The organism is Serratia sp. A07 (assembly GCF_058725505.1).
On the sequence record NZ_JBZXDO010000018.1, the window covers coordinates 1 to 105,813 of the forward strand.

The 105,813-nt window shown below is 61.4% G+C and carries 92 protein-coding genes, 2 pseudogenes and 1 riboswitch; of the genes and pseudogenes, 50 read left to right on the top strand and 44 right to left on the bottom strand.

Annotation, left to right across the window (positions count from 1 at the left end; all coding sequences use genetic code 11):
* Nucleotides 1–186: 186 nt before the first annotated feature.
* A complete protein-coding gene (locus tag AC4PR2_RS17310) occupies nucleotides 187–807 on the bottom strand; it encodes a PAS domain-containing protein (RefSeq protein WP_197779337.1) in 621 nt (206 codons plus the stop codon).
* Between the two features lie 513 nt (nucleotides 808–1,320).
* Between AC4PR2_RS17310 and AC4PR2_RS17315 the strand changes: the two genes are divergently transcribed.
* Both AC4PR2_RS17315 and AC4PR2_RS17320 read left to right on the top strand, forming a co-directional pair.
* Nucleotides 1,321–1,668 (top strand): antibiotic biosynthesis monooxygenase family protein, encoded by a 348-nt coding sequence (locus AC4PR2_RS17315; protein WP_060418847.1) that lies wholly within the window; start codon nucleotides 1,321–1,323, stop codon nucleotides 1,666–1,668.
* A gap of 540 nt (nucleotides 1,669–2,208) precedes the next feature.
* Nucleotides 2,209–3,483 (top strand): Glu/Leu/Phe/Val family dehydrogenase, encoded by a 1,275-nt coding sequence (locus AC4PR2_RS17320; RefSeq protein WP_060418845.1) that lies wholly within the window; start codon nucleotides 2,209–2,211, stop codon nucleotides 3,481–3,483.
* A 39-nt stretch (nucleotides 3,484–3,522) separates the two neighbouring features.
* Here AC4PR2_RS17320 and AC4PR2_RS17325 read toward each other — a convergent pair whose 3' ends face one another.
* Nucleotides 3,523–5,070 (bottom strand): long-chain-fatty-acid--CoA ligase, encoded by a 1,548-nt coding sequence (locus AC4PR2_RS17325; protein ID WP_070915201.1) that lies wholly within the window; start codon nucleotides 5,068–5,070, stop codon nucleotides 3,523–3,525.
* Between the two features lie 135 nt (nucleotides 5,071–5,205).
* Here AC4PR2_RS17325 and AC4PR2_RS17330 point away from each other — a divergent pair, with 135 nt between their 5' ends.
* Nucleotides 5,206–5,775, top strand: a complete 570-nt coding sequence (locus AC4PR2_RS17330; RefSeq protein WP_004937978.1) for a DJ-1/PfpI family protein — start codon at nucleotides 5,206–5,208, stop codon at nucleotides 5,773–5,775.
* Between the two features lie 7 nt (nucleotides 5,776–5,782).
* Here the strand turns inward: AC4PR2_RS17330 and AC4PR2_RS17335 are convergent, their stop codons facing one another.
* The 5 genes from AC4PR2_RS17335 to AC4PR2_RS17355 form a co-directional block, all read right to left on the bottom strand.
* Nucleotides 5,783–6,136: a DUF1493 family protein gene (locus AC4PR2_RS17335; RefSeq protein ID WP_197803316.1), complete on the bottom strand. Its 354-nt coding sequence runs from the start codon at nucleotides 6,134–6,136 to the stop codon at nucleotides 5,783–5,785.
* A 157-nt stretch (nucleotides 6,137–6,293) separates the two neighbouring features.
* Nucleotides 6,294–7,736, bottom strand: coding sequence for an efflux transporter outer membrane subunit (locus AC4PR2_RS17340; RefSeq protein WP_060418841.1), 1,443 nt, complete (start codon nucleotides 7,734–7,736; stop codon nucleotides 6,294–6,296).
* A 1-nt stretch (nucleotide 7,737) separates the two neighbouring features.
* Nucleotides 7,738–10,875 carry an efflux RND transporter permease subunit gene (locus AC4PR2_RS17345; RefSeq protein WP_337046688.1) on the bottom strand — a complete coding sequence of 1,046 codons (3,138 nt, stop codon included), beginning with the start codon at nucleotides 10,873–10,875 and terminating at the stop codon, nucleotides 7,738–7,740.
* A 1-nt stretch (nucleotide 10,876) separates the two neighbouring features.
* Nucleotides 10,877–12,019, bottom strand: coding sequence for an efflux RND transporter periplasmic adaptor subunit (locus tag AC4PR2_RS17350; RefSeq protein WP_197847668.1), 1,143 nt, complete (start codon nucleotides 12,017–12,019; stop codon nucleotides 10,877–10,879).
* Nucleotides 12,020–12,148: 129 nt separating this feature from the next.
* Nucleotides 12,149–13,663 carry an MDR family MFS transporter gene (locus AC4PR2_RS17355; RefSeq protein ID WP_443014519.1) on the bottom strand — a complete coding sequence of 505 codons (1,515 nt, stop codon included), beginning with the start codon at nucleotides 13,661–13,663 and terminating at the stop codon, nucleotides 12,149–12,151.
* An 82-nt stretch (nucleotides 13,664–13,745) separates the two neighbouring features.
* Between AC4PR2_RS17355 and AC4PR2_RS17360 the strand changes: the two genes are divergently transcribed.
* Nucleotides 13,746–14,414, top strand: coding sequence for a TetR/AcrR family transcriptional regulator (locus AC4PR2_RS17360; protein ID WP_204275783.1), 669 nt, complete (start codon nucleotides 13,746–13,748; stop codon nucleotides 14,412–14,414).
* Between the two features lie 23 nt (nucleotides 14,415–14,437).
* Here the strand turns inward: AC4PR2_RS17360 and AC4PR2_RS17365 are convergent, their stop codons facing one another.
* Nucleotides 14,438–15,574 carry an agmatine deiminase family protein gene (locus AC4PR2_RS17365; RefSeq protein ID WP_337046687.1) on the bottom strand — a complete coding sequence of 379 codons (1,137 nt, stop codon included), beginning with the start codon at nucleotides 15,572–15,574 and terminating at the stop codon, nucleotides 14,438–14,440.
* 143 nt (nucleotides 15,575–15,717) lie between these two features.
* On the opposite strand from AC4PR2_RS17365, the gene AC4PR2_RS17370 reads away from it, so the two are divergent.
* Both AC4PR2_RS17370 and ggt read left to right on the top strand, forming a co-directional pair.
* The gene (locus AC4PR2_RS17370) at nucleotides 15,718–16,581 is read left to right on the top strand and encodes a LysR substrate-binding domain-containing protein (protein ID WP_060439911.1); all 864 of its coding nucleotides are present in this window, start codon (nucleotides 15,718–15,720) and stop codon (nucleotides 16,579–16,581) included.
* Between the two features lie 161 nt (nucleotides 16,582–16,742).
* A complete protein-coding gene (ggt, locus tag AC4PR2_RS17375; RefSeq protein WP_100395771.1) occupies nucleotides 16,743–18,416 on the top strand; it encodes a gamma-glutamyltransferase in 1,674 nt (557 codons plus the stop codon).
* 38 nt (nucleotides 18,417–18,454) lie between these two features.
* Here ggt and AC4PR2_RS17380 read toward each other — a convergent pair whose 3' ends face one another.
* The 3 genes from AC4PR2_RS17380 to AC4PR2_RS17390 form a co-directional block, all read right to left on the bottom strand.
* The gene (locus AC4PR2_RS17380; RefSeq protein ID WP_492175313.1) at nucleotides 18,455–19,225 is read right to left on the bottom strand and encodes a DeoR/GlpR family DNA-binding transcription regulator; all 771 of its coding nucleotides are present in this window, start codon (nucleotides 19,223–19,225) and stop codon (nucleotides 18,455–18,457) included.
* 113 nt (nucleotides 19,226–19,338) lie between these two features.
* Nucleotides 19,339–20,562, bottom strand: coding sequence for an FAD-dependent oxidoreductase (locus AC4PR2_RS17385; RefSeq protein ID WP_100395770.1), 1,224 nt, complete (start codon nucleotides 20,560–20,562; stop codon nucleotides 19,339–19,341).
* Nucleotides 20,552–21,955, bottom strand: a complete 1,404-nt coding sequence (locus AC4PR2_RS17390; RefSeq protein WP_492175314.1) for an NAD(P)/FAD-dependent oxidoreductase — start codon at nucleotides 21,953–21,955, stop codon at nucleotides 20,552–20,554. The genes AC4PR2_RS17385 and AC4PR2_RS17390 overlap by 11 nt, the downstream gene beginning before the upstream one ends.
* A 257-nt stretch (nucleotides 21,956–22,212) precedes the next feature.
* Here AC4PR2_RS17390 and AC4PR2_RS17395 point away from each other — a divergent pair, with 257 nt between their 5' ends.
* From AC4PR2_RS17395 to AC4PR2_RS17405, 3 genes are all read left to right on the top strand, one after another.
* Nucleotides 22,213–23,673, top strand: a complete 1,461-nt coding sequence (locus tag AC4PR2_RS17395) for an FGGY-family carbohydrate kinase (RefSeq protein WP_100395768.1) — start codon at nucleotides 22,213–22,215, stop codon at nucleotides 23,671–23,673.
* Complete coding sequence (gene eutH / locus AC4PR2_RS17400; protein WP_033640245.1) at nucleotides 23,666–24,898, top strand: ethanolamine utilization protein EutH; 1,233 nt, start codon at nucleotides 23,666–23,668, stop codon at nucleotides 24,896–24,898. The genes AC4PR2_RS17395 and eutH overlap by 8 nt, the downstream gene beginning before the upstream one ends.
* A 98-nt stretch (nucleotides 24,899–24,996) precedes the next feature.
* The gene (locus AC4PR2_RS17405; RefSeq protein ID WP_047567396.1) at nucleotides 24,997–25,353 is read left to right on the top strand and encodes a DUF1937 family protein; all 357 of its coding nucleotides are present in this window, start codon (nucleotides 24,997–24,999) and stop codon (nucleotides 25,351–25,353) included.
* Between the two features lie 38 nt (nucleotides 25,354–25,391).
* On the opposite strand, the gene AC4PR2_RS17410 is transcribed toward AC4PR2_RS17405, so the two are convergent.
* Nucleotides 25,392–27,317, bottom strand: coding sequence for a DUF3857 domain-containing protein (locus AC4PR2_RS17410; RefSeq protein ID WP_100395767.1), 1,926 nt, complete (start codon nucleotides 27,315–27,317; stop codon nucleotides 25,392–25,394).
* Between the two features lie 123 nt (nucleotides 27,318–27,440).
* Nucleotides 27,441–27,995 carry a helix-turn-helix domain-containing protein gene (locus AC4PR2_RS17415; protein ID WP_077267569.1) on the bottom strand — a complete coding sequence of 185 codons (555 nt, stop codon included), beginning with the start codon at nucleotides 27,993–27,995 and terminating at the stop codon, nucleotides 27,441–27,443.
* Nucleotides 27,996–28,139: 144 nt separating this feature from the next.
* Between AC4PR2_RS17415 and AC4PR2_RS17420 the strand changes: the two genes are divergently transcribed.
* Together AC4PR2_RS17420 and AC4PR2_RS17425 are read left to right on the top strand one after the other, a co-directional pair.
* Entirely contained in the window at nucleotides 28,140–29,051 is a 912-nt protein-coding gene (locus tag AC4PR2_RS17420) for a DMT family transporter (protein ID WP_060418811.1), read from the top strand.
* Nucleotides 29,052–29,184: 133 nt separating this feature from the next.
* Complete coding sequence (locus AC4PR2_RS17425) at nucleotides 29,185–29,757, top strand: hypothetical protein (protein ID WP_060418809.1); 573 nt, start codon at nucleotides 29,185–29,187, stop codon at nucleotides 29,755–29,757.
* A gap of 209 nt (nucleotides 29,758–29,966) precedes the next feature.
* Here AC4PR2_RS17425 and AC4PR2_RS17430 read toward each other — a convergent pair whose 3' ends face one another.
* From AC4PR2_RS17430 to tetR, 5 genes are all read right to left on the bottom strand, one after another.
* On the bottom strand, nucleotides 29,967–30,572 hold the full coding sequence (locus AC4PR2_RS17430; protein WP_038871554.1) for a nitroreductase family protein: 606 nt from the start codon (nucleotides 30,570–30,572) through the stop codon (nucleotides 29,967–29,969).
* Nucleotides 30,573–30,641: 69 nt separating this feature from the next.
* Nucleotides 30,642–31,940: a c-type cytochrome gene (locus AC4PR2_RS17435; RefSeq protein ID WP_443014517.1), complete on the bottom strand. Its 1,299-nt coding sequence runs from the start codon at nucleotides 31,938–31,940 to the stop codon at nucleotides 30,642–30,644.
* A gap of 28 nt (nucleotides 31,941–31,968) precedes the next feature.
* The gene (locus AC4PR2_RS17440; protein ID WP_492175315.1) at nucleotides 31,969–34,227 is read right to left on the bottom strand and encodes a xanthine dehydrogenase family protein molybdopterin-binding subunit; all 2,259 of its coding nucleotides are present in this window, start codon (nucleotides 34,225–34,227) and stop codon (nucleotides 31,969–31,971) included.
* Nucleotides 34,224–34,697: a (2Fe-2S)-binding protein gene (locus AC4PR2_RS17445; RefSeq protein WP_060418803.1), complete on the bottom strand. Its 474-nt coding sequence runs from the start codon at nucleotides 34,695–34,697 to the stop codon at nucleotides 34,224–34,226. Before AC4PR2_RS17445 ends, AC4PR2_RS17440 begins: the two co-directional genes overlap by 4 nt.
* A gap of 175 nt (nucleotides 34,698–34,872) precedes the next feature.
* On the bottom strand, nucleotides 34,873–35,514 hold the full coding sequence (tetR, locus tag AC4PR2_RS17450) for a tetracycline resistance transcriptional repressor TetR (protein ID WP_087762788.1): 642 nt from the start codon (nucleotides 35,512–35,514) through the stop codon (nucleotides 34,873–34,875).
* Between the two features lie 64 nt (nucleotides 35,515–35,578).
* Here tetR and tet(41) point away from each other — a divergent pair, with 64 nt between their 5' ends.
* From tet(41) to AC4PR2_RS17465, 3 genes are all read left to right on the top strand, one after another.
* On the top strand, nucleotides 35,579–36,760 hold the full coding sequence (gene tet(41) / locus AC4PR2_RS17455; protein ID WP_072271008.1) for a tetracycline efflux MFS transporter Tet(41): 1,182 nt from the start codon (nucleotides 35,579–35,581) through the stop codon (nucleotides 36,758–36,760).
* A 256-nt stretch (nucleotides 36,761–37,016) separates the two neighbouring features.
* Nucleotides 37,017–37,751 carry a MurR/RpiR family transcriptional regulator gene (locus AC4PR2_RS17460; RefSeq protein ID WP_047730675.1) on the top strand — a complete coding sequence of 245 codons (735 nt, stop codon included), beginning with the start codon at nucleotides 37,017–37,019 and terminating at the stop codon, nucleotides 37,749–37,751.
* Between the two features lie 130 nt (nucleotides 37,752–37,881).
* Nucleotides 37,882–39,318, top strand: coding sequence for a 6-phospho-beta-glucosidase (locus AC4PR2_RS17465; protein ID WP_087762786.1), 1,437 nt, complete (start codon nucleotides 37,882–37,884; stop codon nucleotides 39,316–39,318).
* 48 nt (nucleotides 39,319–39,366) lie between these two features.
* On the opposite strand, the gene dsdA is transcribed toward AC4PR2_RS17465, so the two are convergent.
* The 5 genes from dsdA to AC4PR2_RS17490 form a co-directional block, all read right to left on the bottom strand.
* Nucleotides 39,367–40,704 carry a D-serine ammonia-lyase gene (gene dsdA / locus AC4PR2_RS17470; RefSeq protein ID WP_443014516.1) on the bottom strand — a complete coding sequence of 446 codons (1,338 nt, stop codon included), beginning with the start codon at nucleotides 40,702–40,704 and terminating at the stop codon, nucleotides 39,367–39,369.
* A gap of 108 nt (nucleotides 40,705–40,812) precedes the next feature.
* The gene (locus tag AC4PR2_RS17475; RefSeq protein ID WP_038871544.1) at nucleotides 40,813–41,502 is read right to left on the bottom strand and encodes a VIT1/CCC1 transporter family protein; all 690 of its coding nucleotides are present in this window, start codon (nucleotides 41,500–41,502) and stop codon (nucleotides 40,813–40,815) included.
* 26 nt (nucleotides 41,503–41,528) lie between these two features.
* Complete coding sequence (locus tag AC4PR2_RS17480; protein ID WP_492175316.1) at nucleotides 41,529–42,002, bottom strand: VOC family protein; 474 nt, start codon at nucleotides 42,000–42,002, stop codon at nucleotides 41,529–41,531.
* An 11-nt stretch (nucleotides 42,003–42,013) separates the two neighbouring features.
* The gene (locus AC4PR2_RS17485) at nucleotides 42,014–42,364 is read right to left on the bottom strand and encodes a DUF1428 domain-containing protein (RefSeq protein ID WP_038871540.1); all 351 of its coding nucleotides are present in this window, start codon (nucleotides 42,362–42,364) and stop codon (nucleotides 42,014–42,016) included.
* Nucleotides 42,365–42,468: 104 nt separating this feature from the next.
* Entirely contained in the window at nucleotides 42,469–43,911 is a 1,443-nt protein-coding gene (locus tag AC4PR2_RS17490) for a GGDEF domain-containing protein (RefSeq protein WP_070915181.1), read from the bottom strand.
* 387 nt (nucleotides 43,912–44,298) lie between these two features.
* On the opposite strand from AC4PR2_RS17490, the gene AC4PR2_RS17495 reads away from it, so the two are divergent.
* A complete protein-coding gene (locus AC4PR2_RS17495) occupies nucleotides 44,299–46,437 on the top strand; it encodes a TonB-dependent siderophore receptor (protein WP_369819275.1) in 2,139 nt (712 codons plus the stop codon).
* A 49-nt stretch (nucleotides 46,438–46,486) separates the two neighbouring features.
* Here AC4PR2_RS17495 and AC4PR2_RS17500 read toward each other — a convergent pair whose 3' ends face one another.
* Nucleotides 46,487–46,948, bottom strand: a complete 462-nt coding sequence (locus AC4PR2_RS17500; RefSeq protein ID WP_060419689.1) for a GNAT family N-acetyltransferase — start codon at nucleotides 46,946–46,948, stop codon at nucleotides 46,487–46,489.
* A gap of 55 nt (nucleotides 46,949–47,003) precedes the next feature.
* The gene (locus tag AC4PR2_RS17505; protein WP_443014514.1) at nucleotides 47,004–47,819 is read right to left on the bottom strand and encodes an alpha/beta fold hydrolase; all 816 of its coding nucleotides are present in this window, start codon (nucleotides 47,817–47,819) and stop codon (nucleotides 47,004–47,006) included.
* 129 nt (nucleotides 47,820–47,948) lie between these two features.
* On the opposite strand from AC4PR2_RS17505, the gene AC4PR2_RS17510 reads away from it, so the two are divergent.
* A complete protein-coding gene (locus AC4PR2_RS17510) occupies nucleotides 47,949–48,116 on the top strand; it encodes a hypothetical protein (protein WP_164550866.1) in 168 nt (55 codons plus the stop codon).
* 46 nt (nucleotides 48,117–48,162) lie between these two features.
* Here AC4PR2_RS17510 and AC4PR2_RS17515 read toward each other — a convergent pair whose 3' ends face one another.
* The gene (locus AC4PR2_RS17515) at nucleotides 48,163–50,592 is read right to left on the bottom strand and encodes a DUF3772 domain-containing protein (RefSeq protein ID WP_060440688.1); all 2,430 of its coding nucleotides are present in this window, start codon (nucleotides 50,590–50,592) and stop codon (nucleotides 48,163–48,165) included.
* 450 nt (nucleotides 50,593–51,042) lie between these two features.
* Between AC4PR2_RS17515 and AC4PR2_RS17520 the strand changes: the two are divergent.
* From AC4PR2_RS17520 to AC4PR2_RS17530, 3 genes and pseudogenes are all read left to right on the top strand, one after another.
* Nucleotides 51,043–52,773: pseudogene (locus AC4PR2_RS17520) on the top strand (ABC-F family ATP-binding cassette domain-containing protein).
* Nucleotides 52,774–52,821: 48 nt separating this feature from the next.
* Nucleotides 52,822–53,262 (top strand): GNAT family N-acetyltransferase, encoded by a 441-nt coding sequence (locus AC4PR2_RS17525; protein WP_492175317.1) that lies wholly within the window; start codon nucleotides 52,822–52,824, stop codon nucleotides 53,260–53,262.
* Nucleotides 53,263–53,328: 66 nt separating this feature from the next.
* Nucleotides 53,329–54,174, top strand: coding sequence for an inositol monophosphatase family protein (locus AC4PR2_RS17530; protein WP_492175318.1), 846 nt, complete (start codon nucleotides 53,329–53,331; stop codon nucleotides 54,172–54,174).
* Here AC4PR2_RS17530 and AC4PR2_RS17535 read toward each other — a convergent pair.
* The 6 genes from AC4PR2_RS17535 to AC4PR2_RS17560 all read right to left on the bottom strand — a co-directional run bounded on the left by AC4PR2_RS17535 (nucleotide 54,117) and on the right by AC4PR2_RS17560 (nucleotide 59,511).
* Nucleotides 54,117–55,493: a cation diffusion facilitator family transporter gene (locus AC4PR2_RS17535; protein ID WP_180548645.1), complete on the bottom strand. Its 1,377-nt coding sequence runs from the start codon at nucleotides 55,491–55,493 to the stop codon at nucleotides 54,117–54,119. The genes AC4PR2_RS17530 and AC4PR2_RS17535 overlap by 58 nt on opposite strands.
* 26 nt (nucleotides 55,494–55,519) lie before the next feature.
* On the bottom strand, nucleotides 55,520–55,699 hold the full coding sequence (locus AC4PR2_RS17540; RefSeq protein WP_004938106.1) for a hypothetical protein: 180 nt from the start codon (nucleotides 55,697–55,699) through the stop codon (nucleotides 55,520–55,522).
* A gap of 109 nt (nucleotides 55,700–55,808) precedes the next feature.
* On the bottom strand, nucleotides 55,809–55,901 hold the full coding sequence (mgtS, locus tag AC4PR2_RS17545) for a protein MgtS (RefSeq protein ID WP_004938109.1): 93 nt from the start codon (nucleotides 55,899–55,901) through the stop codon (nucleotides 55,809–55,811).
* Between the two features lie 135 nt (nucleotides 55,902–56,036).
* The gene (locus AC4PR2_RS17550) at nucleotides 56,037–57,059 is read right to left on the bottom strand and encodes a magnesium transporter (RefSeq protein WP_049199101.1); all 1,023 of its coding nucleotides are present in this window, start codon (nucleotides 57,057–57,059) and stop codon (nucleotides 56,037–56,039) included.
* A 73-nt stretch (nucleotides 57,060–57,132) separates the two neighbouring features.
* A riboswitch (M-box (ykoK) riboswitch) is annotated at nucleotides 57,133–57,306 on the bottom strand.
* A gap of 141 nt (nucleotides 57,307–57,447) precedes the next feature.
* Nucleotides 57,448–59,067, bottom strand: coding sequence for an ABC transporter substrate-binding protein (locus tag AC4PR2_RS17555; protein WP_060418776.1), 1,620 nt, complete (start codon nucleotides 59,065–59,067; stop codon nucleotides 57,448–57,450).
* Between the two features lie 174 nt (nucleotides 59,068–59,241).
* Nucleotides 59,242–59,511 (bottom strand): hypothetical protein, encoded by a 270-nt coding sequence (locus AC4PR2_RS17560; RefSeq protein WP_033643162.1) that lies wholly within the window; start codon nucleotides 59,509–59,511, stop codon nucleotides 59,242–59,244.
* 707 nt (nucleotides 59,512–60,218) lie between these two features.
* Here AC4PR2_RS17560 and AC4PR2_RS17565 point away from each other — a divergent pair.
* The 5 genes from AC4PR2_RS17565 to AC4PR2_RS17585 all read left to right on the top strand — a co-directional run bounded on the left by AC4PR2_RS17565 (nucleotide 60,219) and on the right by AC4PR2_RS17585 (nucleotide 65,495).
* On the top strand, nucleotides 60,219–60,794 hold the full coding sequence (locus AC4PR2_RS17565; protein WP_033643163.1) for a hypothetical protein: 576 nt from the start codon (nucleotides 60,219–60,221) through the stop codon (nucleotides 60,792–60,794).
* 273 nt (nucleotides 60,795–61,067) lie between these two features.
* Nucleotides 61,068–62,084 carry an iron ABC transporter substrate-binding protein gene (locus AC4PR2_RS17570; RefSeq protein ID WP_060418774.1) on the top strand — a complete coding sequence of 339 codons (1,017 nt, stop codon included), beginning with the start codon at nucleotides 61,068–61,070 and terminating at the stop codon, nucleotides 62,082–62,084.
* 33 nt (nucleotides 62,085–62,117) lie between these two features.
* On the top strand, nucleotides 62,118–63,701 hold the full coding sequence (locus AC4PR2_RS17575; protein ID WP_443014513.1) for an ABC transporter permease: 1,584 nt from the start codon (nucleotides 62,118–62,120) through the stop codon (nucleotides 63,699–63,701).
* On the top strand, nucleotides 63,698–64,735 hold the full coding sequence (locus AC4PR2_RS17580; protein WP_443014512.1) for an ABC transporter ATP-binding protein: 1,038 nt from the start codon (nucleotides 63,698–63,700) through the stop codon (nucleotides 64,733–64,735). Before AC4PR2_RS17575 ends, AC4PR2_RS17580 begins: the two co-directional genes overlap by 4 nt.
* 214 nt (nucleotides 64,736–64,949) lie before the next feature.
* Complete coding sequence (locus AC4PR2_RS17585; RefSeq protein WP_492175319.1) at nucleotides 64,950–65,495, top strand: cysteine hydrolase family protein; 546 nt, start codon at nucleotides 64,950–64,952, stop codon at nucleotides 65,493–65,495.
* A 45-nt stretch (nucleotides 65,496–65,540) separates the two neighbouring features.
* Here the strand turns inward: AC4PR2_RS17585 and AC4PR2_RS17590 are convergent, their stop codons facing one another.
* A complete protein-coding gene (locus AC4PR2_RS17590; protein WP_421115017.1) occupies nucleotides 65,541–67,037 on the bottom strand; it encodes an alpha/beta hydrolase in 1,497 nt (498 codons plus the stop codon).
* Between the two features lie 221 nt (nucleotides 67,038–67,258).
* Between AC4PR2_RS17590 and AC4PR2_RS17595 the strand changes: the two genes are divergently transcribed.
* Both AC4PR2_RS17595 and fusA read left to right on the top strand, forming a co-directional pair.
* Entirely contained in the window at nucleotides 67,259–67,507 is a 249-nt protein-coding gene (locus tag AC4PR2_RS17595) for a glycine zipper domain-containing protein (protein ID WP_004938127.1), read from the top strand.
* A gap of 239 nt (nucleotides 67,508–67,746) precedes the next feature.
* Nucleotides 67,747–69,852: an elongation factor G gene (gene fusA / locus AC4PR2_RS17600; protein WP_015377944.1), complete on the top strand. Its 2,106-nt coding sequence runs from the start codon at nucleotides 67,747–67,749 to the stop codon at nucleotides 69,850–69,852.
* Between the two features lie 27 nt (nucleotides 69,853–69,879).
* Here the strand turns inward: fusA and AC4PR2_RS17605 are convergent, their stop codons facing one another.
* Both AC4PR2_RS17605 and AC4PR2_RS17610 read right to left on the bottom strand, forming a co-directional pair.
* Nucleotides 69,880–70,848 carry a DMT family transporter gene (locus AC4PR2_RS17605; protein WP_060418765.1) on the bottom strand — a complete coding sequence of 323 codons (969 nt, stop codon included), beginning with the start codon at nucleotides 70,846–70,848 and terminating at the stop codon, nucleotides 69,880–69,882.
* 98 nt (nucleotides 70,849–70,946) lie between these two features.
* Nucleotides 70,947–71,774, bottom strand: coding sequence for an AraC family transcriptional regulator (locus AC4PR2_RS17610; RefSeq protein ID WP_492175320.1), 828 nt, complete (start codon nucleotides 71,772–71,774; stop codon nucleotides 70,947–70,949).
* Between the two features lie 196 nt (nucleotides 71,775–71,970).
* Between AC4PR2_RS17610 and AC4PR2_RS17615 the strand changes: the two genes are divergently transcribed.
* On the top strand, nucleotides 71,971–73,404 hold the full coding sequence (locus AC4PR2_RS17615; RefSeq protein WP_492175321.1) for an NAD-dependent succinate-semialdehyde dehydrogenase: 1,434 nt from the start codon (nucleotides 71,971–71,973) through the stop codon (nucleotides 73,402–73,404).
* Nucleotides 73,405–73,452: 48 nt separating this feature from the next.
* Here AC4PR2_RS17615 and AC4PR2_RS17620 read toward each other — a convergent pair whose 3' ends face one another.
* The 3 genes from AC4PR2_RS17620 to AC4PR2_RS17630 are packed head-to-tail and all read right to left on the bottom strand — an operon-like array spanning nucleotide 73,453 to nucleotide 76,319.
* Nucleotides 73,453–74,355 carry an alpha/beta hydrolase gene (locus AC4PR2_RS17620; RefSeq protein WP_443014510.1) on the bottom strand — a complete coding sequence of 301 codons (903 nt, stop codon included), beginning with the start codon at nucleotides 74,353–74,355 and terminating at the stop codon, nucleotides 73,453–73,455.
* Nucleotides 74,342–75,238, bottom strand: coding sequence for an alpha/beta fold hydrolase (locus tag AC4PR2_RS17625; protein WP_492175322.1), 897 nt, complete (start codon nucleotides 75,236–75,238; stop codon nucleotides 74,342–74,344). The genes AC4PR2_RS17620 and AC4PR2_RS17625 overlap by 14 nt, the downstream gene beginning before the upstream one ends.
* A 25-nt stretch (nucleotides 75,239–75,263) precedes the next feature.
* Nucleotides 75,264–76,319 carry a sugar phosphate isomerase/epimerase family protein gene (locus AC4PR2_RS17630; protein ID WP_159318060.1) on the bottom strand — a complete coding sequence of 352 codons (1,056 nt, stop codon included), beginning with the start codon at nucleotides 76,317–76,319 and terminating at the stop codon, nucleotides 75,264–75,266.
* A gap of 140 nt (nucleotides 76,320–76,459) precedes the next feature.
* Here AC4PR2_RS17630 and AC4PR2_RS17635 point away from each other — a divergent pair, with 140 nt between their 5' ends.
* Entirely contained in the window at nucleotides 76,460–77,050 is a 591-nt protein-coding gene (locus AC4PR2_RS17635; RefSeq protein WP_060439882.1) for a TetR/AcrR family transcriptional regulator, read from the top strand.
* Here AC4PR2_RS17635 and AC4PR2_RS17640 read toward each other — a convergent pair.
* A complete protein-coding gene (locus tag AC4PR2_RS17640) occupies nucleotides 77,047–77,349 on the bottom strand; it encodes a cupin domain-containing protein (protein ID WP_100395749.1) in 303 nt (100 codons plus the stop codon). The genes AC4PR2_RS17635 and AC4PR2_RS17640 overlap by 4 nt on opposite strands.
* Nucleotides 77,350–77,443: 94 nt before the next feature.
* Nucleotides 77,444–79,324, bottom strand: a complete 1,881-nt coding sequence (locus AC4PR2_RS17645) for a potassium transporter Kup (protein WP_100395748.1) — start codon at nucleotides 79,322–79,324, stop codon at nucleotides 77,444–77,446.
* A 240-nt stretch (nucleotides 79,325–79,564) separates the two neighbouring features.
* Between AC4PR2_RS17645 and AC4PR2_RS17650 the strand changes: the two genes are divergently transcribed.
* Nucleotides 79,565–81,304 carry an ABC transporter permease gene (locus AC4PR2_RS17650; RefSeq protein WP_100395747.1) on the top strand — a complete coding sequence of 580 codons (1,740 nt, stop codon included), beginning with the start codon at nucleotides 79,565–79,567 and terminating at the stop codon, nucleotides 81,302–81,304.
* Nucleotides 81,305–81,316: 12 nt separating this feature from the next.
* Nucleotides 81,317–82,636 carry an ABC transporter ATP-binding protein gene (locus tag AC4PR2_RS17655; protein WP_159318062.1) on the top strand — a complete coding sequence of 440 codons (1,320 nt, stop codon included), beginning with the start codon at nucleotides 81,317–81,319 and terminating at the stop codon, nucleotides 82,634–82,636.
* On the opposite strand, the gene AC4PR2_RS17660 is transcribed toward AC4PR2_RS17655, so the two are convergent.
* Nucleotides 82,633–83,562: a LysR substrate-binding domain-containing protein gene (locus tag AC4PR2_RS17660; RefSeq protein WP_060418747.1), complete on the bottom strand. Its 930-nt coding sequence runs from the start codon at nucleotides 83,560–83,562 to the stop codon at nucleotides 82,633–82,635. The two genes, AC4PR2_RS17655 and AC4PR2_RS17660, sit on opposite strands and share 4 nt — an antisense overlap.
* 169 nt (nucleotides 83,563–83,731) lie before the next feature.
* Between AC4PR2_RS17660 and AC4PR2_RS17665 the strand changes: the two genes are divergently transcribed.
* The 9 genes from AC4PR2_RS17665 to AC4PR2_RS17705 all read left to right on the top strand — a co-directional run bounded on the left by AC4PR2_RS17665 (nucleotide 83,732) and on the right by AC4PR2_RS17705 (nucleotide 91,164).
* The gene (locus tag AC4PR2_RS17665; protein ID WP_060418744.1) at nucleotides 83,732–84,682 is read left to right on the top strand and encodes a branched-chain amino acid ABC transporter permease; all 951 of its coding nucleotides are present in this window, start codon (nucleotides 83,732–83,734) and stop codon (nucleotides 84,680–84,682) included.
* Nucleotides 84,683–84,692: 10 nt separating this feature from the next.
* The gene (locus tag AC4PR2_RS17670) at nucleotides 84,693–85,805 is read left to right on the top strand and encodes an ABC transporter permease subunit (RefSeq protein ID WP_197756601.1); all 1,113 of its coding nucleotides are present in this window, start codon (nucleotides 84,693–84,695) and stop codon (nucleotides 85,803–85,805) included.
* Nucleotides 85,802–86,572 carry an ABC transporter ATP-binding protein gene (locus tag AC4PR2_RS17675; RefSeq protein ID WP_087762766.1) on the top strand — a complete coding sequence of 257 codons (771 nt, stop codon included), beginning with the start codon at nucleotides 85,802–85,804 and terminating at the stop codon, nucleotides 86,570–86,572. Before AC4PR2_RS17670 ends, AC4PR2_RS17675 begins: the two co-directional genes overlap by 4 nt.
* Nucleotides 86,565–87,278 (top strand): ABC transporter ATP-binding protein, encoded by a 714-nt coding sequence (locus tag AC4PR2_RS17680; RefSeq protein ID WP_180547264.1) that lies wholly within the window; start codon nucleotides 86,565–86,567, stop codon nucleotides 87,276–87,278. The genes AC4PR2_RS17675 and AC4PR2_RS17680 overlap by 8 nt, the downstream gene beginning before the upstream one ends.
* 82 nt (nucleotides 87,279–87,360) lie before the next feature.
* Nucleotides 87,361–88,464, top strand: coding sequence for a branched-chain amino acid ABC transporter substrate-binding protein (locus AC4PR2_RS17685; protein WP_492175327.1), 1,104 nt, complete (start codon nucleotides 87,361–87,363; stop codon nucleotides 88,462–88,464).
* Between the two features lie 18 nt (nucleotides 88,465–88,482).
* Complete coding sequence (locus AC4PR2_RS17690) at nucleotides 88,483–88,974, top strand: L-2-amino-thiazoline-4-carboxylic acid hydrolase (protein WP_060439876.1); 492 nt, start codon at nucleotides 88,483–88,485, stop codon at nucleotides 88,972–88,974.
* Nucleotides 88,971–90,197, top strand: a complete 1,227-nt coding sequence (locus AC4PR2_RS17695; protein WP_197756948.1) for a Zn-dependent hydrolase — start codon at nucleotides 88,971–88,973, stop codon at nucleotides 90,195–90,197. Before AC4PR2_RS17690 ends, AC4PR2_RS17695 begins: the two co-directional genes overlap by 4 nt.
* An 82-nt stretch (nucleotides 90,198–90,279) precedes the next feature.
* Nucleotides 90,280–90,627 carry an ArsR/SmtB family transcription factor gene (locus AC4PR2_RS17700; protein WP_060439874.1) on the top strand — a complete coding sequence of 116 codons (348 nt, stop codon included), beginning with the start codon at nucleotides 90,280–90,282 and terminating at the stop codon, nucleotides 90,625–90,627.
* 3 nt (nucleotides 90,628–90,630) lie between these two features.
* Complete coding sequence (locus AC4PR2_RS17705; RefSeq protein WP_060418727.1) at nucleotides 90,631–91,164, top strand: SRPBCC family protein; 534 nt, start codon at nucleotides 90,631–90,633, stop codon at nucleotides 91,162–91,164.
* Here the strand turns inward: AC4PR2_RS17705 and AC4PR2_RS17710 are convergent, their stop codons facing one another.
* Nucleotides 91,165–92,193, bottom strand: coding sequence for a transporter (locus tag AC4PR2_RS17710; protein ID WP_060439873.1), 1,029 nt, complete (start codon nucleotides 92,191–92,193; stop codon nucleotides 91,165–91,167).
* A gap of 257 nt (nucleotides 92,194–92,450) precedes the next feature.
* Here AC4PR2_RS17710 and AC4PR2_RS17715 point away from each other — a divergent pair, with 257 nt between their 5' ends.
* Complete coding sequence (locus AC4PR2_RS17715) at nucleotides 92,451–93,203, top strand: hypothetical protein (RefSeq protein WP_089186015.1); 753 nt, start codon at nucleotides 92,451–92,453, stop codon at nucleotides 93,201–93,203.
* 65 nt (nucleotides 93,204–93,268) lie between these two features.
* Here AC4PR2_RS17715 and AC4PR2_RS17720 read toward each other — a convergent pair whose 3' ends face one another.
* A complete protein-coding gene (locus tag AC4PR2_RS17720) occupies nucleotides 93,269–94,699 on the bottom strand; it encodes a C40 family peptidase (RefSeq protein WP_492175323.1) in 1,431 nt (476 codons plus the stop codon).
* Nucleotides 94,700–94,928: 229 nt separating this feature from the next.
* Here AC4PR2_RS17720 and nudI point away from each other — a divergent pair, with 229 nt between their 5' ends.
* The 3 genes from nudI (at nucleotide 94,929) to AC4PR2_RS17735 (ending at nucleotide 97,409) form a co-directional block, all read left to right on the top strand.
* A complete protein-coding gene (gene nudI, locus AC4PR2_RS17725; protein WP_060418714.1) occupies nucleotides 94,929–95,354 on the top strand; it encodes a nucleoside triphosphatase NudI in 426 nt (141 codons plus the stop codon).
* 93 nt (nucleotides 95,355–95,447) lie between these two features.
* Complete coding sequence (gene pbpG / locus AC4PR2_RS17730) at nucleotides 95,448–96,284, top strand: D-alanyl-D-alanine endopeptidase (RefSeq protein WP_225528750.1); 837 nt, start codon at nucleotides 95,448–95,450, stop codon at nucleotides 96,282–96,284.
* 138 nt (nucleotides 96,285–96,422) lie between these two features.
* Nucleotides 96,423–97,409, top strand: coding sequence for an MsnO8 family LLM class oxidoreductase (locus AC4PR2_RS17735; protein WP_060418708.1), 987 nt, complete (start codon nucleotides 96,423–96,425; stop codon nucleotides 97,407–97,409).
* Here AC4PR2_RS17735 and AC4PR2_RS17740 read toward each other — a convergent pair.
* Nucleotides 97,406–98,710, bottom strand: coding sequence for an aminotransferase class I/II-fold pyridoxal phosphate-dependent enzyme (locus AC4PR2_RS17740; protein WP_197756951.1), 1,305 nt, complete (start codon nucleotides 98,708–98,710; stop codon nucleotides 97,406–97,408). The genes AC4PR2_RS17735 and AC4PR2_RS17740 overlap by 4 nt on opposite strands.
* A 66-nt stretch (nucleotides 98,711–98,776) precedes the next feature.
* Here AC4PR2_RS17740 and AC4PR2_RS17745 point away from each other — a divergent pair, with 66 nt between their 5' ends.
* From AC4PR2_RS17745 to AC4PR2_RS17775, 7 genes and pseudogenes are all read left to right on the top strand, one after another.
* Nucleotides 98,777–99,031, top strand: coding sequence for a hypothetical protein (locus AC4PR2_RS17745; protein ID WP_004938217.1), 255 nt, complete (start codon nucleotides 98,777–98,779; stop codon nucleotides 99,029–99,031).
* Entirely contained in the window at nucleotides 99,028–99,744 is a 717-nt protein-coding gene (locus tag AC4PR2_RS17750) for a glutamine amidotransferase (protein WP_443014508.1), read from the top strand. The genes AC4PR2_RS17745 and AC4PR2_RS17750 overlap by 4 nt, the downstream gene beginning before the upstream one ends.
* A 3-nt stretch (nucleotides 99,745–99,747) precedes the next feature.
* Entirely contained in the window at nucleotides 99,748–100,587 is an 840-nt protein-coding gene (gene pdxY, locus AC4PR2_RS17755; RefSeq protein WP_055315530.1) for a pyridoxal kinase, read from the top strand.
* Nucleotides 100,588–101,039: 452 nt separating this feature from the next.
* The gene (locus AC4PR2_RS17760; RefSeq protein ID WP_492175324.1) at nucleotides 101,040–101,564 is read left to right on the top strand and encodes a hypothetical protein; all 525 of its coding nucleotides are present in this window, start codon (nucleotides 101,040–101,042) and stop codon (nucleotides 101,562–101,564) included.
* Nucleotides 101,565–101,982: 418 nt separating this feature from the next.
* The gene (locus AC4PR2_RS17765) at nucleotides 101,983–103,251 is read left to right on the top strand and encodes a Hint domain-containing protein (RefSeq protein WP_492175325.1); all 1,269 of its coding nucleotides are present in this window, start codon (nucleotides 101,983–101,985) and stop codon (nucleotides 103,249–103,251) included.
* A 4-nt stretch (nucleotides 103,252–103,255) separates the two neighbouring features.
* The gene (locus tag AC4PR2_RS17770) at nucleotides 103,256–105,010 is read left to right on the top strand and encodes a hypothetical protein (RefSeq protein ID WP_492175326.1); all 1,755 of its coding nucleotides are present in this window, start codon (nucleotides 103,256–103,258) and stop codon (nucleotides 105,008–105,010) included.
* Nucleotides 105,007–105,813 (top strand): annotated as a pseudogene (locus AC4PR2_RS17775) (hypothetical protein); the annotation flags it as partial. The gene AC4PR2_RS17770 and the pseudogene AC4PR2_RS17775, both read left to right, overlap by 4 nt.

The window sequence follows — 105,813 nt, forward strand, 5'->3', positions numbered from 1 at the left end:
AAGCGCAGCGAATTCTTTGGGGGAGAATTTAAGAACGGTATCAAGAGCCTGACTCAGCAACATAAAAAAATCCGTAATCTCAGAGAGATTACGGATTCTTACACAGCGACAGGATCGTTCAAGTGATCCTTAACTGATCGGCATTACGGCCAGCGCCGCCCATTTCTTCCGCCTTTCCCGCCGCCTTTACTCCTGCTTCAGTTCCCGCAAATGCTTGTACACCGTGGCGCGCCCCATCGACAGCACGTTGGCGATGTAGTCGGCGGCGCTTTTGGCCTTGAACGCCCCCTGATGATAGAGATCGCTGACCAGCCGCCGTTTCTGTTCGCGGCTCAGCGCACCGAGCGCGGCGTTTTCGCGCCGCAGCCAGTCGTGCAGGAAGGTGTTGATCTTCTCCTGCCAGTCATCTTTGAACAGCGCTTGTGGCTGCGGCTGCAGCCGGGTGACCGACAGGAACATGTCCAGCGCGTTGCGGGCGTCCTCGAACATCGCGGTGCTCAGGTTGATGCACAGCAGATAGCTGGGCTTGCCCTGCTCGTCGCGCGCGGCGATGCTCACCGAACGCATCTTTTTGCCGTCCCAGTTCAGCTTCTCATAGGGGCCGGTCACGCCGGCGCCGCCGGCAAGCTCGAAGTCGTCCAGCCCGGCGTCGTCACCCGGTTTGCGCTTCGACAGGTTGTTCGCCAGATAAGCAATCTTGTTGGTGGCCAGATCGTGGACCACCACTTCCGCATTCGGGAAAAACAGCGCCGCGATGCCGTCGGCGACCGAGCGTAAAAGTTCGAGTTGAGAAGAAGAGTTCGGCACGCTGGGGTGTCTCCGTATAGCCCGGTTTGGTTTGCTGTTCAGCCGCTTAGCATACCGCAGTTGCCGCCGCTTGCCGAGCGGATGGCGTTTGCGCCCCCTGCGCCGACGGCGGCGCTGCAAACGCCCTTAGTATTCACGCCCGCGATCAGAATTGGCCATTGCCGCTCGTCGGAAAAATACCCCCGCCAGGCGAAAGAGGAAAGGGAAATATTTAAAGTCACTTTATTCACATGCCGTTTTGTTATTTAAAAGCCGCACCTTTGCCAATGACATTAATCCCCGCCCCCTTTATTGAATTATTCACTTTATGCCGATCGCGAATTGATTAGCGGACTCCTTTATCCAAGAAAAATCCCATAAAAATCATCATCTTTTACATAAAGAAAAACGCCAATTCGGACTATTCCTAACTATTTCCTTCTGGCATCGAGAATAAATTTAACTTGCAGTACTGCAATAAGGATGCAGCTTAATTTGAGTTGTATAAGCAATTTAATTTAAAGGACTTTTACTATGAACCATGAATCCAGGGCGGACTGTTCCGCCAACGGCTACATTATTGAAGTTTCAAGTTTTAAACTGCCGGCCTCACTCAGCCCTGAAGCGTTTGCCGTATTGGACAAGCGTGTAGAAGAGGAATTTATCTCAAACCAGAACGGGTTCATTTCGCGTGACTCAGGCATCAGCGTAGACAATGAACCTCGCTGGGTGAACATTGTAAAATGGGAGACGCTGTTGGATGCGGATGAAAACATCTACCAATTTACGCGGGCTTCCGCGCCGGCGTCCGTCAAAGAATATCTGGCGAGTATCGGCGCTGAGCCGGTGGAATTAAAACGCTATCAGCATACCGGCGCGTAATGCGTGCCGGATGACCACGCCACGGCGGCGCGGTCTTCTTTAACGCTGATTGGCAAAACCTGAACGGGTGGCCGCTCGCGGTCACCCGTCCGTTTCAGGTGAGCACATTTATCAGACCCTGCCTCGACGGCCGCAACACATTAAAACAGCCTCGGATTATGCTTCTCTTTGCACGATAAAAACACGGCCGCAGACGGCGTTTTAACAGGATTTTAACGATGCCGAGGGGAAACGCCATTGTCAACATAGCAGTTAAATAAAATGAAACTTTTTGATCACATTCAAGCTTCTGAAAAATAGATAAAAAGGGTTTTTATGCGCTTTATATGCATAAAGTATGCATGCACACGCTCAGCGTCGATGAAAAGTAATTAACTATTCATTTGCCGCCCTGCAGGCGGCGAAAAACCGTCCGCTGGCCCGATGAGAGGGGGGCTAACAACCGGCATAATTAGTGGTAAATTTAGCGTCGCAAAGTGTTATGCGCTTGCTAATCCACGGTTAAACGAAATAAATACCTCTAATATATAAAGGTTGGTTATGGAAAAGCTATCCTACGCTTCAGACAGCAGCACCACCGCTTGGGCTACATATCTGCAACAAATCGATCGCGTCGCCCCTTACCTCGGCGAGCTGTCACGCTGGGTTGATACGCTGCGTCACCCTAAGCGCGCTTTGATTGTCGATATCCCGCTGCAGATGGACGATGGCACCATCCGTCACTTCGAAGGTTTCCGCGTACAGCACAACCTGTCGCGTGGGCCGGGCAAAGGCGGTATCCGCTTCCACCCTGACGTCGATCTGAACGAAGTGATGGCCCTGTCCGCCTGGATGACCATCAAGTGTGCCGCGGTCAACCTGCCGTACGGCGGCGCCAAGGGCGGCATCCGCGTCGACCCGTTCAAACTGTCTGAAGGTGAACTGGAGCGACTGACCCGCCGCTACACCAGCGAAATCGGCTTCATCATCGGGCCACAGAAAGACATTCCTGCGCCGGACGTCGGCACCAACGCCAAAGTGATGGCCTGGATGATGGACACCTACTCCATGAACCACGGCACCACCATCACCGGCGTGGTCACCGGCAAACCAATCCACCTCGGCGGCTCCCTGGGCCGTGAGAAAGCGACCGGCCGCGGCGTGTTCGTCACCGGCAGCGAAGTGGCCAAGCGTCTGGGCGTGCAGATCGAAGGCGCCAAAGTGGCGGTACAAGGCTTCGGTAACGTGGGCAGCGAAGCGGCTCGTCTGTTCGTTGGCGTCGGCGCGCGCGTCGTCACCATCCAGGACCACTCCGCCACCCTGTTCAACGCCAACGGCATCGACCTGACCGCGCTGACCGAATACCAGGCCAAGCACAAGCAGATCGCCGGCTTCCCTGGCGCCAGCGAGATCGAAAGCGAAGCGTTCTGGTCGGTCGACATGGACATCCTGATCCCTGCGGCGCTGGAAGGCCAAATCACCCGTCAGCGCGCCGAAATCCTCAGCGCCAAGCTGGTGCTGGAAGGCGCTAACGGCCCAACCTTCCCAGAAGCGGACGACATTCTGCGTTCCCGTAACATCACCGTGGTCCCGGACGTTATCTGTAACGCCGGCGGCGTAACGGTCAGTTACTTCGAGTGGGTGCAGGACATGGCGAGCTACTTCTGGAGCGAGTCCGAGATCAACGAGCGTATGGACAAGATCATGACCGACGCCATGGTCCACGTCTGGAACAAGGCGGCCGAGAAAGAGTGCAGCCTGCGCACCGCGGCTTACATCGTGGCCTGTGAGCGCATCCTGACCGCACGTAAAGAGCGCGGCATCTACCCAGGTTGATGCCCGTATCCCGGCCTGCCCCGGCAGGCCGGATTTTCCTCAGCGCAAACAGCGCTTCAACACCTTACCGGTACTGGTCATCGGCAAACGCTCGACGAACTCGACGATACGCGGATACTTGTACGCCGCCAGCCGCTCCCGGCTCCAGGCGATCAGCGTTTCCTCCTCGATCGGCTCTTCCGTCTCTTCCGTCTCTTTCAACACCACCACCGCTTTGATCTCTTCGCCCAGCGACGGATGCTCGACGCCGATCACCGCCACCAACGACACCGCCGGATGGCGAATCAGCGCCTCTTCAATCTCGCGCGGATAGACGTTGAACCCGCCGCGGATGATCATGTCCTTGGCCCGATCGACGATGAAATAGAAGCCGTCGGCGTCGCGACGCGCCAGGTCACCGGTGCGGAACCAGCCGTTTTCCAGCACCTCCGCCGTCGCCTCAGGGCGGTTCAGATAGCCTTTCATGATGTTGTAACCGCGCACCGCGATCTCCCCGACCTGGTCGATGCCGTCGACCGGCTGCCCGGTGGCGTCGAGCAGGCGCACCTCCACGCCCCAGATCGGTTGGCCGATGGAGCCGGGTTTGGTTACCCGATGGGGATGGTTAAAGGTGGCGACCGGGCTGGTCTCCGACAGCCCATACCCTTCGAGAATGTTGACGCCGAAGCGGCGCGAGAAATCCTCCAGGATCTGTACCGGCAGGCTGGCGCCGCCGGACACCGCCATACGCAGCGTGCTGCGCAAGCTTTTGATATCCGTATGCTCATCCAACGCATTCAACAGCGCCCAATACATGGTCGGCACCCCGGCGAAAAAGGTGATGCCGTGCCGTTGCATCAGCGCGATGGCCTGCGCGGCGTCGAAGCGTTCGACCAGCACCAGAGTGGCGGCGGAAGCGAACCCGGCGTTCATCTGCACCGTCGAACCAAAAGTGTGGAATAGCGGCAAGGTCACCAGGTGACGATCGGGGGCCGTCTCCGAACCGTCGAACAGCCGCACCGATCCCAAGGCGTTGAGCACCAGATTGGCGTGAGTCAACTCCGCCCCTTTGGCGCGGCCGGTGGTGCCGCTGGTATACAGCACCACCGCGGTGTCGCTTTCGATCGTCGTCGCCGAAGCGAATTCGGTAGCCTGCTCGGCTATCGCCGCGCTGAAACGTTCCCCCTCGAGCGGCAACCGATCGCCGATGATAAACACCTCGCGGCACTGCTCCGCCTTCGCCGCCGCCCGCAGCGCTTCCTCCCCCAGCGGCAGGCCGCTGCTGCCCTCGAAACAAAACAGCGCCACCGCCGCCGAATCCGCTAGGTAATAGTCGAACTCTGCGCTTTTAAGCAGAATATTCAGCGGCACCACCACCGCGCCGCTTTTGAGAATGCCGTAATAGATAGCCGGAAACTCCGGCCGGTTCGGGCAGGCCAGCGCCACCCGTTCACCGGGCCGCACGCCGCGCGCGGCCAACAAATTCGCCACCCGATTGGCCATGTCGTTAAGCGCCCGATAGCTGAGCGGGTTGTCGTCCTGTATCACCGCCGGCCGCTCCGGCCAGGTGCGCGCACTCTCTTCAAGCAAGGTAGCCAGATTCAGCATCGGGGATCCTCCCTGGGGTTGAGCGGCGAGAAAAGCGCCGCAGTATCACGAGTATAGATAGGCGCTTTGCGGTTCGCATTCCCAGGGGCGCTGGGCTATACCTTAGGCAATCCCTATCCCGCAGGAGTTGTGATCATGAGCAAGAAAAAGATCCTGATGCTGGTCGGCGACTACGCCGAAGATTACGAAACCATGGTGCCGTTTCAGGCATTGCAGATGATCGGCCATTGGGTGGACGCCGTGTGCCCCGGCAAAGCCGTCGGCGATTACATCCAAACCGCAATCCACGACTTTGACGGGGCGCAGACCTACAGCGAGAAACCCGGCCACCGTTTTACCTTAAATGCCGACTTCGCCGCCGCCAAAGAAGAGCACTACGATGCGCTCTTGATCCCCGGTGGCCGGGCACCGGAATACCTGCGTCTGAACCCCGACGTGATCGCGCTGGTGCAGGCGTTTGACGCCGCGAAAAAACCGATCGCCGCCGTTTGCCACGGCCCGCAGCTGCTGGCGGCGGCCGGGGTGTTGAAAGGCCGCACCTGCAGCGCCTACCCGGCCTGCGCGCCGGAAGTGCGGCTGGGCGGCGGGCATTATGCGGAGATCGGCATCGATCAGGCGCACGTCGACGGCAATCTGGTCACCGCCCCGGCCTGGCCGGCGCATCCGCAGTGGCTGGCGAAGTTCGCCGAGGTGTTGGAGCAGTAACGCAGCGCTAGCGGAGCTGTTCGATCAGGAAGTGGATGTCGTACAGCCAGCGCTTGGCGCGCGCGGAACGCACCAGCATCGACACGCACAGCGGCCGGGGATGCTCTTTGCACGCGGAGGGGGAAAACCAGCGCCCGGTGTTGGTCGGCGGCTGGAAATACAGTTCGTGGTTGTAGTTGCCGCTGTCGACGCCGAAGGTATCGAAGTAGCGGCGCATCAGCGTATTGGAATCGCTGAACGACAGGTTGAGCGCGGTGTTGATCTCGGTTTCCGGGGTGATGGCCACGCCCTTCTTCATCCGCCCTGATGCGTTGAAGGCGGCGATAAGCGCGATGACCTGTTGCTGAATGTCTTCTGCCATGACAACCTCGAGCCGGTATGAATAAAAGATGAATGCGGTTCTCTGTCTGACTCTGCTCACCGCGGCGAGTTCTGGCCGCCGGCCGGGTTTTCTGTTTCTTTACACTTTCCATAAAAAAACCGCGCGCAGCCAAATGCCTGGCGCGCGCGGTCGACGGTTAGCGGCTGAGCGTCGCCTTGTCGGCGAGGACGCCATCCCCCTGCCGCTCGGCGGTAACGCCGCCGCCCAACACTTTATACAGGGTGGCCTGATTGTCGTACGCGGTCTGCTGCGCGGCGATCAGCGCCTGTTGCGCCGTGTACAGCGTGCGCTGCGCGTCCAGCAGCGTCAGGTAGCTGTCCACGCCCTGGCGGTAACGCAGCTCGGCCAGGCGATAATATTGCTGCGCCGCCGCCACATAGCCGGTTTGCGCCGCCAGCTGTTCCTGCAGCGTGGCTTTGCGCGCCAGCGCGTCGGCGGTTTCCTGAAATGCCGTCTGCACCGCTTTCTCATAGGTGGCGACATACAGGTCTTTCTGCGCCTGGGTGTAGTTGAGCTGAGCCGTGTTATAGCCGCCGCTGAAGATCGGCAGGCTGATGCTCGGTGCGAACGACCAGACGCCGGCGCCGTGGCTGAACAACGAGGAGAGTTCACCGCTGCCCACGCCGCCGCTGGCGGTCAGGCTGATCGACGGGAAGAACGCCGCCCGCGCCGAGCCGATATTGGCGTTGGCGGATTTCAGGTTATGCTCGGCCTGCAGCACGTCCGGCCGCTTCAGCAACACTTGCGAAGAGACGCCGGCCGGCAGATCGCGCATGATCCCGCCCAGCGCCTCGATACCGCTCGGCAGCAGGTTTTCCGGCACGCTTTGCCCTACCGCCAAATCCAGCGCGTTTTTCGCCTGCGCGGCGCTGGTGGCGTAGCTGGCGGCGTCCGATCGCGCCTGCTGATAGACGGTTTCCGCCGACGCCACGTCAACCAGCGACGCAATCCCGTGCTGTTGATTGTTGCGCGTGACGTCCAGCGACCGTTTGGCGCTCGCCATCGTCTGCTGCGCCACCGCCAGATTGCTGCGCTCGGCCGCCACCGCCACCCAGTCGGTGACGATATCGGCGATCAGCGTCAGACGGGTGCTTTTCGCCGCCTCCGAGTTCGCCAGATAGGTTTCGAACGCCGCGCGCGACAGGCTGGCGTTCTTGCCGAACAGATCCCACTCGAATGCGCTGACGCCGGCCGCGGCTTCGTAGCTTTGGCTCAGCGCGGTGGCGTTGCCGCTGCCGGTCAGCGCCCGCCCGCGGCTGCCGTCGGCGGTGGCATTGATTGTCGGGAACAGCGCCGAGCGCTGCTCGCCGTACAGGGCACGCGCCGACGCGATATTGGCGATCGCCTCGCGCAGATCGCGGCTGCTGTTCAGCCCCAGCGCCACCACCTGGCGCAGCCGGGCGTCCTGGACATAGTCGCGCCAGGCGACGTCCGGGTAGCTCAGCGCCTGGTTGCCGCCGGCCTCGCCCTGCGGCAGGTTGGCGGGCACCGGCGCCGCCGGGCGCTGATAGTGCGGATCCAGCGACAGACAGCCGGTCAGCAGCAGCGGTAAAGTTAACATCATGACTCGTTGCAACACGTTATTCTCCTGCCTGTGACGGCGGGTTAGCGGGCCGACGGGTAAACATGCGGCGCACCAACACATAAAACAGCGGGACGAAAAAGATGGCCAATACGGTGGCGGTGATGGTGCCGCCGATGATGCCGGTACCGATGGCGATGCGGCTGTTGGCGCCGGCGCCGCTGGATACCGCCAGCGGCAGCACCCCGGCGGTAAACGCCAGCGAGGTCATCAGGATCGGCCGCAGGCGCATGCGCGCCGCGTGGACCGCCGCGCCAATCAGCGTTTCACCGCGCTGATGCATCTCCTCGGCGAACTCGACGATCAAAATGGCGTTCTTCGCCGACAGGCCGATGATGGTGAGCAGCGCCACCTGGAAGTAGATGTCGTTTTCCAGCCCGCGTAGCGTGATCGCCAGCAGCGATCCCACCACGCCCATCGGCACCACCAACATCACCGCGAACGGAATCGACCAGCTCTCATACAGCGCCGCCAGGCACAGGAACACCACGATGAGCGAAATGGCGTACAGCGACGACGCCTGGCCGCTGGTCAGCCGCTCCTGATAGGACAGCCCGCTCCAGGAATAGCTGCTGCCGGCGGAGAATGTTGCCGCCAGTTTCTCCATCTCGCTCATCGCCGTACCGGAGCTGACGCTAGCGGCGCCCTGCCCGGTGATCTCGAACGACGACAGCCCGTTATAGCGCGACAGATTTTCCGGCCCGTAGATCCAGTGCGAAGACGCAAAGGCGGAGAACGGCGTCATACTGCTGGCGCCCGACGCGTTGGTGCCACGCACAAACCAGCGGTCGAGATCTTCCGGCTTGGCGCGGTACTGCACATCGCCCTGCATATAGACTTTTTTCACCCGGTTGCGATCGATAAAGTCGTTGATATAGGTGCTGCCGAACGCGCTGCTGAGGGTGCTGTTGACGTCGGCGGCGCTCAGGCCGAGCGCCTGCAGCTTGCCGTTGTCGATCTCCACCTGCAGCTGCGGGGTGTCCGGTAAGGTGTTGGCGCGCACCGCCAGCAGTGCCGGGTTGTTGCCGGCGGCGGCAACGATCTGGTCGCGCATCGCCTGCAGCTCGGCGCGGGTGGTCGCCCCTTTGGCCTGCAGCTCGAAGGTGAAGCCGTCGGACTGGCCGAAACCGTCGATCGCCGGTGGGCTCATGGAGAAGACCTGGGCGTCGCGCAGCGAGGCGAAGTGCGCCATGGCGCGTTTGGCGATGGCGTCGGCGGTGTTCGCGCTGCCGCTGCGCTGGCTCCAGTCTTTGAGGCTGACGAACGCCATGCCGGCGTTTTGCCCGCTGCCGCTGAAGCCGAAACCGTTGATGGTGAAAATGGTGCTGACGTTGGCCTTTTCCTGGTCGAGGAAATAGGCGGTCACCGCCTCGCTCACCGCCGAGGTGCGCGCGTTGGTGGCGCCTGCCGGCAAGGTGTACTGCACCATCACCGTGCCCTGATCCTCGTTGGGCAGAAAGCCGGTCGGCAAGCGCAGGTACATCACGGCCGCGGCGATCAACAGCAGGCCGTACAGCAGCAGATAGCGCGTTGGCCGGTGGATTACCCCACCGACCTTGTCGGCGTACTTCTCCTGCAGCCAGTCATAGCCGCGGTTGAATTTGCCCAGCAAGCCCTTGTCGGTCTGCGCGTCGTGCGCGGGCTTCAGCAACGTGGCGCACAATGCCGGCGCCAGCGTCAACGCCAGCACCACCGACAGCACCATCGAGGAGACGACGGTGATCGAAAATTGGCGATAGATCACCCCGGTGGAGCCGCCGAAGAACGCCATCGGCAGAAATACCGCCGACAGCACCAGCGCGATGCCGACCAATGCGCCGGTGATTTCGCGCATCGATTTCTCCGTCGCCTCGCGCGGCGGCAGCTTATCCTCCCGCATCACGCGTTCGACGTTTTCCACCACCACGATGGCGTCGTCCACCAACAGCCCGATCGCCAACACCATGCCGAACAGCGTCAGGGTATTGATTGAATAGCCGAACGCCGCCAGCACGCCGAAGGTGCCCAGCAACACTACCGGCACGGTGATGGTCGGGATCAGCGTGGTGCGCAGGTTTTGCAGGAACACGAACATCACCACCACCACTAACGCCACCGCTTCGAACAGCGTTTTCACCACCTCCTCTATCGAGATATTGATAAAGTCGGTGCTGTCTTTCGGGTAGGCCACCTTGTAGCCCTGCGGCATCGCACTTTGGTATTCCGCCACCTTGGCCTTCACCAGCTTGGCGGTGTTGAGGGCGTTGGCGCCCGCCGCCAGCTTGACCGCGATCCCCGCCGCCGGGTGGCCGTTGAGGTGTGCGCTGGCGGAGTAGTCCTCGTTGCCCAGCTCAATTCGCGCCACGTCGCCCAGCCGCACCAGCGCGCCGCTGCTGTCGCTTTTCAGGATGATATTGCGAAACTGTTCCGGCGTTTGCAGCCGCGACTGCGCCTTTACCGTGGCGGTCAGCTGCTGATCGGCGGCGGCCGGCAGATCGCCTACCTTGCCGGCGGACACCTGGGTGTTTTGCGCTTCGATCGCCGTCTGCACGTCGGAAGGCATCAACGCATAGCTCGCCAGCTTGGTCGGATCCAGCCAGATACGCATCGCATATTCCGAGCCGAACACCTGCACGTCCCCCACGCCCTCGATGCGCGACAGCGGATCCTGCAGGTTGCTGACCAGATAGTCGGAGATATCGGCCATCGTCGCCTTGTCGCTTTCGTCATACAGCCCGACGATCAGCAGGAAGCTGCTCTGGGATTTCTTGACCGTCACGCCCTGCGCGGTGACCGCGCTTGGCAAACGGCTTTCCGCCTGCTGCACCTTGTTTTGCACCTGCACCTGAGCGATATCCGGATCGGTGCCCTGATCAAAGGTGACGTTGATACTGACCGAGCCGCTGGAGCTGCTGGTCGAAGAAAAATACAGCAGGCCGTCCAGGCCGGTGAGCTGCTGCTCAATCACCTGCGTGACGCTGTTTTCCAGCGTTTCCGCGTCTGCGCCCGGGTAGGTGGCGGAGATGGAAATCTGCGGCGGTGAGACGTCCGGGTACTGCGAAACGGGCAACGAATTGATCGACATCAGGCCGCACAGCATGATGATGATGGCGATCACCCAGGCGAATACCGGCCGCCGGATAAAGAACTGCGCCATATCACTGCTCCCCGCGTTGGGTTTTGTCGACCGAAACCTCAACCGGCTTCACCGCGGCGCCGATCGTGACCTTGCTGGTGCCTTCGACGATCAGGCGATCGCCTTCGTTCAGGCCGCTGCCGATCAGCCAATTGCTGCCCACCACCCGTTCGGCGCTGACGGTGCGCTGCGCCACTTTGTTCTGTTCGTCCACCACCAACGCGGTGGCTTCCCCTTTGGCGTTGCGGGTTATGCCCTGCTGCGGCGCCAGAATCGCTTTGGGATCGACGCCGTTATCCACCGTGGCGTGGACATACATGCCGGGCAGCAGCTCATGTTCGGGGTTGGGGAACACCGCGCGCAGCGTGACCGAACCGGTGGCTTCGTCCACCGCGACTTCGGTCAGCTCGAGCTTGCCGGCATGGGCATAAGGCGTACCGTCCTCCAGCTTGATGGCGACCGGCGTGACCGCGCCGCGCTGTAACGCCGCCTGCTGGCGCCGCAGTTTAAGCAGCTGGGCGCTGGACTGGGTCAGATCGACATAGATCGGGTCGAGCGCGCGGATGGTGGCCAACGCATCGGTTTGGCTGGCGGTGACCAGCGCGCCCGGCGTCACCGACGAGATGCCGATACGCCCGGCGATCGGCGCCCGCACCTGGGTATAAGCGAGGTTGATGCGCGCCGTCTCCAGCGCCGCCTGATACTGGGCCACCGACGCCACGGCCGCCAGATAGGCGGCTTTGGCATCGTCCGCATCCTGTTGAGAAACGCCGTTCTCTTTCACCAGCGCCGCATAGCGCTGCGATTTGAGCCGGGTGGATTGCACCGTGGCCTGGGCGTTTTTCAGCTGGGCGGCGGCCTGATCGTAGCTGGCCTGATAGCTGGCAGGGTCGATTTGGTACAATACCTGCCCGGCCTTGACCTCGGCCCCTTCGGTAAACAGCCGCTGCTTGATAATCCCGTCGACCTGCGGCCGCACGTCGGAGGTCATGGTGGCGTTGACCCGGCCGGTCAGCTCGCTGCTCAGGGTCACTGACTGGCCGCGCAGCGTGACCACGCCGACCTCCTGTTCTGCGCCCGCGCCGGCTGGCGCACCGGCGTTTTGCCCATCGCAGGCGGCCAGCAACAGCGACAGCCCAAGCACCAAAAGCGTTTTCCTCTGCATTGCAATACGATCCTGTTGAGAATGACTATTCTCAATATATCGAATGCCGGAATGCGCTTCTGAAAGGGTTGCGTAAGGATTCGGTAAAAGTTCGTCGGGCAGCGCCGGCCGGAGCGGCCGGCGTCGGGATTATTTGTGCCGCAGCGGCACGTCTTTCAAGAGCCAGGTCAGCGCAAAAGCCAACGCCATCACCCCGGCGGCAATTTGATACACCGAATGGATCGCCCCGCCGAAGGCCTGCAGGTAATCCTGCTGCAGCGCCGCCGGCAAATGGTGCACCGCTTCTGCACCGAGCGCGCGCGGCAGCTGCGCGCCTTCCGGCAACAGCGCCGCCAAACGGGTGTGCAGCACCTGCGTGAAAATCGCCCCGAACACCGCTACGCCTATCGAACCGCCGATAGAGCGGAACAGCGTGGCGCTCGAGGTCGCGACCCCCATATGCCGGGGCTCCACGCTGTTTTGCGCCGCCAGGATCATCACTTGCATCACCATGCCCAGCCCCAATCCCAGCAGGCAAATGTACAGGTACAGTTGCTGCACCGGCGTGTTATTGGTCAGGGTGCCGAGCAACGTCATCGCCCCTAATGCGCACAGGGTGCCGACGATCGGAAACAGCCGGTATTTACCGCGTTTGCTGATGATCCGGCCGCTCATGATCGAGCTGACCATAATGCCGCCCATCAACGGCAGCAGCTGCATCCCGGCCTGCGATGGCGTCGAGCCTTTCACCACCTGCAGATACAGCGGCAGGAAAGTCACGGAGCCGAACAGCGACATGCCGACGATAAAGCCGATCAGGCCGCACAGCACAAAGGTGCGGTTGCGAAACAGCCCAAGGGGAATGATCGGTTCACCGGCCAGCCGTTCCTCATAGATAAAGCCGCCCAGCGACACCAGGCCAAAGGCCAGAATGCACCACAGCTGGCCGTCCGACCAGGCCATGACCGTGCCGCCCTGGCTGGTGAACAGGATGATGCAGGTGAGCGCCATCGCCAGATAACCGGCGCCGAGGAAGTCGATTTCATGCCGCACTCGATTGACCTGCGACTGAAACACCGCGCCAATCACCAGCAGGGCGAACAGGCCCAGCGGCAGATTGATGTAGAAAATCCAGCGCCAGGAAAAATGCTGCACCAGCAGGCCGCCGATCAGCGGCCCCACCACCGTGGCCAAGCCGAATACCCCGCCGAACAGCCCCTGATAACGGCCGCGTTCCGCCGGCGGGATCACGTCGCCGACCACCGCCAGGGTGACCACCAACAGCCCGCCGCCGCCCAACCCTTGCAGCGCGCGCATCAGAATCAGCTGCGTCATGTTTTGCGCCAGCCCACACAGTACCGACCCAAGCAAAAACAGTACAATAGCGATTTGCAGCACAATCTTGCGGCCGAAGAGATCGCCGAATTTGCCGTACAGCGGCACTACGATAGTGGAAGACAGCAGATAGGCCGTCACCACCCACGACAGTTTCTCAAGCCCACCAAACTCGCCGACGATGGTCGGCAGCGCGGTGGAGACAATGGTTTGATCCAGCGCCGCCAGCAGCATCACCAGCAGCAACGCGGAAAACAGCAACGTGAGCGAAGGCGCCTTGGCTGGCGCCCCGCCGCGATCGGGCCGGGTTGTCGGGTTTTCAATCTCCATCGGAGTCAGTTCACTTGTAATTAATTAATCGCATAATTAATATATGAGTCATCCTTTTCTCCGGTCAATGGATCTCACCGCGATGACAGCACGAAACGTTCAAACTCCCGCCAAGCCTCGCCGCCCCGGCCGGCCGAGCGGCGGCGCCAAAGGGGCTGACAAACGCGAGCATTTGCTTGATACCGCGCTGAACCTGTTTGCCCGCCAGGGGATCGTAGACACCTCGTTGAACGCCATTGCGCGCGAGGCAAACGTCACCCCGGCCATGCTGCACTACTACTTTCATAACCGCGATCAGCTGCTGGACGTACTGATCGAGGAGCGCTTTCTGCCGGTGCGCAAAATGGCCGGCGAGGTGTTCGACGCCAACGCGGACGATCCCGTCACCGCCTTCACCCTGCTGGCGCAACGTTTTATCGACATCGCGTTGGAACACCCCTGGTTCGCCCCGCTGTGGCTGCGGGAGGTCATGAGTGAAAGCGGCGTGCTGAAACAGCGCATGGATGAACGGTTCGGCGATGAGCGCCGCCAAATCGCGCTACAATCCATCGCGCGCTGGCAGGCGCAGGGTAAACTCAACCCCGATCTCGAGCCTTCCCTGCTGTTCTTCACGCTGTTCGGCATCACGCTGCTGCCGCTGGCCACCGCGCCGAAATGGCGGCGCGAACGGGATAAAGGCCAGCTGAACGCCGAAGATATCGCCCGCCACGCCGTCGCCCTGCTGCGTTACGGCATCGGCCCGGCGCGTTAGCCACCGGGCGCGAAGCGCCCTATTCAGCGTGACCTGCCATGCACCGGCAGTTGGTTGGTTGCGCAGTGAATGCCGCCGCCGCCGGCCGCGATGGCGTCGATCTCCAACTGCACCACCTCGCGCTGCGGATAGAGCGCCGTCAGCAGCTCAAGCGCCGCCCGGTCCGCCTGCGGGTCGCCAAACTCCGGGGCGATCACCGCCCCGTTGATGACGAAATAGTTGATGTAGCCCGCCGCAAAATCCGGATTGTTGCGGCTGAATCGGCTGTCACGCGGCGCCAGCGGCGGCGAAAGCGTATGCACCTGTAGCCGGCGGCCGTCGGCGTCGGTCGCCGCCTTGAGGATCGCCAGATGTTGCTGGGTAACCGCATGGTCATAAGAGGCCGGATCGGTATCCAGATTGGCCACCACCACGCCCGGCCGCACGAATCGGGCGTAAAAATCGACGTGGGCGTCGGTGATGTCCCGGCCTTTAATGCCCGGCAGCCAGATAATTTTGCGCAGGCCGAGCATCGCTTTCAGCTCCTGCTCCACCCGGTCCCGGCTCCAGCCTGGATTACGGTTCGCATTCACCCAGCTGCTTTCGGTCATGATGCCGGTGCCGTGCCCGTCCACTTCGATACCGCCGCCTTCGCCTATCAGTGCGCTGCGACGCAGTTGGGCGGCACCGTAGCGGTTGGCGGCAAACGCCGCCAGGCGCGCATCCTTGGCATGCCGCTGCTTATTGCCCCAGCCGTTGAAGTTGAAATCCACCGCCCCGAGTTCGCCGGCGCCGTTGACGACGAAATTGGCGCCGAAATCGCGCACCCAGATGTCATCCAGCTCGGTGACGACATAGCTGACGTTGTGACTGCCGCAGGTGGCCTCGGCCAATTGCCGTTCGCGTTCGCGGCAAAATACCGTCACCGGCTGAAACTCGGCGATGGCGCGGGCGATACGGCCCTGCGCCACCTGCACATCCGCCGTGAATTCACCCCAGATGGCCCGCTGCGCGCCGAAGGCGAGAAATGCCCGCTGCTGCGGTTCCCCTTCGTCAGGCATCCGCCAGGCCGGATTAAGCGCAGCTTCTGCGTGACCGTGTAACGAAACACCCAGCGAGGCCGTCAGACCGACTCCGGCGACGGCGGAAAGCTGTTTAATAAACACGCGGCGAGTTGACATTAAAGACCTCTTATAATCATTTATAATTCAAAAAGTTAACCGAATAATTCACGATTATGCGGTTGAATCTTATGCTAGTCTTCCCCTGCCACCGCGACAAACGATATATTTAGTGGATATCTGATTAGACAGGCTTATCGATAATGTTAAAACACTGGCCCCCCTTGAGCGCGCTACGCGGCTTCGAAGCGGCAGCGCGCCTGGGCAGTTTTCATCAGGCTGCCGAAGAGCTGCACCTTACCCAATCGGCCATCAGCCAGCAGATCCGCAGCCTCGAAGCGTTTCTGGAGCAGCCGCTGTTCTTCCGCACCGGCCGCAGCGTGGCGCTGACCGACGCCGGCCACGATCTGTTCAGCACCGCGCAGGTGATGCTGCAACAGCTGGCGGTCGGCATTCGCCGTTTGGATCAGTACCGCAAACCCAATCAGCTGATCGTCAACACCACTCCGGCTTTCGCCCGGCACTGGCTGATGCCGCGGCTGGGCGACTTCAATCGGCAGCATCCGCAGGTCGACCTGTGGCTGTTCACCAGCTTTGAACCGCCGAATATGGCGACGGACAGTATCGATCTGGCGATCCGCGACGATCTCAGCGCGCAGGCGGACTGCAGCTTTAACGTGCTCTGCAGCGACCGGCTCTATCCCGCCTGCCACCCCAGCCTGCTGGCGCTGGCGGCGGAGCAGCGCGTGACCCTGCACGGCGAACGGGAGATGGACTGGAGCCACTGGACGGTGGCGGGCGGTGCGCACGTCGGCCAGCGCGATAGCGGGCTGAACTTCTCCGATCCCGGTCTGCTGCTGGACGCCGCCTGCAATGGCCTCGGCATCGCGTTGGTCAGCCAACTGCTGGCGCAGCACGCGCGCGACGCCGGGCTGCTGCAACCGTTAACCGAGCAACGCGTGCGCGGCGCCAACTGGGCGTGGCTGCTGCACCGCGACAGCGAACACAACCCGCTCGCCCGGCACTTCTGCCAATGGCTGCAGTCGGCGTTGCCCGCCGGCGCATAACGCGCCACGTCACGATTCGCTACTCTGGTCAGGCGGCCCCGCCTGACCGCTGCTACCTTCAATAAAGCGCCGCAACAGCCTGAAGAAAACGCGCTAACCTGCTGTTTCAAAATAATTAGTTGAATTCACCTGATAACTGAAAATCGCTAAAAGGATCTTCTATGTCTGCCGGTTTATTGAAAACGATAGCTCTGAGCGTGGCCCTGGCCTGCACCGTTCCCACCGCCTTTGCCGCCGATCTGACCGCCGGCGCGGTCGCCGCCCCGGATCAGTATGGCGCAAAAGTCGCCGCGCACATTCTGCAGGCCGGCGGCAACGCGGTCGACGCGGCGGTCGCCACCGCCTTTACCCTGGCGGTCACCTACCCTGAAGCCGGCAATATCGGCGGCGGCGGCTTTATGACGCTGTATATCGACGGCAAACCCTATTTCCTCGACTACCGCGAAGTGGCCCCCAAGGCCGCCAGCAAAACCTTATACCTGAACGAGAAAGGTGAAGTGATCGAAAATCTCAGCCTGGTGGGCAGCCGCGCCGCCGGCGTGCCGGGCACCGTGCTGGGGCTGTGGGAAGCTCACAAGCGCTTCGGCAAGCTGCCGTGGGCCGAACTGCTGACGCCTGCGATCGGCTACGCCCGGCAAGGTTTCACCGTGGCGGATCAGCAGTATCAGTACCGTGAAGACGCCAACAAGCTGTTCGCCGGTAAAACCAACTTTGGCGACTATTTCGGCGCCATGAAGCCCGGCACGGTGTTCAAACAGCCGGAGCTGGCCGCCACCCTCGAGCGCATCGCCAAGTCGGGCGCCGACGATTTTTATCACGGCGAAACCGCGCGCCTGCTGGTGGCGCAAATGCAGCGCGACAACGGGCTGATCGGCGCGGCGGATTTGGCCGACTATCGGGTGAAATGGCGTGAGCCGATGCGCATCAGCTGGCGCGGCAACACCGTATATACCGCCCCGCTGCCCAGCTCCGGCGGCATTGCGCTGGCGCAGCTGCTGGGGATAAAAGAAGATCGCGCCGCCGACTTCAAGGGTGTGCCGCTGAACTCGGCGCGCTATATCCACCTGCTGGCGGAAATCGAAAAGCGCGTGTTCGCCGATCGCGCCGACTACCTCGGCGACCCGGATTTCACTAAAGTGCCGGAAGCACAGCTGATCGCCCCCGACTACCTGCAAAAACGCGCCGCCGAAATCAACCCGACGGCGATCTCGCCGACCGAACAGGTGCGGCCAGGGCTGGAAACCCACCAAACCACCCACTTCTCGATCGTTGATGCCGCCGGCAACGCGGTCAGCAACACCTATACGCTCAACTGGGACTTCGGCAGCGGCGTGGTGGTCAAAGGCGCCGGCTTCCTGCTCAACGACGAGATGGACGATTTCAGCGCCAAACCCGGCGTCGCCAATGCCTTCGGCGTGGTGGGCAGCGACGCCAACGCCATCGAGCCGGGCAAGCGCATGCTCTCCTCGATGAGCCCGACCATCATCACCCGCGACGGCGAGGTCAGCCTGGTGATCGGCACGCCGGGCGGATCGCGCATCTTCACGTCGATCTTCCAGGTGATCAACAACCTCTACGATTACCATCTGCCGCTGGCGCAGGCGGTGGCCGCCCAGCGCGTGCACCATCAGCTGTTGCCGAAGGACACCCTCTACTATGACAGCTTTGCGCCGCTGACCGGCAAACCGGCGGAAGAGCTGAAAGCCATGGGCTACACCCTCGAAGATCAGGGCTGGAACATGGGGGACATTCAGGCTATCCGCATCGATGGCCGCACGCCGGAAACCGCGTCCGATCCGCGCGGCCGCGGCGTGGGCCTGGTGGTGAAAAAGTAACGCCCCGGCGGCCCGCCTCCGGTTAAACGGGCCGCCGCTTATACCTGTGCGACCAACACATTGACGTTGGCCGGGAAAACCAGCCCTTCCAACGCGTTGCCGCTGTCGGAGGTCACCAGATAATCGATCTCTGGCCATTTGGCCACCAACGTCATCGCATGCCCACGCAGCTTGTTTTCGTCCGCCAATACGATGCATTTGCGGCTTTGCGCAATCATTTTGCGCGCGATGGCCGCCTCATTGACGTTTTGATCCATCACCCCGGTCTGCACATTGACCGCGCCGGCGCCGATGATGGCGTAATCGGCGAAAAACGCCTCGATGGTATTCAGCGCGATCGCCCCCAGGCACTCCATTTTGGAGCCGATGAACTGCCCGCCGATCAGCACCACGTCGATGGAGTCATTTTCCAGACAGACGTTGGCGATCAGCGGCGAATTGGTGATCACCGTCAGCTGATCGACGGTCGCCAACTGGCGGGCGAACTCCAGCGTGGTGGAGCCGAAATCCACGAACACCGTATCGCCCGGCTGGATCAGCGTCACCGCTTTCTCCGCGATGGCGCGCTTCTCGGCCTCGGCGATTTTGGCCCGTTCGTTGAATTCATGCTCGAATTTGAACTGGCTGCTGACCGCACCGCCGTGGATCTTCTTAATCAGCCGATAATCTTCCAGCTTGTTGAGATCGCGCCGAATGGTTTCCTGCGAAACCTGGAATTTATCCGCCAGCTCATTCACGTAAACCCGGCCGTTGGCCTGGATCAGCGCCAGTATTTCATTGCGCCTATCCACGGAATTAGAGATATCCATTCACATTACACTCGCTGCCTTAAGTAAGAGTGACCGCTTGCGCCGAGACTCGCGGCGTCAACTGACAGAATACTACGGGTTTCAGGGCGTTAGACGCAAGCCGTTGCCATCGTTCACCCGGCGGATTCGATGCTGATGTGCAGCGCGTCACGCTCGCCGTCGGCCGGCAAAGCGATGTTGCGCAGCAGGATCCGCCGTTCCGGCAGGCAGCGATGCGTTTTGCGATACAGCACTTCCTCGCCCAGCCGCACCACCACCGAACCGGACACCGCCCGTTCCACCCGCATATTGATCGTGACCCGGGTGGGTTTGCCGATCAGCGCCACGTTGGCAGGCGCGGTCAGGCGGATCCGCTCGTCGTGTCGCACCGGGAGAATTTGCCGCGCCGGCGGCAGCGTGCGTTGCAGCGAACGGGCAACGGCTTCGCCAACGCGCAGCCCTTCCTGATAACACTGGTCGCCCATGTCCGCCGGATGCAGCATGTTGCCGACGGCGAAATAGGCGGTGTCGGAACAGCGGCCGAACTGATCGGTCAGCGGGCAGCCGCTGTCCGGCCGCTGCGCCAGGTGGCTCTGGCGGATCAGCGTATACTCCCCGGTGAAACGGCCGGTGAAGATCAGGCTGTCGCAGGCGATGCGCTGTTTCTCCCCGCGGCGGTTTTCCACCTCGATGGATTCGACCCGATCGCGGCCAGCAATATCGGTCACCCGCGAAGAGTAATGGATCGGCACCCCCATCAGGCGCGCATAGAGCGCGCTCAGACGCCAGGCAACGGGCCTGTCGCCGTTTTCAATCATGGCGACGGCGCGCACGCCGGCGTTGCGCAGCGTCCACAGCGCGGAGAAACTGACCAGCTCGGTGCCGACCACCACCGGCGCCTTGCCCGGCTGCAGCCCGCGCAGATAGACGAACTGCTGCAGCGCGCCGGCGGTCAGCACGCCCTGCGGCCGCAGGCCGCTCACCAGGCGCGGATGGCGCGGCGTTTCTCGCACGCCGGTCGCCAGGATCACCCGCTGCGCTTTCAAGGTGCTGACGCCGCGGCGATCCGTGATGCTCAGCTCGCCGCCCGGCTTGATGGCGAGCACCGTCACGCCGGTGCGGATTTCCACCTGCCCGGCGCGCGCCAGTATCTTATCGACATAGGTGGAGCCGAGCATCGGCCGGTAAAACGTTTGCAGCCCGAAGGTGGGGTGCCGACAGTGTCTCGGCACGCCGCCCGCTTCCCGCTCCCGTTCCAGGAGCACCACATCCTCGATCCCCGCCTGCCGCAGCGCGGTCGCCGCCGCGATCCCGGCCGGCCCGGCGCCGACAATCGCCACCTGATACTCAGTTTTCATCAATGCTCCCTACGGCCAGCGTCTGGCCAAAACGATCGCCTACCATTTCCGCCACCCGGCTGCTGCAATAAAAACCGTTGCAGCGCCCCATCATCACGCGCGTGCGGCGCCGCAGCCCGCCGATGCACTCCGGCGGCACGGCGGAATCGAACGCCGCCTCGATTTCCCGCTGGGTCACCAGCTCGCAATGGCAAACGATGCCGCCGTTGTCCGGGCGCGCGTAATCGCGCAGCCCGTAGTCGGCGAGCATCGGCATCTGCGGCCAATGCACGGTCTGCGGCGCCGTCGGCGTGAAGCACGGCGTAAAATGGTCGCGGTAAAGCTGCTCCACGTATTGCGCGATGCCGAGCGCCGCCGTCAGGCCGGTGGAGCGAATGCCCGCCACGCAGATCCACTGCCGCTCGGGATAGGGCTGAATGCGGTAGTGTTTCTGTTCGGTCGCCGGGCGCAATCCGGCATAGCTGGCGGTCACGCTGTAATTTGCCAGCGTGGGCAGCAGCCGGGTGCCCTGCTCGATCAGCTCGCGCATTTTGGTTTCGTCCACCGTCGCCGTCTCGCGATCCTGCTGTTCTTCGGCGGTCGGCCCCAGCAACAGATTGCCGAAGATGGTTTTCGACAGCAGCACCCCTTTGGTGATCGCCGTCGGTACCGGCAAGATGATGGCGTTGATCTGTCCGGCGGCGGCCTTGTCGAACACCAGGAACTGCCCTTTGCGCGGGCGGATTTCAAACTCGGGCTGATGGCAGAACCTTTCTACCCGGTCGCCCTGATTGCCGGCGCAGTTGATGACGATTTGGCCGTGAAACTCGCCCCGGTTGCTGGTTAGCCGCCAGCCGGTCGGCAAGCGTTCGGCGCCGGTCACCTCGGTATTGAAGCGATAGTCGCCGCCGTGTTTGACGCCCTGCGTCAGGTAAGCCAGCGGCGTGCTCCAGGGATCGATCACGCTCTCGCCCGGCACCTCTACCGCCGCCAATGCGCCGGGCGCCAGCTGCGGTTCACGGCGATACAGCTCGGCGGCGTCGATCTGCGCCACGTCCGGCACGCCGTTGTCATGTGCCTGCTGCACGATCGCGGGCAGCGCAGCCAACTGCTGCTCGTCCCAGGCCACGACCAGCGCGCCGGTGGTCAGCAGCGGCAGATTCATTCGTTCGCGAATGGCGATAAATTCTCGGTAGCCGGCCTGCATGCAGCGCAGCTCCAGGCTGCCGCTGGGCGCATCGAAGCCGGTATGCAGCAGCGCGCTGTTGGCTTTGCTGGCGCCGGACAGGATATCGCCCCCCTTTTCCAACAGCAGCGTACGGGCGCCCATCAGGCAGAATTTGCGGAATACCGCACACCCGACCACACCGCCGCCAATCACGACAATGTCCCAACCCGTTTGTTCTTCCATCATGCTGATGTCCCGTTTTGATGTGATAACCACAATAAAACCACACAATAACCGCATTTGAAATGACAAAAACAACATAACTCCCAAAAAAAAGCCGCAGAATGGGGTGATAAGCAAAAAGTATGAGGTCGATCACGCGGGGTTATTTTATCTTGTGATTTATGTTGCTTTAATGTGTGAAATTGAAGATAGATTATTAAAACAGTCACACAACCAACACCAGGCACAATAAAAAACAAAACCTATAAGAGAGCGAAGCAATGATGAATCAACGTTATGCCGCGATTGATCAGGGAACCACCGGCACCCGGGTCGTGGTGTTCGGCGAAGACGGCAGGCACCATTCGCCGGCCAGCATGCCGCACAAGCAGATCACCCCCAATCCGGGCTGGGTGGAACACGACGCCCTGGAGATTTTGGCGAATATCCGCCGCTGTCTCAGCCAGTGCGACATGGTGGACGCCATCGGTTTAGGGCATCAGGGCGAAAGCCTGCTGGCCTGGGACGCCGACAGCGGCCTGCCGCTGTACAACGCCATCGTTTGGCAAGATCAGCGCACCGAGCCGGAGATCCAGCGCCTGAAACGCGAAGGCGTCGAGCCGCTGGTGATGGCGAAAACCGGTCTGCCGCTCGATACCTACTTCTCCGCCAGCAAGATGGGCTGGCTGATGAACAACGCGCCGGGGGCCAGGCAGCTGGCGCAACGCGGCCGCCTGCGGCTCGGCACCATGGACGCCTTCTTCCTGTTCCACCTGTGCGGCCGGCATCTCACCGACTATAACTCCGCCTCGCGCACCTCGTTGTTCAACATTCATACCCTGCAGTGGGATGAAGAGCTGTGCCGTTTGTTCGGCGTGCCGATCGACAGCCTGCCCGAGGTCAGAGACAACATCGGCCACTTCGGCGACGTCGCGCTCAACGGCAAACCGGTGCCGCTGACGGCCTGCATCGTCGACCAGTTTGCCGGCACATACGGCCACGGCTGCCATCAACCGGGGCAGATGAAGATCACCTTCGGCACCGGCGCCTTTTTACAGGCGATCACCGGGCCGCGCCCGATCGACGCCGGCGAGTCCGGCCTGTTGCCCACGCTGTGTTGGAAGCTGCCCGCCAGCGAGCCGGTATATGGCCTGGACGGCGGCGTTTATAACGCGGCCTCCGCCATTAACTGGGCGAGAAAGATAGGCCTGTTCAACGACTTCGATGAATTCGGCGATTTCCCGGCCCAGCCTGCCATCGCGCGCGGCCTGGCCTTTGTGCCCGCGCTTTCCGGGCTGGCCTGCCCGTATTGGGATCGCTCCGCCGCCGGGATGTGGGCCGGCCTGTCGCTGGAAACCGAACGCAAGGATCTGCTGCAGTCGATCCTCGAAGGCATCGCCATGCGTTCCGCCGAGGTGATCAACGCCATGGATAAGTTGAAACCGATCGGCGACAGCATTTCGGTGGACGGCGGCCTGTCCGCCAACCGCTATTTCACGCAGTTCCTCGCCAACCTGATCCAAAAGCGCATCGTTACGCCCGCCAACAAAGAGATCACCGCTCAGGGCGTGGCGCAGTTGGCGCGCAAAGGGCTGGGCGTGGAACAGCCGCTTAAGGTGCTCAACCGCTATGAAGTGACGGAGCCCGCCGAGGTCGATATGGCGGTCTGGTTCGCCCGCTATCAGGAAATCATCGCCCGCTCGCGCGGCTTACGTTCATCGCAGGAGGAACACCATGGCTGAGTTCGGTAATTTCATCATCTATATCATCATGGCCGGTACCCTGATCGGTGCACTGGCGTCGATCGTTAAACCGGAAGGTGAACTGGGGCGCGAGTTCGTCAACGGCATTCACGCCATCGGCCCGGTGTTTCTCGCCCAGGCGGGCATCATGGCGGCGATCCCGATCATCTCTTACCTGATCATGTACAGCATTGGCCCCTTCTTCTCGGCGCTGGGCTCCGACGCCTCGATCGCCGCGCTGGCGGTGATCGCCGTGGACATGGGCGGCTATCAGCTGGCCGACGCCATCGCCGCCAACCGCGACATGTGGATCGTCGCCATGCTGGTGGGTTACACCTCCGGCGCCAGCATCGTGTACCTGATCCCCGTCGGGCTTATCATGCTGAACCGCGACGACCATAAATATCTGGCGCTGGGCGCGATGGCGGGCCTGATCAGCATTCCGTTCGCCGTGCTGATCGCCCTGGTGACCATCACCTTCAACAACCTGCCGGTCAGGGAGATCATTTCCACCACCTCGCCCGCCGCGCACTATCTGCAGCTGGATTTCCTGCAGGCGCTGCGGCTGCTGTCGCCGCTGTTTGCCCTGTGTTTCCTGCTGGCGCTGGGCCTGAAGCTGCGGCCGGCGGCCATGGTGAAAGGGTTCCTGATCTTCGGCAAGGCGGCGGACGCCTTTATCAAACTGGTGTTGGCGCTGTGCATCATCGAGCATTTTACCGGCGTGTTTAAAAAGGTCTTCGGCGGCTGGGTATTCGATCCGTTATTCGCCGACAAAGACGAATTATTCCGCGCTATCGAGATTGCCGGTTACATCGGCATTATGCTGGCGGGCACATTCCCCATTTGTTATTTGTTCCAGCGCTATTGCCGTAAGCCGATGCATTTCATCGGCAGAAAACTCGGCCTGTCGGATACCGGCGCACTGGGCTTTATTATGGTGCTGGCTAATATCATCGCGGTTTATCACCTGTTCAAAGGCATGCGGGCACGCGATAAGGTGCTGTGCGTCGCCTTCGGTATTTGTGCGCAGGCGACGTTGGGCGATCACCTGGCGTTTACCGCTAACTTCCAACCTTCGCTGGTGCTGCCGATCATGATGGGTAAATTCCTCGGCGGCATGATTGCCGTGCTGATCGCCATCAAGATCTCGGTGCCGGAAGCCGAATTGCTGGAAAAAGAACAGACGCAAAGGCAGTCGACGGCCATCGCCGCCGCCGCTCGCTGAATTTATCCCTGCACCATAAAAAATAAACGGGGCGCCGCCTCACGGGGAAGCTGCGCCCTTTTTTCCCCACGTTCTAGTTATTGAGAGAGAAAACGGTAATGAGAAAGATATTTTTGGCCTGCCCCTACAGCCACGCCGACGCCAACGTCGTGCAGCAGCGCTTTATGGCGTGCAACGACGTCGCCGCCGCTATCGTGCGCGCCGGCAGCGCCGTTTTTAGCCAGGTCAGCATGTCGCATCCGATCAATCTGTGTTTGCAAGAGCTCGACAAAACCGCCATCGGCAAGTTGTGGGCGCCGATCGACGCCCTGTTCATGGCGGCGATGGATGAGTTGATCGTGCTCGATTTGCCGGGTTGGCAAGAGAGCGGCGGCATCAAGCGCGAGATGGACTCTTTCGCCGCGCGCGGCTGCCGCGTCAGCCTGTGGTCCGAGGTCGCGGGCGAGTTCAACTGAGGCGTGCGCCCCGCCGCTTAGCGCGACGGGGCAGCAGCTTATTTTCCGTTGGCCAATTCGCCGTACACCACCTGGCCGCGGAAACCGCGCCGCACCTGCTGGAACAGCTCGCGGAACGCCGGATAATCCTGCGCCTGGCACAGCGCTTCCTTGCCGCGAATGGCGTTCACCTGCAGCCGATGATTGACGATCACCTGCTGCCCGTCGCGCCGCCATGCCACGCGATAGTCGCCCGCCGCATTGCGGAACTGCCTGTCTTGCGGAATGGCGATGATCGGCACGTTGGCCGGCAGCTGCAGACGGTAGGTTTCGTCGTAGCGCTGCGCGCTGCAGTAGAACGGCGTTTCGTTGTCCGGCGCCGGCGTGGTGGTATACAGCGTGCGAAACGATTTGCCGCCGGGCGGATTCGGCAGGGTCATGCCGCCCACCACGCCGAAATCGACGTAGTCGTCCGCCTTGAAGCGGAAGCGGTAACCGAACTGTTTTTTGAGATCCAGCGGATCGCTGTTCATCGCCACCTCGCCGCTGCCGTCGATGCCGGAGGCGGACATGATCGACGCTTCGGCCTGCGCCCGGTTCTGCCGGTTGATCTGCGAGAAGTAGCCCCGCAGGTCAATCTCTTCCACTTCGCTCAGCCGACGCTCGGTTTGCCCGTGCAGATTGCCCGCTTTGTCGAACACGAAATCGACGCTCAGCGCGCTCTTGACCGGCTGCTCGTCGCTGCCCGGCGTGCGCGCCAGCTTGGCGTCGCGCGTCAGCAGCACCGGTGCCCCCAGGTCGCCTTCCGGCAGTTGCCCGAACCGCGCCCACGGATTGGTGGAGTCCAGGTACAGTTTGAATTCCGGCACGTAGGTGATGGCGTGGTTAAAGCGGCTGAGCAGCGGCACCTTAGGCAGTAACGGGCCTTCGTCCATGCCGATCAGCACCGGCGAGCTAGCAATGCCTTTGGCGGCGAGCAGCGCCTCCAGGATCACCACGTGGTCCTTACAGTCGCCGTAGTGGTTGTCGAGAATGCTCTGCGCCGAATTCGGCTCCAGCCCGCCGTTGCCCAGGTACACCGCCACGTAGCGAATGTTTTGCGCCACCCAGCGATAGAGGGCCTCCGCCTGCTCGCGCCGATCGCTGATGCCGGCGGTGATGTTGTCCGCCAGCGCCTGAATGCCCGGCGTCACCTGCGCCGCCGCGCCGGCCTTCAGCTGGTAGGCCTTGGCCAGCTGCGGCCACTCGCGGTAGGTGCTGGCCATGATGGTCGGGCTGAAGGTCCAGCTGTCCGCCGCCCAGTTTTGTGATTTCATCGGCGTGCTGCGCGAATAATGCCAGCGCCAGTGCGCCTGCCCGTCGCGGATCTGCGGCTGGTCCCCGCCTTCCACGCCGCGCGTGAAGATATGCATCGGCAGCCTGGCCGGCGCCTGCAGCGTCACTTCGGCGTCGTCGAACTGGTCGAAAACGCTGAACGTCTCCCACAGGCCGAAATAGTCGGGGAAATACGGGGTGTTTTGCGTGCGGCGCAGCTCATACACCACGCGCGATCCCGGCGCCAGGTTGGAGAACACGATGACGCGCACTTTGCGGTCGGCATACAGCGGCGCCGTGGCGCTGGAGTAGCTTTCCTGGGTATAGATGCGATCGGGCGCCACGTCGTGGCGCTGGCCGTCGGCGGTCAGCGTGTAGGCGGCGACCACCTCCAGCGTTTCCATTTTTTCGCTGTAGCTCAGGCGGATCTGGCTGAATTTCTCGACCGCCGCCTTGGTCTTCAGCAGCATTTCGTAGCTTTCCGTTTTCACGTTGGTGGCGTTGGCGTTGACGCGGTAATCCGCGCGATAGCGTACGAAGCTGAAATCGTTGTTGGCCGTGTCGTTCTGGCCCTGATCCGCCGCGGCGGGCGGTGCAACGGCCAACACGGTGGCCGGGTGCGTTGCCGTCAAACCGGCGAATAACAGCAGGGAAGGAATAGCGATTTTCATCTTCGGTCCTTGAAGGGCAATAAACGGCGACGCCGGGCTACGCGCCCGTCCCGGCGTCAAAACAGGCGGGCACACTAATATAATTGAGAATCATTTTCAATAAACGGACCTTCAACGCCGGAGCTACCCCTGTTCGATCAGCATCACGGCGGTGGTCTCCGGCTCCAGCGCCTCGAAAACGTGCTCGCGATCGGCGGAGTAGCTGATGTAATCGCCGGCGCTCAGCTCCAGCGGCTGGTCCGCCGGCCCGAGGCGCGCCCGCCCGCTGCTGATGATCACATGCTCGACGGTGCCGGGGGGATGCGGCCGGGAAAGTTTGGCTTCGCCGGGCTGCACCCGCAGCCGGTAAATGTCGCGCTGCGCCCCCGGCGGGCAGGTGGCCAGCAGCGTGGCGGCGTAGTTGCCCTGCTCCGACAGCGCCGGCGTACCTTCATGGGCGCGGATCACTTGCACCTGCCTGCTCGGCTGTGAAATCAGCCGGCTGACCGGCACGTCCAGCGCCATCGCCAGCGCCCACAGCGTTTCCAGGCTGGGATTGCCGCTGCCGGCTTCCAGCTGCGACAGCGTGGATTTGGCGATGCCCGCTCGCTTCGCCAGTTCGGTCACCGACAGGTTCAACCGCTCCCGCTCGCGGCGGATTGCCGCCGACAGCAGGCCGATAGGCGTGATGTTCTGCATCCGATCGTCACTCATTGTTCGCTATGTCATCCATTTGTTCGGCTTGACGAACACTCGTGTTCGTGTTCATCATAATGTTCGATTGTTCATTTTAATGATTAAGCCGCTTCACCACAAGTACGGCCAGGCAACGAAGGAAACAACATGAAAACGAAAACGCGCGGTGCAGTGCAAATGATCCTCGCCATGACCATCTCCGGCACCGTGGGGTGGCCGGTGCTCGTTTTGGGGCAGCCGCCTGCGACGGTGGTGTTTTGGCGCTGCGCGTTCGGCGCGCTGGCCATGCTGGCGACCTGCGCCGCACTCGGTCAGTTGAAACAAGGCGCGATCAACCGCCGCCAGCTGGCCTTCGCCATTCTGGGGGGGATCGCCCTGGTGCTCAACTGGACGCTGCTGTTTGCCGCCTATCAGCATGCTTCGATCGCTGTCGCCACCGTCACCTACCACGTTCAGCCGTTCATGTTGGTGGCGCTGGGGGCGCTGCTGTTCGGCGAAAAACTGACGGCCGATCGGCTGGGCTGGCTTCTGCTGGCGTTCGCGGGGATGGTGTTGATCGTCGCCGGCCGGCAAAACGGCGGCAGCGGCGATGGCTACCTGCTCGGCGTGGCGCTGGCGCTGGGCGCAGCCCTGATGTACGCCATTGCGGCGGCGATCGTCAAACAGCTGGCCGCGCTGCCGCCGCAGCTGATCGTGTTGATTCAGCTGACCGTCGGCGCGTTGGCGCTGGCGCCGTTCGCCGGCCTGGCTACGCCGCCTGCGGCCCCCCTCGACTGGCTGCTGCTGGCGACCCTCGGCCTGGTGCATACCGGTTTGATGTCCACGTTGCTATATGGCGCCATTCAGAAGATCCCCACGGCCCTGGTCGGCGCCCTGTCGTTCATCTACCCGGCGGTGGCGATCGTGGTGGACTGGGCGGTGTTCGGCCACCGCCTCAGCCTGCTGCAGCTGCTGGGCACGCTGGCGATCCTGGGCGCCGCGGCGGGCATGATGTTTTATAAACGCCATTCAATCTCAACAGCAGCCGAGCCTGCCGTCGTGAGACAGAAAAATAAATGAGCATAAACGAATGCCGAAGGCGTTTTATGTCTAACCTTATTATCGATGCCGCCACTCAGCCTATTTAATCCATTCTAATTATTAAGCATGAAAATAATTAGAATATTTACCTTGCGCGTGGAGAAATATCAATATGAGCAATACCGGTGAGACATTAATCAATGCCATCGTCAGCAATAATTCTCTGATGGCAATAAATAATTGCCCTGGCGTCCCCGCCCAAATGAGCCGGGCCGTTTATGGCAAAACGCAGGACGATAGCGGGGCCGGAACCACGATCGAAAATAACCGTGACATGCAAAAGAATATCAATATCGCGCTGGGGTTCTCTGGGGCGAACTCGGAAACCGCCGTTTGGCATTTCATGATTGGCCCGCCCGTCCACCATTTTGTGGTGATCCCCTGGTACCAGCATACGGCGCCGCACGGACGGGTCTACACCGTATTTATGGCCTACGAGAACCGGTATTCGGTTGGCGGCTATGTTCAGCATACGCCGCCGGCGCCTTCTGCGGTGAAAGGCTACCGTACCGTCTGGAGCGTGACCGACCTGGGGCAGATGTTTAGCGATTTGTTGACCAGCGCCACGGCGTGGCAAACCTATTTCGGTGCGGTGGGCGCAGCGCAGGCCAATAAAATAACCTATTGGAAATATAAGGTAACGTCTTTAGATTCCGCCGTGGCCAACGTCAATAAATACCGCTAATCCCATCCGGCGGGCAAGCTATGCACAATAAGGCATTCGTCTTGCGCCCGGCGCGGTGCTATTTATTTAAACCGTGTAGGGTAGAAGGAGTGTTCTATGTGGCATCACCGCCTGCAACGGCGCATCCGTTTCAGCTACTGGAACGAACTGTGCGTCGCAAAAAAATAAGGGAAGGCGCAAGCCTTCCCTTTTGTCATTCACCGTTCAGATCAGAAACGGTCGGTTTTTACCACGTCGTCGAACGGCAGTTTGCCGATGCGCGGATAAGGTTGCCCCGCCGCCTTACCGATGGCGACCATCAGCGCGATCTGATAGTGCGCCGGTTTGTTGATGATTTCGCCCACGGCGTCGAAATCAAACCCGTCCATCGGGCAAGAGTCGTAGCCCTGCGCCTTGGCCGCCAGCATCAGCGTCTGGGCGAAGATCCCGCTGCTGCGCATCACTTCGTCGCGCTGCACCTGTGGCTTACCGCGATAATACTGATCGACGGCCGGGATCATGAACTGCTGTACCGGCTCCGCCGCCTCAGCCCAAACGTTTTTTACCTGTGACTCCCAGCTCGACAGATCGCCGCACAGCACGACCAGCATCGATGCGTCGGTCACCTGCGCCTGCCCCCACGCCGCCTCGCGAATTTTCTCGCGCTGAGCGCGATCTTCGATCAGCAGCGGGCGCCAGTGCTGCAGGTTAAAAGCGCTGGGTGCGCCCTGCAGCGCGATAGTCAGCAACGCTTTTTTCTCTTCGAGCGTCATCACGTGCTGCGTATCGAACTGCTTGGTGGCGCGGCGCTGGCGGATTGCGTCTAACGTATTCATTTTACTGCCTCTGTCCATGTGAAAGGCCCTATTGTCGCCAACGCGGCGCGCCTGTCCAGCCCTCGGCGGCTATTTCTGCGCGGTTTCGGCGCGCAGGCGGCCGACCTGCGCCGCCAGATCGGGCCACGGCGCCTGACCGGCGTAGTGCTGCCGCAGGTAGTTGAGCAGGATGGCGATCTGCACGTCATCCAGGTTATGGCGGAAGCCCGGCATATAGCCCAGTTCGGCGTTCGCCGGCCGCTGTATGCCATCCAGCACCACGCGAATGGCGTTGTCCGGCGTCTCGGCAAACAGGTTGGTGTTCAGCGCCAGAGACGGCCGCACTCCTGCCATCTGCGCGCCTTTTTCCTGCGCATGGCAAGCCATGCAGGCGCCGGAAAACAGCCGCGCGCCTTGCGAGCTCAGGGGCTCCACCTGCCGTTCAGCCTGAGCATTCAACGCGGCCGCCGTCGCGCTCGCCGCCGTTTCAGGATGATAGCTGCGCAGATAGACGGCGATCGCCTGCAGATCGGCCTGCGGCAAGCGGGACAACCCTTCTTCGATCACCGGCGCCATCGGGCCGGCGGCCACGCCGTGGTTGGCCGAGTAGCCGGTACGCATAAAATCGACCAGATCCTGCTGCGTCCAATCGAGCGGCGCAGGCGAGCGGCCGGTCAACGCCGGCGCCGTCCAGCCTTCCGCCACGCCGCCGGCCAGGTGGTCGCTACCGGTTTTCTCGCCGAACAGCACGTTGCGCGGCGAGTGGCAGGCGCTACAGTGCCCCAGCCCTTCGGCCAGATAAGCGCCGCGGTTCCAGGCGGCGCTTTGGGCCGGGTCTTCCTGCATCGCGCCCGGCGTCAGGAACAGCAGGTTCCAGGCGAAGATACCCTGGCGGATATTGAACGGAAAGTGCAGCTCGGTGGCCGGCGGCCGGGAGTTGACCGGCGGCTGCGACATCAGGTAAGCGTACAGCGCCTGCAGATCGTCGTCGCGGGTGCGGGTAAAGGCGGTATAGGGAAACGCCGGGTAAAGGTAGCGGCCCTGGCGATCGACGCCGTGGCGCATGGCGCGTTCAAACGCCGCATAGCTCCAGCTGCCGATGCCGGTTTCCACGTCCGGCGTGATGTTGGTGGTGTAAATGGTGCCGAAGGGGATCTCCATCGCTAACCCGCCGGCGTTGCGCTCACCGCCCGAACGGGTGTGGCACACCGCGCAATCGCCGAGATCGGCCAGCGTTTTGCCGCGCGCGATCTGCGCCTCGCTGAAACTGTGCGTCGCATCGGCGGCGAGCGGCGCGATTTCCGGTTGCCAGCTGGCGACAACGCCGGCCACCACAACGGCGATCGCCGTGAAGCCACCCCACCCGACGATTTTTTTCATCTTACTCATCTTTGCTGTCCTTGTTCGTTACGGGGGGTTAATGGCCGGCCTGAGCGCGCAGCGCGGCGAGCACCCGCGCCGGCGTAAACGGCACCTCGCGCAGGCGCACGCCGAGCGCGTCAAACAGCGCGTTGCCGATCGCCGCGGCACTCGGCACCGAGGCGGATTCTCCGGCGCCCATCGGCGCTTCCTCCGGGCGGTCGATCAGCTGGATATCGATCTGCGGCAGTTCGTCGAAGCGCAGGATCGGGTAGCCGCCCCAGTCCAATGACGTCACCCCCGTCTCGTTGAAGGTCACAAACTCTTTCAGCACCCGGCTGGCGGACTGGATAATGTTGCCGTGCACCTGATGGCGCACCCCGGCCGGGTTGATCATGCGGCCGCAGTCATGCGCCACGAAGATTTTATCGAGCGTGATCTGCCCGGAGCGGCGGTTGACGCTGAGATCGCACACCCAGGCCGCCCAGGCGGCGCCGAAGCCAGGGAACTTGCTGTGGAAATAGCGCGCGTAGGCGAAGCCCCGGCCGCTCACCACTTCGGCGCCGGCGGCGCGCGCCCGGTGCGCCGGGCCGTCTTGCCAGTTCGCCTGCCGTTTCAGGGCTTCAATCAAGGCCACCGCACGCGGATCGTTCAGATAGCGCAAACGAAACGCGATCGGATCCTCACCGGCGCGCCAGGCCAGCTCGTCGATCCAGGACTCATGGGCGAACACGTTGGGCAGCGCCGAAACGCCGCGCATCCACGAAGCCCGCACGATCGGCGCGGCGTCCTGGCAGACGACCCGCATGTGCGGATACTCGTATTGCGGAATGGCGGTGCGATCGCCCATCTGCTGCACGTCGGCCCGGTTGGCCACTTTGCCGGTCAACACCAGCGGCAAGGTCACGGCATTGTTGGAGGGATAGCTGGTTTTCAATTCGTAGGCCGCCACCCGGTTTTGCGCATCGAGGCCGCCGCGCACCCGAATCAGCTGGCCGGTGCCCTTCGGCTCCCAACCGGATTCCTGTTCGCGCATCAGCTGCACGCGCACCGGTCGGCCGGTGGCCCGTGCCAGCAGCGCCGCGTCCGCCGAGACGTCGTCGGCGCAGTTGCGGCCATAGCAGCCGGAAGCCTCCATGCGGGTGATGTGCACCTGCCCAGGCGGCAGCTCGAGCAGCCTGGCGATATCTTTGCGCAGATCGTGTGGGTTTTGCGTGCCGGACCACACCTGCGCCCGCCCGTCTTTGACCTCCGCCACCGCGCAGGAAGGGCCGATCGAGGCGTGCTGATGGTAAGGCCAGACATAGTCGGCCTGCACTTCGGTATGCAGCAATGCCAACGCGGTGTCCGTGCCCGCGTCGTCGCGCAGCACGCGGTCGGTTTTCGGATTGGCCTCCAGCGCGGCGGGCAGCGCTTCCGGCGACAGATCCGGCAATCCGGCCCAGGGTTGCCAGGTGGTTTTCAGTTGGCGCATGGCGGCGATTGCCTGCTCCTCGCGCTCGGCCACGATGCCGATGAAATCGTTGATCACCACCAGTTTCACGATGCCCGGCAGGTGCGCGATCGAGCTTTTATCCACCGACAGCAGGCCACTGCCCAACGGCGCGCTGCTGTCGGCGCCTGCGTATGGCGGGCGCACCACGCGGCCATGCAGCATGCCGGGCAAGCGCAGGTCGTGTACGTAGGTCAGCCCACCGCTGACCTTGGCCGGAATATCGACCCGGGGCACGGCGCGGCCCACATACTGGTTCTGCCGTTCACTGTTCAGCTGCACGTTTTTATCCAGCATCACGTGCAGATTTTGCCCACTCGCCAGCTGCGCATAGCTCAGCGATCGCCCTGGGTTCCCGGTCACAAATACCTGCCCCGCCGCCGCCGTCAGCTGTTCGGCCGGCAGTTCGAAGGCTTTGGCCGCCAGCGCCGTCAGCAGGTGCCGCACCTGCGCCGCCGCCTGTCGCAGCGGCACCGACGTCACCTGAAGGGTGGCGCTGGCGATGGTCGGCCCCTGATCCGGCGTGCGTTGCGTATCGCCAAGGATCATCGTGACTTGCTCGAACGGCACGCAAATTTCATCGGCGACGATCTGCGCCAGCGCGGTGCGAATGCCGGTGCCCAGATCGACGTGGCCATTGAACGCCGTCACCCGGCCGTCGGCGGTGAGGCTGATAAAGCTGTCCACCCGATCCAGCGGCAGCTCGGCGGGCGATGCAACCGCCTCGGCGGCGAAGGCGTTAAACGACGCGGGCAGCAGGCTGCTGACCATTACCACACCGCCGGCCTGCAGCAGCTGGCGGCGGGTCAGTTCGAGGCGGCTCATGCTTGCCTCCGCGCGGCCAGCAGATCGCGGGCGCGCTCGGCGGCATGCAGGATCTCGATATGCGTGCCGCAGCGGCACAGGTTGTAGGCCAGCTCTTTCTTGATGGTTTGTTCGTCCGCCTCCGGCTCGCGCTCGAACAGCGCGACCAGCGTCATGATCATGCCGTTGGTGCAGTAACCGCACTGCGCCGCCTGCTCATCGATAAACCCCTGCTGCACCGGATGCAGCGCCTCCGGTGTACTCAGGCCTTCGAGCGTGGTGACGGATTTTTTTCCTACGGCGGACAGCGGCATTGAGCAGGAGCGTGCGGCGACGCCGTCGATCAGCACCGTGCAGGCGCCGCACTCCCCCAGGCCGCAGCCGTATTTGGGGCCGTTCAATTGCAGATCGTTGCGTAAAACGTACAGCAGCGGGGTGTCGGGCGAGATATCGCCGAGTGGAACCACCCGGCCGTTAACATTGATTTCCATGGTGAAACTATCCCTTAAGCAAACGGATTTAATCCGTAACATCACTGCGATGAATAATTGTGCAGTGTGCTAATAATTATCATCAAAAGACTTGATAATGTTAAGGGAATGTAGCCGCCATGGCTTTAACGAAAAGTGGGTATTTTCTATAAATTTCCTATAGATAAGCCTGGTTTTATGATTGCGCGCCGTGATTATTGGCGTTCGCCAACGCGGCCTCGGCGCCGTCGACCAACAGCCGGAGGCCGGCTTCGAACAGCGCGTCTGCCCCCTTGTCCTGCAGCTTTTCCCAGCCTCCACACAGCAGCGGGTAGCGCCGGCGATCGGCTTCGTTCAGCGCATCATCGGGCTGCATTTGCTGCTCTTCCAGCACCCAACCCACCACGAAACGCCCGACGGCGAACAGCAGATTAACGGCGTGTTCCGGCGTAAAGCCCGCCCGGCACAGCAGCGCCACCTTGGCCTCGATGATGGCGAACTGCGGTTCCTGCGGCCGGGTGCCGGCGTGCAGGCGCGCCCCGTCGCGGTAAGCCAGCAACGCACGGCGGAAATTGATCGCATTGGCGGTCACCCAGGCCTGCCAGGGCATTTTGGCGGGCACCTCTTCGCGGTGATCCAACATGATGGTTTCCGCCATCGCCTTCAGCAGCTCGGCCTTGTTTTTGAAGTGCCAATAGAGCGTGGGGGATTGCACGCCCAGATGCTGCGCCAGGCGGCGGGTGCTCAGGGCATCGATGCCGATGTCATCCAGTAACGCCAGCGCCCCGCGCAGGACGGTTTCACGCGTTAAACGCGCCGCAGTATTTTTTTCGCTCATCTCTCTATCACTGATAGGGTAACTGTGGAATACTCCATACTCTATCACTGTTAGAGTCACAATTTTGAAAAAACCCATGCTGGTTATTTTGTTGACGGTGTTGCTGGATGCGGTGGGCATCGGTCTGATCATGCCTATTCTACCGGCGCTGTTGCGCTCGCTGGGCGGTCTCGATGCCGGCAGCGTGCATTACGGCGCCCTGCTGGCGGCCTATGCGTTGATGCAATTCCTGTTTTCGCCGATCCTCGGCGCGCTGAGCGATCGTTTCGGGCGGCGGCCGGTGCTGTTGATTTCGCTCGCCGGCGCGGCGGCCGACTACCTGCTGATGGCGTTCGCGCCGACGCTGGCCTGGCTCTATCTGGGGCGGTTGCTGGCGGGCATCACCGGTGCCAATATGGCGGTCGCCACCGCTTACGTCACAGATATTACCCCCGCCGGCCAGCGCGCGCGGCGTTTCGGCCTGGTGGGCGCGGTGTTCGGCGTCGGCTTTATCGTCGGCCCGCTGCTCGGCGGATCGCTGGGCGAATGGCATCTGCATGCACCCTTCCTGGCGGCGGCGATGATGAATGCCCTCAACCTGGTGATGGCGTTTTTCCTGCTGCCCGAATCGCGTAAATCCCGCCCCCGCGCCGCCGAGAAAATGCGCCTTAATCCCTTCTCGTCATTGCGTCGGCTGCACGGCAAGCCTGGCCTGCTGCCGCTGGCCGGCATTTACCTGATTATGGCGCTGGTTTCGCAGGCGCCGGCCACGCTGTGGATTTTATACGGTCAGGATCGTTTCGGCTGGAGCATGATGGTGGCGGGCCTGTCGCTGGCCGGCTACGGCGCCTGCCACGCGCTGTCGCAGGCCTTTGCCATCGGCCCGCTGGTCGCGCGGCTCGGCGAGCGCAAGGCGCTGCTGATCGGCCTGGCCGCCGACGCCGTGGGCCTGGCGCTGTTGTCTGTCGCCACGCGCGGCTGGGCGCCGTTCGCCCTGCTGCCGTTCTTCGCCGCGGGCGGCATGGCGTTGCCCGCACTGCAGGCGCTGATGGCGCACAAGGTGGACGACGATCATCAGGGCGAGCTGCAAGGAACGCTGGCCAGCATGGGCAGCCTGATCGGCGTCGCGGGGCCGCTGGTGGCGACGGCGCTGTATGCCGCCACGCGCGATGTCTGGCCTGGGCTGGTGTGGGCGTTGGCCGCCGCCCTGTACCTGGTGGTGCCGCCGCTGCTGGCACGCTCACGCGCCAGGGATGCGGCGCCATAACTTTGCCGTTCTTTAACTTTAGAAAGCAGAAACCGGCATTTTGCCGCCGGGATCCGCTGACCTATGCTAACCCGGTGTGATGAAACGCGTTTTCATGGCATGTCTTCCGGAACGTTTTGCTTTATTTGTTCGTCGTGAACCCTGGGCCGCGCCTGACTGGTGCGGCTTTTCTTTTTGCCCGGCAGTGCCAGCGGCGGTGAATTTTGCTATGTTAACCCGCAGATAAGCTTCCCGTTTTCAGCCGCCGGACCGACTCATGTTTACCCATAAAGCAATCGCCGAGCTCAACGCCCTGGAGCTGATGGTTTATACCTACGTCAGCAAACACAAGAATCAAGTGATGTACATGACCATCCGCGAGCTGGCCGAGGCCGCCGGCGTGTCCACCACCACCGTGCTGCGGTTTTGCAAGAAAATGGGCTGTGACGGCTATTCGGAATTTCGCATCCGTTTCAAGCTGTACCTGGAACAAACCGATGCGCCGCCGGCCGATTCCGGCATCGGCGAAATCCTCAGCTTTTTTAAAAGCGTCAGCAACGAAGAGTTTAATCAGCTGATCGATCAGGCGGTGCACCATATCGCCGCCGCCGAGCGGATTATTTTCGTCGGTATCAGCACCTCAGGCGCGTTGGGGAAATATGGCGCGCGTTTCTTTTCCAACGTCGGGAAATTCAGCACCCACATCGACGATCCTTATTATCCCGTCAACAGCGACATGTATAAAAACGCGGTGGCGATCATGCTGTCGGTCACCGGCGAGACCGAAGAGATCCTGCGGCTGGCCAGCCAGTTCAGCCTGCACCACTGCAAGATCATCAGCATCACCAACAACGAAACCTCTTCGCTGGCGCGGCTGGCGGACTTCAACCTCTCCTACCACGTTCCGCAGCATTTGATCGGCGGGCATCACAATATCACCACGCAGATCCCCGTGCTTTACATTATTGAAACCATCGGCAAACGGCTCGGGCATATTAATTCGGCAAAATAAAACAGGCTGTTTTTTTATTGTGACAAATCACTTTCCACGGTGATTTGTTATATCGTGACATTTCTTTCGGTCTTGCTACTCTATTCTCAACGCAGCGTTATTACCCTTCATTAAATAAACCGATGAGACATTGACGATGAAACAGTTGCCGAAGGATTTTCTGTGGGGGGGCGCGGTTGCCGCGCACCAGGTTGAAGGCGGTTGGGATCGGGGCGGCAAAGGGCCCAGCATTGCCGACGTGCTGTCCGGCGGCTCGCACGGCGTGGATCGCGTGATGACCGACGGCGTGCTCGAGGGCTATCGCTACCCTAACCACGAAGCGGTGGATTTCTACGGCCGCTATAAGCAGGACGTGGCGCTGTTCGCCGAGATGGGCTTCAAATGCTTCCGCACCTCGATCGCCTGGACGCGCATCTTCCCGAACGGCGATGAGGCGACGCCGAACGAGGCCGGCCTGCAGTTTTACGACGACCTGTTCGACGAACTGCTGAAATACGGCATCCAGCCGGTGATCACCCTGTCCCACTTCGAAATGCCTTACCATCTGGTGAAGGCCTACGGCGGCTGGAAAAATCGCCGGGTGGTGGAGTTCTTCGTGCGCTTCAGCGAGGTGGTGATGCGCCGCTACCGCGAAAAAGTGAAGTACTGGATGACCTTCAACGAGATCAATAACCAGAGCAACTACCGCTATCCGCTGTTCGGCTACTGCTGCTCCGGCGTGGATTACACCCAGGAAGACAACCCGGAACAGGCGCTGTACCAGGTGTTGCACCACCAGTTCGTCGCCAGCGCGCAGGTGGTCAAACTCGGCCATCAGATCAACCCGGAATTCAAGATCGGCTGCATGCTGGCCTGCGTGCCGTTCTACCCGTATTCCTGCAAGCCGGACGACGTGATGTACGCCGTCGAGGCGATGCACCAACGCTATCTGTATACCGACGTGCAGATGCGCGGCTACTACCCAAGCTACCTGCTGCGCGACTGGGAACGCAAAGGGCTGAAAATCGAGATGCAGCCGCAGGACGCGCAGATCCTGCGCGAGGGCTGCACCGACTACATCGGCTTCAGCTATTACATGAGCAACGCCCTGCAGGCTAACGCGGTGGACGGCAGCGACGGCATGTTCGGCTTCCCGGGCAACGTGCCCAACCCGCACGTCAAAGCCTCCGACTGGGGCTGGCAGATCGATCCGGTCGGGCTGCGCTATTCGCTGAACGTGCTGTATGAACGCTACCAGAAGCCGCTGTTTATCGTGGAGAACGGCTTCGGTGCCTTCGACAAGGTGGAAGCGGACGGCCGGATCAACGATGACTATCGCATCGACTATCTGCGTGCCCATATCGAAGAGATGAAGAAAGCGGTGATTGAAGACGGCGTAGACCTGATCGGCTATACGCCGTGGGGCTGCATCGACTGCGTGTCGTTCACCACCGGCGAGTACAGCAAACGCTACGGCTTCATCTACGTCGACAAGCATGACGACGGCACCGGCACGCTCGAGCGTTCGCGCAAGAAGAGCTTCGACTGGTACCGCCGGGTGATCGCCAGCAACGGCGAACAGCTGTAACCGCACGGCAGGCAATCAGGGGCGATTTTCGCCCCTTTTTACTGCGCCTTATTCCGCCGCCTGCCCGGCGGCGAGATACTTCGCCATTTCCGCCGGCGGCACCATGCCGCCACCGGTCGCCCATACCAGGTGCGTCGCCTGCGCCAGACTCTCGGCGCTGATGCCTTGCTCGCTGAGCGCCTTCGCATGGGCTGCAACGCGCCACGGCCCGGCCATGCCGGCCAACGCGGACGGCTCCAGCTGAAGATGCTCGTGCTTGTCCAACAGCCCGAGCAGCGCAAACATCTCTTCGTCGCTCAGGGTGTAAAACGCGCTCAGCAGGCGCTCCATCGCCCGGCCGACAAAGCCGGAGGCGCGCCCCACCGCCAGCCCGTCCGCCGCGGTGCGGTTGTCGATGCCGAGATCTTGCACCGCAATGCCGTCATGCAGCCCGCTGTAGACGCCCAGCAGCATGCAGGGCGAATGGGTCGGTTCGGCGAAAATACAGTGAACGTGATCGCCGAACGCCAGCTTAAGGCCAAAGGCCACGCCGCCCGGCCCGCCGCCGACGCCGCACGGCAGATACACGAACAGCGGGTGCTGCGCGTCCACCACGATGCCCTGCTCCGCGAACTGCCGCTTCAGGCGGCCGCCGGCCACCGCGTAGCCGAGGAACAGAGTTTGCGAGTTTTCATCGTCGATAAAGAAACAACGCGGATCGTTCGCCGCCTGCTTGCGCCCCTGCTCGACCGCCACGCCGTAATCTTCGGCGTACTCCACCACCGTGACGCCGTTATCGCGCAACTTTTGCTTCTTCCACGCCCGCGCATCCGCCGACATGTGCACGCTGACGTCAAACCCCAGCCGGGCGCTGATGATGCCGATGGATAATCCCAGATTGCCGGTCGATCCGACGGCGATGCGGTACTGGCTGAAGAACTGACGAAATTCGTCGGAAAACAGCCGGGCGTAGTCGTCGCCGGTCTGCAGCAGCCCCGCCTCCAGCGCCAGCGTCTCCGCGTGCGTCAGCACCTCGTAGATGCCGCCGCGCGCCTTGATTGAGCCGGAGATCGGCAGATGGCTGTCCTTTTTCAGCAGCAGCTTCCCGCCAAGCCGCAGCCCATAGCGCCGATCCAACGCCTGCTGCATGGCGGGGATCGCCACCAGCTCGGATTCGATGATCCCCCTAGTGGGCTGGGTTTCGGGAAAGGCCGCGGCGAGATAAGGCGCGAAGCGCGCCAGGCGCTGCTCCGCTGCGGCGACGTCGGCGGCGGTCAGGCCGACATGGGGCAAGCCTGCGGCCAGCGTTGTCGCACGCGGATTGAACCAGGTGATAGGCTCGAGGGCGACCAGTCGTTGCAACAGCGGATGTTGCGCAACCCACGGTTGAATCTGTGATTTTTGCATAAATGTCCCTGACTGATTTGGCGTTGCCGTCACCATGCCGCGAACGCCGGCGGCTGACAAATGATAAATACTGAACTTGAGGTGCAACAGATTGATGCAAGCGCGGCGCTAGCCGGCCGCGACGCCAAACAGCATGCCGACGCCGGAGGAAACCGCCATCGCCAGGGCGCTCCAGATCAGGATACGCGCCACGCCCGGCAAGATCGGCGCACCCCCGGTTTTCGCGGCGATACCGCCGAGAATGCCAAGGGAAATCAGCGCCGATGCCACCAGCGCCGGCCGCGTCCAGGCAACCGGCACCCACAGCGCCACCAGCAGCGGCAACAGCGCGCCGAGAGAGAAACTGAGGGCCGATGCCAACGCGGCTTGCAGCGGCCGGGCGCGCGTGGCGGCGGAAATGCCCAGTTCGTCGCGCGCGTGGGCCTCCAGCGCATCATGCGCCATCAGCTTTTCCGCCACCTGCCGGGCCAGCGCCGGGTCCAGCCCGCGATGCACGTAGATAGACGTCAGTTCGCGGAACTCCCCCGGATAGTCTTCGAGCAGCTCCGCCTGTTCCTCGGCCAGCGCGGCCTTCTCGGTGTCCGCCTGCGACGACACCGACACGTACTCGCCGGTGGCCATCGACATCGCGCCCGCCACCCACCCGGCGACGCCGGCGATCATCAGCGCGGAATGCGAGGCGCTGGCCGCCGCCACGCCCAGCAGCAGGCTGGCCGTTGAGACGATGCCGTCGTTGGCGCCGAGCACCGCCGCCCGCAGCCAGCCGATGCGTTCAATACTGTGCCGCTCTCGATGCATCCTTTCTCTCCCACGTTCTCTTTCCGCTAGTCCCGCGCCGCCGCTTCCAGGCCGGCGATGTCGATTTTGCCCATCAGCAGCATCGCTTCCGTGACCCGCCGCACGCGCGCGGCGTCGGGGTCGTTCATCAGCTCGGTCAGGCGCCGCGGCACGATCTGCCAGCACAGCCCCCAGCGATCGCGCAGCCAGCCGCACTGCTCCGCCTCGCCGCCCTCGCTCAACGCATCCAACAGCCGGTCAACCTCCGCCTGATCGTCGCATTCCACCATCACGGAAAAGCTGTGATTGAACGGATCCAACGGCCCGGCCTCGATCGCCGCATAGCGCTGGTCACCCAGGGTGAAGGAGGCCAGCTTCACGCTGCCGGCCGGGCCGCTCGGCGTATCCGCCGGCAGATCGGAAAACCAGTTCACGGACGAACCGGGGATCAGCGCGACGTAGCAATTCAGCGCCGCCTCCATGTCTTTTTCAAACCACAGATGTTGCGTAATTCTGGCCATCGGCGCCTCCTTCAGGCATCGAGGATCGGCGCGAACCCGCCAAAGATCATGCGTTTGCCGTCAAACGGCATCTCGCCCAGCGCCTTCATGCGCGGATCGTTCATCATTTTCTGGTTGGCGGCGTCGCGCACCGCCTTGGAGGGGTACTCTATCCAGCTAAACACCACCACTTCGCCCTCCTGCGCCTTTACCGCGCCGCGAAAGTCGGTGAGTTTGCCGTCGGGCACGTCATCGCCCCAACACTCCACGATGCGCGTGGCGCCAAACTCTTTGAACAGCGGCGCCGCAGCGGCCGCCAGCCGGTGATAAGCCTCCTTGTTGGCGGCCGGCACCGCCACCACAAACCCGTCTACGTATTTCATCCTGGTATCCTCTTGTCTGATTAAGGACAGTCGGTTCAGCACGGGCGACGTTGCCCGTGCCCCCTACCAGTTTAGACGGCGGGCGCGCGGCCCGGATCGGAAGTTCAGCGGCCCGGATCGTTCGGCGGGTAAGATTCCGGCGTGGCGACCCGATTACGGCCGGCATTTTTTGCTTTGTATACCGCCAGATCCGCCAGTTTGAGCAGGTCGGCCAGGCTATGGCCGGAACCGCCCGGGCAGGTCACCATGCCGATGCTGACGGTGATCTGCAGCGGATGGCCGGCCGGCATGGTGATCGATTCCGCCTCAATGCGTTGCCGCAGCCGTTCGGCCAGCTGCAACCCCTGCTGCGGCTGGCCGAGCGTCGAGACGATGGCGAACTCTTCGCCGCCCATGCGGCCGAACAGATCGTTGACGTTCAGATCGGCGGCGATCGCACGGGTAAACGCCATCAGCGCCTGATCGCCACCGGCGTGGCCGAAACGGTCATTGATCGATTTGAAATAGTCGATGTCGAGCATCATGACGCACACCAGCTCGCCTTTCTGATCGATCACCCGCTCGCCGCGCTGCATAAACGCATTGCGCGTCAGCACGTGGGTCAACGCATCGTGATTCGCCACGTGCTCCAGCGTGCGCAACAACGCGTTGCGCGCATAGTTCATGCTGGCGACGGCGATCGGCCCCAGCGCCAGCAGCGCGATGCCCAGGCGCATGGATACCGCGTTCTGCAGCACCTTCATGTCGAGCGTGGTGCTAAGCAACCCGAAATCGATCGCCAGATGGCACCACAGCACGTAAACCAGCACCGCGATCATGGTGCTGAACAACGAAAAGGACATCGCCAGCCACAGCAGCACCGGCATCGGGAAGATCACCGCGCCGGGGCCGCCGATCAGCACGCTGCAGACCGCCGCCAGCGCCAGCAGCGCCAACACCGCCAGTTTCCCCCCCGCCTGCGGCCATTGGCTGCGCTGTATCAACATGGCGCAGGCCGCGCGCAGGCGATGTCGCCAATCGGCGGGAAACACCAGAATGAACGGCATCAGCGTGACGTAGTTGGTGAATTCAGATGAGAACCACAGCGCCAGGGAGGTCAAATAGGGCCTGCCGAACAACCACTGCGAGGCAACGGCCCCCACCAAGCCGGTAGCGGCGGCGGCGGCCAGGCAGATACCGAACAGATACATGCTGGACGCGCCGCGTTGCAACATGCGCGCCGGCGGCGACAGCCGCATGAACAGCAGATAGCCCACCACCACGCCGGCCAGATTGGCGGCGTTCAGCAGCAGCGCTTTCTCCAACGCACTGCCGGTCAACAGATCCGCCGCCAGGTAGCCCAGCACCGCCATCCCCCAGCCGGCGCGCGTCGCCCACTGCGGGCGGCGCACCAAAACGGCCAGCAGCACGGCGTTAGCCGGCCAGAATATCGCCAGAAAACTGCCGGGCCGGCTCACGATGCCCAGCAGACACAGCGCGAACACCAGCAAAAAAATGCTGAGCGCGGGCCAGATTTTCCGGGTATCGGACAACGAGGTGGTTTGCATCTTGGATCCAGAGACTTCCGCTAGCGTAAGGTGACAGTCTTTGCGTGTCACAACCGTCGACGATGAGGAGAAGATAAACGGCCGACCCGCCTATTATTGCCAGTTTTGCCGGTCCGGACACCTGTTTATTCATCAAGGAAAAATATATTTGTGTATCAATATATTGACGACATTCGCCTATCTGGCGCAGAAACTGCCAAGGCATCCCGGCCGTCTTGATCATTATGGTCAATTCGTCGGATTTTTACCGGTAAAACCGCCGTCTTTTTCCTTGATGACAAAATATAATCGGGCAATGCGCGGATCTCTCCTTTGCCCTCTATCCAAGCCCATTAAACGATAATTATAATGATAATCGTTATTATTTATTATTTACCATGGAATGATATGCACCAGTCAGTTCTTCGCCGCCCCAACAAAAACAAAAAAAATCACGTTTTCCGCTCGCTGCCCCTGATCGCCGGCCTGTTTCCCGCCCTGACGATCGCCGCCGCGCCCGACGCAAAAAAGGAAGACGCCATCACGGTGACCGCCACCGCCCTGCCTGCCGGCAGCTATAGCGCCGATACCGCCTCAACCGGCAGCAAAACCGCCACGCCAATCGGTGAACTGCCGCAATCGGTCAGCGTCGTCACCTCACAGGTGATTGACGACTTCCAGGTCAAAAGCGTCAATGACGCGATGAAATTCGTCAGCGGCGTCACCCAGGGCAACACGCTCGGCGGCACCGAGGATGGCTTCGTCAAACGCGGCTTTGGGGTTAACTCCGACGGTTCGGTGTTCATCGACGGCGTGCGCAGCAACCAAGGGCTGAGCATGGACGCCACCACCGATCGCGTCGAGGTGCTGAAAGGTTCCGCTTCGCTGCTGTATGGCATCCTCAGCCCCGGCGGCGTCATCAACCTGATCAGCAAAAAACCGCAGTATGACTGGAACACCCGCATTAGCGGCGCCACCAACAGCTTCGGCGGCGGCAGCGGCAGCGTCGATGTGACCGGCCCGCTGGGCGGCGGCTTCGCCTTCCGCCTGATCGCCGAGCGACAGCACGAGGATTACTGGCGTAACTTCGGCAGCGACGAACACACGCTGATCGCTCCTTCACTCAGCTGGTTCGGCGACCAGGCTTCCTTTAACATCGCCTACAGCGAGTACAAATACGACATTCCTTACGATCGCGGCACCGCGTTTATCGACGGCAAACCGGTCGATGTGCCCTATAACCGCCGGCTGGATGACTACGCCAACCGCGCCTGGGGCAAGAACAAACGCCTGAACGCCCATTATGAATATGCGCTGGATCCGATCTGGACCACCCGCCTCAACTACGCCTGGCTGCAACGCCGTTACGACAGCAACGAAGTGCGCGCCACCGCGATCGACACCGCGACCGGCATCGTTTCGCGCCGCGCCGACGCCAACCGCGGCTTCAATCACCAGACCGATTATTATTCCTGGGATGTGACCGGTTCGCCGGAGGTGTTCGGCATGCAACACGACCTGCTGCTGGGCGTGGACTACGAAAAGAACCAGACTTACAAGGCCTACTCCTATCGCGGCAAAGTGTCGAAGACGTTCAACATGTACGATCCGGCGTATGGCGAAGCGCCCGTCACCGACAGCACCACCTACAACGACGCATTGAGCAACCTGCGCACGACGCTGTTCAGCCGCTCCCTGTACGCCAAGGACAGCATTCATCTCTCCGACCGGTGGATTGCGGTGCTCGGCGCACGCTATCAGTCGTATTACCAGAACAACAGCAACGGTTTCCAGAAGCCGAAAAATACGCTCAATGACAAAGACGATCAGTTTTTGCCGCAGGCGGGGCTGGTGTATAAGCTGACGCCGAACCTGTCTCTGTACGGTAACTACAGCCGTTCCTTCACGCCGTCCACCGCCATCGACGATAACGGCAACGTCGCCACGCCGGAAACCGGCACCACCTATGAGGTGGGCGGCAAATGGCAGATCGCCCCGGCGTTCGACGCCACGCTGGCGCTCTATCGTATTGATGAAAGCAATATGTCGATCTTTATCAACGGCGTGACCCGCAGCATTCCCAAGGCGCGATCCACCGGTGCTGAACTGGAGTTGAACGGCGAAGTGGCGCCCAACTGGGATCTCACCGCCAACTACAGCTACGACAAAACCGAGATCGTCGAAGACAACCTCAATCCGGCCAACGTCGGCAACCGGCTGGTCAACGCCCCGACCAACATGGGCGGCCTGTATCTCAGCCACCGCATGACGCTGCCGGTGGTGCCCGGCGAGGTGCGCGTGGGCGGCGGTGCGCGCTATGTCGGCCGCCGCGCCGGCGATCCGGAGAACAGCTTCACCATGCCGGCCTACACCGTGGCGGATGCCTTTGTCGCTTGGGACAGCAAGCTGCTTGGCAAACATACTCAGCTGAAACTGAATGTGAAAAACCTGTTTAACCGCGAATACTACGCCTCCAGCGCCGGTAACCTGCGCGTGATTGAAGGCGAACCGCGCAGCCTCAGCCTGCAGGCGACGGTCGATTTCTAACCCCCCATCTCCGGGCGCCGTTTGGCGCCCGTTTTCTTTTCGCCCGGCGTCAAAGCGCCTTGCGGTACATCACGAAACCGGGGCGCTCCGCCACCTTGTCATACAGCCGCATGGCGGTCTGGTTGGTTTCGTGGGTATTCCAATAAACCCGCGGCAACCCCAGCTGCTGCGCACGCTCGTAGACCGCCGCGATCAGCGCTCTCGCTACGCCTTTGCCGCGCACCGTCTCCGCAGTGAACAGATCCTGCAGATAACAGTTAGGCTGCAGCTGGGTGGTGCTGCGGTGCAGGAGGTAGTGCGTCAACCCGACCACCTGGCCCTGATGCTCCGCGACCAGCGCAAACATCGGTTCGTAGGCGTCGAAAAAACGCCGCCAGGTGGTCTGCGTCACCTCGTCCGGCAGCGCCGTTGCCCCCTCACGGCCGTAAAATGCGTTATACCCTTGCCACAGCGCCAGCCAGGCGGCGTAATCCCGCGCTTCCAGCGGCCTGACCACGATGCTTTCGCTCATGATGTCCTCTTCGATGATGTCAAAATACCCCGCCTCCAGCATAGAACAACGCACGTCAACGCGCAGGCGGCGGCATCACATCGGCGAGAAAATCCAACAGCGCGCGGTTGAACACCGCCGGCCGCTGCAGCGGCGCGAAGTGGCTGACGCCCGGCAGCGTCACCAGACGGGCGCCGGGAATGCTGCCGCTCAGGTAGGCAGCATGCTCGGCGCGGATAAACTCATCGTGTTCGCTGTGAACGATCGTCACCGGCACACGAATGGCCGCCAATTCCTGCGCGGTGTAGTTCGGCTGGCTGCTCATCATCAGGCTCACGGCGGCGACAAATTCATCGAACTCCTGCGGCGTAGGCGACAGCGCGGCATAGTCCTGCACGTGGCGGGCGAAGCAGCGCTCGACGATCGGGTTGGCGGCCGGCGGTTTAACGCCGCTGGGATCCATATTGCAGCCGAAGAAAAAGACGCCGTCCACCCGCTGCGGCGCCCGATGGGCGGCGATAAGCGCGACGCAGGCGCCGTCGCTCCAGCCCGCCAGCGCGGCGTGCGGGATCCGCAACGCGTCCATCACCGCCAACAGATCATCGGCCATGCGATCGTAACGGTAAGGCCGGGCGTCGCGCGTGCTGCGCCCGTGCCCGCGGCTGTCGATGACCAGCGCGCCATACCCGGCGGCCAGCAGCGCCGGCAGCTGATACCCCCAGTTGCCGCTGTGGCCCAGGCCGCCGTGCAGCAGGATCACCGTCGGCGCCACGCCATAGGCGGCATACCAGATGCGCGCCCCGTCATGTTCGACAAATCCCTGCCTGGACGTGGGCGGCAACGGCGGCGCGCCCTGCGCGGCAAAGCGGGTCAACTCGTCGTCGGTTTGCATCTTTTCCTCCTCATTCGCCGACGTTGTGCGCCAACAAGGCATCAAAGGAGTATAGATCGCCCCGGCGAGCGGTGCCGTTCGCTTTCCCGACATATACTTAAGGGAAGAATCGCAATGGAGGACGGTGAGATGAAGAAAATAATTCTCGTGTTTTTGATGCTGATGCTGAGCGGGTGTATCGGCGGCGGCGGCGGCCCGTCGAATGCGCCGTCGGCATCGCCGAATGAGCCTTATACCTGCACCAAATCCAGCGCCAACAGCGACTGCTCGCAATCGGTGGAGCCGTCGATGTACTAGCCGCGTTCGGCGGGCCGTCGCGTAGAGGCCCGCCGCCTTAGGGGGACTAGGAGGAGTGCTCCTCTTCGTTGGCCTGATATCGCGTCGCCTGCTGCTTCATAAACACCACTTCCTGCGGGCTGGACAGGCTCACTTCCTGCGCGCGCAGCAGCTTGAGGATATTGAACAGCAGTTCGCTCTTGGTGGCGCCGACCATGCGCGGGCTCGGCACGTAGCCGGTCACGCTCAGGATAATGCCGTCCGGCCCCAGCTGGCTGAAGCGCACGTAAGGCGCCGGCGTTTCCAGAATGGTTTCGTACTCGTTATAGGCGCTGAGCAAGATATTGCGCACCTGCTCCGGATCGATGGAGGTCGGGAACGTCAGCGCAATGGTCACCACCCCTTGCGCGTTGCCCATGGTGGCGTTGCGCACGTTCTGCGAGATCAGCTGCGAGTTCGGTACGATCATGGTGGAACGGTCGCTGAGCTGAATTTCGGTGGCGCGCACGTTGATGCGCCGCACGTCGCCTTCCACGCCGCCGATGCCGATCATATCCCCCACCTTCACCGGGCGTTCGGTCAGCAGGATCAGGCCGGAAATAAAGTTCTTCACGATCTCCTGCAAACCGAAACCAATACCAACCGACAGGGCGCTGACGATCCACGCCAGGTTGCTCCACTGGATGCCCAGCGCCGCCAGGGTGATCAGAATCACCAGCACATAGCCGATATTGCTGAACAGCGTCACCAGCGAGGCGCGAATGCCGACGTCCGAGATGGTTTTCGGCAGCAGTTCAGACCCCAGCCAGCGCCGCACCGCACGCAAAATATAGATGCCGATCGCCAGGCAGATCACGGCGTTGAGCAGGTTGCCGGGCACGATGTTGAAACGCTGCAGCCCTTCACCGGTCAGGATGGAGACGATTTTCTCCATCAGCGAGCCCGGCGTGGTGCTGCCGAATGAGCCGTTGAACAGCGCGACGATCATCAACAGCAACAGGGAGCATTTGGCCAGCGCGGTGGTGATGATCGACATCTGTTCCAGATGGCGATCCTTGAAGCTGAGCGTTTTCTTCAGCATCTTGCCGCTGACGGTCTGCGGCGAAAACAGCGCGGCGCACAAATCGGTGGCGAACAGCACCATAAAATAGAACGCCATCAGCACCAGCACCACCCAGATCAGCTGGTAGGTCAGGAAGCGGGCGAAGGCGATGTAGCCGATGAGCAGGGAAAACAGAATCACCATCGAACAGACCAGGGTGACGAGGTGCACCAGCCCGCCGATCAGCGTGCGTTTTTCCAGGTGCGCGCCCTGCTGTTCCAGACGGCGACGAATGCGCTGGCCGCGCAGCGGCGCCGCCAGCAGTACCATGCCGATCAACCCCGCCACTAGGCCGTTGCCGAAAATGGTGGTGGCCAATGAAGCGCTGACGACGTTGTTGATCAGCTCTACGGTGCCGAACGCCAGCGCCAGGCCGGCCAGCAGCGGCGAGAAGTAACGCAGCCCGGCGGCCACGTCGTTATCCATGGACGCCAGACGCCACGACGGGCGATTCAGAGACAACGCCGCACGCCCCAGCCCGGCGATCAGCGCGCAGAAAATCCCCAGACGGTTGAAACCTTCCGCGAAATCCTCCAGCGTCACCGGCAGCGGCTGCACGCGGACAAAGACGTAATACAGCAGGTTCAGCGCGATGGAGGTGGTGATCACCGTCACCGCCACGGTAACGATCGCCATAAAGCTGCGGCGCAGTCGCCCGTCCGGCAGAAAACGGATGCTGACCCAGGCGAGGAAACGCTCGGAGAAATAGCGCCCCCAGGACCAGACAATCACCGCCAGCGCCAGCAACGCCAGCGTGCCGTACCGCCATTCGTCCTGCCAACTGGCGTCCCAGGCCGCTTTCATCTCGGCGTTGAACTGATCCAGCCGCTGTACGTCATCCTCTGACGGCTGCAGCACCGGCGCCCAGAATTTGATGCCCAAAATGCTGCCGGTATTCAGCGCCAGCTGGGTTTTAAACGCCACCCGGCGCAGATCGCCAATCTGCTGCCCCAGATCGAAGGCGCTGCTCTTGATGGCCTGCGCGCGTTTCACCGCGTCATCCAGCTGCTTTTTGCTGTTGTTCAGCGCGTTGCGCTGCTGGGCCACCGCCGGGGTTTCCGGCAGTGCACCGGCCGCCGGGGCCGGCCCCAGGACGTCCAGCTGCGCTTTCAGTTTGTCCTGCTCGGGCTGCAGATCGGTGGCAAGTTTTTCCATGCCGGCGACCAGATCGTCAGTCGCCAGCCGCAGTTTGCTGAGCTGGGTATCGGTGGTCGCTTTGGAAACCAGCTGCTTCATGCTGTCCAACTGCTTTTGCGCGGCTTTCAGCTGCGTGGCGGGATCGGGCGCGCTTTCGGCGGCGGGATCATCCTGGGTAGCGGCGACGGCGGCGAGCGGCGTCAGCTGCAAACCCAACAGCAATAACAACAACAGCAGGAACGGGCGAGGCTTTAACATAAATTCAGTGCTCAGCATCATTATCTGATAGACAGACGAACAGGCGGCGGATGAACCGTCGCTTAACCATAAACGCTAATTATAATAGCTGCTTAATGTCGGCCGAAATACAGTAATTATTCCCATTGTGTGCCAAGCGCGCCCACCGGACTTAGCCTGCTGATTATTCAGGCGCTTTTACACTGGCGGCGCGGCGCAAAGCGCTCTATACTCCTGCCACCGATTAACCTGCAACCAATAAAAGGAGACTTACTATGCTGACGTGTGAATTGTTTTTTCACTCACACTTCTTTGGTAATCGTCGCCGCTCAAGCATTACCGTTATCGTGCTGCGATAACCCAGCTTGAGCGAAGCTTACTAAAATCCAGGATCTTCCCTCCGGCTTACCGGGTTGTCGTCAGCGATGTTTGACGATAGGCATTGTCATGCCTGTAACTCTTGAGTAAGCAATGAGCACACTACTGTCTGCACAATCTGTCGGTTACGACAACGCGTTCGGCGTCCTGCTGAGCGAGATTTCCTTCAGCCTGAAAAAAGGCGATCGCATCGGTTTGATCGGCGACAACGGCTGCGGCAAAAGCACCCTGCTGCAACTGCTCAGCGGCGCCCAGCCCATCCACAGCGGAACGGTGACATTGTCACACCAATGCCTGATGGCGCGCATCGAACAACACCTGCCGCCTGAGCTGCACGCCAGCACCCTGCTGGATGCGGTACTGGCGCAATTGCCCGCGGGCCAACACCTCAGCGAACGCTGGCGCTGTGAAGCGCTGCTTGCCGAGCTGGGGTTTGAACCGGGGAGCTGGACGTTGACCGCCGGCACCCTCAGCGGCGGCCAGCACACCCGCCTGCTGCTGGCGCGCGCGCTGATCCGCCAGCCCGATCTGCTGCTGCTCGACGAACCCAGCAACCACCTGGATCTGCCCACGCTGCTGTGGCTGGAGCAGTTCTTGCGCAGCTGGAGCGGCAGCTTCGTGCTGGTATCGCACGATCGCTATCTGCTCGATCAGGTGACCAACTGTACCTGGATCCTGCGCGATAAAACGCTGCAGTTCTACCGTTTGCCCTGCTCCGCTGCGCGCGCCGCACTGGCGGAACAGGACGCTGCGGACGAGCATCGGCGCCAGGCCGAGCAAAAAGAGATAGACCGGGTGGAAAAAAGCGCCAAACGCCTGGCGACCTGGGGCAAGGTCTATGACAACGAAGATCTGGCGCGCAAAGCCAAGCAAATGGAAAAGCGCGTCGATCGGTTGAAGTAAGAACAGACCACCCTGACCGCCGGTAGCCCGTGGCGGCTGCGATTACAGGGAGAGGCGCTGGACGCCGATCGCCTGCTGGCGCTGCCGCAATGGACCGTGCGCCCGGCGCCGGATGCGCCGGTGCTGTTCAGCCTGGAGCATCTGCGCGTCAAAAGCGGCGATCGCATCGCCATCGTCGGGCGCAACGGCTGCGGGAAATCGTCGCTGCTGCGCTTGCTGTGGCAGGCGTATCAGCACCCCGCGGAACGCCCGGCGATCTTCCACCCGCGCGTGCGCATCGGCTATTACGATCAGAGCCTGCAACAGCTGCGCGATGAAGACACGTTGAGCGAAGCGCTGGCGCAGTTTGCGCCGCTGACCGAGGAACAGCGGAAAATGGCGCTGATCGGCGCCGGTTTCCCTTACCTGCGCCACCATCAGCAGATCCGTTCGCTGAGCGGCGGCGAGCGTTCGCGGCTGCTGTTCGTCGGCCTGACGCTGGCCAACCATTCGCTGCTGCTGCTGGACGAGCCCACCAACCACCTGGACATGGCAGGCAAAGAAGAGCTGGCGGAAACGCTGCGCCAGTTCGCCGGCGCCGTCATATTGATCACCCATGACCGGATGCTGATCGAACAGAGCTGCAACCGCTTTTGGCTGATCGACCAGCAAAAACTGGAGGAGTGGCACGATCTGGCGCCGGTGTATCAGCGCCTGGCGGGCGAAGCGCCGGCGCTGCCGACGGCGGGCAAGGCCAACGCAGGCGGCCCGACGCCAGATGAGCGCTTGGAAGGCGAAGAAGCGCTGCTAACCGCCCTGTTTGCCCTCGAAAGCAAACTGGAGGACGACCTGGCGCGCAAGCCGAAGCACCAGAAACCGGCGCTTCAGGCGCGCTGGCGCCGCGAGATTGCCGACATCACCGCCCGGTTGAATCTGGGCTAACCTTGACAGGCCGCCCTCCGGCGGCCTGTTTTTTTGACGGAGTGCGACATGGCATTTTCCCTTGAGCAGGCTACACACGCGCAGCGGCCACTGCTGGCGGTCATGCTGTCCGATTGCCTTCGCGAGCTGGGCGCCGATGGCGATTACCCCTATATGCCGCTCTACTGGCGCGAGGTCGGCCGCTACCCCTATTTGATTTTGAGCGATCGGCAAACGGCCGGTTTCGCGTTGGTCCGGCGCCTGGACAGCGCCACCGTCGAAATGGCGGAGTTCTACGTCAAGCCCGAGTGGCGGCGCACCGGGCTGGGGCAACGGGCCGCCCACGCCTTGTTCGCGCAACATCCCGGCGGCTGGTCGCTGTCGGTCAGCCCGGATAATCCGCGCGGGCTGGCGTTTTGGCGCGCGGTAATACCGGCCGGGGCCACGACCGAACCGCTATCGGCCCCCGATGCCATAATGCAGCTGCGTTTTTCATCCCCGCCGCGCTGAGCGACACATTACCTTCATCCTTTTATGGCAGGGTAACACGATTCGTCCTTTGCTATCGAGCCTGCCATGACTTCACTTTACCCACGGGACATCGAGGCGCGCTACCGCTTTGCGCGTGAGATCGCCCGCGCCGCCGCCGATCTCGCTTTCAGCTTTTATCAACGGCGGCAAACTCTGGCTGTCGACTTCAAACAGGGGCTGCAGGACGTGGTCAGCGAGGCCGATCGCCGCGTCGAAGCGCTGATCCGCCGCATGATCAGCCGGCGCTTTCCTCAGGACGGGTTTCTCGGCGAGGAAAGCGGCAGCACCGGCGAAAACGCCGCCTGCGTTTGGGTCGTCGATCCGATTGACGGCACCGCCTGCTTCCTGAACGGATTGCATACCTGGTGTATCGCGATAGGCGTGGTGATCGACGGCGAGCCGACGATAGGCGTAGTCTACGATCCCAACCACCGCGAGATGTTCCGCGCCTGTCGCGGCCACGGCGCCTTTCTCAACGGGGAACCGATCGGCGTGCATGCCGGGCGCAGCGTCGCGGATGGCGTGATGGGCGTCGGGATTTCACCGCGCGCTTCAGCGGCGGAATTCAGCGGCTTTCTCTGTCGCCTGCTGCAGGCGGGAGGGATGTTTGTGCGCAGCGGCTCCGGCGCGTTGATGACCGCCCAGGTGGCCGCCGGTCGGCTGCTGGGCTATTACGAACCGCACATGAATGCCTGGGACAGCCTGCCTGGCTGGGTGCTGACGCGCGAAGCCGGCGGCGTGGCGAATGACTTTATGCACAACGACGGGTTGCGGCGCGGCAACCCGCTGCTGCTGGCCAACGCGGCGCTCTATCCGCAGTTGGTCGAACTGATTCAAATGCCAGGCTTGATCGGCTCGACGTGCCCTATCGCGCGCGTGATGGCAGGATAAAGCGAGCGCAGCCGGCGCTCGACCCGATCGACCGCATCGTGCGCGGCGGCGATGGTGACCGCCGGCGACACCCGGCAGTGGAAGTTGACGATGATGCCCCCGTCGGTCTTGCGCGCGCGGACGTTGTGTACGTCTTGCACGCTCTCTCCCTGCTCCAGCGCCGACTGCAGGATGCGGCGAATATCGGCCAGCTCCGTCGCATCGACATCCTCGCTGGTCAGCCAATGTGGCGTCTGCGGCTCCAGGTGCGTCTCTATCTCGGTGTCTTCACCGATCGCCTGGCGCAGGATCCCCTCTATCTCCGTGGCAATGTCATGCGCCTGCGCCACGCTGGCGTTGGCCGGCACCGCCAAATCCATGCCGATCGCCATGCGCGTCGGCAGCTGCTGCAAGGTCACATTCTGCACCTGCGCGCCGTGGTTGGCGGCGATCGCCCGAATGCGCGTCGCCATGTCTTCATCGCTGCGGGTTTGCGGCACCGCGATGACGGTAAATTCCGCGCTGGCGTACAGCTCCCGCAGCCGCTCGACGATCTCTCGCTTCAGCGCGTCGATGCGTTCCAGCGGCAAGGTGCGGCACACCGCAACCGTGATTTCGACAAACAGCACCGCGCCGGCGTTGCGAATGCGCACGCTGTCGCAGGCCAGCACCGCCGGAAAACTTGCCAGCGTGGCGCGGATCGCCTCAGTAGCCCCGGCCGGCGCGGCATCCATCAACGAGTCGAAGGAGCGTTTGCCCAGTTTGATCGCGGCGACAAAGATAAAGCCGGCGACGATCAGCGCGGCGATGGCGTCCGCACGGCCAAAGCCCAGCAGCACAAACACCATGCCCAGCAGCACCACGCCGGACGAAAGCATATCGGAGAAGAAATGCAGCGCATCCGCTTCCAGCGCCGCGCTGTCGGTCGCTTTGGCGACGCGGTTGAGCGCCCGCACGCGGAAGAAATCGACGCAGATGGAAATGAGCAGCACCGCAATCACCACCGGCGCGGCGACGATCTCATGCGGTTGCCCGAGCAGGCTGCTGCCGGCCTCATAAACGATCCAGCCGGCGGCGCCCAGCAACAGCAGCACCTCGAACAGCGCCGCCAGGTTTTCCACCTTGCCGTGGCCGAAGTGATGATCGTCATCGGCGGGCTTATCGCTGATGCGCACCGCCAGCCAGGTGATGCTGGTGGCAATAAAATCGGTAAAAGAGTGGATCCCTTCGGATATCAGGCCAATACTGCCGGTAAAAATACCGGCGACGAACTTGCCCGTAGCCAGTAACCCGCTGGCAATCATCGAGTTTCTGGCCACGGCCTGTTTTTCATTCTGCATTATGCTGCTCACATTCGGACGGTGATTTATTTTTTTACTTTAGAGGATAATTGCCAGACAAAGGCGATCAGCAGCATACTGCCAGAAAATGTCAGCATGAGGCTAGTAAGAAAATTGGATTTTCCGGTGGAATAAAAATAAATCTCATTAACGCCCACCGAGATCATTAAAATGGCGTAGAGCAATCCCAGAATAAGAATCGTCATTATTATCAACTCCCGTATCAGGCCGCGCGTTCGGCGCGCCGCTAAAAATCCTCCCCATAATAAATAGCGGTTACGGGGAGGATGCATCTAGGCGGATCTTTTGCGTTCATCAATCATCCCATTTGGTGCTCATATAGGCCGCTAACAGGCCCAGTGAGCTGATCATTGCCAGGAATCCCATAAAAATAGTCATGTTTCCCATTATTTTGTCCTCAGGTTAAATGTTATCGATAAAAGCCCCTTGCGTTAAATATCGGGGTTGGTCGGTATCCATGTTTTTTAACGTCCTCCTCATTAAGGCTTTACATTTCCGCCCGCAACATCGGGCGGAGCGCGGTTAAATACCCAATACCTGCTGGGCAATTTTGAAATAAATAATCAGGCCGGTGCCGTCGATAAAGGTAGCAATAAATGGCGCCGATACCACCGCCGGATCGATGCCGAGACGTTTCAACAGCATCGGAATGATCGACGAGACAATCGCGCTCCACACGGTGATTGCCACCAGCGACAGGCTGACCACCAACGTCACCTCCATGCCGACGCCCATGATCCAGGCGCGTACCCAGGCCGCCAGGCCAATGGTGACGGCAATCAGCAGCGAGGTCGTCACTTCCTTGCGGATCACCGCGCCCAGGTTGCGCAGGCTGACCTCACCCAGCGCCATGGCGCGCACCAGCGTCGAGGTGATCTGGGTGCCGCTGTTGCCGCCGGTGCCGATCAGCAGCGGGATGAAGAACGCCAACGCAATGGCCGCTTCGAGCTGATCTTCAAACGCCTTCAGCACGTTGCCGGTGTAAGCTTCGGCGACGAACAGCATCAGCAGCCACACCGAACGTTTACGCCACAGCGCCCACGGGCTGGTCTCCAGATAAGGCTTGTCCAGCGGCAGGCTCGCGCCTTGGCGCTGCGCGTCTTCGGTGTTTTCATCCTCGACCAGGCGGGCGATCTCTCGCTCCCCCAGCACGCCAACCAGCGTGTTGTTCGCCACGACCGGCACCACGTCCAGGCCGCCCTTGCCGAGTAGATGCGCCACGTCGTTGCGATCGTCGTCGGGCGAAACCTGAAAATAGCTGTGGTCCATCATCACGCCGACCGCTTTATCCTGCTCGTCGCACTGCAGCAGTTTTTTCACCGACAGCGTGCCGCGCAGATGATAATCGTCCGCGGTAATAAATACCCGGGTGGGTATTTCGTCCGTTTTAAGCTGTGAAAGTAAATATTCCCGGGCATGATTGACCGTCATCGTCGCGGGAACAGTAATAAAATCGGCGTTCATATAGCCGGCGACCGAGGTCTCGTCGAGAGTTTCAGTCGCGCTCAGCGCCGGAGAAGAATAATGTTGATGTGACTTGATCATTGTCAGTCCCTATTTCTGTTTTGAACTTCAACAGCGAATCGCATAGGGGCGTAACCACAGAGGGAGTGCAGACTGCCTATCTCCGCGTCCAGGTTTTAGCACTATACAACGTATCCGAATTGTTGCTCGGAAGTTACTTTGGGCTGAACCTTAATCCGATAAAGCCTGTCTTAACCTTGGGCATCTCTCGATGTCGTCAGATCAGTAACCTGTGTTTGTATAGGAGCCTCGCCAAACGAGATACTGCATATAAACTACCGGCGCAGTATAGGCGGTGTTTTCTTCAGCGGGAAGAAAAGATTGCCCGTCGTTTATGGAGTATTTAGGATAATGTTATTAAACACGAATCTATAAAAACGGCTGATATAAATCAGCCGTTTTTTATTTCTCAGTGCTCGAGAAGATAGACGTTTTTATCATACAAGGCGCCCTGACGGGTAAAGTCGATCCCCTTCACGTAAGGTTTAATGAGCGTGGCGTTAGCCTCGTAGTACACCGGTGCCACCGGCGTATCGGCGGCCAGCACCGCCTCAGCCTGCTGGAAATATTGTTGCACCTGCTGCGGCGTCTGCGCCGCCGTCGCCTGATGCAGAATGCGGTCATAGTCCGGGTTATGGTATTTGGGGCTGTTCTCGCTGCTGTCGGAACGGAACACGTTCAGGAAGGTGGATGGATCGTTGTAATCGGCCAGCCAGCGGGTAAAGGCCACGCCGTACTGCCCGCGGTTGATATTATCCAGCGTCACTTTACGCTCCTGGCTTTGCAAGCTGGCCTCTACCCCTAGGTTCTTTTTCCACATGGCGGCGGCGGCGATGACGATCTTCTTGATGGTGGCGTCATTGCTGTACAGCACGGTAAACCGCAGCGGGTTCTCGGCGTTGAAACCGGCCTGCGCCAGCAGTTGCTTCGCCTGGGCGTGCCGTTGTTCCGGCGTCCAGCCGGCCGCCGCGCCGGGCTGCAGGCTATAGCCGCCCGCCCCCGTTGGGGTAAAGGTCCAGGCCGGCTGTTGGCCGTATCCCAGCACCTTGCCGGCGATAATCTCTTTGTCCAGCGCCAGATTCAGCGCCTGGCGCACCCGCAGGTCGTTAAACGGCGCCTGGCGGTTGTTGAAGGCAAAATAACTGGTGGAGAGCAGCGGATAGGTCACCAGCTGTTGCTCACCGAGCGTTTTTTTCAGCTGCTGATACAGCTCCGGCGGCGTGGTATACCCCAACTCAACCTCGCCGGCGCGAAAACGCGCCACTTCCGGGAAGCCCTGTATCGGCAAGAACGTCACCTTGTTGAGCACGGTGTTGGCGTTGTCCCAATACTGCGGGTTACGCTCCACCACCACCTTTTCGTTCACCACCCACTGGCTGAGACGGAATGCGCCGTTGCCGACAAAATGCGCCGGTTGAGTCCAGTTCTTGCCGTACTGTTCCACCACCTTGCGGTTAACCGGCAAGACCGGAAAATGTACCAGCTGCTTGAGCAGGTAGGAGTTGGGCTCCGACAGCGTCACCTGCAGGGTATGCGCGTCCAGTGCCTTGACGCCCAGCTCGCTCGGCGGTTTGCTGCCGGCGTTGATCGCCGCCGCATTAAGCACGTAGGCCGAAGCCAGATAGCTGCCGTACGGCGACGCGGTTTTCGGATCGGTGAGGCGCCGCCAGCTGTAGACGAAATCGTCGGCGGTTACCGGATCGCCGTTCGACCATTTGGCCTGCGGCCGCAGATGGAAGGTCCAGACGTTGCCCTGATGCTCCCATTTCTGCGCCAGCGCCGGGATCGCTTCGCCGTCTTTACCGACGCGCAGCAAACCTTCGAACAAATCGTTGAATATGTAGAACTCCACATTGCTCTCGGCCAGGTTCGGATCCAGCGTCGCCGGTTCATAGCCGTTGGCGCGCACCAATTCCTGTACCGGCGCCAGTTTAGCGCCCGCCGGTACGTCGGCCGCCTGAGCTGCCGTCGCGTTAAAAGCCAGGAGGATTAAACCAGCCAGTTTCTTGCCATTAAATGAATATTTCACGTCGATATCCCTGATTAGTGTTTTATCGCGTTCAATATGCAATGTGGCAGTGGAATAAATTAAATCATTAATCGCTATGAGTCATAACCAAAAGCGGTGTTGAATTTCTTTCATTATCAAAGGAATACCCCTCACCGCGCTTCCCGCTTTCAACACAATGCGCGTTGCCGTCCCCTACTTGATGTTCACGGTCGTGATACCAAACAGCGGCAGGCCTTTAACCGGTTCCGGGCCGGGCTCCCCCCACACCATTAATGATTTACCGCTCGCTTGCGCCTGGATCGCCAGATTCACCAGCAATTTCGGATAGGGTTCATTAGCCGCTACCGATAACGGAAATACGTTTTCGTATAGTCCTCCATCGATCGCCATCTCCACATGCACGCAATCATTAGCTACATCGATAACCACGATCGGATTGGTATAAAACGGTCCATTAGACATAGACACCTCTCTCACTATTTTTTGGTGAATATAATTCTTAATTCGCGTTGGCGGCCCGTGTTATTAATGCCTGTGCGAAACGCTGAAGAACGACATGAAAAGACTGAAGAAAAAGATCGCCAGTCGATAACAAGCCGTCAATATTGAAACAGGTTAATAACCATTACAGATTCGACAAAGAACTGATATAAGTCAAATGCAAACCCGCGTTTACCCGTTACCTCAATGAATATATTAAGAATATTCACAAAAAATATAACTACAACTTAACTTCATAAAAATCAATTAATTAAAAAACACCCTCACTTACCCCATATTAATTAATCGGGTACGAAAAAGGTTAAAATCAAAATAATGGACATGCTAAATAAGTTGCTTTTCAATGTAAAAATAACAGTAGAAAACCCACTTGATATCTCTGTGACACCTAACTACCTTTAAATGGCTTCGAGACTAACACGAGGCCGCCGTTGGTTATCAAACCAATAACTGGCGAATGATTTAATAAGAGATAATTACCAGAAGACAAATCCAAATATATAAACGCGTGCCGAAAGGATAGGATGTAACGGTTTGGTTGCCATACCGTTTTTCTGCCAACGGCAATAACTATTTCCATTCAGATGCAATTACCTGTCTGGTGGCTAACCGGATTCAGCGTGATATGCATTTCAGACTAACTCAGCAAAAATCATAGGGGTTTACATATGCCTTCACTGCAAGATATTACGCCTGAACAGGCTAACGCATTGAATAAACAATCACGTGACGCTTATAACGCGGAAGTGCAGAGCCGTCAGGCGCTGCTCAACCAACATCCGCAATTGAAACCGGCGTTCAACCAGCAAGTGCATCCGCAATCCTTGTGTGGATGCGGGTGCCAACAAAATATCTGCGGCTACTTCAGCTTCCAGGGCTGTGGCTGTGGGTGTGGCTGCGCGCCACATGCGGAGACCGTGCAAATTTCCGCACAGCCTGCCAATATTGGTCCCAATGCCCCATCAAACGGTACATCGGTGCGTTTTGTCGGCCAGGCCACTGGCACTGGCTCAGACGGTAACATCAACATCCCGACGATTTATTTGCAAGGCACCGTACCCGATGCCGAAAATCTGATCGGCGTTCCGTTAACCCTGCAATTGGCCATCAACCCCGGTTCGATCGTCCTGACGCTGCTGGAGAATGGCCGGGTGCTGGCCTCTTTGGTTCATCCGCCGCAGTGGGCGAGCAGCATCAACGGGCAGTTCTTCGGCGTTGGCAACGGTGAGTTTGTGCTGGCGTGACAAGAAGCAAGCCTGACGGGCGGCTGCCTGCGATGGCAGGTGGCCGCTCACTGTGAGGTAACGCGCCCCAATTCTATTCAGACAATCAATACAGATTATTCCAGCCGAAACTTAACTTATCCTTAGGGCAATTCACTTTGTGAGCGATCGTCAAAAATAATTTAATACGAATCGTTTTCACTATCATTATTGATGTTCTTGGCTAAAATCGGCCTGCTTGCGCTTGCCAGGCGATATTCGTTTTCCTCATTCGAACGCTAAAAGGATAACTGCATGAAGCTGCGTATTTCATCTCTCGGCCCCGTCGCCCTGCTCGCCTCCTCGATGATGCTGGCCTTCGGCGCTCAGGCGGCCTCGGCCGATCAGGGCATCGTCATTTACAACGCCCAACATGAAAACCTGGTCAAATCCTGGGTCGACGGGTTTACCAAAGACACCGGCATCAAGGTCACGCTGCGCAACGGCGGCGACAGCGAGCTGGGCAATCAGCTGGTGCAGGAAGGCAGCGCCTCGCCTGCCGACGTGTTCCTGACGGAAAACTCCCCGGCGATGGTGTTGGTGGATAACGCCAAGCTGTTCGCCCCGCTGGACGCCGCGACGCTGGCCCAGGTGGAACCGCAGTATCGCCCAAGCCACGGCCGCTGGACCGGCATCGCCGCCCGCTCTACCGTGTTCGTCTACAACCCGGCCAAACTGACCGAAGCACAGCTGCCGAAGTCGCTGCTGGACCTGGCCAAGCCGGAATGGAAAGGCCGCTGGGCCGCCTCGCCGTCGGGCGCCGATTTCCAGGCGATCGTCAGCGCGCTGCTGGCGCTGAAAGGCGAGAAAGCGACGCTGGAATGGCTGAAAGCGATGAAAACCAATTTCACCGCCTATAAGGGCAACAGCACGGTGATGAAAGCGGTCAATGCCGGCCAGGTCGACAGCGGCGTGATCTATCACTACTACCCGTTCGTGGATGGCGCTAAAACCGGCGAGAACAGCAACAACATCAAGCTGTACTACTTCAAACATCAGGATCCGGGCGCGTTCGTCAGCATCTCCGGCGGCGGCGTGCTGGCTTCCAGCAAGCATCAGCAGCAGGCTCAGGCGTTCATCAAGTGGATCACCGGCAAACAGGGCCAGGAGATCCTGCGCACCAACAATGCTTTCGAGTACGCCGTCGGCGTCGGCGCGGCCTCCAACCCGAAACTGGTGCCGCTGAAAGATCTGGACGCACCGAAAGTAGATGCCGCGCAGCTGAACAGTAAAAAAGTGGTCGAACTGATGACCGAAGCCGGCCTGCTGTAAGGCCCGCCGGCAAACCGAGAGTTTTTGATCGTTATGTCAAACCTGAGTACCCACGCCGCGCAGACCGCGCGGCGTTATTCTGTTATCCCCCGTCATCAGCGGCCGGGGGCGATCGTAGTGGCCAGCGCCGTGCTGCTGTCGCTGCTGGCGCTGTTGCCGCTGGGATTCGTTATCGGCGTGGCGTTTGAAACCGGCTGGCAAACGGTCAACGCTCTGGTTTTCCGCCCGCGCGTGGCGGAACTGCTGTTGAACACCCTGCTGTTGGTGGTGCTGACGCTGCCGATCTGCGCCGTGCTGGGCGTGGCCCTGGCCTGGTTGACCGAGCGCACCACGCTGCCGGGCCGCCGTCTCTGGGCGGTACTGGCCACCGCGCCGCTGGCGGTGCCGGCCTTTGTGCAAAGCTATGCCTGGATCAGCCTGGTGCCGTCGATGCACGGCCTGGGCGCCGGGGTCTTCATCTCGGTGCTCGCCTATTTCCCGTTTATTTACCTACCGGCCGCCGCCGTGCTGCGCCGTCTGGATCCCGGTATCGAAGACGTCGCCACCTCGCTCGGTTCCCGGCCGCTGGCGGTCTTTTTCCGCGTGGTGCTGCCGCAGCTGAAGCTGGCGGTCTGGGGCGGTTCCCTGCTGATCGCATTGCACCTGCTGGCGGAGTATGGCCTGTATGCCATGATCCGCTTCGATACCTTCACCACCGCGATCTTCGATCAGTTCCAATCGACCTTCAACGGCCCGGCGGCCAACATGCTGGCCGGCGTATTGGTATTGTGCTGCCTCGGGTTACTGCTGCTTGAGGCTCTCAGCCGCGGCCGCGCGCGCTATGCCCGCGTCGGTTCCGGCAGCGCCCGCAGCCAAACGCCGCGTCGCCTTTCGCTGCCGCTCGCCGCGCTGGCGCTGCTGCTGCCGATTTCGCTGACCGCGCTGGCGCTGGGCGTGCCTTTCATTACCCTGGCCCGCTGGCTGTGGCTGGGGGGATTCGAGGTGTGGCGCAACGCCGAGCTGTGGCCTGCGCTGTGGCAAACGCTGTCGCTGTCCGCCGTCGGCGCGTTGCTGATCACGCTGTGCGCCATTCCGATGGCCTGGCTGTCGGTGCGCTATCCGGCCCGGCTGTACCGCGTGCTGGAAGGCTGTAACTACATGACCAGCTCGCTGCCCGGCATCGTGGTGGCGCTGGCCCTGGTGACCATCACCATTCACAGCTTCCGGCCGATTTACCAAACCGAAATCACCCTGCTGCTGGCGTATTTGCTGATGTTTATGCCGCGGGCGCTGATCAACCTGCGCGCCGGCATCGCACAGGCGCCGGTGGAATTGGAAAACGTGGCGCGCAGCCTCGGCAAATCGCCGGCGCAGGCGCTGTGGAGCACTACGCTGCGGCTGGCGGCGCCGGGTGCCGCGGCGGGCGCGGCGCTGGTGTTCCTGGCGATCGCCAATGAACTGACCGCCACGCTGTTGCTGGCGCCGAACGGCACTCGCACGCTGGCCACCGGATTTTGGGCGCTGACCAGCGAGATAGACTACGTCGCCGCCGCGCCTTATGCGCTGATTATGGTGGCGCTGTCATTGCCGCTCACCTGGCTTCTTTATTCTCAATCTAAACGCACGGCGGGACTATGAGGACGCTCGAACTGCACGGTATCGAAAAATCTTATAACGCCATCAGGGTGCTGGAACACATCGACCTGCAGGTTGCCGCCGGCAGCCGCACGGCGATCGTCGGCCCTTCCGGCTCCGGCAAAACCACCCTGCTGCGCATCATCGCCGGCTTTGAAATTCCTGACGGCGGCCAGATCCTGCTGCAGGGGCAAGCCATGGGCAACGGCGGCGGCTGGGTGCCGGCGCATCTGCGCGGCATAGGCTTCGTCCCGCAGGATGGCGCGCTGTTCCCGCACTTTACCGTCGCCGGCAACATCGGTTTTGGCCTTAAAGGCAGCAAGCGTGAGAAACAGCGGCGCATCGAGGCGCTGATGGAGATGGTGGCGCTGGATCGCCGTCTGGCCGCGCTGTGGCCGCACGAGTTGTCCGGCGGGCAGCAACAACGGGTCGCGCTGGCGCGTGCCCTGTCGCAGCAACCCCGGCTGATGCTGCTGGACGAACCGTTCTCGGCGCTGGATACCGGCCTGCGCGCCGCCACCCGCAAAGCGGTCGCCGAACTGCTGACGGAGGCCAAGGTGGCGTCGATTCTGGTCACTCACGATCAAAGCGAAGCGCTGTCGTTCGCCGATCAGGTAGCGGTGATGCGCAACGGCCGGCTGGCGCAGGTGGGCGCGCCGCAAGATCTCTATCTGCGGCCGGTCGATGAGCCGACCGCCAGCTTCCTTGGCGAAACGCTGGTGTTGACCGCCGAACTGGCGCACGGTTGGGCCGACTGCGCATTGGGGCGTATCGCCGTCGACGATCGGCAACGCAGCGGCCCGGCGCGCATCATGCTGCGCCCGGAGCAGATTCAAATCGGTTTGTCAGATCCGGCGCAGCACGGCCAGGCGGTGATCACCGGCATCGATTTCGCCGGCTTCGTCTCTACGCTCAACCTGCAAATGGCCGCCGGCGGCGCGCAAATCGAGATCAAAACCGTCAGCCGCGAAGGCCTGCAGCCCGGTTCTCAGGTCACTCTCAACGTGATGGGCCAGGCGCATATTTTCGCCGGTTGACATGGCGGGGGGAGCCTCTTGACGTCCCCCTCACCACCGCGCATTATCAACGCTATGAAACGCTTCGCGCACGTCCTCACCACCACCGCAACCGCCACGCAATGGCGGGCTGCACGGGTGCGCATCAGCTAACAACGTATCCAAGCCCCGCCAGCCATGGCCGGGGTTTTTTATTTCTCCGTGCCCGCCGGCAATTTCATTACGGAGAAGACCTATGCCAACTATCCCCGCACCGCGCAGCGCCCTGCTGATTATCGACATGCAAGTCGGCCTGTTCGCCTCGCCGGACGATCCGCCGGGCGCCGCCGAAACCCTTCTGGTGAAGACCAATGCGTTGATTCGCGCCGCACGCGTGGCGAATGCGCTCGTAGTGTTTATTCGCCACACCGGCCCGACAGGTTCGCCTATCGCCGCAAACAGTCCGCGGTGGCAAGTTCACCCCGATCTCGACACCGATGCGGAAACCGACTGGTTCATCGATAAAACCCATCCCAGCTGTTTTTACCAGACTAGCCTGGCTGAGCGGCTTAAGCAAGCCGGCATCGGTCGGTTGGTGATTTCGGGAATGAAAACGCAATACTGCGTAGACACCGCGTGTCGGCGCGGTGCAGAGTTGGGATTTGACATGGTGTTGGCCGCCGACGCCCATAGCTGTTCAGACACGGCGGAACTCGGTGCCGAAGCCATTATCCGTCACCATAACCAGACCCTGTCGGGGCCATTCGTGACGCTGGCATTGGCGGAAGAGGTGAAATTCTAAAACGCAGGCGACTTGGCTGTCAGGCCGGGCTTCCGCCCGGCCTCCTCAACGGCAAGTCTTGTCGTGGCGCGGCTTTTTCGGCGCCAGCAGATAATCCACCACGCTTTCGTCAACGCAGCTGTCGATGCCGTTCAGCACCAGCGTATGCCCGTCGCGTTCGCGGGTGATCAGCGGGCTTTTAAAGGCGGCGGCCATCACCTGCGCGTTGCGGTACGGCGTGGTCGGATCGTAGCGCTGCGCGACGAACAGCAGCGGCGGCAACGCGGCAGATTCCACCGGCGTGTGCGGCCGATCTTTGCCGCGGTACGGCCACAGATCGCACATTTCCAGCGGGTATTCGTGCAGCGGCAGATAGTGGGCATACATAGCGGCGGTATTGATCTCCTGCCGCTGCCGGCGCAACAGCTGCGGATCGGCCGTCGGGTTGGCGACGTCGGCGCAGGTGATGACGTTCAGCGCGTCATCGGCATCCGGCGAATAGCTTTCGTCGATCAGATCGGAAACCTGCTGCCCGGCGATCCCGGCATCGAGCTGGCGCAGCACGGTCGCCAGCTCGTGCCAGCGCTCCGGCCACAGCAGCAGCGAACGCGTGACCGTCAGCACGTCGTCGGCGGAGATTTCATACCCCGCCGCGGTGACGAACGGCTGCTCATGCAGCTTGCGCAGCAAGGCATGATAACGCTGCAGCGCCTGATTGGCGCCGCCGCCCAGCTGGCAGCTGTCGGTTTTGCCGCAGTAGGCGGCGAAGCGCAGGAAGCTTTGCTGGAAGCCCCGCTCCTGGTTCAGCCGCTGGGTGAAATCGTCTTCCGCCAGATCCACCACCCCGTCGAGCACCAGCGCGCGCGTTTTCTTCGGAAAACGTTCGGCATACAGCGCCGCCACCTTGGTGCCGTAAGAGTACGCCACCGCCGTCAGCCCCGGTTCGCCCAGCGCGTGGCGGATCGCGTTCAGATCGTTGACCGCTTCGTCGGTGCCGATATGTTGCAGCACGTCCGCGCCGGTCTGTTTGATGCAGGCGGCAATCAGGGTGCGCGTCTGGTTCTCCGCACCGGCCACGTCGTTGTCGTCCGGTGACGGGGTTTCGTCGCCTTCGGCCACCTGACAGGAGATTTTCGGCGTCGATTGGCCGACGCCGCGCGGATCGTAACCGATGATATCGTAGGATTTACGCAGCCTGGCGACGTGACCATCATTGCCCAAATAAGGATTGATGCCCGGCAGGCCCGGCCCGCCGCTGATCATCACCACGCTGCCCTTTTTCGGCCCGGTGGCGGGCAGCAGGGTCAGCGCCAAACGCACGGTCTGTTCGCCCGCCTGCGCCGCATGAGCGGGCGGCGTGGCGTAGGCTAACGGCACCTCAAGGTAACCGCAGCGCAGCCCCGGCGGTGGCGGCTCATCGAACCAGCGCTGAAAACCGCTGTTGAGACATGATTGCCAACGAATGCCGTTCTCGGCCGCCGCGCCGTGGAGCACAGGCTTGGCCTGGGCGGGCAACGCGGCGGCGGTCGCGGCGAGCAGCGCCAGAATACGCAGTACTGACATGGGGAGTCCTTTCAACTCAACGAATCGGTCAAAGGTTAACGATACCCGGTTAAACAGCTAGCCAATAGAACACAAAAAGCCGCGCGGGTGAAGCCGTCACCGCGCGCCCGGCAAGATTTTTCTCTGCTCGGATTGCTCTTATAACGCACAGAATGCTGCAAAAAACGGCGTCTACCTGCTAGGCTTAGGATTCGTTAACCCATAAGGATCAGGAGAGCAGCATGTTTGGTAAAGCGGAAGACAAAGCCAATGAAGCCGCAGGCGCGGTAGAAGAAGCGTTCGGCAAAGCCGTGGATTCACCGGAGCATCAGGTGCGCGGCGCGGCGCGCAAATACGCCTCCCAGGCCAGCTATGCCGCCCGAGACGCAGCGGACAGCGTAAGAACCCAGGTGGAAGCCAACCCGCTGGCCGGCGTGGCCGTTGCGGCGGCGGTCGGCATCGTTTTCGGCTTCTTGCTGGGACGCAAATAAGCGGCGAATGCGCCGCTCGACAACAGGCCCGTTACGGGCCTTTTTTTTCGCCCTTTTCTCCCCCTGCGCGCAAACTTTCATCTATCACAGCCATCGCTTATAAAAACCAACGCCTTCAACTACGATTAGTTTGTGACCAGAGCGAGGCTCTGCGATCCGGCAGATAACCCTATGAGGATTATCACCATTATCCATGCTGTTTAAGCCGCTCTCCTTCACGCGGCTAAGAAAGGTTGATTATGGCTCGCACCACCCCTATCGAACGTTACCGCAACATCGGCATCTCCGCGCATATCGATGCCGGCAAGACCACCACCACCGAGCGGATTCTGTTTTACACCGGGGTCAGCCACAAGCTGGGTGAAGTGCATGACGGCGCGGCGACCATGGACTGGATGGCGCAGGAACAGGAGCGCGGCATCACCATCACCTCGGCGGCCACCACCTGCTTTTGGAACGGCATGCAGCATAATTATCCGCAGCACCGCATCAATATCATCGACACCCCCGGGCACGTCGATTTTACCATTGAAGTGGAGCGCTCGATGCGCGTGCTGGACGGCGCCGTGATGGTTTATGACTCGGTGGGCGGCGTGCAGCCGCAGTCGGAAACCGTTTGGCGCCAGGCCAACAAATACAAGGTGCCGCGGCTGGCGTTCGTCAACAAGATGGACCGCATCGGCGCGGACTTTTTCCGCGTGCGCAAAATGATGATCGAGCGCCTGAAAGCCAACCCGGTGCCGATCGTCATTCCGATCGGCGCCGAAGACCACTTCAGCGGCGTGGTGGATCTGGTGCGGATGAAAGCCATTCTGTGGGACGAAGCCTCGCAGGGCATGAACTTCAGCTTCGAAGAGATCCCGGCCGAGCTGCGCGATTCGGCGCAGGAGTGGCGCGAAAACATGATTGAGGCCGCCGCCGAAGCCTCGGAAGAGCTGATGGAGAAATACCTCAACCAGGTACCGCTGAGCGAAGAGGAGATCGTCCACGGGCTGCGGGTGCGCACCGTCGCCGGCGAAATCCAGCCGATGCTGTGCGGATCGGCGTTCCGCAACAAAGGGGTGCAGCGCATGCTGGATGCGGTGATCGAGCTGATGCCCTCGCCGCTCGACGTGCCGCCGATGGAGGGCCACGGCGAACACGATGAAATCATCACCCGCAAAGCCGACGACAACGAAAAATTCTCGGCGCTGGCGTTCAAGCTGATGACCGACCCGTTCGTCGGCCAGCTGACCTTCGTGCGCGTCTACTCCGGGGTGCTGGCCAAAGGCAGCAGCGTTTACAATCCGATCAAGGGCAAAAAGGAGCGCATCGGCCGCATCGTGCAGATGCACGCCAACGATCGTAAGGACATCGACGAGCTGCACGCCGGCGACATCGCCGCCTGCGTCGGCCTGAAGGACGTCACCACGGGCGATACGCTGTGCGACCCCGGCGCCATCATCACGCTGGAACGCATGACCTTCCCCGAGCCGGTGATCGCCCAGGCGATCGAGCCGAAGACCAAGGGCGACCAGGAGAAAATGGGCATCGCGCTGCAGCGCCTCTCTTCGGAAGATCCGTCGTTCCGCGTGCGCACCGATGAAGAATCCGGCCAAACCATCATCTACGGCATGGGCGAGCTGCACCTGGAGATCATCGTCGATCGCATGCGCCGCGAATTCGGGGTGGAGACCACCACCGGCAAGCCGCAGGTATCGTACCGCGAAACCATCCGCAAGCGGGTGGCCGACGTGGAAGGCAAGTTCGTGCGCCAGTCCGGCGGTAAAGGGCAATACGGCCACGTGGTGCTGACCGTCGAACCCAACGAACCCGGCAAAGGCTTCGAATTCTTCGATGAGATCAAGGGCGGCGTCATTCCGGGCGAATTTATCCCGGCGGTGAAAAAAGGCGTGCTCGAGGCGCTGAACAACGGCGTGCTGGCCGGTTATCAGGTGGTGGACGTCAAGGTGCACCTGACCTTCGGTTCTTACCATGACGTCGACTCGTCGGAACAGGCGTTCCGCATGGCGGCGATTTTCGGCTTCAAGGAAGCCTGCCGCCTGGCGGATCCGGTGATCCTTGAGCCGATCATGTCGGTGGAGGTGGAAACACCGGAAGATTACGCCGGCAACGTGATGGGCGACCTCTCCTCACGCCGCGGCCTGGTGCAGGGCATGGAAGAGATACCGGGCGGCGGCGGCAAGGAAATTCGTGCCAAGGTGCCGCTGTCCGAGATGTTCGGCTACTCGACGACCCTGCGTTCGATGTCGCAGGGACGCGCCACCTACACCATGGAATTCAGCCACTACGCCGAAGCGCCGCGCAACGTGGCCGAAGAGATCATTCACCACAGCAAGCGTTAACCCTCGCGCCCGCCTTCGCGGCGGGCGTCACCCCTGCTTGTCCTCCAGCGCCACCACCACCGGCTGCGGCTTGATGCGCATGGCGTACACCACGCCGGCGATCAGGCAGACGATGCCGGCCAGCGTCAGCAGCGGCGGCCAGGCCTGGCGCAGCAGAAAGGTATAGGCCAACCCCGCCAGAATTTCGAACACGATGAGCGGCCCCACCAATACCGTCGGCAGGCGCTGGCTGGCTTCGTTCCAGCATAGCGCCCCCAGCCAGGAGCAGAACACGCCGATGACCAGCATCAGCGGGATAAACACCTCAGGGCGCGGGCCGAACGGCAAGGCGAACGCCGGTTCGCTCAGCGCCAATTGGCCGCAGACCGCCAGATAGCCCAGCAGCGCCAGCGGCAGCGTCACCAGCCCCTGCGCCGTGGCCCAGGTGGCCGGCCGCTGCGTCGGGTTCTCCCGCAGCCAGCGCGAGTTGCGCAGCGGGAACCAGGTCCAGCACGCCACCGCCAACACGGCCAGCCCCAGGCCGCTGAGATAGCGCCAGCCGTCGATCGGCAGCGCGTTGCCGCGCAGCTCGGCGACGTTCACGCACGCTAACCCGCAGACGATCAGCAGCAGTGCCGGCGCCAGCTTGCCCCAGGCCAGCCGCCCGTCGTGCCGGCCGTAAAACAGATTGGCGCAGATGGCGATCACCACCGGCAAGGTACCGATGATCATGGTCGATACCGGTGCGCCGGTACGCTGAATGGCGCTGGCCAGGCACAGGTAGTACAGCAGGTTACCGATGGCCGTCAGCTTGAGCGCCTCCAGCCAATCCTGGCGCCGCAGCTTGCGCAGGCGGCGGCGATCGAACCACGCCAGCGGCAAGGTGATCAGCCCGAAGGCCAGATAGCGCCCGGTGGACTGCAGCGCGGCGGGATAATCCGGCACCAGCAGCGGGCCGACGAAGATCAATCCCCACATCAGCCCGGCGGCCAGGGCAAACACAACGCCAATGAACATAACGACTCCGACAAACGGCCGGTGCGGCCAACCCGCCCGACAAGACAGCGGCAGAGTAGCGAAAACGCGGGAAGGAATTATTGTAGCAGGTTGCTGTTTTAGCCCAATTTCACCTGTTTCTGGAAACGCACTGGCGTGACGCCGTAACGATTGGCGAAGGCGCGCGTCAGGTGTGCCTGATCGGTCAGCCCCGCCGCCGCCGCCACCTGTGCGGCGGGCATGCCGCGCTCCAGCATGCGTTTGGCCTGCGACAGCCGGATCGCCATCAGCATCTGCTGCGGCGAAACGTGGTATTCGGCCTTGAACTTGCGCAGAAAATGGTACGGGCTGAGCGACACCAGCTCGGCCAGCTGATTGAGGGTCACCGCCTCGGCGAAGTTGTCGTGCAGGTAGCTTTTCACCACCTCAAAACGGTGCGCCGCCTCGGCTTTTTCCCGCTGCCCGGTGCGAATGTGCGGGTGCAACAGCTCGACCGCCTCCAACAGCAGGCCGTCCAGCGTGAGGGGATCGTCGGTTTGCCACAGCGTGGCGAGAATGGCGGACAGGCGCTGCGCCGCCCGCGGATCGTGGCGCACCGCATCGGTGAACCACTGGCTCCGATCGCCGGACAGCTGCTCCAGCGCCTCGGGCGCCAGATAGAGCATGCGGTAACACCGGCCGCCCGGCGTTTCGGCTTCGCCGGTATGCAGCTCATCGGGGTTCATCAGCACCAGCGCGCCCGGCGCCGCCAGATGCTGCGCGCCGCGATAGCGGAAACGCTCCGCCCCGGTGTCTACGGTGCCGATAGCAAAGGCGTCGTGGGTATGCGGCTCGAAGGCATAGCGTTCGATATGCGCCTGATAAAGTTCGACGCCCGGCAGATGCGACAAATGCCGGAACTGCGCGCAATCCTTCTCGAACGGAAACTGTTGTGGTACCCCTTGCACCCGACCTCCTCGTCCGTGCTGACAATCTGCTCAGCATAGCCAAAACATCGCCGGTTGAGTAGCCGCCCTGGCGCTTTCGTGCCCCTCGCCTGGACGATCGCCGCCATTCGGCGTAGGGTTAAGGTCCCTGTCCCTTTCAGGCGCGCCGCATCGCGAAGCTCATCGGCCCCTGACACTCCGCAAACAAGAGGCAACAATGTATCCGGATACTCAACTGTATATCGATGGACAATGGCGCAACGCGCTGGCCGGGAAAACCCTGCCGGTCACCAACCCCGCCACCGACGAGATATTCGGTCAAGTGGCGCACGCTGCCACAGAGGATCTCGATCTGGCGCTGGCCGCCACCGAGCGCGGATTTAACGTCTGGCGCGACACCGCCGCGCACCAGCGCGCCAACCTGATGCGCAAAGCGGCGGCGCTGCTGCGCGAACGCGCTAACGCCATCGCCGCCGTCATGACGCAGGAACAGGGCAAACCGGTGGCGCAGGCCAAAGTCGAAATTCTCAACGCCGCCGACGTCATCGACTGGTTCGCCGGCGAAGCCACCCGCACCTACGGGCAGATCATTCCGTCCCGCGCCCGCGACGTGCAGCAGCAAACCCTCAAGCTGCCGGTCGGCCCGGTGGCCGCCTTCACGCCGTGGAACTTCCCGATCAACCAGATCGTGCGCAAGCTGTCCGCCGCGCTGGCGGCGGGGTGTTCCATCATCGTCAAAGGCCCGGAAGAAACGCCGGCCTCGCCGGCTGAGCTGATCAAAGCCTTCGCCGACGCCGGGATCCCGGCCGGGGTGATCGCGCTGGTGTACGGCACCCCGGCGGAAATCTCGGAATACCTGATCCCGCATCCGACCATTCGCAAGATCTCCTTCACCGGCTCCACCCGCGTGGGCAAGCATCTGGCGGCGCTGGCCGGCCAGCATATGAAAAAGGCCACCATGGAGCTGGGCGGCCACGCGCCGGTGTTGATCTTCGACGACGCCGATCTCGACGCGGCGGCCAAAGAGCTGGCGCAGTCCAAGTTCCGCAACGCCGGCCAGGTCTGTATCGCTCCGACCCGCTTCCTGATCCAGCAAGGCGTTTATGAAGCCTTCGTGGAGAAATTCACCGCCGCCGTGCGTGAGCTCAAGCTCGGCAACGGGCTGGAAGACGGCGTGACCATGGGGCCGATGGTGCTGGGCCGCAGCGTCGACAATATCGAGGCGCTGGTGCAGGATGCCGTCGCCCACGGGGCAAAAGCCAGCACCGGCGGCAAGCGCGTGGCGGGCAAAGGCAACTTCTTCGAGCCGACGGTGCTGCGCGACGTGCCGCTGAGCGCGCGCGCCATGTCAGAAGAGCCGTTTGGCCCGGTCGCCCTGCTGCGCCCGTTCGCCACCTATGACGAGGCGATCGCCGAAGCCAACCGCCTGCCGTACGGGCTGGCCGCCTACGCTTACAGCCGCAACATCGCCACCGTCAATGCGCTGGGGCGCGACGTGGAGAGCGGTATGCTGAGCATCAACCACATCGGTTTCGGCCTGCCGGAAACGCCGTTTGGCGGCGTGAAAGACTCCGGTCACGGCACCGAAGGCGGCAGCGAAGCGATCGAGTCCTACCTGGAAACCCGCTTCGTCACCGTCGCCGGCCGTTAATCGCGCGTCGGATGAATAGCCAAAAGCCCCGCAGTGCGGGGCTTTTTTTTACTCGCGAGCCAGTTCGAACAGCCGCCGCGCCGCCGGGGTCAGCCCCAGCATGTGAATGCAGGCATGCACCATGCCCGGCAACCGTTCGCAGCGCACCGGCACACCCGCCTCGCGCAGTCGCTGCGCATACTGCTCGGCCTCATCGCGCAGCGGATCATATTCGCAGCTCAGGATGGTGGCCGGCGGTAACCCGCGCAGCGTGGCGACGTGCAGCGGCTCGGCGCCGGGATCGCGCCGCTGGGCCAGATACTGCTGCCAACAAAATACCATCGCGTCGCGCGTCAGAAAGTGCCCCTCGGCAAACTCGCGATAGCTCGTCGTCGTCATCTCGCGGCTGAGCGCCGGGTACAGCAGCAGCTGGCGCTCGATGTGCGGGCCGCCGCGATCCCGCGCCAGCAGCGCGACGGCGGCCGCCAGGTTGCCCCCGGCGCTGTCGCCGCCCACTGCCAGGCGCTGCGCGTCGATCCCCAACTGCGGCGCCTGTTGCGCCACCCAGCAGAGCGCCTGGTACACATCTTCCAGCGGCTGCGGAAACGGGTATTCCGGCGCTAGACGGTAGTCGACCGACAGGATCACCCGGCCGGTGGCGTTGGCCAGCGCCTGACAAGGCCGATCGTACAGCGCCAGCGAACCGAGGCACCAGCCGCCGCCGTGGGCGAACAGCATCGCCGGCTGCGCGTTTGCGCGGTTTTCCCCTGCCGGTAAATAAGTACGCAGCGCAATCCTGTGTCCATCGGCGGCGACCACCGTATAGTCCCTGACGCCGCCGCTCGGTTCCGCCTCGCCCTGCAGCCGGCGTAAACCGGTTTCCGTGGCCGCGCGCATTTCCGCCAGCGACGCGGGGGGCGGCGCATCGGCCGACGCCGTCAAAAAGGCGGCGATGCGTTCATCGAGCGGCATGGGGTTCTCCTGCCAGGAACGGCGTAATCAGGGCAATAAATTCCTCATGGCACTCCTCGGTAATGAAATGCCCGCAGCCGGCGACCGTTTCGCCCCGCAGATCGTGCGCATTGCCCCGCAGCGTCGTCAGCGGCGCATCACCGGTGGCGTGCTCCGCCCCTACCGTCAACACTGGCATCGTCAGGGGCGTGCCCGCGCGCAGCCGGTTCTGCCGCACGGTCTCCGGGATTGCCCGGTAATAGTCGAATCCGGCGCGCAGGCCGCCCGGCGCCGAATAGGCGGTGATATACACCTGCGCCGCCACCCGATCGCGCCGATAGGACCAGCGATTGAAGATATAGCCAAGATACTCCTGCTCACGCCCCTGGGTCAGGGTCTCCGGCAAATCCGCCAGTTGGTTGAACATGAAGTGCCACAGGAAGATGTTCTCCTCCGGCGCGACGAAAATCGGCGGCGTCGGCGCCAGCCCGGGGATCACCGCCTCCGTCAGCACCAGACGTTCCACCGCCTGCGGGAAATCGCTCGCCATGGCGTAACCGATCCACATGCCGATGTCGTGGCCAACCAGTTGGTAACGTTCATGGCCCAGCTGCGCCATCATCGCGTGCAACGTCGCACCGACGTTGCCGGTGTCGTAGCCGCCAGCGGGCTTGTCAGAATCGCCGATGCCCGGCGGATCGACGGCGATCGCCTGAAAACCGGCCGCCGCCAGCGCTTGCATCACATGGCGCCAGGTGAACCAGGTTTGCGGCCAGCCGGGGATCAGCAGCACCGGCCGCCCTTCACCGGCCACCACGCAGTGAAGGCGCCGGCCGTTGACCTGGAGATAGACGTGTTCCGCCGCGAGATCCGCCAACGTGACCTCGTTCTGTCGGTATTGCATGGGGTAACTCCCTGAAGGATTAGGCTCAGCGAATGCCGAGCAAGGCATTGATCTGCTGTGGGTTGACCGGCGCGCCGGCGAAATCGTCGAACACTTTGTCGGTGACGTGGATAATGCGATCGCGAATGAAGGCTGCGCCTTCGCGTGCGCCGTCCTGCGGGTTTTTCAGGCAACATTCCCACTCCAGCGCCGCCCAGCCCGAATAACCGTACTGCGTCAGGCGTGAAAAGATGCCGTTGAAATCGACCTGGCCGTCGCCCAGCGAGCGGAAGCGGCCGGCGCGATCGATCCAGGATTGATAGCCGCCGTAAATACCCTGCCGACCGGTCGGATTGAACTCGGCGTCCTTGACGTGGAACATGCCGATAACCTCTTTATAGATATCGATAAACTCCAGATAGTTGAGCTGCTGCAGCACCATATGGCTCGGATCGAACAGCACCCGGCAGCGCGGATGATGGCCGACGCGCTCATGAAACATTTCGAACGTCACGCCGTCGTGCAGATCCTCGCTCGGGTGAATTTCGTAACACAGGTTGATCCCCTGCTCGTCGCAGGCGTTAAGCACCGGCAGCCAGCGCCTGGCGAGTTCGTCGAACGCGGTATCGATCAGTCCTTCCGGACGCTGTGGGAACGGAAACAGATAGGGCCAGGCCAGCGAACCGGAAAAGGTGCCCAGTTCGCTGAGCCCGAGCCGCGCCGACGCCTTCACCGCCAACAGCATTTGCTGTCGCGCCCACTCGCCACGCGCCTGCGGATTGCCCTGTAGCGCCGGCGGCGCGAAGCTGTCAAACAGCGCATCGTAAGCCGGGTGTACCGCCATCAGCTGGCCGAAGATATGGCTGGTCAATTCGCTGACCACCAACCCCTGTTCCGCCAACATGCCGGTCAAATCATCGCAGTAGGTTTGGCTTTCCGCGGCGGTGGCCACGTCGAATAAACGCCGATCCCAGGCCGGGATCTGCAGCGCACTAAAGCCGGTCTGCGCCGCCCATTCGGCGATGGCGGGCAGGCTATTGAACGGCGCTGTCTCATCGCTGAACTGCGCAAGATGCAGGCTTGGACCTTTGAGGGTTTTCATCGTAAACTCCAATTGGTTGTCGATTGGCAAACAATAGGAGCAAAGCGCGATGACCGCAAGAGAAATTTATAAAGACATTGGTATTCCCGCCGATTTAAGCGATCCTATGTCGCTGAATGGCAGGTAAATTGGAGCAGAGAATGGCTGGCAGACCGCGCGAGTTCGACCGCGAACAGGCGCTCTTGAAGGCGCGAAACTTATTCTGGCGACAGGGCTACGAAGGCACCTCGATGTCGGATCTGGTGGCGGAATTGGGCATTGCTTCCGCGCGCATCTACAAGGCGTTCGGCTCCAAAGAGCAGCTGTTCCGAGAGGCGATCGCCAGTTATGAAACCGAGGAAGGCGGCTTCGCCGATCGCGCCTTCGCGCAGGAAAGCGGCATTCGCCCGGCGATCCAACGTATGTTGGAAGATGCCGTGCGGCTCTACAGCCGGCCGGATCTGCCGCAGGGTTGCATGGTGGTCTCCTCCGCCGCCAGCGTCAGTGCGGAGAACGACGGGCTCAAAACCTGGCTGGCTGAGCATCGGTTGCAGCGCACCCAGCAGATCGTCGAACGGCTGCGGCAGGCGGTGCAAGCCGGCGAACTGCCGGCCGGTACCGACGCCGACAGCCTGGGGGACTTTTTCGCCGTCTTCCTGCACGGCCTGTCGATTCAGGCGCGTGACGGCGTCACTGAAGCGCGACTGTTGGCGGCGGTCAAGGTGGCGCTCACCGCCCTGGGCGACGCTTAATCTTCGGGCAGATCGAAAATCACCAGCGTGCCTTCGCTGCCCGGCAACACGCGGTGCGGCACGCCGGCCGCGGCCTGATACAGCTGGCCGGCCTGCACCATAATCGTTTCCCCCGCCACCTGCAGCCGCAGCTGCCCGCGGATCACCAGCAGCCCTTCGCTGTAATCATGCACTTCATCCGCTATGCTGCGCTCATCCATGCGCAGCACTTTGATATTGGCCGCACCGACGCGGCCCAGCACGGTAGAACGCCAGGCCTCAGGCAGTTCGGCCGCCTGCAGGTTTAAATCGAACAGCATCGGTACCCCCTGTGGTTATCGAACGTAGCGGCACTCTACGCCGACTGCGGCCGGCGTGGAAAGAATCCCGGGTTGTAGCTTATGCCCGCCAGGCCTATACCGGCACCCGGCGGCTGATCTCCACCACCTGATCGCTGGGCAGGTAATAATAATCCGTGACGTGCATGCCGTTGCGCACCATCAGCGCGAACAGGTTGCGCTGCCAGGACGGCATCCGGTCGCTCGCCTCGCGGCGCACCACGGTTTCATGGCCGAGATAGTAAGTCGCCTCGTCGAAGTTCAGGCCGCATTTTTGCGCTTCGACGTGCTGCAGCAGCTGCGGGATGTTCGGCCGCTCCATAAAGCCGTAGCTGGCCACGCCGCACCAAAACCCCGGCACCAGTTCGCGCATCGCCAGGCGTTCGGCATTCGATACCCGCGGTTCATTGACGATGGCAATGGTCAGCGCCAGCACGTTGGCGTGCAGCGAGCCGTTGCGTTTGACGTGCCATTTCATTACCGGCGGCGTGCCCTGCAGGCTGCGGGTGAGAAAGACCGCGGTGCCCGGCACCCGCGGCACGGATTCACGCTGGATTTTCGCCAGGAAATCCGCGATCGGCACCGTCGTCTCGCCGAGGGTGCGCACGGCCGCCAGCACCCCGCGATGCCAGATCAGCATCACGGTATAGACCGCGGCGGCCAGCAGCAGCGGGATGTAACCGCCCTGCAACACCTTGGTCAGGTTGGCCGTCAGGAAGCTCAGATCGACCACGAAGAAGCACCCCGCCACCAATAGGCTGGCGGCCAGCCCCCAGCGCCACACCTCGCGCATCGCCACGAACAGCAAGCCGGTGGTCATGATCATGGTCAACGAAACGGCGATGCCGTAGGCGGCGGCCAGATTGTCCGAGGATTTGAAGAACACCGTCAGGAACAGCGTCACCACCATCAGCAGCCAGTTGATGGCGCCGATGTAGATCTGCCCGTAGCTTTCCTCGGTGGTTTGTTTAACCCGCAGCCGCGGCAGCCAACCCAGCTGGATTGCCTGGCGGGTCATCGAAAACGCGCCGCTGATGATCGCCTGGCTGGCGATGATCGTCGCCAGCGTGGCCAGGATCACCAGCGGGATCAGCAGCGCCGGCGGGCACAGGCGGAAGAAGATGTTCTGCGTGACGTCGGCGCCGGCCAAAATCAGCGCGGCCTGGCCGGCGTAGTTGAGCAACAGGCTGGGAAAAACGATGCCGAACCAGGCCAGCCAAATCGGCCGTTTGCCGAAGTGCCCCATGTCGGCGTACAGCGCTTCGGCGCCGGTGACGCACAGAAACACGCCGCCCAGCACCAGGAAGCTGGTCAGCCCATTCGAGAACAGGAAATGAATGCCGTACATCGGGTTCAGCGCCAGCAGCACCGCCGGGTGCTGGATGATGCCCCACACGCCCAGCGCGGCGATCGACAGGAACCACAACGCCATGATCGGCCCGAACACGCGGCCGATACGTGCGGTGCCCAGCGGCTGAATGGCGAACAGGCTGAGCAAAATCACCACCGCCGCCGGCAGAATGTAGGGCTGCGACGCCGGCAGCACGATATTCAGCCCCTCGAGGGCGGAGAGCACCGAAATGGCCGGCGTGATGGCGCCGTCGCCGTAGATCAACGCCGCGCCGAACAGGCCGGCGAACAGCACCAGCGGCCGGGATTTCCGCCTGCTGACCAGCAGCGACATCAGCGCCATGATGCCGCCCTCGCCGCGGTTGCCGATGCGCATGGCGAACATGGCGTATTTGAGCGAGGTGACGATCACCAGCGTCCAGAAAATCAGCGACAGCAGGCCAAGGATCACCGGCGCCGACGGCGCATCGCCGGAGAGAAACAGCACGGTTTTCAGGGTGTACAACGGGCTGGTGCCGATATCGCCGAACACCACGCCCAAAGCGCCCAGCGCCAACGGCGCCAGGCCGGTCTTGTTCGAGGTTTCCGTATCATTGCCGACAGACATCTGCTTGCTCCTTAGCCTTGCACAGTGAGTTGGAATTATTGTCACTTTATTGCCGCCGCGCCACTCGCTCGGCAGCGATAAGCATAACTTAACCGCCATCTTCGCCAGTGACAGTATCGCCCGTTTGCGGCACAGAAACCGCCGCCGGTGAGCAACGGTTTAGAATCGGCCGAGCCGGATGGTCTATAGTCCTTATGCGATTGTCACTTTCTTGTTTGCGCCCGCCGTGGGAGAAGTGAAATGAACGTCCGGCTCAACACCCATGTTTCCGCCCGGCGCCTGCTGCCCAATGGCTGGGACGTCATCGCCTTTCCGCTGATCATCGGCCTGATCGCCATGATGGCCATCGGCCTGCATCAAACCCTGCAACCGATCGTCACGCTGAAAACGCAGGCGATATCGCTCGATCCCGCCAACCTGCCGGAATACGCCCTGCGCACCACGCTGCGCATGCTGGTGGCGATGGTGGCCGCGCTGGCGTTCTCGCTGGTCTACGGCACCCTGGCGGCCAAGAGCCGGCGCGCCGAAAAGGTGCTGGTGCCGATCCTCGATATCCTGCAGTCGGTGCCGGTACTCGGCTACATCTCTTTCACCGTCACCTTTTTCATCGCGCTGTTCCCCGGCCGGGTGCTGGGGGTCGAGCTGGCGGCGATGTTCGCCATCTTCACCAGCCAGGCGTGGAATATGACCTTCAGCTTCTACCAGTCGCTGCGCACCGTGCCGCGCGATCTGCAAGAAGTGGCGCGCGGCTTCCATCTGAGTCCGTGGCAACGTTTCTGGAAGCTGGACGCGCCGTTCGCCATGCCGGGGCTGATCTGGAACATGATGATGTCGATGTCCGGCGGCTGGTTCTTTATCGTGGCGTCGGAAGCGATCACCGTCGGCAACAACACCTTTACGCTGCCGGGCATCGGCGCGTATCTCGCGCAGGCCATCCTCAGCAAGGATCTGCCCGCGATAGGTTGGGTGCTGCTCACCATGACGGTGGTGATCCTGGCCTACGATCAACTGCTGTTTCGGCCATTGGTGGCATGGGCGGACAAATTCCGCATGGAAACCACCCGCTCGGCGAGCGCCCCCACTTCCTGGCTGTTGAACCTGATGCGCCGCACGCGCCTGATCCACCTGCTGCTGACGCCGCTGGGCGCACTGCTGGCCAAAACCGCGCGCCTGAAACTGAGCCTGCCCGCCCGGCCGTTGCGCCGCGGCAATAGCGCCCAACGGCAGCGGCGTTCGCGCACGATCGATCGGTGTTGGAGCACCATCGTCATCCTGCTGACGCTGGCGATCGCCTGGCGCGTCATTCTCTATGTGCAGACCGGCGTGACGCTCAATGACGTGGGCCATGTGATGGTGCTGGGGCTGATCACGCTGCTGCGCGTGGCGGTGCTGATCGCCCTGTCGTCGCTGATCTGGGTGCCGCTCGGCGTACTGATCGGCTTGCGCCCAACGCTGGCCGGAAAGATCCAGCCGATCGCCCAGTTTCTGGCCGCGTTTCCGGCTAACCTGCTGTTCCCGGTGTTCGTCATCACCATCGTCCACTTCCGGCTGAACCCCGATATCTGGCTGTCGCCGCTGATCGTGTTGGGCACCCAGTGGTACATTCTGTTCAACGTGGTGGCCGGCGCCACGGCGTTGCCCAACGACTACCGCGAGGCCGCCGCCAATTTTCACATTCGCGGTTGGCAATGGTGGCGCCAGGTGATGCTGCCGGGCATCTTCCCCTATTACATTACCGGCGCCATCACCGCGTCCGGCGGCGCCTGGAACGCCAGCATCGTGGCGGAGTTCGTGCAGTGGGGAAGCACCCAGGTGAAGGCGCACGGGTTGGGCGCCTACATCGCCGAAACCACCGCCGCCGGCGATTTCCCCAAGATCATTTTAGGCATCGCCGTGATGTCGCTGTTCGTTACGCTGTTCAACCGTCTGCTGTGGCGGCCGCTTTACGCCTACGCCGAATCCCGCTTCCGCATCGATTAAGGAGCCGTTCAGATGTCAGACCTTCACCCAACGCAGGCGACACACTCGCCCGGCGAGGAAATTTTAGCGGTCAACGCGGTCAGCCATGGCTATGACAAGGCACATGGCGAGCTGCTGATCCTCGACGGGGTCAATCTGTCACTGCGGGCGGGCGAGATCGTCGGGTTGCTGGGCCGCTCCGGCTCGGGCAAATCGACGCTGCTGCGCATCATCGCCGGCCTGGTTGCCCCCACCGCCGGGGCGGTGAACTACCTGGGGCAGCCGCTGAACGGCCCCGCCAAAGGCGTCGCCATGGTGTTTCAAACCTTCGCGCTGTTCCCCTGGCTGACGGTGCTGCAAAACGTTGAGGCCGGCCTCGAGGCGCTGGGCGTCGCCCCTGCCGAACGGCGCGAGCGGGCATTGGCGGCCATCGATCTTATCGGCCTGGACGGCTTCGAAAACGCCTACCCGCGCGAGCTTTCCGGCGGCATGCGCCAGCGCGTAGGCTTTGCGCGCGCGTTGGTGGTGGATCCGACGCTGCTGCTGATGGATGAGCCGTTCTCGGCGCTGGATGTGTTGACCGCCGAAACGCTGCGTACCGACCTGCTGGATCTGTGGACCGAGGGGCGAATGCCGATCAAATCGGTGCTGATCGTCACGCACAACATCGAGGAAGCAGTCTTCATGTGCGATCGCATTCTGCTGCTCTCTTCCAACCCCGGCCGGGTGATCGCCGAAATCAAGGTGCCGTTCAGCCACCCGCGCAACCGGCTGGATCCGCAGTTCCGCCGCCTGGTGGACGATGTGTACGCCAAGATGACCGCCCGCCCGACCGACGGCAACGTCAAGAAAGGGCTGAAGCTCGGCACCCGGCTGCCGCACGTGTCCACCAACCTGATCGCCGGCCTGATCGAAACCCTGGCCGCCGCGCCCTATTTCGGCCGTGCCGACATGCCGGAGATCGCCCTCTCGCTGCATCTGGAGGTCGATGAGCTGTTCCCCATCGCCGAAGTGCTGCAGTCGCTGGGCTTCGCCGACGTGCGTGAAGGCGACATCTTCCTGACGCCGCCGGCGCGCGCATTCGCCGACGGCGACGTTCAGGCGCGCAAAGTGCTGTTCGCGGAGCATCTGCTGCGCTATGTGCCGCTGGCCGCGCTGATCAAAAACGTGTTGGACGAGCGGCCGGGGCACCGCGCGCCGCGCGTGCGTTTCGAGCAGGAGCTGGAGGATTCGCTGTCGGACAGCGCCGCCAAAGAGACGCTGGATACGGTGATCAACTGGGGCCGTTACGGCGAAATCTTCTCCTACAACGATCAAACGGCGTTTTTCAGCCTGGAGGACGTCGAGTTTTAAGCGAGCCGGCGCTCATCGGCTTCGCGGCGCAGCCACTGCCGCAGGTTTTCACCCTCCTGCGACAGTTCGCTATCCAAGCGAGCGCACAGGTAATAATCCCGACCGTCGTCTATCGGCAGATCGAACATTTTGATCAACTCGCCGCTTTCAAGGTACTGGGCGATCAACGGCTCGCGCATCAATGCACACCCCAATCCCGCCTGCACCGCCGCCAGCGTCAGCAACCCGTCTTCGAACATCGGCCCGATGCTGCGCAGCGGGCGTTTAACGCCGGCCAGCTGAAACCATTGCATCCAGGTATTACGCTCCTCGTCGTGCAGCAGCGGCAGCGCCGCCAGCTGATCCGGCGTATCGAGCAAACCGTGCAGTTTACTGAATGCCCGGCTGCACACCGGCACCATTTGGCCGGACATCAGCTTTTCGCTGCGATAGCCGGTCCACTGCCCAACCCCGAAGCGGATCGACAGATCGGCGGCGTCGCTCAGGTAATTGCGGTGGTTGGCGTAAACCACATTGATGTCGATATCCGGATTTTCCCGCAGAAAGCCGCGCAGCCGCGGAATGAACCAGCCCATGCCGAACAGCGGGATCAGGCTGATGGTGACCTGCCGCGACGCGGACTGCTCGCGCACGTGTTCGGTCGCCTGGCGCAGCACGTTAAACGCCGACCGGATCGAGCGGTAATATTCCCGCCCCTCGCCGCGCAGCACCAGATGGCGCCCCTGCCTTTCGGTCAACGGCATCTGCAAGAATGCCTCCAGCGTTTTCAGCTGATGGCTGACCGCCGAAGGCGAAATCATCAGCTCCTTCGCCGCCGCGCTGATGCTGCCCAGGCGCGCGATGGCCTCGAACGCCCGCACGGCGCGCAGCGGCGGATCGTTCGGCAACATCGGCAACGGCTCATCGTACTGTTCTGTTTTTTTCATATATCGATTGTTTTATGGAAAGTCCAGGAGAAGTATTTATTTAATATACATAAAAATCAAAGCATTAAAATCACTCGTTTTTTGTATAAGAAAGTATTTTTCCGTATTTTACAATTTTTTTAAATTCTCTACTGTGAGCCTCCTGACTCATTATCTCCGGACTCTCCCTATGGATACGCTGGTACAGCAGACCGTCAACGGTTTGATGCTCGGCAGCATCTATGCGCTGATCGCGCTCGGCTACACCATGGTGTACGGCATCCTGCGCATCATCAACTTCGCGCATGGCGACGTGCTGATGGTCGGGGCGCTCAGCGCGCTGTCGGCGATCGGCGTGTTGCAGCATCATTTTCCCGCGTTACCGCCCTACGCCACGCTGCTGCTGGCGGCCCTGTTCGCCATGGCCGTCTGCGCCATCACCTCGATGGCGATCGAACGTCTGGCCTATCGCCGGTTGCGCAATGCACCGCGCCTGGCCCCGCTGATCAGCGGCATCGGCGTCTCGCTGCTGTTGCAAACCCTGGCGATGCTGATCTGGTCACGCAATCCCCTGATGTTTCCGCAGCTGTTGCCGATGACGCCCATCGCCCTGACCGCAGGCAGCGCCGAACATGCGCCGGCGGTGATCACCGGCACCGCGATCGTCACGCTGGCGGTGGCCGTGACGGTCATGGCCGGCCTCTGGCTGCTGGTCGAACACAGCCGTTTCGGCCGCGCCATGCGCGCCACGGCGGAAAACCCGCAGGTCGCCGGCCTGATGGGCATCAGTCCTGACCGCATCATCGTTCTGACCTTCGCGCTCGGCGGCGCGCTGGCGGCGGTAGCCGGCATCATGATGGCCAGCAACTACGGCAACGCCGGTTTCTCGATGGGCTTTTTGCCCGGCATCAAAGCCTTTACCGCCGCCGTGCTCGGCGGCATCGGCAACCTGCGCGGCGCGATGCTCGGCGGTTTGCTGCTGGGGCTGTTCGAATCGCTGGGCACCGGCTATCTCGGCGAGCTGACCGGCGGCGTATTCGGCAGCAACTACCAGGACGTATTCGCGTTTCTGGTGCTGATCGCCGTGCTGGTCTTCCGCCCCTCCGGGCTGTTGGGCGAACGCATCGCCACGCGCGCATAAGGACATCACGATGACCGTTTTAACTTCCTCGCTTCCTCTGGCCACGCCTCGGCGCGCCAGGCTGGGGCTGACGCTGTTCATTCTCGCCCTGCTGCTGGCACCCTGGGTGGCGGGCGCCGCCGGCGGCAACTACTGGGTGCGCGTCGTCGACTTCGCGCTGCTGTACCTGATGCTGGCGCTCGGGCTGAACATCGTGGTGGGCATGACCGGATTGCTGGACATGGGCTTTATCGCTTTTTACGCCGTTGGCGCCTATCTGGCCGCGCTGCTGTCGTCACCGCATCTGACGCAGCAGTTCCCGCTGCTGCTGCAGTGGTTCCCCGATGGGCTGCACCTGTCGATGCTGTGGCTGATCCCGCTGGCGGCGCTGCTGGCGGCGGCGTGCGGCATTCTGCTCGGCGCGCCGACGCTGCGGCTGCGCGGCGACTATCTGGCGATCGTCACGCTCGGTTTCGGCGAGATCGTGCGTATTTTGATGCGCAACCTCGACCGCCCGGTCAACCTCACCAACGGCCCCAAAGGCATTTCCGGCATCGACCCGGTCAGCCTGTTCGGCCTGAAGTTTTCCGGCATGCATGAGTGGTTCGGCGTGCGTTTCTCCGGCCTGTACCTCTATTACTACCTGTTCGCCGCGCTGCTGCTGGCGATCCTGTTTATCAGCCTGCGGCTGCAAAACTCGCGCATTGGCCGCGCGTGGACGGCGATCCGCGAAGACGAGGACGCCGCGCGGGCGATGGGCATCAACACCCGCAACTTCAAGCTGCTGGCCTTTGCCATCGGCGCCACCTTCGGCGGCGTGGCCGGCGCGCTGTTCGCCGCGTTTCAGGGCTTCGTGTCGCCGGAATCGTTCACCCTGCAAGAGTCGATCGCCGTACTGGCGATGGTGGTGCTCGGCGGCATGGGGCACATCCCCGGCGTGATCCTGGGTGCGCTACTGCTGGCCGCTCTGCCGGAGCTGCTGCGCAGCAGCATGGGGCCGCTGCAGCAGGCGCTGTTCGGCCAGGTGCTGATCGACCCGGAAATTATCCGCCAACTGTTTTACGGCCTGGCGCTGATCCTGGTGATGCTGTATCGCCCGGCGGGCCTGTGGCCGGCCCACCACCTAAGAGGGAATGCCGCATGACGCCTTTGCTCGCTTTACACCACGTCAGCAAACGCTTCGGCGGCCTGACGGCAGTGGATGACGTCAGCATGAGCATCCGCCAGGGGGAGATCTACGGCCTAATCGGGCCGAACGGCGCCGGTAAAACCACCTGCTTCAATCTGATCACCGGCCTGTACCGTGCCGACGAGGGCGAATTTCGCCTGCAGGGCCAGCGCTATAAGCCCCAAGCGATCGATAAAGTGGCGCAGGCCGGCATCGCCCGCACCTTCCAGAACCTGCGGCTGTTCAACGAAATGAGCGTGCTGGAAAACGTGATGGTCGGCTGCCACGTACGCACCCGCAACGGCCTGTGGGCAGCGATCGCCCGCCACCGCCGCGCCAGGGAGGAAGAACAGGCGGTACGCGATAAATCCCATGCGCTGCTGGAGTATGTCGGCATCGGCCAATTCGCCCATTACCGCGCCGGGGATCTCGCCTACGGGCACCAGCGCCGTCTGGAGATCGCCCGCGCGCTGGCAACCGAGCCCCGGCTGCTGGCGCTGGACGAACCTGCGGCCGGCATGAACGCCGGAGAAAAAGTGGCGCTGCGCGAGCTGCTGCTGCGCATTCGCGACAGCGGCAAAACGCTGCTGTTGATCGAACACGACGTCAAGCTGGTGATGGGTTTGTGCGATCGCCTGACGGTGCTGGATTACGGCAAAGCGATTGCCGAAGGCGAACCGGCGCAGGTTCGGCGTGAACCGGCGGTCATTCAGGCCTATCTGGGAGGCGGCGCGCATGTCTGAAGCCCTGCTGAGCGTTAAACGACTCAAAGTGTCTTACGGCGGCATTCACGCGGTCAAAGGCATCGATTTTATGGTCAACGCCGGCGAGCAGGTCACGTTGATCGGCGCCAATGGCGCGGGCAAGACCTCCAGCCTGCGGGCGCTGACCGGGCTGCAGCCGTTCGAGGGCGACATCCTGTTCGACGGCCGTTCGATTCGCGGCGTGCCGCCGCACCGCTTGCTGCAACAGGGGCTGGTGATGGTGCCGGAAGGTCGTGGCATTTTCACCCGCCTGACGGTGCGAGAAAACCTGCAGCTGGGCGCCTATGCGCGCCGTGACAAACCGGCGGTGCGGCACGATTTCGAACGGGTATGCGCCACCTTCCCGCGCCTGAACGAACGCCTGCATCAACCGGCCGGGCTGCTTTCGGGCGGCGAGCAGCAGATGGTGGCGATGGGCCGCGCGCTGCTTAGCCGCCCGCGCCTGTTGATATTGGACGAACCGTCGATGGGGCTGGCGCCGATTGTGGTGGAGGCCATTTTTTCGGTCATCAAACAGTTGGCTCGTGACGGCGTCACGCTATTGCTGGTCGAGCAAAACGCCCGCCTGGCGCTGGAGTCTACCGATCGCGCCTATGTGTTGGACAGCGGCAGCCTGAGCCACAGCGGCCGCTCCGCCGAGATGCTGGACGATGAAAAAATCAAACAGATCTATTTGGGTGAATAACCGTTGCTACCTTTAACCGCACCAGGAGTATGACATGCAGCAGAACTTTCGCATCAAGCCGTTGGCGCTGGCCGCCGTAACGATGATCCTGAGCCTTCCGGCGCTGGCGGACGACACCGTGTTGATCGGCCTGGCCGGGCCGCTGACCGGCCCTTCCGCGCGCATCGGCAAAGATCTCGAAAACGGCGCGCGCCTGGCGATCGCCGACGCCAACGCGCAAAAGCCGACGCTGAACGGCAAACCGGTCACCTTCAAATTGCTGTCCGAGGACGATCAGTCCGATCCGCGCACCGCCGTGGCCGTCGCGCAGCGTTTGGTCGACGAAGGCGTGGCCGGCGTGGTCGGCCACTGGAATACCGGCACCAGCATCCCGGCGGCGCGTATCTACCACGACGCCGGCATCGCCCAGGTGGCACCGGTCGCCACCGGCCACGGCTACACGCAACAAGGCTTTGACACCAGCTTCCGCGTGATGGGCCACGACGACGACGGCGGCAACTATGCCGGGCAGTATGCGGTGAAAACGCTGAAAGCCCAGCGCATCGCGGTGATCGACGATCGCACCGCCTTCGGCCAGGGGCTGGCAGACGAGTTCATCAAATCGCTGCAGGCCCAGGGCGTGCAGCCGGTCACCCGCGAGTACGTCGACGACAAGACCGTCGATTTCAGCGCCGTGCTGACCACCGTGCGCAGCAAAAACGCCGATCTGATCTTCTTCGGCGGCGTGGATTCCCAGGCGGCACCGCTGGCGCGCAAACTGAAACAGCTGGGCATGAATGCGCAGCTGATGGGCGCCGGCGGCTTTGTCAGCCAGACCTTCCTGACGCTGGCGCAGCGGGAAGGCGAAGGCGTGGTGGCACTGGAGCCAGGGCTACCGCTGGAACAGATGCCGGGCGGCAAGGCGTTTGAACAAGCCTACCGCGATCGTTACCACACCCACATCGAACTGCATGCGCCCTTCGCCTACGACGCCACCCGGGTGCTGATCGCCGCCATCGAGCAGGCCGGCTCGGCCAATCCGGCCGATTACCTGCCGAAACTGCGCGCCATACATTACCAGGGCGTGACCGGCGCCATTGCCTTCGATGCGCAGGGCTACCTGCAACAGCCGAGCTTCACCCTGTACCGGGTCGTGGACGGCAAATGGCAGCCGCAAACCGTGTTGGGCGGCGCCAAACCACAATAAATCAAGAGGAGCAAGGCGATGAGCTGTGCAAACAACGAATTGGGCATTTTGGCCCGCAGAAAGATCGAAGCGGAGATCATCAAACCGATCTACCAGATTCTGGTGCGTGAAATCGGCAAGGTGCGCGCTCAGGCGGTGATCGGCGAAGCCATCGAGAATGCCGCCATCGCGGCAGGCAAGCAGTTCGCCGCACAGGAGCCGAACGGCGCGGATCTGCGCAGCTTCGCCGCCTTGCAGTACCTGTGGGAAAAAGACGATGCGCTGCGCGTCGAGGTGATCAACCAGGACGAACAGCACTTCGACTATAACGTCACCCGCTGCCGCTATGCCGAGATGTATCACGAGATGGGGCTGGGGGAAATCGGCCACCTGCTCTCCTGCGCGCGCGACAGCCAGTTTATCGTCGGCTATGCCCCGGAGGTCGAGCTGCAGCGCAGCCAAACCATCATGTCCGGCGCCCCCTGCTGCGATTTCCGCTACACCGCCAAAACGCCGGGAGAAGAACAATGACGTATCGGGTCAACGGCGAGCGCCTGTGGCAAAGCCTGCACGCGATGGCGCAGTTCGGCGCCATCGCCGACAACGGCGTCACCCGCCTGGCGCTCAGCGAAGAGGACCGGCAGGCGCGCGATCAGCTGCGTCTCTGGGCACTGGAGGCCGGTTGCAGCGTGCGCGTCGATCGAATGGGCAACATGTTCCTGCGCCGTGAAGGTTCGCGGCCCGAGCTGGCGCCGGTGGTCACCGGTTCTCACGGCGACTCGCAGCCCCAGGGTGGCCGTTTCGACGGCATCTACGGCGTGCTGGCCGGGTTGGAGGTTATTCGCAGCCTTAACGATCGGCAGATCGTCACCGAACGCGCGATTGAAGTGATCAACTGGACCAACGAAGAAGGCGCGCGCTTCGCGCCGGCGATGATCGCCTCCGGGGTGTTCGCCGGGGTATTCGATCTCGAGTACGGCCTGTCGCGCCGCGACGAGCATGGCATCAGCCTCGGCGAGGCGCTGGAACGCATCGGCTACGCCGGCGAACACCCGGTGGGCGGCATGCCGATCCACGCCGCCTTCGAGCTGCACATCGAACAGGGGCCGATTCTGGAAGCGGAACACCTCGACATCGGCGTCGTGACCGCCGCACAAGGGCAGCGCTGGTACGAACTGGAAGTCGTCGGCTTCAGCGCCCATGCCGGCACCACGCCGATGGATCGCCGCCGCGACGCCCTGCTGGGCTTCACCGAGCTGGTGACGGCGGTCAACGGTATCGGCTGGGATTTCGCGCCCGATGCGCGTGCCACGGTGGGCATGGCGCAAATCACCCCCAATTCACGCAACGTGGTGCCGGGCCGGGTCTTTTTCAGCGTCGAATTCCGTCATCCAGAGGAAGCAACCCTGGAGCAGATGGAGCAGCGCCTGCTGGCGGCGGTAAACCACGTCAACGGAGGCGGCCTGACCGCTCGCGCCGAGCGCATCTTTCAGTATCCTCCGATCGCTTTCGATCGGGGCTGCATCGACAGCGTACGCCACGCCGCACAAGCCTTGGGCTATCGCCATCGCGACATGATTTCCGGCGCCGGCCACGATGCCTGTTACCTTAATCGCGTCGCGCCGACCGCCATGATTTTCATTCCCTGCGTGGATGGCATCAGCCACAACGAACGGGAAGACATCACCCCCGCCTGGGCCGCCGCCGGTGCCGACGTCTTGCTGAACGCGCTGCTGGCGCACGCCGACGCCTGAACCTCGCCCCGGTTTTTCGCCGGGGCAAAAAATATTCAACAAAACGGTTGAATATTAGCCTGCCTGTTCTATATTCAACCATATGGTTGAATTATCTTCCTCACAGCTGGACGCCATTTTTCATGCGCTGGCCGATCCGACCCGCCGCTCGATGTTACGCGCGCTGGCCGGCGGTGAACGCAGCATCGGCGAACTGGCCGCGCCGCTGCAAATGTCGTTCGCCGGCGCCTCCAAGCACGTGAAAGCACTGGAACATGCGGGCCTGGTGCAACGCACCGTGCAAGGAAGAAACCATATCTGCCGGCTCGAACCCGAGCCTATGGCGCAGGCCATGCAATGGCTGCAAACCTATGAACATTTCTGGACTGAACGGCTGGATGCGCTCGAACAGGCGCTGCTGCAGCCCGAACAGCTTCCTCCCAAGGAGTGAACCATGAATGATTACGGCATGATTATCGAACCCGGCACGCTGCGCATCCAGCGGCTGCTGCCCGGCCCCATCGAGCGGGTGTGGGCTTACCTGACCGAATCCGACAAGCGCGCCACCTGGCTGGCGGCCGGCGCCATGAAGTTGGAAAACGGCGCACCGCTGGAGCTGGAGTTTCGCAACTCCGATTTGGCGGGCGAGCACGAACCACCGCCGGCCAAGTACAAACAGCACGGCGGCTGCGTCAGCAACCGCGGCCACATCACCTGCCTGTTTCCGCCGCGCCTGCTGAGCTTTACCTGGGCCGAACAGGATCAGGGCCGTCCTTCCGAGGTGACTTTCGAACTGACGGAACAGGGAAGCGCCGTGCTGCTGACGGTCACCCACCGGCGCTTGGCCAACCGCGACGAAATGCTCAGCGTCGCCGGCGGCTGGCACACCCATCTGGATATCCTGCTGGATCGCCTGCACGATCGGGCGCCGCAGCCGTTCTGGAGCACCCATGCCCGGCTCGAAGAAGAGTACCGCGCCCGCCTGTAATTACGTCTCGTCCCTGCGCCTGAACGCCAGATAACCGGCGATCAGCGTAAAACTGCCGACCAGCAACACCAGTAGGATAAAACCGTGGTGATTGCTGGCCAGCGGGATCCCCCCCACGTTCATGCCGAAGAAACCGGCGACGATATTGATCGGCAATGCCAGCACGGTAATCACCGTCAGCGTGTAAAGCGTGCGGTTGTTCTGCTCCATCAGCTTGGCGCCCAGCTCCTCCTGCAGCAGCCGGATCCGTTCGGTCAGGCTGGCGAGATCGTTCAATACCACGGTGAACTCTTCGGTAAACTGCCGCAGATCCTGTACCACCTCGCGACTGAGCCAGGTCGGCGGCCGGTTCAACAGGCGAAACAGCGCGGCCGGCTCCGGCGCCAGCAGGCGCTGAAAGCGTAATAACATGCGGCGCATACGTCCCAGCTCGGCGCGGTTGCGTTTGACGCGGCGGGTCAACAAGCGGTCCTCAATGGTATCGACATACTGGTTGGCCTGCCGCACCACCTGTTCCAGCACGTCCTCCTGCTCTTCCAGCAGGTGCGCCAGCAGTTCAGTGGACGAGGCCAGCTGCAGCGCCGTCAGGCGGCCGAGCAGCCGTTCAATGAGTCGCACCGGTTTGTGGCGTACGGTGACCACCAGCCCACGGCAGCAATAGAGCCACAGCGTCGCCGTCTCCGGGTTACTGTCCTCGGGGTGGAAAATCACGTCGTTGAGCACCGCGAACAGATCGTCGCCCTGGCGCTCGATGCGCGTGGTGTGGGAGCCGTGGCGAATCTCGTGAAAGAAAAAATCGGAAATGGCGAAATGATTTTTCAGCCACTTCTCCGCCGCCGCGTGGTTGAGATTGAGGTGCAGCCAGATAAAACCGTCGCCGGGGGGCAACGCCTGGTAGGCCTGGCAAACCTGCTGTGAGTTCAGGCGCATCGGCGGTTCACCGGAACGAAACGCATGGCCGTAGATCAGCCCGGTCACTTCATCATCGAAATCAAGCTTGTGCATCTTTTCCGCCAACCGTTGCACCATAACGCCTTATCCTGCCTTTCGCCGTTAACCCAGATCGTCCCCGCTGTTATAGCAATCTTTATCTATCGGCGTTAATGATTTTCAGCGTTCCCGATGATTAATATTTTCGTCATAAAAACGTCATCGCCATTCAACATCGTTTTCATCCCTTGCCCGCTCAGCGACCGCACAATGGCAACATGAATATAGAGACTGGTACCCTCCATCACGCAAGACATATTTATTTAAGGAACACGACCAATAAGGAGATAACGACAATGAATACGTTTATTACAGGCGGATGGAGCCAGTCTCTGACTGGCCAACCTCTCAAAGAGTTCGATGTCATGATGTATGGCATGGTCACCAACCTTGATGGATTGACCACGGGCACATCAGCGCATCCAGGATGGAGCCCGGAAAAGCAAAACAAACCCGATACTCTCCCCGGTTTTAAAGGAAAGACGCTCTGGGTTTATGGCGGCGGCGGATGCTCCCCACAGCAAAAGCCGGCAAATGAGGATGAAGTGTTGAGGATCGTCGAAGCCACGGTAGACCGGGGCTGGGACGGCGTCGATTTTGATGACGAATGCAATATGAACACCGAACGGGTCATCGAAGCCATGAAACGGCTAAAAGAGGCCCGAAAAGAGACCAGCCTGGGTTTTATTGCCGGCTATTCCTACAATCATCCCAATACGGAAAATGGTAAAAAGCTCAACGAGAAAGTCAGAAAAATCATCCTGTCAGGCCAGTGCGATCGCTTTATTCATTACTGCTATGCCGCAGCGATGTGGAGCGATGACGATATTCTCGCCAATGTCATCCCGGCATTAAAACAATCGTTGGTCAACGGCGCCGAGAATAAAAAATGCATTCTTGCCCTGACGACCCGGGGATTGACCGACTGGAATTTAAATTACTTTATCGATCAGGTTCTGGATTTTAATCTTGGCGGATTGTTTATTTGGAATTACGCCAACCTGACGGATGAACATAATAAAATCATCAAAAACCGGCTAGGCAATTAACACGCCCCGCTTGCCCTCGCCTATCAAGAGACCGTCAAGGCGGCCACTTGATAGGCATTCAGACGTTACTCAATAAAACCCAGTTTGAACTGCGCCTTGCCCGCCAGCGAGGTCAGCTCAGGATCCTCCGGGTAGGTAGCCAGAAGCGGGAAAAAGACTGCGCCGCCGATAATGCTGCGGCTTTTTGAATCTGCCGGGCGCAGGCCCCAGATATTTTGGTACGTCATCGGGACACTCCGGCCGTTAATCGCCGCATTGCCGATATACAGCATGATATGGCCCGGAATGTAGACCAGCGTGGTGAACGGCTTGCCATGCTCCTTGAGATAGCGCAGCCGCTCATCCGTGTTCGCCTGACTGAGATCGACCACTCGGCTTGCCGCCTCTATCTGCGCGGCGGAATTCCTGGGAAGAAACACCCCGAAAGGCATCAACAGGCTGCGCAGTTCGGAAGAGCAGTCATTATTGAAGTTATCATTCCCCCAGCCGTAGGGCCTGCCGCTCATCGAACGCATCAGCGTGGCAAGATGGTCTGGCGTCATTCGCCACGGCATGGCGGCAAACTCCCCCTCCTTTAAATCGATCCGGCGAATTTGCGCGCGACCATCCTCCCGGCGTACCGGCACGGCAACCTTAAAAACACCCTGCCGGTGACGGTAAAATGGCAGAACCGTGCCATGACGCGCCGTAAAATAAAACAGCTCCCCCTCTTGTACCGACACCGGCTGCTGAATGAATGCCCCCAAATTTTTCCCTGCCAGCGCCAGCCATTCGCTGACAAACCGCCGATCCGCCGCCGCGATATCTTCGCTATGCACCCAGCCGATCACCGTAGGCGATATGACGTATTTCCAGCGTTTATCGCGACTTTCCGTCACAACGTATACCGGTGTACCGGGGCGGATAGAAGAGTCCTGCAAATTATCAAAGGGATAACCTTGCCCTGCCAGACGCGGATCGTCATAAGCCGGATCGTCTGTCGGCAACATCCTGACCAGCGTTTCCCTAATCGCAATACCTCTGGCCGAAGAATGATAAGCCTTGTCAATGCCGACAGACGCATTATTCCTGACCTGCTGTTTCCAGCGCTCAGCGTGAGTCCTGAAGTTTTCCCCCCAGGAAACGCTGTCATTTCCAAGATATTTATCCATTGCGGCATCACGGTGGCTTTCCGCTTCACGGCTCAAGACGGAAGCGATGTAATGCGGATTCCAGGGGGACTCTTCATTCGGCCCCATGCCAAAATAGTGGGATTTGAGGGCAGAGAAATGACGTTGCTGCGCAGCGTCATCCAGCACGGCGACCTGCCGCTGCGGGCCGGGAGGCAGCCATTTATCGACAGACTGCGAATAATTGTCCAACGGAAAAAGCGACTTGGTTGGATCGATAGGGGCAAACGCCGTAGCGTCGTGAGGTGGCGGTCTGACCGACGCGCTGTGGCAGGCCGACAGCAACAGCAAGAGAGTCAGGCACAGCGGTTTTATTCCATTAAGCATGCGTTATCCACTCCGTGACAGGTTAAAAAGCCCTCTTTATCCTGAAGAGAAATCATACTAATTGATACTTATTAACATCGGCGATTGATTTCCCGTTGAAGAAGACAAAGCCGGTGGTATAGCAAGCGCCAATCGGATTTCCCGCCGCCGCGTAGAACGCGACCTGTCTCGCTGCCCCGCGCCCCCAAACCTGCTATCCTGCGGGTTTGTTTTTTGACAGGAGTCATCCATGCGCCAACGCATCATTGTCTGCCCGCTGATTGAAAACGATAACGCCTTCCTGCTGTGCAAGATGGCCGCGCACAAGGGCGTATTCCCCGGCCAGTGGGCGCTGTCCGGCGGCGGCGTCGAGCCGGGTGAGCAAATAGAACAGGCGCTGCGACGCGAAGTGCGCGAAGAGCTGGGCGCCGCGCTGATCCTCGACAGCATCACGCCCTGGACCTTCCGCGACGACGTGCGCATCAAAACCTACGCCGACGGCAGCCGCGAGCAAATCTATATGATTTACCTGATTTTCGACTGCCATGCCGCCAACCGCGACGTGACGATCAACGACGAGTTTGACGACTACGCCTGGGTGCCGCGCGAGCGCTTGGCGGAGTACGATCTGAACGAGGCCACCCGCTTCACGCTGCGGCAACGCGGGCTGCTGTAACAGTTTGAGCGAATATCACCCTATTTCCTTCACATTTGCCGGGCAGACTCTTTTGATATTTTTTAATCACTTAGGGTCATTATTGCCGTCGTTATGCTTTTATCTCTCGCTTTTCTCCGTCTGCCCGTCCGGCGCTTCGGCGCCGCCCTCCTGTTCAGCCTGCTGTTCGTGTTGGCGCCCGTGCATGCCGCCACGCCGCCGCGGGTACTGAATGCCAAGTCGGTGCTGGTCGTCAATCAACGCACCGGAAAGACGCTCTATCAAAAGCAGCCGAACCGCGTGCTGCCGATCGCCTCGCTCACCAAACTGATGACCGCCATGGTCGCCCTGGACAGCAAACGCCCGATGAGCAGCCCGCTCAAGGTCACCGCCGCCGATCGCGATCTGCTGAAGAAAACCCACTCGCGCCTGACCATCGGCTCGGTGCTCAGCCGCCGCGACATGCTGCACATCGCCCTGATGTCTTCGGAGAACCGCGCCGCTGCGGCGCTGAGCCGCAGCTATCCCGGCGGGCGCAAAGCCTTCGTGGCGAAAATGAACCAGAAAGCGCGCGCCATCGGCATGAAACGCGCCCGCTTCTACGATCCGACCGGGCTGACGCCGCGCAATGTAGCGACCGCCAACGATCTGCTGAAGATGGTCAATCACGCCTATCGCTACCCGTCGATTCGCCGCTTCAGCACCGACAAGCAGCAGATCGTGCGCCCCGGTCGCGGCCAGCTGGTCTACCGCAGCTCCAACGGCCTGATCAATAACCCGGCCTGGCAGATTCAGCTGCAGAAAACCGGCTTTACCGACGAGGCCGGCCACTGCCTGGTGATGCGCACCACCATCAAAGGACAACCGGTGGTGATGATCCTGCTCGGCGCGCAGCCGCGCTACGGCCACTACCGTGACGCCATTCGTCTGAAGGCCTGGCTCGAGGGATAACATCGCGGCGCTTTACCGTTCTGCGCATATCCAAATCCGTTTTGGATCAATGGAATATCCTATCGCCAATCAGTATTAAGGCGCGCGCCGCCCGCATGGTATTTGTCAGGCATATCTGATGAGGAAAGGAGCGGGAAAATGGCTTATGCCTTGAGCATATTGGAAAAGAGTCCGATCGCCGACGGGGAAAGCGCCGCTCAGGCGCTGGCGCGCACGCTGCATCTGGCGCAACAGGCGGAACGCTGGGGCTATCGGCGTTTCTGGCTGGCGGAGCACCACAACACGCCGCAGCTCGCCTGCCCGTCGCCGGAAGTGCTAATCGGCTACCTGCTCGGCCAGACGTCGCGCATTCGCATCGGCTCCGGCGGCGTAATGCTGCAACACTACAGCGCCTACAAGGTGGCCGAAAACTTTAACCTGCTGGCGGCGCTGGCACCGGGGCGCGTCGATCTCGGGGTGGGCAAAGCGCCCGGCGGGCTGCCGCTCGCCACCCAGGCGCTGCAGGCCGCTCATGACCGCCAAAACAAACCGGCTTTCCCGCAGCAGCTGTCGCAGCTGACCGCCTATCTGAACGACGACGCCGAGCCGGGACTGAGCGCCACACCGCTGCCGCCGCACGCCGCCCAGCGCTTTCTGCTCGGCGCCAGCAAAGAGAGCGCGACGCTGGCGGCCGAATCCGGCTGGGCCTTCGTGTTCGCCGCGCATCTGAACGGCAATCCGCAGGATATCCGCGAGGCGCTGGCGCACTACACCGCACTGAGCGGTGGCCGCAAGGCGCTGCTGGCGGTGGCGGCGATCGCGGCGCCAAACGCGGAACAGGCCGCGGCGCTGGCGGCGGATATTCAGCAATACCGCGTGCACGTCGCCGGTGAGCAGAGCGTGACCGTCGGCAGCCTGGCCCAGGCGGAGAGTTTCGTGCAGCAGGCCGGCGCCACCGACTACCGCATCGAACCCCGAGAAAGCCATATCCTGCTCGGCACTGCGCCGCAGGTGCATCAGCAACTGGCGCAGCTGCAGCAGCGCTACGGCGTGGACGAGTTCATCATCGACACGCCGATCGGCGAACCGAGCGCCCGGCTCACCTCACTGCAGTTGCTGGCGGAGGAGAGCCTGACACCGGCCTAGTTGATCGCCGCGCTGGCCCGCATGGCGTCGGCCAGATCCTGCGCCAGCGGCGCCAGCTGCGCCGGCACGACGTTGGCCAGGCTGACGCGGATCGCAGGGTCGCCCTTCAGGCGGAAAGGTTCGCCGCCCTGCACCAGCCACCCCCGCTGGGCCATCAGCTGCGCGGCGGCGGTTTCCGACCGCACCGGCAACCACAGATGCAGCCCTTCACCCACCGCCAGCGCCGTGTGATTCAGCGCGTTGAGCCATCGCACCAGCTCATCTCTTCTGGCTTGATACGCCTGTTGCGCCCGCTGCAGCTGCCCCTCCTGCAAGGCCTGCCCCCACAGTCTGGCGGCAATCTGCTGCAAGATATGGCTGACCCAGCGTTCGCTGATGTACTGATCGGCGCGCATCGCCTGCAGCAACGTCGGGTTACCGCAGGCCAGCGCGATGCGCAGATCCGGGCTGAGAAACTTGCTCAGCGACAGCACGTACAGGCCGCGATCACCGTCGAACGGCAGATGCAGCGGCTGCTGCGACAGCGGCCCCCAGAAGTCGTCGACGATCGCCAGACACTGCGGATTAGCGCTGAGAAAACGCCGCCACTGCTGCGCGCGTTGCGCAGAAAGCGAGGCGCCGGTCGGATTGTGGGCGCGCGGCGTCAGGATCACCGCGCCCGCCGCTCCGCTTTCCGGCAACCGGCATCCCTGCTCATCCATCGCCAGCGGCAGCGGCCGCAAACGCAGGTGGCGCAGCAGCGTCAATAGCGGCGGCCAGCAGGGATCTTCCACCCACACCGCCGCGCCCGGCTGCATATGGCAGCGCAGCGCCTTTTCCATCGCGTCCAGCGCGCCGGAGAATACCGCAGGCTCCCCCAGGCTAACGCCCTGGCGGCCGAGCCACTCGCGCCCCAGGCCGGTCAGCACCGGGAGATCGCCGCTGATGTCATAGCCGTTTTGTTGCGGGAATCCCTCCGCCGCGCCCAGCGCCAACGCCGGCAACAGGGCGGCATCCAGATTGCCGCTGGCCAGATCGCACATTCCCGCCGGCACCTGGCGCGGCGTATAGGCCGCACTCACCGCCGCCAGCGGCGGTTCCAGCACCACCGTTCCCGCCCGCCCACGCGTCGCCACCAGACCGGCATCGCGCAATCGGCCGTATGCGCTGGCGACGGTATTCGCATTGACCTCCAGCTCCGCCGCCAGCTGGCGTACCGGTGGCAGCAGCTCACCCGGCCGCAGCGTGCCGCCTTTGATGCGTGCGGCGATCTGCTCGGCAATCTGGACAGCGCCGCCGCCTTTTGCATACAATGAAGTCATACATAAATCCTTTTGTACTAGTTCAAACAAGATTAGCAGCTTCCGCGGCCAAAAGTAAGGGGTTCCATGGATAAACATTACGTGCTCGACATTCAGTATGCAGGAAAAGCCTTTGCCCGCCTGGAGATGTTCACCCCCTGGGCCGCCGATCAGCTGGAGCAGGCCTGCGCGCTGTTCCCGGCTGCGCAGGGTTATCAGGTGCAACTCAGCCAGGTCAGCGAACGCCGTATCGTCTACCAGAGCGGCGCGCAAGGCATCACCGTGCTGGGCGAGTCGCTGGCGCTGACGCCGTTCACCCACGCTCACGAGGTTAAACAATGAAAAAAGCCGTCGCCATTCGACACGTCAATTTTGAAAACCTGGGCATCCTCGGTTCCCTGCTCTCGCTGCGTGGCTATCAGATCGACTATTACGATGCCGGCCGCGATGATATTCGTGCTATCAATAATGAAGAGACCGATCTGTTGGTGGTGCTCGGCGGGCCGATCAGCGCTGCCCAGCACTTTTCCGGCGCGCTGCGCTATGATTTTCTCGACTATGAATTGGCGCTGGTCAAACAGCGCCTGGCGCAGCGGCGGCCGACCCTCGGGGTGTGTCTCGGCGCTCAGGTGATCGCCCAGGCGCTGGGTGCCGACGTGATCTCGCTCGGCGTCAAAGAGATCGGCTTCGCCCCGCTGACCACGCTAGCGGCGGAAGACGACTCGCCGCTGGCGCCGCTGGCCGATACGCCGGTGCTGCATTGGCACGGCGATATGTTCACGATCCCGGAGGGCGCCCGCTGCCTGGCCGGCACGGCGGTTTGTCCGCATCAGGCCTTCGACTATCAGGGGTTTGCGCTCGGCCTGCAGTTCCATCTGGAGGCGGATCATCGCGATATCGAACGCTGGCTGATTGGCCATGCCTGCGAGCTGGAACTGGCCGGCGTCGCGCCCCAAAACCTGCGCGAACAGGCGGCGCGCCACGGCACACAGCTGGAACAGCGTGCGCGGCAGGTGTTCGCCCGCTGGCTGGATAATAACGAACCAAGGATGTAACTCATGCAACAGACTTCACCCTTACGGTCACCGTCCATCGACGTGATCAGCATTCAATCTCAGGTGGTCTACGGCAGCGTCGGCAACGGTATCGCCTACCGCGCCCTGCTGAAAAAGGGGCTGGAAGCGCTGCAGGTGCCCAGCGTGCTGTTCGGCTGTCCACCCTATTACGGCAAACCGCACGGTGGCGTCATCTCCGGCGAGTGGTTCGGCGGCTTTCTCGACGATCTGATCGCCCGCGGCGTGATGAAACGCACCCGGGCGGTGATCGTCGGGTATCTGGGCGACGTGATGCAATGCCATATTCTGGCCAACTGGCTGCAGCGGGTGCGCGCCCTCAATCCGCAGATAAAGATCTATATCGATCCGGTGATGGGCGATTACGGCGAAGGGATCTACGTGGATGAGCGCATCGTCAACTGCTATCGCTCGCCGTTCCTGCGGCTGGCCAACGGCCTGACGCCGAACGGTTTCGAACTGGAGCAGCTGTGCGGCCGCTCTTTGAGCAGCCGGGAGCAGACGCAACACGCCGCGCAGGCGCTGTTGAACGACACCACCGAATGGGTGCTGGTCACCAGCGCGCCGGGCGTGGCACAGCACGAAGACGAAGTGGGTTTAATGCTGGTCACCCGGCAGGAAGCGCAGTGCTTTACCCATCCGAAGGTCAAATCGGCGGTCAAAGGCACCGGCGATCTGTTCACCGCACTGCTGGTGAGCCATCTGCTGCACGGCGCCGCGCTCGACGCAGCAGTGGTTGCCGCCGGCGGCGAAGTGTGCGACGTGCTGGCCGAAGCGGCGCATTTCGGTTGGGAAGAGATCGGCAGCCTGCGGGCGTTAACCTAAACCCTGACCTGGGGCAGCCTGCTGCCCCGCCTCATCCGTCTTGATTGCTCACCGTGGCAATCATTCCGCTGCGAATTTTATTTATTACTCCGTCAATGATGCGCACAGTAATGATAAATTAATTCACTATATATAAAAGATTAAACAACTAATGATTAGAGCCATTTAAAATCATAACCACACTCAACACATTGATTTATTAAAATTAAAGCCAATAAGAAAATAAAAACCGCAAAAAACATTCTTTTTTTTTGATTTCTTAAACTATTCCTCCTCTTTTACAACGCCGTGATTTTATTGATTATCTGTTATGCAAGAATAAACACTTAATTTATTTTTATGTATGTATTGCTTTTTCAAGCGCCATTGCTATTGTTGAATGTGAGTAAAACGCGGCGACAAAGCGATTCACCACCTCCTTTTTATACCATCCTGCGTATAAGGATCTGACTATGCCTATTAAAAAGTATGTCATTCTTGATAGCGCGCCCAAAGCTGTCGGCAATTCCGATTTTATTCTATTAGGGTTAAAGAACGAAGGTTTTGCCAGAGGTTGCCCGATGTTATTTGGCGGCACCGCCGATGCTAAAGATGGCCCGGTCGATGGAAACAACTTTGCGTTGAATGTAATAAAAAGAGAAACCTGGGAAGAAACCAATCAAAATATCGGCGTGGAACAGGTGGTAAGATATCAGGTTTACCCCAATGACATCAGCGTTTATACCAGTAAAGACTTCACTTTCACCGGGAAAGTGGCCATTGGCGGTGAGTTTGCCTGGATTCGGAAAGTGAGCAAAGGCAAAATAAAAGCCTATTTTAAAAACAAACCCGCTGCCACTAAAGACATGTTTGCTCAAGAGCTTTATGCAATGACGCTGGATGTCGATATTGAACCCACCGATGCGGAATTCGAACAGTATTTATCTTCAGATTGCCTGAGCGCCATTTACGCTTACTGTAAAGAAACCTGCAAATAACGCCTGTTAAAAACGATGGGCACGCCATGATGATGGCGTGCATCTCTGGCAATGCCATTAATTTATTGGTGCCGATATTATGCTCGCAAAAGATTATACGTCAGATGAGAAACGCATCGTAAAAAACGTTATCGACCGATACGAGAACAGCGGCGTATTTCTTATCGAGCCAGGCGATCCGGTTTTAACCGAATTTTATGATATTCAATTAAAACTGGCCGGCGTCACCGCCGCCGCCGCACCGCAATTCACCCAGCTCTGGCAGCAGACGAAACGCGTCAAACGGGTCGCAGGCCGGATGAGCGAGGCCAACACCAGCGGCGCTCAGCCGGTGTACAGCATCGTCAGGCTGGATTCCACCGACGGTAAACGTTATCAAACCGACGCCATCGGCTCTCTGCCGGTTCAGGCGACCAATGTGACGCAAACCCTCGGCCTGTTCGACGGCGGCGCCGATAACGTCGGCAAGGTGGAATACAAAAGCGACTACGTTTACACGGCGGACTGCACCATCGGTGCCAGCGGTGACTATCCGCAAAGCCAGACCGGCGGCAGCTTTCCGGTTACGGTGATCTATACCTTCGCGCAAACGGTCGGCCAGCAAACCGTTTACGGCGCCGAAATCGTCACGACGCAAAGCTACCCGAAAGAAATGATCAACGATTCCCCGAGGAATCTGTATAACCAGCGCATGATCAAGATTTGCCTGACGCGTGACGATGGCGACTGTGATTATCGCACCGGCTACGATCAGGACGGCACGGTTAAAGTGCCGATAAAAGGCAACATCACCTATTTTGGCAATATTGATCTCAGCAATGGCAAGCCGGTCAACGCCAGCAATACCATTTATCTTATCCGCACCCGCGCCGGCGGCGATCCGATCACCCCTTACGGCGGCTATAATATTTTTAATTCTGCCGCAACCCGAATCAGCGGAAATAACATCACCTGGGATCTTGACTGGCTGAAATTCAACCGCGTCGATTTTGAATCCGGTGAGATGGTTTATTACGTTTTTAAAATTACGCTTGATGTCGAAGGCCGCAGCATCGCCGCCTTTATTACTAACGCGCCCAAAGAAAGCGATCCGGATCGCCGCCTGCTCAATACCGTACAAATCAAACCGATGCAGATTATTTATGGCTGCCTGGCAGAGGATACGTTGATTTTAATGCAGGATGGGACAGAAAAGCCGATAAATGCCCTCACGGCAGATGAATTCGTTATTTGCGGCAATAACCACCCCAGACGCATTGAGAATATCACCACGGGGCAGGAGCAGCATTACATTGATATTACCGCCCGCGACCAGGCGGCACGTGAATATCGCATAAAAGCCAGCCTGGGGCACCCTTTCGTCACCGCAGACGGTATTTGTCTCGCCCGTGAATTGACCTCAGGCATGCGTCTTAAAACTCGGCACGGTGAGTGCGAAATTACCGCCCTCTCTCTCCAGTCCGGTGAGTTAACCGTTTGTAACCTGCAACTCAGCGCTGACTCTCCGCTGCAAAAAACGCAATGCGCCATCAGTACTTTTTATGCTAACGGCGTGCTGGTCGGTGACGCGCTGGTTCAACACCTCTATGAAGACGAATATCACCAACGCCCTAAAAACGTGCTGAAAACGCTGCCTGCCGAGTGGCACCAGGATTACCACAATATGATCAATGCAGCGGAAGAATAATATCATGTATGAAGGCTACCCCGACTTCCAACGCATTATTATCTGCGATGATCAACGTTTCGTCGCCGCGTATCGGCAAAACGACGCCTATTATTTATATCCGCAGGCGCTCAGCATTCTGGCGGCCGACCCGTTGGCTTTCTCGCTGGATATCGTGCGCAGCTACAGTACCGAAAGCCTCTACGGCTGGCTGAATTTCACCACGCAATTGCAGTTCGCCGGTGAACAAAGCCTGCAGGTATTCAAGCAACAGTATCCGGATTGTGCGGTGAAGGCGCTGCCGGTCTTGCCGGGCAGCCTGGGATTCGACGTGCCCATCGACTACCACAGCGAACTGTACGGCCGGCACTACGACACCACCTGGTATTCGGCACAGTGCAGTCAATTCATCATTCTGCTCAATGCGGCGAGCACTCAGTTGATCGAGCGCACCCTGCTCGATGAGACGATAGGCTTCAACGCGCGTCTGGACGGTTTCGTCGAAGGCGTATCGCCGCGTCTGGCCTACCGGGTGGAATTTGATGCCCTTGCGCTGATCCTGGCCCTGGCCGCCGGCGTGGAAGGTGCCCATGCCGTGGGCGATACCGGGATTGTCTTTCCCTACGACGGGCTGACCCTCTACCTCAGCCGCAACCTCACCCACTTGCCGCTCGACATCGACCCACCGCCACCGGCTAACGATCCGGCCGGGGATCTGTTGCTCAGCCAGGCTTTGCTCGATCGGCTATACAACCTGTACGGTGCGCCGTCTGCCGGCCCCGCCGCCGGCAATGTGGCGCAGATCCTTCTGACGCCGCCCCCGCATACCGGCCGGACCCGGTGCGATCTGGCCAATGTCGCGCTGACTCAGCGGCCACTTTGCTTCACGTTGGATCCGTTCGCCGCCGCGCAGCAGATCGCCAAAGTTTCGCCCGATACCATTATCCATCGTACCACCGCACCGCCGCTGCCGGCGGGAGAGCGAGAGATCAACGTCTTTTACGCCTACCCGCTGGGGTTGCAATCCGGCGTTACGATCGATATTCAGCTGACCGTACCGCCCGGCAATATCTACCCGATCGAGCAAACGCAAACGCTGGCGCTGCGCCCCGACCGCACCTGGTTAACCTTCAAGTTTCACAACAGCGCGCTGGATGCACAGCCGTTTTTCTACCAGATCCGCGTGAATTACCCGCAAGACGGCGTTTACCGCACGTTGCCCGGCGAACAACGTCGCTGCGACGAGGATAACCTGGTACTGGATTACGCCGCGCTGCCTTGCCGCTTCCTGACCCTGTATCTCGACCCAACGTTCGCCCAGCAAAGCCGACTTGGCGGCCCCTATTACTCCGCCGACTGGCGCCAAACGTGGGCGCTCAGCGCATCGGCGCCCTATTTCAGCGCACCGATCCTGGGCGACCCGACTTTTGCCGAGGCGACCGCCTATTCGCTTTCCGGCGACGGCGCCGTCCCGGTACCCGCCCCGATCGTGCAAAACGCCACCATCGGCGCCTACAGTTTTCCGCAGTTCGGCGCACAGCAGGCGACGATCACCGTTCGGCTGCCGCCGCAGTCGCTCAGCGCCGTACTGAGTTTTCAGCCCCAGGACAGCGAGCGCACCAGCGACCGCACTTTTACGCATTCGCAGCCGAGCTTCGTCTACAAATGGAACGTCACCTCCATTTTCGCCGCCGGCTTCCGCTACAAGACTCCCACTGGCCCCTGGTCGCCTTATGTCACCGGCGACCAAACGATCGATATCAAGGGTGATACACCATGACCGACGAATTGGATCCGCAACGTACGTTGCAAAACTTCTTTCTTCTTGACCGCGCGCTGGCGTTTCACGACCAAACGCGCCCCAGCGGCTGTTACACCTACGGCAGCTATACGCCGCAGGTGGTGCAGGAAACGCCGGCCGGCAAGATCAGCTCGCTGCATTTGCTGACCAGCCCCGGCGGCGGCCTGGCGACCTTCATCGCACCGAAGCTGCCGGTCGACAGGGCTGCGATCGAGGACTATATCCGCCGCCATTTCGTCCCCGCTCCGGAAACCATCACCCTGGAGCAGGAGGAGATCCAGCAATCGCTGTGGCTGCACTTCGCGCAGCGGCCGGCTGCTGCCGCCTACAGCGTCGAATTTGAACAGTCCAAAATGGCGTTGACCCATGAGGAGTCTGGCCGGCTGGCGGGCGCGATCCAGGGAACAAAAGACCAGGTCTATTTTCTCACCCGCAGCCGATTCAGCGTCGACAGCCGCGTCAATGCCCGTTTGCAGGCCGATTGGGTCGCGTTTGTCACCCTGGCCTTCAACGAGCAGGCGCGGCAACCGGAAGCGATCGCCAGGCTGCTGAACCAACAAATCGACGCCGGCGTCGTCATTGTGCAAGCGCAGTTCGACAATGCGCCTTCAGAGCAGACGCAAGCTCGCGTTCGCCAGGCGTTGGTAAACACCGCCTCACTGTTGATCGCCAACACGCTACGCAATATCTCGTCGCCAGAACAAATCCCCAACAAGCTGAATTACCAAATCGAATACGACGACACCGTGCCCCAGCGCTATCTGCTGGAGCAGCAACGCGAC

What these genes read in the sequence shown, in the direction of transcription:
- AC4PR2_RS17745 (WP_004938217.1), top strand. Translation starts at nt 98,777, where the DNA reads ATGGATAAACATTACGTGCTCGACATTCAGTATGCAGGAAAAGCCTTT.
- pbpG (WP_225528750.1), top strand. Translation starts at nt 95,448, where the DNA reads ATGCTTTTATCTCTCGCTTTTCTCCGTCTGCCCGTCCGGCGCTTCGGC.
- AC4PR2_RS17740 (WP_197756951.1), bottom strand. Translation starts at nt 98,710, where the DNA reads ATGACTTCATTGTATGCAAAAGGCGGCGGCGCTGTCCAGATTGCCGAG.
- AC4PR2_RS17750 (WP_443014508.1), top strand. Translation starts at nt 99,028, where the DNA reads ATGAAAAAAGCCGTCGCCATTCGACACGTCAATTTTGAAAACCTGGGC.
- tetR (WP_087762788.1), bottom strand. Translation starts at nt 35,514, where the DNA reads ATGAGCGAAAAAAATACTGCGGCGCGTTTAACGCGTGAAACCGTCCTG.
- AC4PR2_RS17665 (WP_060418744.1), top strand. Translation starts at nt 83,732, where the DNA reads ATGGATACGCTGGTACAGCAGACCGTCAACGGTTTGATGCTCGGCAGC.
- AC4PR2_RS17325 (WP_070915201.1), bottom strand. Translation starts at nt 5,070, where the DNA reads ATGCTGAATCTGGCTACCTTGCTTGAAGAGAGTGCGCGCACCTGGCCG.
- dsdA (WP_443014516.1), bottom strand. Translation starts at nt 40,704, where the DNA reads ATGCAAAAATCACAGATTCAACCGTGGGTTGCGCAACATCCGCTGTTG.
- AC4PR2_RS17535 (WP_180548645.1), bottom strand. Translation starts at nt 55,493, where the DNA reads ATGCAGAATGAAAAACAGGCCGTGGCCAGAAACTCGATGATTGCCAGC.
- AC4PR2_RS17495 (WP_369819275.1), top strand. Translation starts at nt 44,299, where the DNA reads ATGCACCAGTCAGTTCTTCGCCGCCCCAACAAAAACAAAAAAAATCAC.
- AC4PR2_RS17480 (WP_492175316.1), bottom strand. Translation starts at nt 42,002, where the DNA reads ATGGCCAGAATTACGCAACATCTGTGGTTTGAAAAAGACATGGAGGCG.
- AC4PR2_RS17630 (WP_159318060.1), bottom strand. Translation starts at nt 76,319, where the DNA reads ATGAAAACCCTCAAAGGTCCAAGCCTGCATCTTGCGCAGTTCAGCGAT.
- AC4PR2_RS17420 (WP_060418811.1), top strand. Translation starts at nt 28,140, where the DNA reads ATGAAAACGAAAACGCGCGGTGCAGTGCAAATGATCCTCGCCATGACC.
- AC4PR2_RS17720 (WP_492175323.1), bottom strand. Translation starts at nt 94,699, where the DNA reads ATGCTTAATGGAATAAAACCGCTGTGCCTGACTCTCTTGCTGTTGCTG.
- fusA (WP_015377944.1), top strand. Translation starts at nt 67,747, where the DNA reads ATGGCTCGCACCACCCCTATCGAACGTTACCGCAACATCGGCATCTCC.
- AC4PR2_RS17565 (WP_033643163.1), top strand. Translation starts at nt 60,219, where the DNA reads ATGCCTTCACTGCAAGATATTACGCCTGAACAGGCTAACGCATTGAAT.
- AC4PR2_RS17585 (WP_492175319.1), top strand. Translation starts at nt 64,950, where the DNA reads ATGCCAACTATCCCCGCACCGCGCAGCGCCCTGCTGATTATCGACATG.
- AC4PR2_RS17680 (WP_180547264.1), top strand. Translation starts at nt 86,565, where the DNA reads ATGTCTGAAGCCCTGCTGAGCGTTAAACGACTCAAAGTGTCTTACGGC.
- AC4PR2_RS17390 (WP_492175314.1), bottom strand. Translation starts at nt 21,955, where the DNA reads ATGATGGAAGAACAAACGGGTTGGGACATTGTCGTGATTGGCGGCGGT.
- AC4PR2_RS17575 (WP_443014513.1), top strand. Translation starts at nt 62,118, where the DNA reads ATGTCAAACCTGAGTACCCACGCCGCGCAGACCGCGCGGCGTTATTCT.
- AC4PR2_RS17770 (WP_492175326.1), top strand. Translation starts at nt 103,256, where the DNA reads ATGTATGAAGGCTACCCCGACTTCCAACGCATTATTATCTGCGATGAT.
- AC4PR2_RS17595 (WP_004938127.1), top strand. Translation starts at nt 67,259, where the DNA reads ATGTTTGGTAAAGCGGAAGACAAAGCCAATGAAGCCGCAGGCGCGGTA.
- AC4PR2_RS17440 (WP_492175315.1), bottom strand. Translation starts at nt 34,227, where the DNA reads ATGAGCCGCCTCGAACTGACCCGCCGCCAGCTGCTGCAGGCCGGCGGT.
- AC4PR2_RS17430 (WP_038871554.1), bottom strand. Translation starts at nt 30,572, where the DNA reads ATGAATACGTTAGACGCAATCCGCCAGCGCCGCGCCACCAAGCAGTTC.
- AC4PR2_RS17570 (WP_060418774.1), top strand. Translation starts at nt 61,068, where the DNA reads ATGAAGCTGCGTATTTCATCTCTCGGCCCCGTCGCCCTGCTCGCCTCC.
- AC4PR2_RS17550 (WP_049199101.1), bottom strand. Translation starts at nt 57,059, where the DNA reads ATGATCAAGTCACATCAACATTATTCTTCTCCGGCGCTGAGCGCGACT.
- AC4PR2_RS17345 (WP_337046688.1), bottom strand. Translation starts at nt 10,875, where the DNA reads ATGGCGCAGTTCTTTATCCGGCGGCCGGTATTCGCCTGGGTGATCGCC.
- AC4PR2_RS17645 (WP_100395748.1), bottom strand. Translation starts at nt 79,324, where the DNA reads ATGTCTGTCGGCAATGATACGGAAACCTCGAACAAGACCGGCCTGGCG.
- AC4PR2_RS17365 (WP_337046687.1), bottom strand. Translation starts at nt 15,574, where the DNA reads ATGTCAACTCGCCGCGTGTTTATTAAACAGCTTTCCGCCGTCGCCGGA.
- AC4PR2_RS17760 (WP_492175324.1), top strand. Translation starts at nt 101,040, where the DNA reads ATGCCTATTAAAAAGTATGTCATTCTTGATAGCGCGCCCAAAGCTGTC.
- AC4PR2_RS17690 (WP_060439876.1), top strand. Translation starts at nt 88,483, where the DNA reads ATGAGCTGTGCAAACAACGAATTGGGCATTTTGGCCCGCAGAAAGATC.
- AC4PR2_RS17715 (WP_089186015.1), top strand. Translation starts at nt 92,451, where the DNA reads ATGAATACGTTTATTACAGGCGGATGGAGCCAGTCTCTGACTGGCCAA.
- AC4PR2_RS17385 (WP_100395770.1), bottom strand. Translation starts at nt 20,562, where the DNA reads ATGAAAACTGAGTATCAGGTGGCGATTGTCGGCGCCGGGCCGGCCGGG.
- AC4PR2_RS17710 (WP_060439873.1), bottom strand. Translation starts at nt 92,193, where the DNA reads ATGGTGCAACGGTTGGCGGAAAAGATGCACAAGCTTGATTTCGATGAT.
- AC4PR2_RS17425 (WP_060418809.1), top strand. Translation starts at nt 29,185, where the DNA reads ATGAGCAATACCGGTGAGACATTAATCAATGCCATCGTCAGCAATAAT.
- AC4PR2_RS17405 (WP_047567396.1), top strand. Translation starts at nt 24,997, where the DNA reads ATGAGAAAGATATTTTTGGCCTGCCCCTACAGCCACGCCGACGCCAAC.
- AC4PR2_RS17655 (WP_159318062.1), top strand. Translation starts at nt 81,317, where the DNA reads ATGTCAGACCTTCACCCAACGCAGGCGACACACTCGCCCGGCGAGGAA.
- AC4PR2_RS17415 (WP_077267569.1), bottom strand. Translation starts at nt 27,995, where the DNA reads ATGCAGAACATCACGCCTATCGGCCTGCTGTCGGCGGCAATCCGCCGC.
- AC4PR2_RS17640 (WP_100395749.1), bottom strand. Translation starts at nt 77,349, where the DNA reads ATGCTGTTCGATTTAAACCTGCAGGCGGCCGAACTGCCTGAGGCCTGG.
- AC4PR2_RS17510 (WP_164550866.1), top strand. Translation starts at nt 47,949, where the DNA reads ATGAAGAAAATAATTCTCGTGTTTTTGATGCTGATGCTGAGCGGGTGT.
- AC4PR2_RS17410 (WP_100395767.1), bottom strand. Translation starts at nt 27,317, where the DNA reads ATGAAAATCGCTATTCCTTCCCTGCTGTTATTCGCCGGTTTGACGGCA.
- AC4PR2_RS17335 (WP_197803316.1), bottom strand. Translation starts at nt 6,136, where the DNA reads ATGGCAGAAGACATTCAGCAACAGGTCATCGCGCTTATCGCCGCCTTC.
- nudI (WP_060418714.1), top strand. Translation starts at nt 94,929, where the DNA reads ATGCGCCAACGCATCATTGTCTGCCCGCTGATTGAAAACGATAACGCC.
- AC4PR2_RS17650 (WP_100395747.1), top strand. Translation starts at nt 79,565, where the DNA reads ATGAACGTCCGGCTCAACACCCATGTTTCCGCCCGGCGCCTGCTGCCC.
- AC4PR2_RS17670 (WP_197756601.1), top strand. Translation starts at nt 84,693, where the DNA reads ATGACCGTTTTAACTTCCTCGCTTCCTCTGGCCACGCCTCGGCGCGCC.
- AC4PR2_RS17605 (WP_060418765.1), bottom strand. Translation starts at nt 70,848, where the DNA reads ATGTTCATTGGCGTTGTGTTTGCCCTGGCCGCCGGGCTGATGTGGGGA.
- AC4PR2_RS17460 (WP_047730675.1), top strand. Translation starts at nt 37,017, where the DNA reads ATGTTTACCCATAAAGCAATCGCCGAGCTCAACGCCCTGGAGCTGATG.
- AC4PR2_RS17675 (WP_087762766.1), top strand. Translation starts at nt 85,802, where the DNA reads ATGACGCCTTTGCTCGCTTTACACCACGTCAGCAAACGCTTCGGCGGC.
- AC4PR2_RS17360 (WP_204275783.1), top strand. Translation starts at nt 13,746, where the DNA reads ATGACAGCACGAAACGTTCAAACTCCCGCCAAGCCTCGCCGCCCCGGC.
- AC4PR2_RS17700 (WP_060439874.1), top strand. Translation starts at nt 90,280, where the DNA reads ATGGTTGAATTATCTTCCTCACAGCTGGACGCCATTTTTCATGCGCTG.
- eutH (WP_033640245.1), top strand. Translation starts at nt 23,666, where the DNA reads ATGGCTGAGTTCGGTAATTTCATCATCTATATCATCATGGCCGGTACC.
- AC4PR2_RS17735 (WP_060418708.1), top strand. Translation starts at nt 96,423, where the DNA reads ATGGCTTATGCCTTGAGCATATTGGAAAAGAGTCCGATCGCCGACGGG.
- mgtS (WP_004938109.1), bottom strand. Translation starts at nt 55,901, where the DNA reads ATGGGAAACATGACTATTTTTATGGGATTCCTGGCAATGATCAGCTCA.
- AC4PR2_RS17635 (WP_060439882.1), top strand. Translation starts at nt 76,460, where the DNA reads ATGGCTGGCAGACCGCGCGAGTTCGACCGCGAACAGGCGCTCTTGAAG.
- AC4PR2_RS17380 (WP_492175313.1), bottom strand. Translation starts at nt 19,225, where the DNA reads ATGGATATCTCTAATTCCGTGGATAGGCGCAATGAAATACTGGCGCTG.
- AC4PR2_RS17615 (WP_492175321.1), top strand. Translation starts at nt 71,971, where the DNA reads ATGTATCCGGATACTCAACTGTATATCGATGGACAATGGCGCAACGCG.
- pdxY (WP_055315530.1), top strand. Translation starts at nt 99,748, where the DNA reads ATGCAACAGACTTCACCCTTACGGTCACCGTCCATCGACGTGATCAGC.
- AC4PR2_RS17705 (WP_060418727.1), top strand. Translation starts at nt 90,631, where the DNA reads ATGAATGATTACGGCATGATTATCGAACCCGGCACGCTGCGCATCCAG.
- AC4PR2_RS17500 (WP_060419689.1), bottom strand. Translation starts at nt 46,948, where the DNA reads ATGAGCGAAAGCATCGTGGTCAGGCCGCTGGAAGCGCGGGATTACGCC.
- AC4PR2_RS17355 (WP_443014519.1), bottom strand. Translation starts at nt 13,663, where the DNA reads ATGGAGATTGAAAACCCGACAACCCGGCCCGATCGCGGCGGGGCGCCA.
- AC4PR2_RS17490 (WP_070915181.1), bottom strand. Translation starts at nt 43,911, where the DNA reads ATGCAAACCACCTCGTTGTCCGATACCCGGAAAATCTGGCCCGCGCTC.
- AC4PR2_RS17330 (WP_004937978.1), top strand. Translation starts at nt 5,206, where the DNA reads ATGAGCAAGAAAAAGATCCTGATGCTGGTCGGCGACTACGCCGAAGAT.
- AC4PR2_RS17320 (WP_060418845.1), top strand. Translation starts at nt 2,209, where the DNA reads ATGGAAAAGCTATCCTACGCTTCAGACAGCAGCACCACCGCTTGGGCT.
- AC4PR2_RS17475 (WP_038871544.1), bottom strand. Translation starts at nt 41,502, where the DNA reads ATGCATCGAGAGCGGCACAGTATTGAACGCATCGGCTGGCTGCGGGCG.
- AC4PR2_RS17370 (WP_060439911.1), top strand. Translation starts at nt 15,718, where the DNA reads ATGTTAAAACACTGGCCCCCCTTGAGCGCGCTACGCGGCTTCGAAGCG.
- AC4PR2_RS17560 (WP_033643162.1), bottom strand. Translation starts at nt 59,511, where the DNA reads ATGTCTAATGGACCGTTTTATACCAATCCGATCGTGGTTATCGATGTA.
- ggt (WP_100395771.1), top strand. Translation starts at nt 16,743, where the DNA reads ATGTCTGCCGGTTTATTGAAAACGATAGCTCTGAGCGTGGCCCTGGCC.
- AC4PR2_RS17485 (WP_038871540.1), bottom strand. Translation starts at nt 42,364, where the DNA reads ATGAAATACGTAGACGGGTTTGTGGTGGCGGTGCCGGCCGCCAACAAG.
- AC4PR2_RS17525 (WP_492175317.1), top strand. Translation starts at nt 52,822, where the DNA reads ATGGCATTTTCCCTTGAGCAGGCTACACACGCGCAGCGGCCACTGCTG.
- AC4PR2_RS17625 (WP_492175322.1), bottom strand. Translation starts at nt 75,238, where the DNA reads ATGCAATACCGACAGAACGAGGTCACGTTGGCGGATCTCGCGGCGGAA.
- AC4PR2_RS17315 (WP_060418847.1), top strand. Translation starts at nt 1,321, where the DNA reads ATGAACCATGAATCCAGGGCGGACTGTTCCGCCAACGGCTACATTATT.
- AC4PR2_RS17685 (WP_492175327.1), top strand. Translation starts at nt 87,361, where the DNA reads ATGATCCTGAGCCTTCCGGCGCTGGCGGACGACACCGTGTTGATCGGC.
- AC4PR2_RS17445 (WP_060418803.1), bottom strand. Translation starts at nt 34,697, where the DNA reads ATGGAAATCAATGTTAACGGCCGGGTGGTTCCACTCGGCGATATCTCG.
- AC4PR2_RS17590 (WP_421115017.1), bottom strand. Translation starts at nt 67,037, where the DNA reads ATGTCAGTACTGCGTATTCTGGCGCTGCTCGCCGCGACCGCCGCCGCG.
- AC4PR2_RS17350 (WP_197847668.1), bottom strand. Translation starts at nt 12,019, where the DNA reads ATGCAGAGGAAAACGCTTTTGGTGCTTGGGCTGTCGCTGTTGCTGGCC.
- AC4PR2_RS17505 (WP_443014514.1), bottom strand. Translation starts at nt 47,819, where the DNA reads ATGCAAACCGACGACGAGTTGACCCGCTTTGCCGCGCAGGGCGCGCCG.
- AC4PR2_RS17580 (WP_443014512.1), top strand. Translation starts at nt 63,698, where the DNA reads ATGAGGACGCTCGAACTGCACGGTATCGAAAAATCTTATAACGCCATC.
- AC4PR2_RS17695 (WP_197756948.1), top strand. Translation starts at nt 88,971, where the DNA reads ATGACGTATCGGGTCAACGGCGAGCGCCTGTGGCAAAGCCTGCACGCG.
- AC4PR2_RS17540 (WP_004938106.1), bottom strand. Translation starts at nt 55,699, where the DNA reads ATGACGATTCTTATTCTGGGATTGCTCTACGCCATTTTAATGATCTCG.
- AC4PR2_RS17660 (WP_060418747.1), bottom strand. Translation starts at nt 83,562, where the DNA reads ATGAAAAAAACAGAACAGTACGATGAGCCGTTGCCGATGTTGCCGAAC.
- AC4PR2_RS17395 (WP_100395768.1), top strand. Translation starts at nt 22,213, where the DNA reads ATGATGAATCAACGTTATGCCGCGATTGATCAGGGAACCACCGGCACC.
- AC4PR2_RS17620 (WP_443014510.1), bottom strand. Translation starts at nt 74,355, where the DNA reads ATGCCGCTCGATGAACGCATCGCCGCCTTTTTGACGGCGTCGGCCGAT.
- AC4PR2_RS17435 (WP_443014517.1), bottom strand. Translation starts at nt 31,940, where the DNA reads ATGAGTAAGATGAAAAAAATCGTCGGGTGGGGTGGCTTCACGGCGATC.
- AC4PR2_RS17515 (WP_060440688.1), bottom strand. Translation starts at nt 50,592, where the DNA reads ATGTTAAAGCCTCGCCCGTTCCTGCTGTTGTTGTTATTGCTGTTGGGT.
- AC4PR2_RS17530 (WP_492175318.1), top strand. Translation starts at nt 53,329, where the DNA reads ATGACTTCACTTTACCCACGGGACATCGAGGCGCGCTACCGCTTTGCG.